The sequence below is a fragment of the Sporacetigenium mesophilum DSM 16796 genome (genome assembly GCF_059569055.1).
Window position 1 is genome coordinate 1 of the sequence record NZ_JCANUR010000011.1, and the last position, 93,102, is coordinate 93,102.

General features: G+C 28.5%; 101 protein-coding genes, 1 rRNA gene, 3 riboswitches and 1 other annotated feature. Of the genes, 75 read left to right on the forward strand and 27 right to left on the reverse strand.

What is annotated here, in order from left to right:
• Window positions 1-441: 441 nt before the first annotated feature.
• Window positions 442-1,596 carry an L-threonine dehydrogenase gene (yiaY, locus tag BS62_RS09645; protein WP_496491058.1) on the reverse strand — a complete coding sequence of 385 codons (1,155 nt, stop codon included), beginning with the start codon at window positions 1,594-1,596 and terminating at the stop codon, window positions 442-444.
• Window positions 1,597-2,024: 428 nt separating this feature from the next.
• On the opposite strand from yiaY, the gene BS62_RS09650 reads away from it, so the two are divergent.
• Both BS62_RS09650 and BS62_RS09655 read left to right on the forward strand, forming a co-directional pair.
• The gene (locus tag BS62_RS09650; protein ID WP_496491059.1) at window positions 2,025-2,876 is read left to right on the forward strand and encodes a hypothetical protein; all 852 of its coding nucleotides are present in this window, start codon (window positions 2,025-2,027) and stop codon (window positions 2,874-2,876) included.
• Between the two features lie 147 nt (window positions 2,877-3,023).
• A complete protein-coding gene (locus BS62_RS09655) occupies window positions 3,024-3,497 on the forward strand; it encodes an LURP-one-related/scramblase family protein (protein ID WP_496491060.1) in 474 nt (157 codons plus the stop codon).
• A 91-nt stretch (window positions 3,498-3,588) separates the two neighbouring features.
• Here BS62_RS09655 and BS62_RS09660 read toward each other — a convergent pair whose 3' ends face one another.
• Window positions 3,589-4,020: a pyridoxamine 5'-phosphate oxidase family protein gene (locus BS62_RS09660; RefSeq protein WP_496491061.1), complete on the reverse strand. Its 432-nt coding sequence runs from the start codon at window positions 4,018-4,020 to the stop codon at window positions 3,589-3,591.
• Between the two features lie 109 nt (window positions 4,021-4,129).
• Here BS62_RS09660 and BS62_RS09665 point away from each other — a divergent pair, with 109 nt between their 5' ends.
• The 13 genes from BS62_RS09665 (at window position 4,130) to BS62_RS09725 (ending at window position 15,177) form a co-directional block, all read left to right on the forward strand.
• Entirely contained in the window at window positions 4,130-5,062 is a 933-nt protein-coding gene (locus BS62_RS09665; RefSeq protein ID WP_496491062.1) for a helix-turn-helix transcriptional regulator, read from the forward strand.
• A 115-nt stretch (window positions 5,063-5,177) separates the two neighbouring features.
• Window positions 5,178-6,059 (forward strand): hypothetical protein, encoded by an 882-nt coding sequence (locus tag BS62_RS09670; RefSeq protein ID WP_496491063.1) that lies wholly within the window; start codon window positions 5,178-5,180, stop codon window positions 6,057-6,059.
• Between the two features lie 87 nt (window positions 6,060-6,146).
• Window positions 6,147-7,193, forward strand: coding sequence for an ADP-ribosylglycohydrolase family protein (locus BS62_RS09675; RefSeq protein ID WP_496491064.1), 1,047 nt, complete (start codon window positions 6,147-6,149; stop codon window positions 7,191-7,193).
• A gap of 26 nt (window positions 7,194-7,219) precedes the next feature.
• Window positions 7,220-8,503, forward strand: a complete 1,284-nt coding sequence (locus BS62_RS09680; protein ID WP_496491065.1) for a B12-binding domain-containing radical SAM protein — start codon at window positions 7,220-7,222, stop codon at window positions 8,501-8,503.
• Between the two features lie 187 nt (window positions 8,504-8,690).
• Entirely contained in the window at window positions 8,691-9,482 is a 792-nt protein-coding gene (locus BS62_RS09685; protein WP_496491066.1) for a hypothetical protein, read from the forward strand.
• Between the two features lie 585 nt (window positions 9,483-10,067).
• Entirely contained in the window at window positions 10,068-10,253 is a 186-nt protein-coding gene (locus tag BS62_RS09690) for a DUF4177 domain-containing protein (protein WP_496491067.1), read from the forward strand.
• A gap of 101 nt (window positions 10,254-10,354) precedes the next feature.
• On the forward strand, window positions 10,355-10,777 hold the full coding sequence (locus BS62_RS09695) for a DUF4829 domain-containing protein (protein WP_496491068.1): 423 nt from the start codon (window positions 10,355-10,357) through the stop codon (window positions 10,775-10,777).
• Between the two features lie 205 nt (window positions 10,778-10,982).
• Complete coding sequence (gene arr / locus BS62_RS09700) at window positions 10,983-11,399, forward strand: NAD(+)--rifampin ADP-ribosyltransferase (protein WP_496491069.1); 417 nt, start codon at window positions 10,983-10,985, stop codon at window positions 11,397-11,399.
• Window positions 11,400-11,546: 147 nt separating this feature from the next.
• Window positions 11,547-11,789, forward strand: coding sequence for a hypothetical protein (locus tag BS62_RS09705; RefSeq protein WP_496491070.1), 243 nt, complete (start codon window positions 11,547-11,549; stop codon window positions 11,787-11,789).
• 102 nt (window positions 11,790-11,891) lie between these two features.
• Entirely contained in the window at window positions 11,892-12,167 is a 276-nt protein-coding gene (locus BS62_RS09710) for a hypothetical protein (RefSeq protein WP_496491071.1), read from the forward strand.
• 453 nt (window positions 12,168-12,620) lie between these two features.
• A complete protein-coding gene (locus BS62_RS09715; RefSeq protein ID WP_496491072.1) occupies window positions 12,621-13,574 on the forward strand; it encodes a D-aminoacyl-tRNA deacylase in 954 nt (317 codons plus the stop codon).
• A gap of 886 nt (window positions 13,575-14,460) precedes the next feature.
• Entirely contained in the window at window positions 14,461-14,685 is a 225-nt protein-coding gene (locus BS62_RS09720) for a DUF4926 domain-containing protein (RefSeq protein WP_496491073.1), read from the forward strand.
• Between the two features lie 171 nt (window positions 14,686-14,856).
• Entirely contained in the window at window positions 14,857-15,177 is a 321-nt protein-coding gene (locus BS62_RS09725; protein WP_496491074.1) for a hypothetical protein, read from the forward strand.
• Between the two features lie 223 nt (window positions 15,178-15,400).
• Here the strand turns inward: BS62_RS09725 and BS62_RS09730 are convergent, their stop codons facing one another.
• Window positions 15,401-15,961, reverse strand: coding sequence for a beta-class carbonic anhydrase (locus BS62_RS09730; RefSeq protein WP_496491075.1), 561 nt, complete (start codon window positions 15,959-15,961; stop codon window positions 15,401-15,403).
• Between the two features lie 568 nt (window positions 15,962-16,529).
• Between BS62_RS09730 and BS62_RS09735 the strand changes: the two genes are divergently transcribed.
• From BS62_RS09735 to BS62_RS09745, 3 genes are read left to right on the forward strand one after another with little or no spacing between them, the layout of a single operon-like run.
• Window positions 16,530-17,144, forward strand: coding sequence for a nucleoside recognition domain-containing protein (locus BS62_RS09735; protein ID WP_496491076.1), 615 nt, complete (start codon window positions 16,530-16,532; stop codon window positions 17,142-17,144).
• 30 nt (window positions 17,145-17,174) lie between these two features.
• Window positions 17,175-17,708, forward strand: a complete 534-nt coding sequence (locus BS62_RS09740; protein ID WP_496491077.1) for a spore maturation protein — start codon at window positions 17,175-17,177, stop codon at window positions 17,706-17,708.
• Window positions 17,709-17,719: 11 nt separating this feature from the next.
• Window positions 17,720-18,628, forward strand: a complete 909-nt coding sequence (locus BS62_RS09745; protein WP_496491078.1) for a S66 peptidase family protein — start codon at window positions 17,720-17,722, stop codon at window positions 18,626-18,628.
• A 59-nt stretch (window positions 18,629-18,687) separates the two neighbouring features.
• On the opposite strand, the gene BS62_RS09750 is transcribed toward BS62_RS09745, so the two are convergent.
• Together BS62_RS09750 and BS62_RS09755 are read right to left on the reverse strand one after the other, a co-directional pair.
• Window positions 18,688-19,482 carry a M55 family metallopeptidase gene (locus tag BS62_RS09750; protein ID WP_496491079.1) on the reverse strand — a complete coding sequence of 265 codons (795 nt, stop codon included), beginning with the start codon at window positions 19,480-19,482 and terminating at the stop codon, window positions 18,688-18,690.
• A gap of 23 nt (window positions 19,483-19,505) precedes the next feature.
• Entirely contained in the window at window positions 19,506-20,693 is a 1,188-nt protein-coding gene (locus tag BS62_RS09755; protein ID WP_496491080.1) for a M20 metallopeptidase family protein, read from the reverse strand.
• Between the two features lie 151 nt (window positions 20,694-20,844).
• On the opposite strand from BS62_RS09755, the gene alr reads away from it, so the two are divergent.
• The 5 genes from alr (at window position 20,845) to BS62_RS09780 (ending at window position 25,187) form a co-directional block, all read left to right on the forward strand.
• Window positions 20,845-21,981 carry an alanine racemase gene (gene alr / locus BS62_RS09760; protein ID WP_496491081.1) on the forward strand — a complete coding sequence of 379 codons (1,137 nt, stop codon included), beginning with the start codon at window positions 20,845-20,847 and terminating at the stop codon, window positions 21,979-21,981.
• Window positions 21,982-22,211: 230 nt separating this feature from the next.
• Window positions 22,212-22,643: a hypothetical protein gene (locus BS62_RS09765; protein WP_496491082.1), complete on the forward strand. Its 432-nt coding sequence runs from the start codon at window positions 22,212-22,214 to the stop codon at window positions 22,641-22,643.
• Window positions 22,644-22,740: 97 nt separating this feature from the next.
• Window positions 22,741-23,370 (forward strand): hypothetical protein, encoded by a 630-nt coding sequence (locus BS62_RS09770; protein ID WP_496491083.1) that lies wholly within the window; start codon window positions 22,741-22,743, stop codon window positions 23,368-23,370.
• An 89-nt stretch (window positions 23,371-23,459) separates the two neighbouring features.
• Window positions 23,460-23,828 (forward strand): hypothetical protein, encoded by a 369-nt coding sequence (locus BS62_RS09775; protein WP_496491084.1) that lies wholly within the window; start codon window positions 23,460-23,462, stop codon window positions 23,826-23,828.
• A gap of 195 nt (window positions 23,829-24,023) precedes the next feature.
• Window positions 24,024-25,187 carry a DUF2812 domain-containing protein gene (locus BS62_RS09780; RefSeq protein WP_496491085.1) on the forward strand — a complete coding sequence of 388 codons (1,164 nt, stop codon included), beginning with the start codon at window positions 24,024-24,026 and terminating at the stop codon, window positions 25,185-25,187.
• Window positions 25,188-25,223: 36 nt separating this feature from the next.
• Here BS62_RS09780 and BS62_RS09785 read toward each other — a convergent pair whose 3' ends face one another.
• The 4 genes from BS62_RS09785 to BS62_RS09800 are packed head-to-tail and all read right to left on the reverse strand — an operon-like array spanning window position 25,224 to window position 28,532.
• Complete coding sequence (locus BS62_RS09785; protein ID WP_496491086.1) at window positions 25,224-26,084, reverse strand: PhnE/PtxC family ABC transporter permease; 861 nt, start codon at window positions 26,082-26,084, stop codon at window positions 25,224-25,226.
• Window positions 26,081-26,884: a PhnE/PtxC family ABC transporter permease gene (locus BS62_RS09790; protein ID WP_496491087.1), complete on the reverse strand. Its 804-nt coding sequence runs from the start codon at window positions 26,882-26,884 to the stop codon at window positions 26,081-26,083. Before BS62_RS09790 ends, BS62_RS09785 begins: the two co-directional genes overlap by 4 nt.
• Window positions 26,847-27,635, reverse strand: a complete 789-nt coding sequence (locus BS62_RS09795; RefSeq protein ID WP_496491088.1) for a phosphonate ABC transporter ATP-binding protein — start codon at window positions 27,633-27,635, stop codon at window positions 26,847-26,849. Before BS62_RS09795 ends, BS62_RS09790 begins: the two co-directional genes overlap by 38 nt.
• A gap of 12 nt (window positions 27,636-27,647) precedes the next feature.
• Window positions 27,648-28,532 carry a putative selenate ABC transporter substrate-binding protein gene (locus BS62_RS09800; RefSeq protein WP_496491089.1) on the reverse strand — a complete coding sequence of 295 codons (885 nt, stop codon included), beginning with the start codon at window positions 28,530-28,532 and terminating at the stop codon, window positions 27,648-27,650.
• Between the two features lie 457 nt (window positions 28,533-28,989).
• On the opposite strand from BS62_RS09800, the gene BS62_RS09805 reads away from it, so the two are divergent.
• From BS62_RS09805 to queC, 8 genes are all read left to right on the forward strand, one after another.
• On the forward strand, window positions 28,990-30,150 hold the full coding sequence (locus BS62_RS09805) for a tetratricopeptide repeat protein (RefSeq protein WP_496491090.1): 1,161 nt from the start codon (window positions 28,990-28,992) through the stop codon (window positions 30,148-30,150).
• Between the two features lie 143 nt (window positions 30,151-30,293).
• Window positions 30,294-30,716, forward strand: coding sequence for an acyl-CoA thioesterase (locus BS62_RS09810; protein WP_496491091.1), 423 nt, complete (start codon window positions 30,294-30,296; stop codon window positions 30,714-30,716).
• 301 nt (window positions 30,717-31,017) lie between these two features.
• A riboswitch (cyclic di-GMP riboswitch) is annotated at window positions 31,018-31,118 on the forward strand.
• 49 nt (window positions 31,119-31,167) lie between these two features.
• A complete protein-coding gene (locus BS62_RS09815; protein WP_496491092.1) occupies window positions 31,168-33,039 on the forward strand; it encodes an SH3 domain-containing protein in 1,872 nt (623 codons plus the stop codon).
• A 308-nt stretch (window positions 33,040-33,347) separates the two neighbouring features.
• The gene (locus BS62_RS09820; protein ID WP_496491093.1) at window positions 33,348-34,361 is read left to right on the forward strand and encodes a 2-hydroxyacyl-CoA dehydratase family protein; all 1,014 of its coding nucleotides are present in this window, start codon (window positions 33,348-33,350) and stop codon (window positions 34,359-34,361) included.
• The gene (locus BS62_RS09825; RefSeq protein ID WP_496491094.1) at window positions 34,349-35,113 is read left to right on the forward strand and encodes an acyl-CoA dehydratase activase; all 765 of its coding nucleotides are present in this window, start codon (window positions 34,349-34,351) and stop codon (window positions 35,111-35,113) included. Before BS62_RS09820 ends, BS62_RS09825 begins: the two co-directional genes overlap by 13 nt.
• Window positions 35,114-35,115: 2 nt before the next feature.
• Window positions 35,116-35,544 carry a 6-carboxytetrahydropterin synthase QueD gene (gene queD, locus BS62_RS09830; RefSeq protein ID WP_496491095.1) on the forward strand — a complete coding sequence of 143 codons (429 nt, stop codon included), beginning with the start codon at window positions 35,116-35,118 and terminating at the stop codon, window positions 35,542-35,544.
• A 1-nt stretch (window position 35,545) separates the two neighbouring features.
• Complete coding sequence (queE, locus tag BS62_RS09835) at window positions 35,546-36,217, forward strand: putative 7-carboxy-7-deazaguanine synthase QueE (RefSeq protein WP_496491096.1); 672 nt, start codon at window positions 35,546-35,548, stop codon at window positions 36,215-36,217.
• Between the two features lies 1 nt (window position 36,218).
• Entirely contained in the window at window positions 36,219-36,896 is a 678-nt protein-coding gene (queC, locus tag BS62_RS09840) for a 7-cyano-7-deazaguanine synthase QueC (protein WP_496491097.1), read from the forward strand.
• Window positions 36,897-36,901: 5 nt separating this feature from the next.
• Here queC and BS62_RS09845 read toward each other — a convergent pair whose 3' ends face one another.
• Window positions 36,902-37,900: a zinc dependent phospholipase C family protein gene (locus BS62_RS09845; protein ID WP_496491098.1), complete on the reverse strand. Its 999-nt coding sequence runs from the start codon at window positions 37,898-37,900 to the stop codon at window positions 36,902-36,904.
• Window positions 37,901-38,023: 123 nt separating this feature from the next.
• Here BS62_RS09845 and BS62_RS09850 point away from each other — a divergent pair, with 123 nt between their 5' ends.
• Window positions 38,024-38,515: a hypothetical protein gene (locus BS62_RS09850; protein WP_496491099.1), complete on the forward strand. Its 492-nt coding sequence runs from the start codon at window positions 38,024-38,026 to the stop codon at window positions 38,513-38,515.
• Window positions 38,516-38,622: 107 nt separating this feature from the next.
• On the opposite strand, the gene pdaA is transcribed toward BS62_RS09850, so the two are convergent.
• Both pdaA and BS62_RS09860 read right to left on the reverse strand, forming a co-directional pair.
• Window positions 38,623-39,495, reverse strand: coding sequence for a delta-lactam-biosynthetic de-N-acetylase (pdaA, locus tag BS62_RS09855; protein WP_496491100.1), 873 nt, complete (start codon window positions 39,493-39,495; stop codon window positions 38,623-38,625).
• Between the two features lie 120 nt (window positions 39,496-39,615).
• Complete coding sequence (locus BS62_RS09860) at window positions 39,616-39,837, reverse strand: hypothetical protein (protein WP_496491101.1); 222 nt, start codon at window positions 39,835-39,837, stop codon at window positions 39,616-39,618.
• A 187-nt stretch (window positions 39,838-40,024) separates the two neighbouring features.
• Between BS62_RS09860 and BS62_RS09865 the strand changes: the two genes are divergently transcribed.
• The 7 genes from BS62_RS09865 to lysA all read left to right on the forward strand — a co-directional run bounded on the left by BS62_RS09865 (window position 40,025) and on the right by lysA (window position 47,466).
• Window positions 40,025-40,816, forward strand: coding sequence for a DUF5677 domain-containing protein (locus tag BS62_RS09865; RefSeq protein WP_496491158.1), 792 nt, complete (start codon window positions 40,025-40,027; stop codon window positions 40,814-40,816).
• A 197-nt stretch (window positions 40,817-41,013) separates the two neighbouring features.
• On the forward strand, window positions 41,014-41,901 hold the full coding sequence (locus BS62_RS09870) for a Rossmann-like and DUF2520 domain-containing protein (RefSeq protein WP_496491102.1): 888 nt from the start codon (window positions 41,014-41,016) through the stop codon (window positions 41,899-41,901).
• A 13-nt stretch (window positions 41,902-41,914) separates the two neighbouring features.
• Entirely contained in the window at window positions 41,915-42,763 is an 849-nt protein-coding gene (gene panB, locus BS62_RS09875) for a 3-methyl-2-oxobutanoate hydroxymethyltransferase (protein WP_496491103.1), read from the forward strand.
• Complete coding sequence (gene panC, locus BS62_RS09880) at window positions 42,757-43,605, forward strand: pantoate--beta-alanine ligase (protein WP_496491104.1); 849 nt, start codon at window positions 42,757-42,759, stop codon at window positions 43,603-43,605. The genes panB and panC overlap by 7 nt, the downstream gene beginning before the upstream one ends.
• A 95-nt stretch (window positions 43,606-43,700) precedes the next feature.
• Window positions 43,701-44,360 carry a response regulator transcription factor gene (locus tag BS62_RS09885; RefSeq protein ID WP_496491105.1) on the forward strand — a complete coding sequence of 220 codons (660 nt, stop codon included), beginning with the start codon at window positions 43,701-43,703 and terminating at the stop codon, window positions 44,358-44,360.
• Window positions 44,350-45,774 carry a sensor histidine kinase gene (locus BS62_RS09890; RefSeq protein ID WP_496491106.1) on the forward strand — a complete coding sequence of 475 codons (1,425 nt, stop codon included), beginning with the start codon at window positions 44,350-44,352 and terminating at the stop codon, window positions 45,772-45,774. The genes BS62_RS09885 and BS62_RS09890 overlap by 11 nt, the downstream gene beginning before the upstream one ends.
• A gap of 57 nt (window positions 45,775-45,831) precedes the next feature.
• A riboswitch (Lysine riboswitch) is annotated at window positions 45,832-46,006 on the forward strand.
• A gap of 137 nt (window positions 46,007-46,143) precedes the next feature.
• On the forward strand, window positions 46,144-47,466 hold the full coding sequence (gene lysA, locus BS62_RS09895; RefSeq protein ID WP_496491107.1) for a diaminopimelate decarboxylase: 1,323 nt from the start codon (window positions 46,144-46,146) through the stop codon (window positions 47,464-47,466).
• 50 nt (window positions 47,467-47,516) lie between these two features.
• Here the strand turns inward: lysA and BS62_RS09900 are convergent, their stop codons facing one another.
• A complete protein-coding gene (locus tag BS62_RS09900) occupies window positions 47,517-47,741 on the reverse strand; it encodes a hypothetical protein (protein WP_496491108.1) in 225 nt (74 codons plus the stop codon).
• 183 nt (window positions 47,742-47,924) lie between these two features.
• Here BS62_RS09900 and BS62_RS09905 point away from each other — a divergent pair, with 183 nt between their 5' ends.
• The 4 genes from BS62_RS09905 (at window position 47,925) to BS62_RS09920 (ending at window position 52,483) form a co-directional block, all read left to right on the forward strand.
• Window positions 47,925-48,962: an AAA family ATPase gene (locus tag BS62_RS09905; RefSeq protein WP_496491109.1), complete on the forward strand. Its 1,038-nt coding sequence runs from the start codon at window positions 47,925-47,927 to the stop codon at window positions 48,960-48,962.
• A gap of 1 nt (window position 48,963) precedes the next feature.
• On the forward strand, window positions 48,964-49,740 hold the full coding sequence (locus BS62_RS09910) for a DUF3226 domain-containing protein (RefSeq protein WP_496491110.1): 777 nt from the start codon (window positions 48,964-48,966) through the stop codon (window positions 49,738-49,740).
• 135 nt (window positions 49,741-49,875) lie between these two features.
• Window positions 49,876-51,339 carry a 4Fe-4S binding protein gene (locus BS62_RS09915; RefSeq protein ID WP_496491111.1) on the forward strand — a complete coding sequence of 488 codons (1,464 nt, stop codon included), beginning with the start codon at window positions 49,876-49,878 and terminating at the stop codon, window positions 51,337-51,339.
• Window positions 51,340-51,529: 190 nt separating this feature from the next.
• Window positions 51,530-52,483: a calcium/sodium antiporter gene (locus BS62_RS09920; protein WP_496491112.1), complete on the forward strand. Its 954-nt coding sequence runs from the start codon at window positions 51,530-51,532 to the stop codon at window positions 52,481-52,483.
• Between the two features lie 115 nt (window positions 52,484-52,598).
• On the opposite strand, the gene BS62_RS09925 is transcribed toward BS62_RS09920, so the two are convergent.
• On the reverse strand, window positions 52,599-53,675 hold the full coding sequence (locus tag BS62_RS09925; protein WP_496491113.1) for a M24 family metallopeptidase: 1,077 nt from the start codon (window positions 53,673-53,675) through the stop codon (window positions 52,599-52,601).
• Between the two features lie 258 nt (window positions 53,676-53,933).
• Here BS62_RS09925 and BS62_RS09930 point away from each other — a divergent pair, with 258 nt between their 5' ends.
• Window positions 53,934-54,872 carry a hypothetical protein gene (locus BS62_RS09930; protein WP_496491114.1) on the forward strand — a complete coding sequence of 313 codons (939 nt, stop codon included), beginning with the start codon at window positions 53,934-53,936 and terminating at the stop codon, window positions 54,870-54,872.
• 37 nt (window positions 54,873-54,909) lie between these two features.
• Window positions 54,910-55,647 carry a uracil-DNA glycosylase family protein gene (locus BS62_RS09935; RefSeq protein WP_496491115.1) on the forward strand — a complete coding sequence of 246 codons (738 nt, stop codon included), beginning with the start codon at window positions 54,910-54,912 and terminating at the stop codon, window positions 55,645-55,647.
• Window positions 55,648-55,679: 32 nt separating this feature from the next.
• On the opposite strand, the gene BS62_RS09940 is transcribed toward BS62_RS09935, so the two are convergent.
• The 4 genes from BS62_RS09940 to BS62_RS09955 all read right to left on the reverse strand — a co-directional run bounded on the left by BS62_RS09940 (window position 55,680) and on the right by BS62_RS09955 (window position 58,224).
• Window positions 55,680-56,018: a hypothetical protein gene (locus BS62_RS09940; RefSeq protein WP_496491116.1), complete on the reverse strand. Its 339-nt coding sequence runs from the start codon at window positions 56,016-56,018 to the stop codon at window positions 55,680-55,682.
• A 133-nt stretch (window positions 56,019-56,151) separates the two neighbouring features.
• Window positions 56,152-57,198 (reverse strand): ABC transporter substrate-binding protein, encoded by a 1,047-nt coding sequence (locus BS62_RS09945; protein WP_496491117.1) that lies wholly within the window; start codon window positions 57,196-57,198, stop codon window positions 56,152-56,154.
• Window positions 57,199-57,263: 65 nt separating this feature from the next.
• Window positions 57,264-58,064, reverse strand: a complete 801-nt coding sequence (locus BS62_RS09950; RefSeq protein ID WP_496491118.1) for an ABC transporter permease — start codon at window positions 58,062-58,064, stop codon at window positions 57,264-57,266.
• Entirely contained in the window at window positions 58,051-58,224 is a 174-nt protein-coding gene (locus BS62_RS09955; protein WP_496491119.1) for a hypothetical protein, read from the reverse strand. The genes BS62_RS09950 and BS62_RS09955 overlap by 14 nt, the downstream gene beginning before the upstream one ends.
• Before the next feature lie 273 nt (window positions 58,225-58,497).
• Here BS62_RS09955 and BS62_RS09960 point away from each other — a divergent pair, with 273 nt between their 5' ends.
• The 5 genes from BS62_RS09960 to BS62_RS09980 all read left to right on the forward strand — a co-directional run bounded on the left by BS62_RS09960 (window position 58,498) and on the right by BS62_RS09980 (window position 62,698).
• Window positions 58,498-59,133: a helix-turn-helix transcriptional regulator gene (locus tag BS62_RS09960; protein WP_496491120.1), complete on the forward strand. Its 636-nt coding sequence runs from the start codon at window positions 58,498-58,500 to the stop codon at window positions 59,131-59,133.
• 25 nt (window positions 59,134-59,158) lie between these two features.
• A complete protein-coding gene (locus tag BS62_RS09965; RefSeq protein ID WP_496491121.1) occupies window positions 59,159-59,536 on the forward strand; it encodes a RidA family protein in 378 nt (125 codons plus the stop codon).
• Window positions 59,537-59,538: 2 nt separating this feature from the next.
• Window positions 59,539-60,633 (forward strand): threonine synthase, encoded by a 1,095-nt coding sequence (locus tag BS62_RS09970; RefSeq protein WP_496491122.1) that lies wholly within the window; start codon window positions 59,539-59,541, stop codon window positions 60,631-60,633.
• 101 nt (window positions 60,634-60,734) lie between these two features.
• Window positions 60,735-61,841 carry a D-TA family PLP-dependent enzyme gene (locus BS62_RS09975; protein ID WP_496491123.1) on the forward strand — a complete coding sequence of 369 codons (1,107 nt, stop codon included), beginning with the start codon at window positions 60,735-60,737 and terminating at the stop codon, window positions 61,839-61,841.
• A 26-nt stretch (window positions 61,842-61,867) separates the two neighbouring features.
• Window positions 61,868-62,698 carry a carbon-nitrogen hydrolase family protein gene (locus BS62_RS09980; protein WP_496491124.1) on the forward strand — a complete coding sequence of 277 codons (831 nt, stop codon included), beginning with the start codon at window positions 61,868-61,870 and terminating at the stop codon, window positions 62,696-62,698.
• 73 nt (window positions 62,699-62,771) lie between these two features.
• Here the strand turns inward: BS62_RS09980 and BS62_RS09985 are convergent, their stop codons facing one another.
• On the reverse strand, window positions 62,772-63,947 hold the full coding sequence (locus BS62_RS09985; RefSeq protein ID WP_496491125.1) for a MalY/PatB family protein: 1,176 nt from the start codon (window positions 63,945-63,947) through the stop codon (window positions 62,772-62,774).
• Between the two features lie 185 nt (window positions 63,948-64,132).
• Window positions 64,133-64,348 (forward strand) — a binding site (T-box leader).
• A gap of 140 nt (window positions 64,349-64,488) precedes the next feature.
• Here BS62_RS09985 and BS62_RS09990 point away from each other — a divergent pair.
• The 5 genes from BS62_RS09990 (at window position 64,489) to BS62_RS10010 (ending at window position 69,023) form a co-directional block, all read left to right on the forward strand.
• Window positions 64,489-65,298, forward strand: coding sequence for an amino acid ABC transporter substrate-binding protein (locus tag BS62_RS09990; RefSeq protein ID WP_496491126.1), 810 nt, complete (start codon window positions 64,489-64,491; stop codon window positions 65,296-65,298).
• A 9-nt stretch (window positions 65,299-65,307) separates the two neighbouring features.
• A complete protein-coding gene (locus BS62_RS09995; protein WP_496491127.1) occupies window positions 65,308-65,994 on the forward strand; it encodes an amino acid ABC transporter permease in 687 nt (228 codons plus the stop codon).
• A gap of 16 nt (window positions 65,995-66,010) precedes the next feature.
• Window positions 66,011-66,754 (forward strand): amino acid ABC transporter ATP-binding protein, encoded by a 744-nt coding sequence (locus BS62_RS10000; RefSeq protein ID WP_496491128.1) that lies wholly within the window; start codon window positions 66,011-66,013, stop codon window positions 66,752-66,754.
• 153 nt (window positions 66,755-66,907) lie between these two features.
• Window positions 66,908-67,846: a DMT family transporter gene (locus BS62_RS10005; protein ID WP_496491129.1), complete on the forward strand. Its 939-nt coding sequence runs from the start codon at window positions 66,908-66,910 to the stop codon at window positions 67,844-67,846.
• A 223-nt stretch (window positions 67,847-68,069) separates the two neighbouring features.
• Entirely contained in the window at window positions 68,070-69,023 is a 954-nt protein-coding gene (locus tag BS62_RS10010) for a DMT family transporter (protein WP_496491130.1), read from the forward strand.
• 41 nt (window positions 69,024-69,064) lie between these two features.
• On the opposite strand, the gene BS62_RS10015 is transcribed toward BS62_RS10010, so the two are convergent.
• Window positions 69,065-70,705: a recombinase family protein gene (locus BS62_RS10015; protein WP_496491131.1), complete on the reverse strand. Its 1,641-nt coding sequence runs from the start codon at window positions 70,703-70,705 to the stop codon at window positions 69,065-69,067.
• Between the two features lie 169 nt (window positions 70,706-70,874).
• Here BS62_RS10015 and BS62_RS10020 point away from each other — a divergent pair, with 169 nt between their 5' ends.
• Both BS62_RS10020 and BS62_RS10025 read left to right on the forward strand, forming a co-directional pair.
• A complete protein-coding gene (locus BS62_RS10020; protein WP_496491132.1) occupies window positions 70,875-71,048 on the forward strand; it encodes a hypothetical protein in 174 nt (57 codons plus the stop codon).
• 178 nt (window positions 71,049-71,226) lie between these two features.
• Window positions 71,227-73,212, forward strand: coding sequence for a fructose-1,6-bisphosphatase (locus BS62_RS10025; RefSeq protein WP_496491133.1), 1,986 nt, complete (start codon window positions 71,227-71,229; stop codon window positions 73,210-73,212).
• Between the two features lie 68 nt (window positions 73,213-73,280).
• On the opposite strand, the gene BS62_RS10030 is transcribed toward BS62_RS10025, so the two are convergent.
• Complete coding sequence (locus BS62_RS10030) at window positions 73,281-74,291, reverse strand: hypothetical protein (RefSeq protein WP_496491134.1); 1,011 nt, start codon at window positions 74,289-74,291, stop codon at window positions 73,281-73,283.
• 370 nt (window positions 74,292-74,661) lie between these two features.
• On the opposite strand from BS62_RS10030, the gene BS62_RS10035 reads away from it, so the two are divergent.
• Window positions 74,662-76,194, forward strand: a complete 1,533-nt coding sequence (locus BS62_RS10035) for a methylenetetrahydrofolate reductase C-terminal domain-containing protein (protein ID WP_496491135.1) — start codon at window positions 74,662-74,664, stop codon at window positions 76,192-76,194.
• A gap of 34 nt (window positions 76,195-76,228) precedes the next feature.
• Here BS62_RS10035 and BS62_RS10040 read toward each other — a convergent pair whose 3' ends face one another.
• A complete protein-coding gene (locus tag BS62_RS10040; protein ID WP_496491136.1) occupies window positions 76,229-76,825 on the reverse strand; it encodes an ABC transporter ATP-binding protein in 597 nt (198 codons plus the stop codon).
• 393 nt (window positions 76,826-77,218) lie between these two features.
• Here BS62_RS10040 and BS62_RS10045 point away from each other — a divergent pair, with 393 nt between their 5' ends.
• The 9 genes from BS62_RS10045 to BS62_RS10085 all read left to right on the forward strand — a co-directional run bounded on the left by BS62_RS10045 (window position 77,219) and on the right by BS62_RS10085 (window position 82,655).
• The gene (locus BS62_RS10045) at window positions 77,219-77,539 is read left to right on the forward strand and encodes an iron-sulfur cluster biosynthesis family protein (protein ID WP_496491137.1); all 321 of its coding nucleotides are present in this window, start codon (window positions 77,219-77,221) and stop codon (window positions 77,537-77,539) included.
• Window positions 77,540-77,855: 316 nt separating this feature from the next.
• Entirely contained in the window at window positions 77,856-77,984 is a 129-nt protein-coding gene (locus BS62_RS10050) for a hypothetical protein (protein ID WP_496491138.1), read from the forward strand.
• Window positions 77,985-78,096: 112 nt separating this feature from the next.
• Window positions 78,097-78,741, forward strand: a complete 645-nt coding sequence (trmB, locus tag BS62_RS10055; protein WP_496491139.1) for a tRNA (guanosine(46)-N7)-methyltransferase TrmB — start codon at window positions 78,097-78,099, stop codon at window positions 78,739-78,741.
• A gap of 218 nt (window positions 78,742-78,959) precedes the next feature.
• Window positions 78,960-79,946 carry a hypothetical protein gene (locus BS62_RS10060; RefSeq protein ID WP_496491140.1) on the forward strand — a complete coding sequence of 329 codons (987 nt, stop codon included), beginning with the start codon at window positions 78,960-78,962 and terminating at the stop codon, window positions 79,944-79,946.
• A 129-nt stretch (window positions 79,947-80,075) separates the two neighbouring features.
• Window positions 80,076-80,717, forward strand: coding sequence for a hypothetical protein (locus tag BS62_RS10065; protein WP_496491141.1), 642 nt, complete (start codon window positions 80,076-80,078; stop codon window positions 80,715-80,717).
• Between the two features lie 17 nt (window positions 80,718-80,734).
• Complete coding sequence (locus tag BS62_RS10070) at window positions 80,735-81,403, forward strand: ferredoxin-like domain-containing protein (RefSeq protein ID WP_496491142.1); 669 nt, start codon at window positions 80,735-80,737, stop codon at window positions 81,401-81,403.
• A 12-nt stretch (window positions 81,404-81,415) separates the two neighbouring features.
• On the forward strand, window positions 81,416-81,610 hold the full coding sequence (locus tag BS62_RS10075; protein ID WP_496491143.1) for a DUF1858 domain-containing protein: 195 nt from the start codon (window positions 81,416-81,418) through the stop codon (window positions 81,608-81,610).
• A gap of 120 nt (window positions 81,611-81,730) precedes the next feature.
• On the forward strand, window positions 81,731-82,228 hold the full coding sequence (locus BS62_RS10080) for an inorganic diphosphatase (protein WP_496491144.1): 498 nt from the start codon (window positions 81,731-81,733) through the stop codon (window positions 82,226-82,228).
• 49 nt (window positions 82,229-82,277) lie between these two features.
• Window positions 82,278-82,655 carry a zinc ribbon domain-containing protein gene (locus BS62_RS10085; protein ID WP_496491145.1) on the forward strand — a complete coding sequence of 126 codons (378 nt, stop codon included), beginning with the start codon at window positions 82,278-82,280 and terminating at the stop codon, window positions 82,653-82,655.
• Between the two features lie 11 nt (window positions 82,656-82,666).
• Here the strand turns inward: BS62_RS10085 and BS62_RS10090 are convergent, their stop codons facing one another.
• Complete coding sequence (locus BS62_RS10090; protein WP_496491146.1) at window positions 82,667-82,924, reverse strand: hypothetical protein; 258 nt, start codon at window positions 82,922-82,924, stop codon at window positions 82,667-82,669.
• Window positions 82,925-83,136: 212 nt separating this feature from the next.
• Between BS62_RS10090 and BS62_RS10095 the strand changes: the two genes are divergently transcribed.
• From BS62_RS10095 to BS62_RS10105, 3 genes are all read left to right on the forward strand, one after another.
• Window positions 83,137-83,298 (forward strand): hypothetical protein, encoded by a 162-nt coding sequence (locus tag BS62_RS10095; RefSeq protein WP_496491147.1) that lies wholly within the window; start codon window positions 83,137-83,139, stop codon window positions 83,296-83,298.
• A 152-nt stretch (window positions 83,299-83,450) separates the two neighbouring features.
• On the forward strand, window positions 83,451-83,657 hold the full coding sequence (locus tag BS62_RS10100) for a hypothetical protein (RefSeq protein WP_496491148.1): 207 nt from the start codon (window positions 83,451-83,453) through the stop codon (window positions 83,655-83,657).
• Between the two features lie 128 nt (window positions 83,658-83,785).
• Window positions 83,786-84,334 carry a hypothetical protein gene (locus BS62_RS10105; protein ID WP_496491149.1) on the forward strand — a complete coding sequence of 183 codons (549 nt, stop codon included), beginning with the start codon at window positions 83,786-83,788 and terminating at the stop codon, window positions 84,332-84,334.
• Between the two features lie 10 nt (window positions 84,335-84,344).
• Here BS62_RS10105 and BS62_RS10110 read toward each other — a convergent pair whose 3' ends face one another.
• The 3 genes from BS62_RS10110 to BS62_RS10120 all read right to left on the reverse strand — a co-directional run bounded on the left by BS62_RS10110 (window position 84,345) and on the right by BS62_RS10120 (window position 85,751).
• Window positions 84,345-84,599 (reverse strand): hypothetical protein, encoded by a 255-nt coding sequence (locus BS62_RS10110; RefSeq protein WP_496491150.1) that lies wholly within the window; start codon window positions 84,597-84,599, stop codon window positions 84,345-84,347.
• 69 nt (window positions 84,600-84,668) lie between these two features.
• Complete coding sequence (locus BS62_RS10115; protein WP_496491151.1) at window positions 84,669-85,259, reverse strand: DUF8426 domain-containing protein; 591 nt, start codon at window positions 85,257-85,259, stop codon at window positions 84,669-84,671.
• 63 nt (window positions 85,260-85,322) lie between these two features.
• Window positions 85,323-85,751: a DMT family transporter gene (locus tag BS62_RS10120; RefSeq protein WP_496491152.1), complete on the reverse strand. Its 429-nt coding sequence runs from the start codon at window positions 85,749-85,751 to the stop codon at window positions 85,323-85,325.
• 193 nt (window positions 85,752-85,944) lie between these two features.
• On the opposite strand from BS62_RS10120, the gene BS62_RS10125 reads away from it, so the two are divergent.
• The 4 genes from BS62_RS10125 to BS62_RS10140 all read left to right on the forward strand — a co-directional run bounded on the left by BS62_RS10125 (window position 85,945) and on the right by BS62_RS10140 (window position 90,891).
• Window positions 85,945-87,546, forward strand: a complete 1,602-nt coding sequence (locus tag BS62_RS10125) for a restriction endonuclease subunit S (RefSeq protein ID WP_496491153.1) — start codon at window positions 85,945-85,947, stop codon at window positions 87,544-87,546.
• A 72-nt stretch (window positions 87,547-87,618) separates the two neighbouring features.
• A complete protein-coding gene (locus BS62_RS10130) occupies window positions 87,619-89,196 on the forward strand; it encodes an N-6 DNA methylase (protein WP_496491154.1) in 1,578 nt (525 codons plus the stop codon).
• 184 nt (window positions 89,197-89,380) lie between these two features.
• Window positions 89,381-89,827 carry a L,D-transpeptidase gene (locus BS62_RS10135; protein ID WP_496491155.1) on the forward strand — a complete coding sequence of 149 codons (447 nt, stop codon included), beginning with the start codon at window positions 89,381-89,383 and terminating at the stop codon, window positions 89,825-89,827.
• A 194-nt stretch (window positions 89,828-90,021) separates the two neighbouring features.
• Window positions 90,022-90,891 (forward strand): L,D-transpeptidase family protein, encoded by an 870-nt coding sequence (locus BS62_RS10140; RefSeq protein ID WP_496491156.1) that lies wholly within the window; start codon window positions 90,022-90,024, stop codon window positions 90,889-90,891.
• An 85-nt stretch (window positions 90,892-90,976) separates the two neighbouring features.
• Here BS62_RS10140 and BS62_RS10145 read toward each other — a convergent pair whose 3' ends face one another.
• Window positions 90,977-92,320 (reverse strand): amino acid permease, encoded by a 1,344-nt coding sequence (locus tag BS62_RS10145; RefSeq protein ID WP_496491157.1) that lies wholly within the window; start codon window positions 92,318-92,320, stop codon window positions 90,977-90,979.
• Between the two features lie 154 nt (window positions 92,321-92,474).
• Window positions 92,475-92,648, reverse strand: a riboswitch (Lysine riboswitch).
• A gap of 243 nt (window positions 92,649-92,891) precedes the next feature.
• Here BS62_RS10145 and BS62_RS10150 point away from each other — a divergent pair.
• Window positions 92,892-93,102, forward strand: a 16S ribosomal RNA gene (locus tag BS62_RS10150); the annotation flags it as partial.

Sequence of the window (93,102 nt, forward strand, 5' to 3'; positions counted from 1 at the left end):
TTAATTTATTTATGCTGTAAAGTTATAATTGCTAAGTATTCTATGTTAACGCTAACGCGTATTGTTCGTTCAAACTTACTTGAATACTTTGATGAATATGTAATGGAATATTTTCGGACACGCTGATTTTGGTAAAATATAGAAAATTGATTTTGCATAGAGGGATAGGTCTAACTAAACATATAGTAAAATATTGGCCTTAAATGAAAATAAAGTAAAATAAGCAGCTAGTGGTAAAACTAATTACCAATAGCTGCTTATTTGGATTTGTCAAGTATTCAATTTCTACCTAAATGCAACACTAGAAGATTTAATTCTCCTCTTTTAAATATATACTTAATTTCAACACTATATTAAAATATAGCCTTAAATAAAAAGTAGGTGTTAGCTTATAAAACAAATAAATAAATTTCGAGTTGACAAGATAGCATCTACTTTTTATTACATAGCTCCTCTAAAAATTCCCATTATTTCTTCTAGAGATGCTTGTTGTGGGTTTGTAAAACCACAAGCGTCTTTTAAAGCATTTACTGATAGCACCTCTATGTCTTTTTCCTTAAGACCTAGTTGCTCTAACCCAGTTGGAATTCCTACATCACTAGATAGTTCTTTTATAGCATCTATAGCTTTTTGAGCTGCTTCTTCATTTGAAAGATTTTCAACTTCAACACCCATAGTTTTTGCTACATCTTTTAATCTTTCAGGAACTACACTTGCATTATAGCTTTGAACATGAGGAAGTAATATTGCATTACATACACCATGAGGTAAATTATAGAATCCACCTAACTGATGAGCCATTGCATGAACATATCCTAAACTAGCATTATTAAATGCCATTCCACCTAAGAATTCAGCATAAGCCATCATTTCTCTAGCTTCTTGATCTTGACCATTCTCAACAGCTTTTCTTAGATACTTAGAAACTAACTCAACTGTTTTTAATGCACAAGCATCTGTTATTGGTGTAGCTATTGTCGAAACATAAGCTTCTATAGCATGAGTTAAAGCATCCATTCCAGTTGCAGCAGTTAATGATTTAGGCATTGCCATCATTAATAATGGATCATTTACAGCCATAATAGGAGTAGTATTTTTATCAACTATTGCCATTTTTATATGTCTTTCCTCATCAGTTATTATACAGAATCTAGTCATTTCACTAGCTGTTCCAGCTGTAGTATTTACAGCAACTAAAGGTAATTGTGGTTTTTCTGATCTATCTACACCTTCATAATCTTCTATACATCCGCCATTAGCAGCAACCAAAGCTATTCCTTTTGCACAGTCATGAGAAGATCCTCCGCCAAAAGAAACGATGAAGTCACAGTTATTACCTTTGATTAACTCTAATCCATCTCTAACATTTTTAACTGTAGGATTTGGCTGTGTTTGGTCGTATATAACATACTCTATGTTTTCGTTTTCTAGCACTTCTGTTAGTTTATCTACCAATTTTATTTCTGCTAATATCTTGTCAGTAACTATTAAAGCTTTTTTAAATCCTAATTTGCTAATATCCTTTCCTGCATCCGTTAAAGATCCTGAGCCCATTACACTTACAGGTGGCATGAAAAATTTGTATGTACTATTCATATAAATACCTCCATTTAAAATTTATTTTTTTATATATTAGAAATATATTGAGTTATAACAAATGTATTACAAAAATTTTTCATAATATTTTAAATATTTACAAAATTGTTTATATATTAACAACAATATTGTTTAAATAATAACAATATTGTTGTTAATTTTTATAATATTATATATAAAGGAAACCATAAATATTGCAAACGCAATATACTTTCAACTATTATTGAATTACTTGCACAAAGTAAATGTTAAAATATAAATAAAATCTCACCAATTAATTATTTAAAAAATATAAAATTAGCAAATAACAAAGACTTGTCAATTAGTGAAATTATGATAGAAGTTACATATTACTAATAGCTTAATTTAAAAGTTTCACAAAACATATAAAATGAGAATAAACTATTAGTAAAATGAGGTGAATTTACATGGATTATAAACATTATTATCAAATTCAAAAATGTTATGATAAAAGGCAAATGGGTATGGATTTAATTAGCGATAATTTCTTAGCAAATGATATTGCAAGGGCTATAATAGGAGTGGTTCATGCTTACAATTTTTATGAAAAATTGGCTGAGTTAGCCCCCAATGAGCAGAGTCGACAAGTTATATTAAGCATCCAACAAGACAAAGCAAGACATTATTACATGTTCACTATGATTTTAAGTATATTGGGCGGGGAACAGCGTCAAATCCCTATGGGGGAATTACCTATGGAATTTGAAGATGGTGTAAGAACAGCTATTAGCAATGAATTGCAACCAGCTTCTTTTTATCAGTATATTGCAACTAGAGCAATGGATAATTCTATTCAGATGAATTTCATGAATGCTTCCAATGATGAACAACGCCATGTATCCTTGCTTCAGGATATTTTGATGTCTATAAATTTGGAAGGTGTAAATTCCATAAACAACAAAGAGGGTCAAGAATATAAAGAATATGTATTAAAATTAATTAATGAATTTATTAAAGTACAAGACGAATATCCTTTAATATTTAGCATTGAAACAAAATATCTAGATAATAATAGGGAAGCTATACAACTAAGAAATGGAGTAATAAATAGCTTTGAATACTCTGAAGATAGAGTACCAGAAAAATATAAGGATATACATGAAGAATTATTACGAATATTATCTTCATATAGAGAGTCATATGAAAAATTATATATAGCAATAGTTATAGGAGATAGTAGAGCAGTTGGAGAAAATGTAGGTCGTTTATATCAATTAGATATAGATCTAAATAAAGTCATAAATGATTTAAGTATGTAAAAAACCAGTTATAGAAACTGGTTTTTTATTTTAATATTTATATCTTAGATAACTAATGTTTACTTATAGGTGATAAAAAATATATAATTAAACTAAATATAAATTACTTCAGCACATTACTAATGAATAAATATAGGGGGCAAAATCATGAAGTACTACATGAAATCAAAGTTTTATAAACTAAAAGAAAGCTTTTGGATAAAAAATGAAAAAGAAAAAGACTGTTTTTTTGTAGAAAACAAACTTCTTTCAGCTGGATTACAATTTAAAATAATAAAAAATAATAACACCTTATATTCAGTAAAACAAAAGCTATTGTCATTTATGGCAAGTTATGAAGTTTATGAAAATAATGATACAATAGCAAAGGTAAGTCAAAAATTGACTTTTAGCAAGGATAAGCTAAAAATAGATAGCAAATATGGAGATATAAAAGTCCAAGGGGATATGTTTCACTATAATTATTCAATAGTTAAGGATGGCAAGACAATAGGAAGAGTAATAAGAAGCTTCGTTGATTTTAAAGATAGATATATGGTAGATATAAACTTTGAAGATGAAGCATTTGTATTGGTTCTGGTAATGATGATAGACGATATAATAAATAAACAACTTAAATAACATGAATTTTAAAAATATATATAATAAATAAGGAGAATACCCATATGTAATGGGGTTTCTCCTTATTTTATTTACAATTACAAGAAATACTTTATAAAGTTATTTTACCACCTTGCCTAACACCTATAATTACACTAGCTTCCTTGAAATGAATTTCATAAATATCTAACATATCCCCTGCCTGGTTTATTAACATTTCGTAACTTTGTTGTTTTTTAACAAATGCATTTTTTAAGTCATATATTGTTAAATCACTTTTTTGAACTGTGGCATTAGTAACTCTAACATGTTCGCTGTTTTCACTTGGTACTGTTGGCACTGTTGTAAATGCTACCTTGTTGTTTTGTGAAAACTCCAATGTCTTAGGTAGACCTCTAAATGATGAAAAATAAGCAACACCTTTATTTTGAGGATTATAATAAAAATTTAAGATCCTAACATTTGGTGAATCATTCACAGTAGTTGCTAAAGCTATATTTGTTGTTTCTTCCATTATTCTATTAAATTCTTTTAATAAATCCATTTTTATTCTCCTTTTGTAAGTTATTTAATTTATTCTATCATACAACCTTGACAACAGTATGTCATGGTTATAACATAAAATGAATTAAATTTATAAAGGATTGATAAAATTGAAAATAGACAGGATAATCTCCATTATTATGATATTGCTTGAACACAAAAAAATTAGTGCAACTAAACTTGCTGAAATGTTTGAAGTATCTCCTCGGACTATATATAGAGATATAGAAACAATAAATTCAGCGGGTATACCTATAATTACTTATCCTGGGATTAACGGCGGTATTGGAATTATGGAGGAGTATAAAATTGATAAGAAAATTTTTACAACTTCAGATATTGCAACGCTTTTAATGGGGTTAGGAAGTATATCATCAACAATGACTAGTAACGAAATTATTAATACTATTGCAAAGGTAAAAGGATTAGTTTCAGATGAGCAAATTAGAGATATTGAATTAAAATCAAACCAAGTTACTATAGATCTTACCCCTTGGATTGGAAATAAGAACCTACAGCCCAATCTTGAAAAAATTAAAAAAGCACTAAATGAGAGTAGGTTTTTATCCTTTGAATATTTAGATCGTAATGGTAAAAAAAGCATTCGTAAAGTTGAGCCTTATAGATTGATATTAAAGGAATCAAATTGGTATTTACAAAGTTACTGTGATTCTAGGCAAGATTTTCGTATTTTTAAATTATCTCGTATTTCAGAACTTGAAATTCTAGACGATACATTTATTCCAAAAGAATTTGATGTTAAAACATTAGGCTCATGGGAATATATAGAGAAAAATATTATTACAATTAAGCTTTTAGTCCATGAGTCACTTAAAGAGAAAATGGTGGAACACTGTGGAGAAGAAAATATCCAATCTTATTTACATAATAAATTAATTGTCAACTTCCCATTTGTAGAAGATGAGTTTGGATATAATCTTTTGCTTAGTTTTGGTGATAAATGTGAATGCTTAGAACCTACACATGTGCGAGATGAGATTATTAAAAGGATTAAAAATTTACTCAAAGTTTATACAAACTGATTTAAAACAAAATTATACATAATCTTACATTTATCTTGTATGTAAACATTGTAATAAATTATAATATATTTAAGATTAGGTATTAGGGGATTTTGATTTAAATCGGAGGGGTAATATGGGTGACATAAGCATAAACGAAAATATACTGTACTTAAATAAAGAAAAACAGATTAATGAAAATATAGAGAAAAAAATAATCTTATTAGAATATCTAGACAATATATGTACAGGTATAGTACTTGAAGATAAAAAAGATACTTTATTGGTATTTGACGAGTTTGGAAGAAATAGAATTATTAATAGACAAGATGTATTAGATATAGATGTAAAAATATCTAAGAATTTAGAAGATCATATGTATAAATATTATAGGCAATATAAACATACATCAAATATGGAAAATGAATGTAGGTTTTTGAAAAAACAATTAGAAGAAATAAAAGATGCATACTCAAAAAACTATAATTTACTTAAGGAATATAGTAACGAGCTTCAAGATATAAAAGAAGAAACCTTAGATGTGCTAGGTCTATATAGATATGTAGATATACAAAACAAGTTAAGTTCAATGTTAAAGAATGACCTAAAAAATTATATTATAGATATAAATGATAGACATCTTTTGGAGAAAATAACTTTCAATAGATTATATACAGTGGCAAAAGAAGGAACGTTTGATGTTGAAAACCTTAAGTTCGTGGGATATTTTGATGATGGTGGAGTATACATAGAAGATAGCTCACTTTGGGATAGAGAAGCCAAAGAACAAGCTGAAGCTATATATTCTAATTTTAATAATAAGTTATTAAAAAAGATTAAAGACTATAAAGATATTAGTCTAGAAATAGAAGATAGACTAATATTAGGAGGTCCTATAACAGATTTAACTCTAGAAAAAAACTTCAGTTTTAAATTGCTATCACATATAAGAGACAAAGAAAGTATAGACAAAATAATATTAGATATAGCTAATTTTGTAAATGAATATATAAATTAGGGTTTAAGAAGACTGTACTTTAAATAACTAGTACAGTCTTTATTTTAGAATCAAAGTATATAATATATTTGAAAAGAAGGGATTAAAATGAAAAGAAAACAAGAATTTTTTAGGGGATGTCTATTAGGGGGAGCAATAGGGGATGCACTTGGATGGCCTGTTGAATTTCTTAGATACAATGAAATAATAAGAAAATTTGGAGAAGATGGCATTAATGATTTAGTATTAAATAAGTCTAGAAAAGCCGAAATAACTGATGATACACAGATGACTCTTTTTACTGCAGAAGGTATACTCAGAGCACAGACTAGAGGAAATGAAAAAGGTATATGTGATCCTACATCAGTTGTTTACTTTGCATACAAAAGGTGGCTAAACACACAAGGCTACAAAAGAGAAAAGGATTGTGATTGGATATACGATGGTTGGTTATTAGATATAAAAGAACTTTATGCAGAGAGGGCACCAGGTAATTCTTGTCTATCAGCTCTTTTAAGTAATAAGATGGGGAGTATAGATGAGCCGATTAACGACAGTAAGGGTTGTGGCGGAGTTATGAGAGTTGCACCTGTAGGTTTGTTTTATCCAAAGGAAAGAGCATTTGAGATGGGGGTAGATTTTGCAGCTTTAACACATGGGCATCCATCTGGATATTTATCTGCCGGAGCATTATCACTTATAATTTCTTCTATTATAAGTGGGTGTGATATAGAAACCTCTGTAAATGAAGCATTAGATGAACTTAAAAAGCATGAAAATCATGAGGAATGTTACGAATTACTAAAAAAAGCCGTTGATTTATCAAACACAGACATTAAGCCACTTCATGCAATTAATGAACTTGGAGAAGGCTGGGTAGGAGAAGAAGCATTGGCGATATCAGTTTACTGCGCATTAAAGTATAAAGCTGATTTCAAAAAAGCACTTATTGCATCTGTAAATCACAATGGTGATAGTGACAGCACTGGATCAATTACTGGTAATATTTTAGGCTCTTATTTAGGGATAAATGAAATCCCAAGGGAATGGATAGACAATATAGAGTTAAGTGATGAAATAACTGAAGTTGCCGATGATTTATTAACTGGATATGAAAGAGGAAGAGGATGGTGGAACAAGTATCCAGGGTATTAATGTAGTCACCATTATTTGGAGGAGACATGAAAAAGAGTATATTAATGATAACTCCTGAAAATAAGGAGATTAATAGATTTAGAAAAAGGCAGATAAATAATTTTATACAAATAACAATGCCATATTTAGCTGCATATATTGATGTAAACAAATATGAAATTACATTAATAGATGAATACAATCAGAAAATACCATTTGAAAATTATTACGACCTAGTTGTAATTACAGTTAATACTGCAAATGCACCTCATTGTTATAATATTTCAAAAAATTTTAAAAGCAAAGGTAGCAAGGTTGTTTTTGGAGGACCTCATGCAACGCTTTTACCAGAAGAGGCAAAAAAACATTGTGATGTAATAATTATAGGTGAAGCTGAAGAAAGTTGGCCAAAATTTTTAGAAGAATTTTATTATGGAAATTATAAGGGCGAGTATAGGTGTTTGAATACTCCTACTCTAGAGGGAATCCCCATACCAAGAAGGGATTTAATAAAAGGAAGACTATTTACAAAAGGTGCAGTTTTTGCAACAAGAGGATGTCCATATAGCTGTGATTACTGCAATTTAAAACAGATATATCAGAATTCATTTAGAAAAAGACCTATAAAAGAAGTGATAGAAGATATTAAAAATATAAAAAGTAAGTTTTTTGTATTTTGGGATGATAATTTCTTTGGGGATATTGAATATGCAAAAGAGCTATTAAAAGAGCTTAGTAAATTAAATAAAAAGTGGGCAGCACAGGTTACATTAGAAAGATGTAGGGATGAGGAATTATTGAAATTGGCAAAAAAAGCAGGGTGTGTTTACTTTTTTGTTGGATTAGAGTCTTTTTCAAAAGATACTTTAATTAGTGTAAATAAAGGAATAAATAATGTAGATAAATACAAAGAGTTAATAGACTGTGTTCATAAACATGGAATTTGTATACAAGCGGGAATAATTTTTGGATTTGATACTGATACAAAAGAAGTATTTAAAACAACATTAGATATGTGTAATTACTTAGGTATTGACGGGGTTACGGTAAGTATACTAACTCCCTTGCCAAAGACACCATTATATTATCAATTAAGCAAAGAGAATAGGCTATTAACACAAGATTGGTCATATTATAATGGAAAAACTAGAGTAGCATTTCAACCTAAGAATATGAGTCCAGAAGAACTAATTGATGGATATATGTGGTTTAGAAGTAACTATTATTCGCTAAAATCAATAATAACTCGTCTGAAAAAATCAAGAACTAATATTTTATACAATTTAGCAGTTAACTTAGGCTATAAGGTTTCAATAAGAAAAATAGTATAAATGTCTAAAAATAGATTTAATAATGTTCTAATTATTATAATTATATAGTAGTACATAGTTGTATAATACTGTAAATTTAATATAAAAGGGGGGTATAGTTATAAAAAAGATAGTATATATACTAACACTTGTTATTTTAATATTTACATCTGGGTGTTCAGCGCGAAAATATGAAAAAGTTGAATCATTGAGAGATGGGTATTTTCATATTGTAGAAAAATTTGAATACAGAGAAGAAGTAAATATGGACTACATAAAAGAATTATTAAAAGATTATGGCGATAATCCTCTCGTTGATTCTGGGACATTGGGAGAAGGAGAGAAAATAAATAAATATGTTTTTAGGAGCGGCAAAAATGAAGAACTCGTTATTGTTACTAGATCAAGTAAATCTAATGAAAATGAAAAGTTTTCCAATATGGGATACACCTGTAAAAAAGATCAGAAGGTAAGTTCTATATCAGATATAAGATTAAGTTTCAGCATTATAGAAAATACCAATAAATACTCTGTAGATTATAGCACTGATGATTCAATTGGGTTTAAAAAAGTTTCTGAGATTATAGATGGTAAAGGCTCTTTGTTTTTAGATTTGTATAATAAAGTTGCTAAAAATATGCTTAAAGAAAACGATTTAAATTTAAAGGACATTGAAGAATTAACCGATATAAAACCAGATAGGGCTGAATCTGTTGGAAAAAAAGGCGATAAAGAATACAAAATATTTAGAGATAGATATACAAATGGAATCTCTGATAGAGATGATTACGAATACACGTCAATTATTTATGCAAATGATGTGAGTAAGTTTCGTATGGTTATGTATCAAAAAGAGAATAAGGATGCAAATATATCTATTTTAAAAAGCACATCTGTTGATTATGATAGTATTAATAATAAAGTAAGTTCTAGTATAGGTTTATCTGTTAATAATGTCTCACAGCAAGAAAAACTTTTAAATAAGATTTTGAAATTTTAAATATTATAGAAACTGTGTTTACTTAGTACGCTGTTCTTATATATTGCATATTAAAAAAGGGGAGCAAGTGTTATCAGAACAACAGGAACTAAAATTACCAAAGGGTTATTATATAATACTTATTATATAATAAGTATTATATTTATAGCCATTACATTATGGTCACTATTTCAAGTTGATGGAGATACTAAATATCTAATTAATTTAGGGTTTTATAGCACTTATGTATAGAGTTTAGGAATTGGACTATGTAAAGTATACATTTATAATTTATCAATTTATGGACTTATGAAGAATAGGTTATGGGGTTTGATATTGACAACTATAGTATCTTTGAATATTTCAGTTGTTAGTTTGAGAGATTTAATTGAATATCTTAATCGTGGTCAGCACATATACGGTATAATTACATTTATTTTTCTATTCGTATTTTCATACCTCATATCAATTATTATCAGAAAAATTAGTAAGTGTTTAGAAAACTAAATTAGGCATAAAAGTAGAATAGTATTATAAATAATGCATACTAAAAAGCGAATAACTTTTATATATTATGAAACACATTAATAAAGGGGGGATAAATTCATGTATCAATATAAATTTGTAAAAGCTACATTAGGGGGATTTTTTGAAAAAGCAAACCATCGAGAAATTATTAACCAACATGCTCAGGGTGGGTGGAGATTAGTGCAAGTTCTTCCTAACGAATACAACGCAAATGGTAAACCTATAGATTATGAAATTATTTTTGAGAAGAAAATTGATGCTTAAGTCCTGATACATCACTTTTTAAGACGCATTCTTTATATACTGTTCATTAATAAAGGAAATATCCGGTATAATAAAAACTTGAAAAGAAGAGGTATATTTATATGAAAAGGATTATATCTTTTTTCAGCATAATTCTAATAGTATTTTCTTTAGTTGGTTGTGGTAGAACTTATGATGCTAAAGTAACTATCGGAGAATCAGAAAATTTTAGCAAAAAGGAAATAAATGATGCAGTAGAGTGTGTAAAGAAGAAATTTAGGAGCTTTGAAGGATGCAATCTCACTGAATTGTGGTATGACGAAGATAAATCAAATACTCTTGTTAAAGACTATTTAAAGTATGGTCGTGGCTCCGAAAATGGGTCTAATGCCGAGAATGTAATTATATTAATGTCAAATTTTAATGTGAATTCTGCAGGTGGGGACGGGAGTTTTGAACCTAATTCAACTATGTCAAATTGGCAATGGGTACTTATAAGAGAGAGTAAAATGTCACAATGGCAAGTTGATACTTGGGGTTATTAAAAATTAATAATAAAATAGTTGATATAGTAATTGGCAAAAAGAAACCGGATATTTAACTATTTAAATAAAGTTAGATATAATTGAAGATTTAATAAATAGTTTAATCAGTTATTATTGTAAGTTGTATAATATTGTTCATCAATTTTTTGTAATTTGGATACTATAATATTGCACAAATATAAAAGTTTGAAAGGAGTACATCAGCATGAATGATAAAAAAGATGTTTTAGATAGTGGTCCTTTTTTTCATGGCACTAAAGCAGAACTGAAAATTGGAGACTTACTAGAACCACAACACTTATCAAATTACCAAAATAAAAAATCTAACTATATTTATTTTACTGCAACATTAAATGCTGCTAAATGGGGTGCTGAATTAGCAACATCTAAATCAAAAGAAAGAATTTATATTGTAGAACCATTAGGTGAATTTGAAAATGACCCGAACTTAACTGATAAAAGATTTCCTGGAAATCCAACACGTTCTTATAGGTCTAAATTTCCTTTGAAAATAGTAGCTGAATTAGGTTCATGGGAAAGACATTCCGATGAAGAAATAAATCATATGATTTCATCTTTAAAAAAGTTAAATGATGAGGGGAAAAATGTAATATACGATTAATCTATATATATACAATACGCAACATTTCAAGGCAATTGGTGAGCTTTCTTTATATAACACTCAGTTGTACAATATTGTGCGATATAAAAGTTAGGATAAAATGATTATATTTTTATTTAGATTAGTTGATTGAAGGGAATAGGGGCAATGATTTGGAAACTAGTTGGAATAACTCTAGTTATTTTAGGGTTCGTTTTATTTATATGGGGAATATCTAATGCGATAAAAGAAACAAAAGGAGAAAAACTATGGTATAGAATAACAAGTTTTTTATATGATGTTGTTCTAATTGGAATAATATTTTTTGATGGAAGTATCGGATATTATTTAATTCCAACAGGTTTATTTTTAATTCTTTTAGGTGGGATTTTGTTCTTTAATCTAATTTAATTTATTTTTAATACAATTAAGTATTGTACAGTTTTTATATAAATTTCTTGATAAAGAGTTTTAGAGATGAATGTCAAAATATAGAATAAGGGGGGATTAAAAATGGAACCTACACCACTGATATCTATTAATTATCCAGTTCTGTGTTTTTTTATAGTCATTATAATAGCAAGTATAGTGGGAATAATCTATTTAGTACGTAACGACAGATTAAGAAGGAAAGACTATATAATTGTCTATGCTTTTACTTTAATAATACCTGTAATAAATTTAATAAGTCCTGTAAAAGTAAGTGTTATTCTTTCAATTGTGATTTGGGCTATTGTTCCTACACTAATATTAGGTACAATAACTAATTTTTTGTTTAAGAAGAAGTAGTATATTGCACATTGGCATATTAGTTATTGTGAGGATACTGATAACTTTAGCGATTATATTGAGGCAACCGCCTTTTTAAATGATGATGAAACCTGGGATGTATACTATGATGACACACTTAATGAAGAAGATAGGGACTTATTTAAGTATTATCATACAAAGAGAGATAAGTTTATAGGAATATACCTATTTACGGTAAAAGATGAAATAGAAGGATAAAAAAAGTTTAATGAATGGGTAAATAGTATTGATAAACCCTTCTTGAAAGCCCAAATATAAATAACATTGTTCTATAGAAACAAGGCAGAGAACATATATGTATGTTAAGGTCTATGTCAAAATATTTATATACAGCCATTAAATAAAAGTGGTAGATAAATGCCTTGACTATTAGAATTTTTTGGTAAACAATAATATTATGAAGCTTGAAATAATTTAAAGAGGTGAAGAAATATGACATTAGGGAAAAAGGCTGTTTATTTTTTATGTTATAACTTTGAAAATGATTCTGTTGCTCCAAGGATTTTTGATAATTCACTAAAAACCTTTAACTTAAAAGAAACAGAAACTATTGTAGATGGATATCCTGTTATGGAGTACATAGATTCAAATGGAAACTTGTTTAGCTATGTAAGAACAAATAAAGTAATTAGCCATGATTATGAATACTATCTGCCTATTATGAACGAGTATTTTTCTGATTACGACTTTGGAGGAGTAGTGAACTGGCATGGCGGAGCAAAGGCACCAGACAAGGTTTTATGTTTACATACTATAGGAGATGTTCAATCTGGATATTTCGCACCTACAAATCCTATATATACAACTAATCTAGGGCATAGTTTAGAAAAAAACAGAAAAGAATTACAACTAGAAGAGTTTAGAGTAACTATGGAAGCTACACATTGGTCTGGAATTATATCTAATGGATCACCAGATAAAATAGTAGAATACAAAGTTCCTTTAGTAGATGTTGAAATAGGAAGCACACCAGAAAGCTGGAGCAATGAAAAGGCTGTTGAGGTTATTACATTGTCTTTAGTTGAAGTATTTAACAACGATAGAAGATTTCCTACAGTATTATATGTTGGAGGAATTCACTTTGAAGAACCAATAACTAATGCAGTATTTGGACAAGAATATCCTGTGTCTGCAACTCATATTCTTCCAAGTGCATGGGTTGTAAATGGTGAATACGATAATGAAGAAGGTTATAAAAAATTGGAAGCATGTGTTAATTCCATTGAAGGTGGAATTGATGGCATTGTTTATCAAGAGAAATTAAAGGCACCATATAGAGATCAATGTAAACGTATAGGTGAGGAGTTAAATGTACCTGTTTTCAAACATAAACAGCTTAATAACATAACACAATCTCCTATTATAGATTTATACAAAGAAAATTAATAAATAAAAAAGCTGCATTGAAATAATAACGGGTTTACTTTTGAGGTGCAAAACGAAAAATAACAGGTAAAATCACAGCAAAAAACACATCTAAAATCACACGATTATTAGATGTGTTTTTTTATTGAAATTTCAACATTCATAGTAGATACTTAACAAAAATAACACCAAAAATCACACATGAAATCACACGCAAAAACACACTTACAATAAATTTATTGTTGATGTAATTTACTATGTGATTTTTTATGTGAAAAAGTAGGATAAAGTAAAGGTGTTTTCTATAATAATTTATGCAAGATTTATTAAACTTAAATTATATGATATACTTTAGAAAAAATAGATAATAGTAATAATTTTGTAGTGATTGTTTTGTAATTCTGCAAAAATATGAATAAACAAAACAAACATTCGAAAGGTGATGCTCATGAATAAGGGGATATTTCGATTAGAAAAAATTAAGTTGTTTCTTATTGAAGATTTAGTAAATTTTATTTTTGGTGTAATGCTTATACTCTTTCCAATATATATTCAATTTATAGGAATATTTTATGCTATATTTGTTCCTATAGCCCTTATACATTGTTTCAAAGGAATATTAATAGTTATAGACTTAGTTAGGAAAAATTATGTGTGCGAGGAACTGGAGTTATTTAGATTATATCCTCGAAAATTTGATTGCTTGTATTCTAAAAATTACTATGAGGTAGAATTGCTACTTAAAAGTGGGAAAAAGTTAGAGTTGAAGAGCACATTAGAAATTGATATACAATTACGAAGCCGAGTAAGAGTGTGTTACCTTAAAAAGTCAAAAATATTATATAGTATATGTTCAATATAATATGTAGTCTTTATATACTATTTATTAAAATGCTTTTAGGAGTTGATGAAGATGGATTTATATGATGTAGTGGCTTTAAAAGTCGATATTCCTGAATACCGACTCACTAAAGGTCAAAAAGGAACTATATTATTAATATATAATGAAAATGATTTTGAAATTGAGTTTTGTGATGACGAAGGGATAACGTTATATTTAGGAACTATTTGTAAAGACAAATTAGAATTGGTATGGTCTTATAGTAATAAGTCTTATATAAAAAACAAGTAGGTTGTTTCATAGTATTTATATATTACGCAGTTGTATAAGACTAAGTAATATAATAGCGTTTTAATTATATTGTAATAGAGTAATGTATTGCTCTAAACAATTCGTCCAATACAGAGTAACCAAAAAATCATAAATGAAAAAATACTTAAACATATAATGGAGGTTTTAATAATGAGAGAAGAATATATACTAAGAAGTATAGTATCATTGTTTCTAGCCATTTATTTGGTTACGTATTTTAAGGCGAAGAAAGAAGAAAATATAATTAAAGTTCCAAATTATATATCATTGCTATTTGGTGCACCAATAGGCATTGGATTTATGCCAATATTCACACTCTTATCTAGTTTTGCAAATATGGTTAGTTTTATAGTTGGATTGGCATGCTATTTTATTATTGATAAGGGATTGGGAGTCAATATATATATTTATATGTGGGTAAGTTTAACTATAATAGTATCTATATATGATATAATCAAGTATGGGGATTAGGATTATAGATAGCTTTTTATAAAAATTTAATTCTCCATATTTATAAACTGTGAAATAAATTTAAGATAAAAAGGGTGCGTTTTTAGTTAAAAAACACACCCTTTTTTACGTGATTTCTATTGTGATTTTGATTGAGATTTTAAGTGCAATTTTATAATTTGCACCTCAAAAGTAAACCCATTATTGAAATAATCAATGCAGCTTTTTTTGAGTAAAGTGAATTTTATTTATATCCATCTACAACAACTTCCAATTCCCCAGTTTCAGGATCTATTATAAGGCCATGAACTAAAACATCATTAGGCATTAAAGGATGCTTTTTAATTATAGAAGTACTTTCTATTACAGAATTATTTACACAACCAAAACCATGTAACCAATTTTTTAGATTAATTCCTGTATATTCAAGAGTTGATACAATATCCTCTTTTACACCTCTTTGCATAAATTGCTCAATCATATCATCTGGATTAATATTACTCATTCCACATCCATGATGGCCTATTACAAAAACTTCCTCAGCCTTTAATTCATAAATTGCAACTAAAAGACTTCTCATAATACTTCCAAATGGATGCATAACAACGGCACCTGCATTTTTAATAATTTTTGCATCTCCGTTTTTTAGATTTAAAGCACATGGAAGAAGTTCTGTTAATCTAGTATCCATACATGATAATATTACAATTTTTTTATTTGGATATTTCGTTGTTTTATATTTTTCGTATTCTTTATTTTCTACAAATGACTTATTATGTAGTAGCATTTCTTGAAGCTTATTCATATTATGACTCTCCCCTTAAATATGTTGTTTTTAATATACTAACATAATATACCAGTGGTAGAATAGTAAATTTTCATATGATTTAAAATTTTATTTTAAGTTATCATTAAGTAATGAGTTACTAAACATTTTAGCATAAATAACTAGGAATAAAGTCTCTTCTAATAAGGTCATCAAAAGAATTCCTTCTAACTATAAGGTTATAAGAGCTTTCTTTAATTAATACTACAGCTGGAATAAGGGATTTATTGTAGTTACTTGCCATAGAGTAGTTGTATGCACCAGTTGAAAATACTTCTAAAATATCTTTACGGTTAAGTTCTGGAACTTCAATATTTGAATTAATATATCTGTAGATTCACAGCACTTCCTGATATACTAACAGTTTCTTCATTTACGTATCCTATTTTATTAGCTATAACAGCACGGTATTGAGAACCATAAAGACCTGGCCTTTGTATATATACATATTAAGGTATTAAAATATTAATTTCTAAATATTAGTAATATTTAATGAAATGAAATAGTATTTTTTATAAAATAAATAAATTGTAAAGGGGAATTTTTTATGTTAAATGCAGTATGGCTTTTTCTTTTAGCAGTTGGAATTATAATGGGTATTGCAACAGGTAATGTTCAAGCTATAACAGATGCAGCTGTAGAATATTCACAAACCGCCGTTGAATTATCTTTAGGACTTATAGGAATAATGGCATTATGGCTTGGAATAATGAAAATTGCTGAAGAGTCAGATCTTATAAAACTTATAGCTAAGGGGCTAAAACCTATAATGGTGAAATTATTCCCAGATGTTCCACCAGAACATCCAGCTATGGGAGCTATGATTATGAACTTAGCGGCAAATGTATTAGGTCTTAACAATGCAGCAACACCACTTGGTATAAAAGCAATGAAAGAATTACAAACATTAAATACAGATAAACCAGAAACAGCATCAAATGCTATGTGTACATTCTTAGCTATAAATACAGCATCTGTAACCCTTGTTGCTTCAAGTCTTATTGGATATAGAGTTGCAGCAGGGTCTAAAAACCCAACAGAAATAATAGGGCCTAGTTTAATAGCAACATTATTATCAGCTATAGTTGCAGTAATAGTTGTTAAAACCCTAGAAAAAATATGGGTTAAAAGAGAAAAGAAAGCAGCAGATACACAAAAATAATTAAAATATCTTTAGATTGGGGGATTTTAGATGTTTGTAGATATAATGAATGCTATATCGCTTTATGCTATACCTGTGTTATTATTATTCATACCAGTATATGGATACATAAAAAAAGTTAAAGTTTATGAAGCTTTTACAGAGGGAGCAAAAGAAGGTTTTTCAACAGCGGTTATGATAATACCATACTTAGTAGCAATGCTTGTTGCAATAGGAGTATTTAGAGCATCTGGAGCTATGGATTTATTCACAAAAGCACTAGCGCCTATAACTAATTTAATAGGTATGCCTTCAGAAGTATTACCTATGTCTATAATGAGACCTCTATCAGGTGGGGGAGCCAATGGCCTTATGAATGAGTTATTTACAACTTATGGACCAGACTCTTTTATAGGAAGAATGGCATCTGTAATAAGTGGATCTTCTGAGACAACATTTTATGTTTTAGCAGTTTATTTTGGTGCTGTTGGAGTAAGAAAAACTCGTTATGCACTTCCAGCAGGACTTATAGCAGATACATTAGGTATAATAATAGCAGTTGTAATAACAAATATAGTATGGTAAGGGGGTAACTTATGGTATTTCCTAAAGGCTTACAAAAGGGGGACACTATAGGTATAGTAGCTCCTTCTAGCCCTTTTGATAGAAACAAAATTCCTGGAGTAGTTAATGCTTTAAATGACTTAGGTTATAAAGTAAAGCTTGGAAGAAGCTGCTATTCAAATTATAAAGGGTATTTAGCAGGGACGGATGAACTAAGAACAAAAGATATAGAAGATATGTTTTTAGATTGTGATGTAGATGTAGTTATGTGTATGAGAGGTGGTTATGGAACACCTAGAATACTAGATATGATAGATTATAGAGTAATAAAAAATAATCCTAAAGCTTTTATAGGGTTTTCTGATATAACAGCTTTGCATATTGCATTTAATCAAAAATGTGGTTTGGTAACTTTTCATGGGATAATGGGTTTGACCTCACCGAATTGGGATGATTTTACTTATAACTCTCTTTTAGATGCACTTAATATGGGAAATTACCTAAATTTAAGAAATCCAAAGAAAAATAAGGTTCATACATTTGTAGAAGGAGTAGCTGAAGGTGAAATAATAGGTGGAAACCTAGCATTACTTACAGCTACTATAGGAACTGAATATGAAATAGATGCAAAGGGAAAGATACTTTTCATTGAAGAAATAGGAGAACCTATATATAGAATAGATAGAATGCTTACACAATTAGCCCTAGCAGGTAAGTTTGATGATTGCTGTGGAATAATATTTGGAGATTTCAATGCTTGTGACAAACAAGATGATGATGATTTTGAAATAGAAGAAATACTAAAAGAAAGAGTAGAGAAGTTCGACAAACCATGTATATATAACTTAAAATCAGGTCACTGTATGCCTATGATAACAATACCTTTTGGTGTTAAATGTAGGTTAGATGCTACTAATAAAAAAGTAGAGCTTTATAAATAAAATTTAATGTTAACTAAAAATAGCCACAAAATATAATTAAATATTTTGTGGCTATTTTACTATATAAAGAAAAACATTCTTAAGAATTCATAGTAATTATCTGTTTTAAAAGATATTGTTTGAGGATCTATTTGTTTAACATCTGGATAAAAGGATGCCTTATACGCTCTATAGTGTTGTCTAAAATGTATTTCTATATTAAATTCCTTTGGCAATTCTATTTTGTACTTATCTAAGTTTGTATTCAAAGCCTCATAAACCTTATCTTCTATAAGCTTTAAAGCTAAATTGGGATGAATAGATATAGAAGCATCACCAATGCCTTTTATTACAGGAACTGTTATTATATTTTGATTTAGTTCTTTAGCAGATTCACATAACATTTCATCTCCACTTACAAATACTACAGGAACATCAAACATAGCAGCAGTATAAGCATTTATCATAAATTCAGTTGCAACTTTCCCGTTTATTTTTATATAGTCATAATCGCAGTGCATAGTATGAGAAAGGGGATTTCCATTTTGACTAGAACCACTGTGATATCCAGTAAATAAACAGGCATCAAAACTTTTATCTATTCCAGCCATCATAATAAGTGGATTTCTAGCCCAATCTCTCATTATTTTGATATTTTCAGGAAGTAGTGATGGATCTATAGTTCTAGCAGATCCATGGGCATCCTTAATAAATATTTCACTACATCCTATTTTATTAGCTCCAATACATGCAGCATTAACTTCTTTGGACATTTGTTTTCTAAAAAATTCTCCTTCAACAGATGTAAGCTCCGTTTCACCCCAATGTGATATTCCTGTAGTTCCTTCTATATCAGAACTAATAAATATTTTCATATATATACCCCCATATAAATAAATTACGATATTTTACTTAAAGATAATAAATTCATAATTTGCATAGCTACACCTATAGGTAAGCAATCTTCATCTATGTTAAACTCAGCAGTATGAAGAGGTGAAGTTATATTTTTAGATTCATTTTTACAGCCTAAATGGAAAAAAGCTCCCTTTGTATGTTCTAAGAAAAATGAAAAATCCTCTGCTCCAAGGGATGGATGTTCTTTAACTAAAACCTTATCATCTCCAAGTAGTATTTTTCCTTGTTCTTTTATTATATCAACGACAAAATTGTTGTTAACTAAAGGGGCATACCCTATTTCAATTTCAACAGTTCCAACACCGCCAAATGATGATGAAACATCTTTTACTATTTGATGTATTCTTTCTTTTGCAAATGCACGAGTCTTTGGATCTAATGTTCTTAATGTGCCAGATATCTCAACTTTATCACAAATTATATTTTCCTTTATCCCACCTTTTATTATTCCAAGAGATAAAACTGCAGAATTTGTTGGTGCAATATTTCTACTAACTATAGTTTGAAGAGCAGTTATAACATGAGCCCCTATGACTATAGCATCAACACCATTTTCAGGATATGCACCATGTGCCTGTTTTCCATCTACAGTTATTTTTATCGTGTCAGTAGATGCATTTAAAGTATTGTGTTTTACTTCTATATATCCAGTGTCTACATTAGGCATAACATGAAGACCTAATATATAATCTACTTTAGGATTATCAAGACAGCCATCTTCAATCATAAATTGTGCACCACCAACTGTTTCTTCTGCTGGTTGGAACAGAAATTTAACATTAACAGGAATTTGATTTTTTATAGAATTTAATATTTTGGCAACTCCCAAAAGTATTGCAGTATGGGCATCATGACCACAGGCATGCATCTTTCCGCCATGAATAGATTTATAATCACATTGGCTTTTTTCTTCAATGGGAAGGGCATCTATATCAGCTCTTAAAGCAATTGTCATATTTGCAGATTCATTAAGGATAATTCCTGTTATTCCTGTGTGTTTTTTTGACTCTGAATACTCAATTCCTATTTCATCTAAGTATTTTTTTATTTTATCTCTAGTTATAAATTCTTCCATTCCAAGTTCTGGAGTTTTATGTAAATCACGTCTGACTTTTATTAGCCATTCTTTTATTTCATTTGCTTTTTCATATATAAAATTTTTGTCCATATAAAAATCACCTCATTTAGTTATTAATTTTATTAATAAACATACATAATAATAATATGATTAAAAAACTTAGTTTATTTTAAATACAAAATCAGTATATTATATAATATGTAAATGTAGCTTATATATTAGTTATAATTGAGGTGTTAATATGGATACATTGCGAAATACTTGGGTTGAAGTAAACCTAGACAATTTATCAGATAATATTAAAGAAATAAGGAAGATGCTTAAAGATAATACTAAAATAGGAGCAGTTTTAAAAGCAAATGCATATGGCCATGGAGCTATAGAAGTTGCAAAAGTTATGATAGAAGAAGATGTTGATTATATTTGTGTTGCATCATTAAATGAAGCATTGGAAATAAGAAAAATATATAAAGATATTCCTATTTTGGTTATGGGTTATATATCAAATGAACATATTCATATAGCTATAAAAAACAATATAACTATAACTATATTTAATATAGAACAAGCGATAAAGGTATCAAATATATGCAGTGAATTATCTAAAATAGGAAAAATTCACATTAAAGTTGATACAGGATTTAATAGGCTTGGATTTAGGGTAGATAAAGAATTAATAGATACAATAAAAGAAATAGTAAATTTAAAAAATTTATATATAGAAGGTATGTTTTCTCACTTAGCATTAAAGGATGTAGAAAATGACAATAAACAATTTTATTTATTTGATAACATTATAGAGCAAATTGAAAAAGAGGGGATAAATATACCTATTAAACATATATGTGACAGTATTGGAGCTGTAGCATATCCAAATTACCATATGGACATGGTTAGAATAGGTGCTAGTTTATATGGATACAATGGTAGAAAATCATCTATGGATTTAAAACCAGTTCTAACCTTTAAGGCTAAGATATCATTTATTAAAGAAATAGAAAAAGGGGAAGGGATAAGTTATGACTATACATTTGTAGCAAATCAAAAAATGAAAATTGCTACTATTCCTTGTGGATATGGTGATGGAATTCCAAGAATATTATCAAACAAAGGGTATGTTACAATAAATAATCAAAGAGCTAAAATTATTGGAACAATATGTATGGACCAATGTATGGTAGATATAACTCAAATTAAAGATGTGTTTGTAGATGATGAAGTAATATTTTATGGAGAAAGTGGAATCAAACTTACACAAGTTGCCAGCTGGGCTAACACCAATAGAAATGAAATTTTAAGTTTGGTTTCAAGAAGAGTTCCAAGGATTTATTATAAAGATAATAAAATAGTAAAAATCTTAGATTATCTAAGTTCATAGAACTTTGCAAATTGTTAGTAATTGTACTATATTATTTGTTTTACTAAATGTTATAATAAAAAAGAAGCTAATATAAAGGTTTATTATATAAGCTTCTTTTTTTATTATAAATTACTATTAATATACTCTTCTATAGTTAATCCAGTTTTTTCGCATCATTTGTTTCGCTATTGTAAAAACTCCATAGTTCGTTTAATTTAATATAACTAATATAAAAGGAGGGGATCTTATTGGAGAATAAAAATATGAGAACTAAAAAGTCTTTCCCAAAGTACTTTGTACTTATCTTAGTGATAGTTAATTTACTTATGGTTATTAACAATTACAATATAAATAAACAAAGAGGCTACTATATAGGAAAAATTGAAAATATAGAACATAAAGATGAAATTACTACAGTAGAAGTTTCACCAATTCCAAGTAATCGTTATTTCATACATAAAATCAAAGGAAATCACAAGATACAATATGCAGACAATATAGGAATTACAGGAATAAAAGCCCCAAATAAAGAAGGTAAAGAACTTTATTTAGGGCAACTGGGGGAAACTATTGAAAATTTAAAAGTAGGAGATTCTATTGTATTTAAAGTTAGGTATTACGATAAAAACGATTATAAATTAGAAATTGATGAACTTGCAGTAGACCTTACATTAGAATAGCTTTTCATTATAAATTCAAAATTACTTAGCAATTTTTATTTATTATGTATTAAATAGGGTATTTGTTTTGGTGAGAACTTAATAAGGGGGAATAATCATGTTTATAGTTAAAGAGTTTGCTTTTACTATTACAGGGATTTTAATAATAATATATGGACTTATAGTATTAACAGGAAGAAAATTTATGATAAAGCGAGAGTATGATAGTATTTTTACAATTTTTATTATCATATTATTTAATATTATAAGATATATTGAATACGTCTTGTCAAGCGGAAGGTCTAATAATATCATATCTATATTATTAGACCTAAGATATATTGGATGGGGAGAGATGTTTTATCTGTTATTTATTGCTTTTTTATTTATAGTAGCTGTTATGATAAATATGGGAAGGTATACCTTAACCAATGTTAATTCTCAAATGGTATTAGATACGCTCACTGAGATTTTAAAAGAAAAAGAAATATCTTATGAGGAAGAAGTCAGCTCTGTGATTTTAAGAGATTTCGATAATAAGATAATATCCTATAAACAATCTTTCAATTCAGTAGAAGTTGATCTGAGAGAAATAAGAAAAACTTCCTTTTATAAGGAGCTTAAGAAAGAATTAGGATGTAGAATTAAAAAAATCAAAGTGAGAGTTTTTCCAACTACAGGCTTATTCTTAATAGGACTAGGCGTAATAACAATGGCAATACCACAGTATATTGGAAAGATATTATGATGAAAAATAAACAATATTTATTGAGTAATCTTTATAAACTGAGAACTAATTACTATATAATTAAATTTGAATTTATGGTGGGATATTAAATGAAAAAGTTGATATATTTTATAAGTCTGTGTTTAATAACTATTATGTTAAGTTCATGTGGTCAGAGTAATAAGAAATTGGAAAATATGACAACCCGAGAAAATAATGATTATCATGCGATTGTTTGGGGAAATAGGACTTATATTCCTTTTTGTGCTGTTGACAATAGCGGACAAGGAGCACAAATTGGTATAGTTAATGGAGATAAGAAAGACCAAGTTTATGAATATAAAGGCTATTCTACTGATGATTGGATAATTTCATTTTATAAATCTGGAGAAATGGACAGTTCTATGTTAATGAAAGAGATAAATGTAACAGAAATACCTAATAATTTAAAATCTGAGTATGAGTGGAATAATAAATAGTTTTTTTAATTACATTTTATATAAGTAAAACATAGAACTTACAGATGTCATGCTGATATGGGTTTAATATTAGCACTTTTAATAATTCTATTATCAAATATTTTTGATAGATGACAATTTCTATTACTGTGTATTATCATGTATGAAATCTATAATATATGATTTTATAGATTGGTACATATATTATATTAGGGGGTGGTTGCAATAGGTAATGCAACTTATAGATTGCGTTTTGGTGAATATTGGCGTATTGGGGAACAAGAAAGCTGGTTTGAAGATATGGCTTTACAGGGTCTACATTTAGATGAGATAGGACTAATATTTGTTAAATTTGAGAAGGGCGAGCCTAAAGAGACAAGGTATAGAATAGGCGTTTCATCAAATGAGGATATAGTACAAGAAGAAAAGATACATTACTCACAAAGGGGATGGCAATATGTTACAAGTTATAGAAATTTAAATGTATTTTCATCACCATATGAACTAAATGCATCAGAATTTTATACAGATCCTGCCGAGCAATCATATACATTGAAAAAATTAAGCAAAGAATTAGTATGGGCTGCATTTATAAATATAGCATTAATAATTATGTTTATAGCTATGTATTATTCTAAATGGTTTAGCGATACAAATACTTTAGCTTTAATAGAGTCAAGAGATATTCAACCTGTTGTACTAAGTATATATTTTCTATATTCATCATTTAACTCAATAAAAGCAGCTATATATATTACAAATTTGAGAAAAAATCTAGAAAGAGGAAAGCCAATTAATCACAACGCTCCATGGAAGAAACAACGGGTACTAAATTATAGAGGAGCAGTAGTATATCTGGTATTTCTTACTACACTTATAATACCAACTATGTCAGATAATATAAAAACACTGCCGAGTAATAGTGATGATTTACCTATTGTAAGGTTAGCAGATATAGAAAAGGATCCAAATTTAGTTAGGCATGAATCCTTAGATGGGGATATTGATTGGGCTAATTATTATGAACATAACTGGAGTATATTTGCACCAATACAATACTCATCTTATGAAGAAGGTGTTGTTTCAGATGTACACTCTCCAAGTATGAATACAAGGGTGTATAAGCTTAGATACCCATCTATGGCAGAAGATCTTATTTCTGATTTAATTAAAAGATTTGATATTGAACCTGATGATAAAAATTTAATTAAATTAAATAATAAAGATTTTGATAACTTAATTGTCTATGAGTCAAAGGATTTCAAAGATGTATTTGCGTCTAAGGGAAAAGGGGTAATTCACGTTAGGTATTTTGGCAATGCAAAAACTGATGCAATAATTGATAGCGTTTTACATAAGATTAATTTAATTTCACAATAAAAGCCTACATCTTATAAAATAAGATATAGGCTTTTTCTATTGAACTAATTTTCTAAATCCCTCTGACAATAAATCAGAAAGAGCTACAAGAATCATGTAACATATTAATATTAAAGTTATTTCAGTATAATTAAACCAACTCATAGCTAGCTTAAATTCTAGACCAAGACCTGCAGCGCCTACAAAACCTACAACTATCGTTGTACGAATAATAACTTCCCATCTATATAATATAAATGTAATAAACTTAGGCATTACCATTGGTATTACACCGTAAATAAGAATTTGGGAAGTAGAAGCTCCAGAAGAAGATAAATTTCTAATTGGTCTTAAATCTAGATCTTCTATAACTTCTGCACATAGCTTTCCAAGTATACCAAAGTTATGAAGTGCTAAGGCTATGGCACCAGGTAATATCCCAGGCTTAAATATAAATATTATAATCATAGCCCAAATTAACTCAGGTACGGCCCTTGAAAATATATATAAAACACGTATTATTCCATATAAAATTTTACTATACCACTTCTTGGATAAAGTCAGTGTACCATCTGCAACGTTTCTAGAAGCTGCAATTACAGTTAAAATCATTCCAATAGTTGCAAATCCTATTGCCATAATACTCATAACCAAAGTTTCGTAGGTAAGATTTAATGCTAATTGCCACATTTTTATGTCCTTAAATGCTGGATTGTCATTATTTATTCCAAACATAGAACTTAAAAACTTTTTTGTAAAAGATATATTTTTATCTGAAAATAACTCAGAGATATTTGCATTTTCAACATTAAATATAAACATCCATGATGATATAACTAATACTAACAATAAGATTAAAGAAAACTTAACAAAATTAATTCTAAATGGCTTTTTTAATTCTTTTACTCCTTGCTTCATGCTACCAACCTCTTTCGAAGTAAATTACTCCAAATATCAATTAATACAACTAATGCTATTAAAAAGAACATAAATGTCCAAACTTCATTATATTTTAAGTCGTTTAAAGATAAGTTAATTTGATATCCTAAACCACCTAATCCAACAAAACTCATAATTGTAGACGAACGAATAGCACATTCAAATCTATACATAGTATAGCTAATCATATTAGGTATAGCTATTGGCAAATAACCATAAAATAATATTTGAAGCTTTGATGCTCCACTAGACTTTAATGCCTTTATTGGCTCTTTTGAAACATCGTTGAGTATATCGGCAAATACACGACCAAGTGTACCACCATATGGAATAGCAAGAGCGAATATTGCAGCAAAAGGTGATAATCCAATTGATGCTACAAATAACCATGCCCATACTAATTCGTGTATAGCACGCATAAATCCTAGGACACCTCTAAATACAGTCATAGAAATTGATTTAGTATAGTTATTAGATGTTAATACCCCAGATGCCAAAATTCCAAATATTAATGCTATTATAATTGCCAAAGACATACCAGCTACGGCATAAGCTAGTGTTAACCATGTTGATTCTATAGCTAATTTAATTATATCTGAAGATAATTCAGGATTAAAAAAAGCTTTTACAATTTGAATTATTGTAGCTTTTCCACCTGAGTGCAGTAAATCCGGTCCCCAGTTTACAGAAGATAAACTAAAAAGAAAAACTAAAATCATCAACAAAGTCAAAATATTTCTTTTATGAAAGTTGAGGGATTGTTTCAAACTTTTTTCCATTTTGTCTCAACTCCTTTATGTTGTAAAGGTCATGTAAATCTTTATCAGTTACTTCATCTGTAGGAAGGTCAAAGAATATTTTTCCGTCCTTTAATGCTATTATACGAGTAAAGTATTTTTTAGCATATTCTACAGAGTGAAGACTTGCTATAAGTGTTTGATTTTCTTCTTTTACAAGTTCAACTAACATTGATAATAAATCATCAGCACGAGCTGGGTCTAATGATGATACAGGCTCATCGGCTAATATTATTTCTGGATTTTGAACTAAAAGTCTTGCAAGTGCAACTCTTTGTTGTTGACCTCCAGATAAGTCAGATGTTTTATCGTATATTTTATCTAATAAACCAACTCTCTCAAGTGATTTTATAGCTATATTCTTATCTTGTGGAAAAATTAAAGAGAGGGCAGATTTAAAAAATCCCCATTCGTTTAGTCTACCTGCTAAAACATTGTGAATTACAGGTAGTGGACCTACCAAATCAAATTGTTGACGAATAATACCTAATTTCTTAGATAATTTCTTATTATTATAGTTCTTAGATGGTATATTATCTATTATTAACTCTCCATTGTCAGGCTTTACAACATTAGCTAAAGTATTTAATAAAGTTGTTTTACCTGCACCACTAGGGCCAATTAATGCAATTATTTCACCTTTTTCTATAGGCAAAGAAAGGGAAGACAAAGCTTCCATCTCCCCATAGTATTTTGATATATTATTTAAATTAAACATTTCTTTATTTGACATATTAATCACCTACTATTTAACCATTCCTAGCTCTTTAGCAACAGAACGGATTTTTTCATAGTTCTCATTTTTAGTTTCTATAAACTTATCTGATTGGAAAACTTCCATTATCGTTGCATTATCTTTATCATTTAAAGAAAGTAGTGCTTCTTTTATTTTATCTGTAGTACCTTCGCCAAATTCTTTATCTATATTTTCGTTTGCAGTCCAGTGATAATCATAATAAGCTGGTGTTACATAGGCAACATTTACTTTACTTAAATCTACCTTTTTCTCATCAACAGCGCTTTTCCATACTGATTCATTTAAAACCCCTGCTTGGAAAGATCCAGATTCTACAAGTTTCCAAGTTTTATCGTGTGAACCAGAGTAGTTTGGAGCACCATCAAAATCCTTAGTTGGATCAATTCCTGCTTCTTTTAAGAAGTAACGAGGCATTAAGTGACCAGAAGTAGAACTTTCACTACCAAATGTAAAGCTTAATCCTTTTAAATCTTTTAATTCTTTAGCATCTATATTTTTTTGAGTTATAAAGACAGAGTGGAATTCTTGGTCCATAGGTCTTTGAGCTATAGCTTGAGCATTAGGAACTAAATCTCTAGCTTGAACTCCAGTAAGTCCACCAAACCAAGCTAAGTGCATTTCTCCTCTTTCAAAAGCAGTTACTAAAGCTGCATAGTCACTAGAAGGAACATACTCAACTTTTACTCCTATTTTTTCACTAAGGTAATTTTCAAGTTCGCCAAGAGACCTACTTAATTTTGCTGCATCTTGATCAGGTATTGCACCTATTTTAAGTACTTTTTCTTCTTTAGGTTCTTCTGAAGTTTTTGAAGTACAAGCTGTAAGTGATACTACCATTAATACTGCTAATAATGCTGTGATTATTTTTTTCATATTTTCGTCTCCCCTTTTTAATATGTAACTAAATTTATTTTATAGTATTATTATAGGTATTGTAAAATTTAAAAAAACTATAGCTAACTACTTGTGTATAGATATTTTCTATAGTAAAAAGGTTTAAGAATATAGTTATACACTAGAAATGTATAAAAAAATTGAAATATAGTGTATAATATACAAGAAATATATCGAAAAGGAGGAGATTAAAATTAATAACATAGATATAAAAGATGATTTACTTAACATAAAGCCTAAGACCATAGATATTAAAAACTTTGAAAAAATTTCTTATGAATATTCAAATATAGATGAGGATAATTATCAAGTTAATTTAGATACTATAAATAAAATAAATTTAACTAGTGATAATATAAACGAGCTACTGCAAGGTCTTGAAAAAACTGTAATAGAAAAAGGAAATAAAAAAGATACAGTTATAGATTCTTATATAATGTATAACAATGCTTTAGACATGGTAAAAAACAATGACATAACAAATGCAATAAATGAACTAAATAAAGCTATAAAGCTAAATCCAAAAGACGCAGATATATTAAACTTACTAGGTATATGTACATTCTTAGAATGTAGCTTTGATAAATCTGTAAGTTATTTTTCTAAAAGCGTAGGTTATACAAAAAGTGATATTGCAACTAAGTATATGGATATTATGAGCTCTGTAGACTTTGATACTTTTTTAGAAAGATACAATCATGCTATAAGATTTATTAAGGAAGGCTTATATGAAGAGGGAACTCAAATATTTAAGAATTTAATAGAGGAATATCCTCAACTTATAGAGCCATACATAGTTTTGGGGCTACTTTGTATGGAAAGAAAAGATGAAATAATTGCAAGGGATTATTTCAATAAAGCTTTGACACTAGATAAAAGCAATGAGATTGTAATAAAGTTTATAGACAAAAGAGTATATAAAATAGATGAAAATATTGAAAAGCCAACTAAGAAAGTGCCAAAAGAAAAAAAGGCTAAACCTAATAAAACTAAGAAAAAAAATAATATTCCTGTAGCAATAATTGTTCTTTTAGCAGCTGGCATAATAGGTCAATCTATATATGGCTATAATGAAATATCGAATTTAAACAACCAAGTTAGTACATTAAATACTCAAGTTGGAGATTATAAAGAAGACTTAGCAAATTCAAAGAAAGAAAACAATGATCTTAAGTTTCAAATTGGAAACAATAAACCTATAATTAAAAAAGAAGTTGTAATTGCAGATGAACACGCTCTCTACAAAAAAGCATTAGATGAAAAGAAGAGAGGGCTTCGTAAAGATTCTATAAAGAGTTTTGAATATCTTGCGGAATATGGAAAAGACAAGTTATATGTTTCTGAATCTATATTTATATTAGGTAGCATATATGAATCTATGAAGGATTATGATACTGCTTTAAAATACTACAATAACTATATTAGTAGATATACAGCAAAAGACAACTATTACGACCACTCATTATACAATATAGCCATGATATACAAAGAAAAAGGCGATATGGAAAAATGTAAGCAGAAATTAAATGAATTAATAAATGTAGTTCCAAATAGTATATACAATAACTCAACAACTAAAAAAATAATAAATAGTTAATTAAAAAGAAAGCATATAAAAATGCTTTCTTTTTTATTTTAAAACATGATTATTATCAATTTAAGAAGGATTTTACAATTATTAAATGAATATAGTAAATAATTCTATTTTTAAATTATAAGACGAACAAGGGGGAGCACAGAATGAAACACTATACAATGTCAAAGTTAGTGAAATCAGAAGATTTAAATCACCATGGGACTTTATTTGCTGGAAGAATGGCAGAATGGTTTATAGAAGGTGCATTTATTGCTGCTGCAAGTACATATAAAAATCCTGACAACATGGTTTGTTTAAAAATGCATGGACTTAAATTCACTTGCCCTGTAAAAAAAGGAGAGATTATAACTCTTGAAACTAAAGTTGTTTATACAGGAAATACTAGTATGACTGTGTATGGTAAGGTTATAAAAAATGATGATACAGATAAGGTTATTGTAGATGGATTTACAACTTTTATATGTGTTGATGAAAACGGTAAGAAAATGCCACATAATATAGTTTTACCAGAACCAAAAAATGAAGAAGAGGCAAAACTTAAAGAATATGCTAAAACTTTAAAATAAATCTAAAATGTATTATATAAGAGAAGGTGCTATATAGCACCTTCTTTTTTTGTGGTAATAAATACGATTTTGAGTAACGTACCTAGTTTTCAATACCGCTTAAGACGTGAACATAGCGAATTTTAGTTTTTGTTAAAATATAAAGGGTTTTATTGTTATTTGATGAATACATTATTATGTAAATATATTGTAATAATTTACATAATATGTAGAAATTAGTATAAAAAAATATTATAATTAAATTGAATGCAATACTACGCAAACTAAATTTAGTTTCAAGGGGTAGTATAAAATATAACAAACTCGATAAAGGCAAACCTAGGAAAACTTAGAGACGCAAAGCTAAAGGGGCTAATTTTATATTAATAACCATAAGTATAATTATGCCAGCCAGCTACCGAAAGGAGCGGATTAATAAGTATTAAAAAATTTTATACTAAGGAGTGGTTTTTTGAAAAAAAAGATGCCGATAATTTTAACAACTCTAGCTGTACTTCCGTTAGCAGCAGTAGATGCTAATGCAGCTCCAAGTGTAGGGGTAGTTACAGCTTCTTCATTAAATGTAAGAAGTGGCCCAGGTACAAATAACAAGGTGCTTTTTACACTTAAAAAAAATGAAGAAGTAAAAATATTAGAAAATTCAAATGGGTGGTATAAAATAGAAGCCAAGTCAGGAAAAGAAGGATGGGTATCTGGTCAATATATAAGTGTAGGTACTTCATCTAACCAACAAGATAATGCTAATATAACAATAAAGGTAGTAAATGTAGATGGGTTAAATATGAGAAGTGGACCAAGTACTGCATTTAGGGTAAATAAGGTATTAAACAAGGGGACAGAGGTAGAAGTAGTATCAGAAAAAGATGGTTGGTCACAAATTAAATTTAATAATATGAGCGGACATGTAGCAAGTAGATACTTAGATAATAAGACAGAGTCAAAACCAGTTGAGGCGCCTAAACCGGTTGAGACACCTAAGGAAGATAAAGTTACAGATAATAATGAACAAACTGCAAAAACTGTAAAGAAAGTCGTAAATGTAAATGACCTTAATATGAGAATGGGCCCAAGTACTAGATATAAGGTAATAACTGTTTTAGATAAAGGTGCAGTAGTAGAAGTAACATCAGAAAAAGATGGATGGAGTAATATAAAATATAATAATCAAACTGGATGTGTAGCAAGTAGGTACTTAAATGAAGTGCAAGCACCTCCAACTACTCAAAAGCCAGAGGAACCTAAATTACCAGATAATAGTCAGCCAGTAATTACTATAGCTAAAACTGTAAATGTAGATGGCCTGAATATGAGAAGCGGCCCTGGTACTACACATAAGGTAGTTACAGTATTAAATAAAGGTGCAGCAGTAGAAGTAACATCAGAAAAAGATGGATGGAGTCATATAAAATATAATAATCAAAGTGGATGTGTAGCAAGCAGGTATTTAAATGAAGTACAAACACCTCCAACTACTCAAACACCAAGTGAACCTGAAGTTCCTAATAATGGACCAATAAATAACCCAGGTGGAAATTATGCAAACAATAGTGGAACTGTTGAGGAAAAGGTTTTAAATTATAGTTTAAATGAACATTTAGCAAAACAAGCAGTACTAGATCAAGTTATACATTCAGCAAATGTTAGAAGTTCAATTACTCTTACTAGTTTTATAAGAGCTGTTGAAGATGATATTAAATATTATTTAGATCCAACAAATTTTGCAAAAACTCAAAATGGAATGTATCAATTTTTAAAGCTAAATACATATAGAGACATATCTGAAGAAAAACTAAATACTTATTTGAATAATCTAAAGTTTAAATCTAACCAAACAAATATATTTGCTAACAAAGCTAGTGTATTTATAGATGCATCAAAAAAACATAATGTAGATGTTATATATTTAGTATCTCATGCTATGTGGGAAACTGGATATGGAACTTCCCGTTTAGCACAAGGAGAGACTGTATATTCATATAAAGGTCAAACTCTTAGCAAACCTGCTGTTGTATATAATTTCTTTGGAATAGGGGCTATAGACAAAAATGCAAACGTATATGGGGCAGAGGCTGCATATTGTAATGGATGGACAAGTGTAGACTCAGCTATATATGGAGCTGCAGATTGGATATCAAAAAATTATGTTAATAGTTCAAAATACAATCAAAACACCTTATATAAAATGAGATGGAATTATGATGTCACTTGGCATAGATATGCAACAGATGTAAACTGGGCAAATGGAATAGCTAATATAATGAACAATACATCATATATGTATAATAACGTAAACATAGTTTACGAAGTGCCTAAGTATAAATAACAAGTAATTATTTAATAATTGAATATATACAAAGCATATGATAAAATAACTAAGTAATTAAATAAAGACAGTTTATTAGTACCATCCTGTCTATAAACAAAACTAGGGCTATGTATTACAACTGTTGTAGTATGTGCTTTTGTAATTTTTGTTTATAAAGAGGCTGTTAAGCCTCTTTTTTTTATTTTAAGGAAATTTTAATTTCCAACTGCTAAACTTGAGCAACGGACCTGTTTTTCAAGGTCGTTGGCGACATGAGCGTAGCGAATTTTATTGTTTTTGTATCCTAGAAATTGAGGAGGCGCATTATGAAGAAAATAGGTATTACAACAACAGTTCCAATAGAAATACTTATAGCAGCAGGATATATCCCTGTTGATTTAAATAATATATTTATTACATCAGAGAATTACTTTAGTTATATAGATATGGCTGAAAAAGATGGATTTCCAAAAAGTATGTGTGCTTGGATTAAAGCAAAATACGGAGTATGTATAAAACACAACATAGAAGATATTGTTGGTGTAGTTGAAGGAGATTGTTCTAATACAAAGTCTCTTATGGAAGTACTTTCATTAAACAATATAAATATACATCCTTTTTCATACCCAAATGACCATAAAAAAGAAAGTTTAATAAAAGAAATGGATAAGTTTATGGATATTTTCAATGTAAGTATAGAAGAAGTGGAAAAAGTTAGATTAAAACTCAATAATATAAGAAAATTAGCTAAGAAAATAGATGAACTAACTTATATAGATAATAAGGCCACTGGATTTGAAAACCACTTGTACCAAGTAAGTTCAAGTGATTTCAATATTAATATAGATGAATTTGAAAAAGACCTTATAAATGCAATAAAAGATATAGAAAACAGAAAACCACAAGAACAAAAGTTAAGACTTGGATATATAGGGGTCCCTCCTATGACAGGTGATATATATTCTTTTGTAGAAAATTTTGATGCTAGATTTGTGTACAATGAAGTTCAAAGAGAATTTGCTTTTTCTAGATATGAAAATAATGAGAGTATTTATGATCAATATTATGATTATACATACCCTTATGATATAGATTTTAGAATGGATGAAATAAAAAAACAAATAGAAATAAGAAAATTAGATGGGATAATACATTATACTCAAGCTTTTTGTCATAAGGCTATAGACGATATTATTTTTAAACAAAAGCTAAACATTCCTATTTTAAATATAGAAGGAGATAAGTTAAATTCATTAGATGCTAGAACTAAGCTTAGAATTGAGGCATTTTTAGATATGTTAAAAGACAAAAAAGAAGGTGTTGATATATGCGTATTGTAGGAATAGATTTAGGAAGTAGAGAAGTAAAAATAGCTATTATGGAAAACACAACTATTGTTAAAAAGTTTAAAATAAGTACTGTTTCTTTTTATAAAGAATATTGCCACTATGATAATAAGATAATAGTTGATTTAGATAAATTAAATATAAAAGATGTAGATGTATTTATATCTACTGGATATGGAAGAAACAATACTGATTTAAATAAATTCACCCCTATAAACGAAATAAAGGCACATGTATATGGAGCAGTTTATCAAAGTAAACTAAAGGACTTTATATTACTTGATATAGGTGGACAAGATGTCAAAGTAGTTAAAGTAGAAAATGGAATTACTACAGACCTTGAATTAAACGAAAAGTGTGCAGCATCTTGCGGTAGATACTTAGAAAATATGGCTAATTTACTAGAAATATCACTAGAAGACATGAGTAAGCACTACAAAGACCCAATACAACTTAACTCAACTTGTGCTGTATTTTCTGAATCAGAACTTATAGGAAAAATAGCAGAAGGAGTTAACTTAGATAACTTATGTGCAGGAGTTAATTATTCTTTATATAAAAGATTAGAGCCGGTTTTAGGTAATTTTAAAAGTAGAAGATTGGTAATTAGCGGGGGAGTTGCTAAAAATCAAGCTATACAGAAATATTTAAATGAAAGATACGATGAAGTTATACCTTTAGATGATCCACAGTTTAACGGAGCTATAGGTTGTTGCTATTATGGATATCTAAAAAACAGGAGGTAGTTATGTATATATTAAAGGCAGAACACAGTTTTGACAGCGCTCATTTTTTAGCTAATTATGAAGGTAAATGTGGCCACATACATGGACATAGATGGAGAGTATTAGTAGAAGTACAAGGTAGTGAATTAGTAGAGGGTGGACAATTAGATGGAATGGTTGTAGATTTTGGGGATTTAAAAAAAGATGTTAAAGAAATGGCTGATTACTATGACCATTCGCTAATTATTCAAAAAGACACTATGAGAAAAGAAACTTTAAGTTGTTTATTAGAAGATGGATTTAATGTAATAAATGTAGATTTCAGACCTACAGCCGAAAATTTCTCTTATCACTTTTATAAACATATGAGTAGTAAGGGTCATAATGTTAAAAGAGTTACAGTATATGAAACTCCAAATAACAGTGCAACCTTTGAAAAAGGAGAAATGTAATATGAATAAATTTAATGTAGTAGAAAAGTTTGCTAGTATAAATGGAGAAGGAAAAAAGAGCGGACAACTGGCAGTTTTTATAAGATTAGCAGGATGTAACCTAAGATGTTCATATTGTGATACAATGTGGGCAAATAAAGATAATGCACCATATGAAGTTATGACTAGTGAAGAAATTTATAATTATATAAAAGAGACTGGTATTAACAATGTAACATTAACTGGTGGAGAGCCTTTAATGCAAGACAATATAAAAGAATTGTTAATGTTTTTATCAAAGGATAATAATCTAGATGTAGAAATAGAGACAAATGGAAGTGTTGATATTAGAGAGTTTTTAGATATACAAAATAACCCTCCAAGATTTACAATGGACTATAAATTACCTGGTAGCAATATGGAATATACTATGTATCTAGAAAATCTTAATAACTTAAGAAGTTTTGATACAGTTAAGTTTGTATCTTCAAATTTAGAGGACTTAAATAAGGCAAAAGAAATAATAACAAAATACGACTTAGCTAATAAATGTAGTGTTTATATAAGTCCTGTATTTGGAAGTATTAACCCAGAAGAGATAGTTGAATTTATGAAAGACAATAAAATGAACAATGTAAACTTACAAATTCAACTTCACAAAATAATATGGGATCCTCAAAAGAAAGGGGTATAATATGAAAACTAATATAAATAATGATAAAGCAGTAGTTGTTTTTAGTGGTGGGCAAGATAGTACAACTTGTTTGTTTTGGGCAAAGAAAAGATTCAAAGAAGTAATAGCTGTTTCTTTTGACTATAATCAAAAACATATATCTGAGCTTCAATGTGCCAAAGATATTTGTAATAAATATAATGTAGAACATCATATATTAGATATGTCTTTATTAAATCAACTAGCTCCAAATTCTTTGACTAGAGTAGATATAAATGTTGATAAAACTCAAAAAGAAGGGGAACTTCCAAATAGCTTTGTAGATGGTAGAAATTTATTATTTTTAACATTTGTAGCTGTATTTGCAAAACAAAGAAATGTAAATCATATAATTACAGGGGTATCTCAAAGTGATTTTAGTGGTTATCCTGATTGTAGAGATGTGTTTATTAAATCTACTAATGTAACATTGAACTTGGCAATGGACTATGAATTTGTTATTCACACACCTCTTATGTTTATAGATAAATGCGGAACTTGGAAATTGGCTTATGATTTAGATGTATTAGATATAGTAAAAAATGAAACATTAACATGTTACAATGGAGAAAAAGGAAATGGATGCGGAGATTGTCCAGCTTGTAGCTTAAGAAAAAATGGATATTTAGAATTTAAAAGTAAATATATTAATCAAAAATAAAAGGACTAAGTCCTTTTATTTTTTTCATTAAATGTAAAGTTGCAACGTCTACCAGTATCGTATGATACATCATCTATAAATTCTAATACATTGTCTATATTCCTATTATGATTTATATAAGAAAATACTATTTCCATAAACTCAACTGCATCAGGTACTGATTTATTATATAAATCAATAAAACTGTCATTGTATATATTCTTTGTAAATGGGTCTTCCCAAGGGTTATTTTGAAAGTTTAAAACATCAAAATCATATGTATATCTGTTTCTATATATAATACCGCTAAATTGAATTTTTTCATTAAATACTTTCTCAAGATTTTTAACTATATTTAATTTTACTCTTGATGGATTAAATAAAAATTTTCTGATTGATTTTGCAGAGTTTACTGCATGAACTATTTCATTTTTACTTATATTATATGAATAAGTTTCCAAAATACTATATTTATACATGTCAGATAGTATAGTCAAGGTATCATCGGGTATATCAAATACTGTATAATCTCTAAATTCCTTAATTGACATATTTTTTATTATGTCAATTAATTTTAAATCTATATCTGTTTCTATTTTTTTGTGTAAAACTTGAGGTTTTGTATTTTTATATTTGTTTGTTAATTTATACTCTACATTATAAACATAAGGGTGAAGATTTCTGTCTAATATATAGTGGGTTGCATAACCACATAAATAAGATATCATAGTGTTCTTAAATTTTTCATTTCCATTTAATGCCTTCAAACTATCTATTTCTCTAGAAAATTCTAATATATTCTTAAAAAAATCATTAGTTTTTGTTGTATGTATAATATAACTTATATTTTCTATACCTACTTGTTTAGTAAATGGCCAAGCTCTATGATATGAAAAAAAATTAGGGCCTTGAGCTCCGAACATAAAAGTTTTGTAGTTTTCTTTTATAATATCTTTTAAATAAAACCTATTTAAATATTTAAAACAATCTTCACCAAAGAGATAATGTGATATAAGACCAGGCATAAAATCCTCCTTTTATAATTTATATTAAGATATACAATATTTTGTTGTACATACATGAAAGAGATTGTCTAGATAATATACTATACAAAAGCATAATTTCCAAATTCAGTAGGAGGATTATTTATGATAGTAGAAGCCTTAGAAGTCAAGAAAGACAAAAAACAAGCTATGAAAATAATAAATAATAAAATCCCTTTAATGAGTAAAGTTGTTCAATTAAATAAAAGAATAAAAAATATAAAACTTCAATATGTAGAATACAAAGTTATAAACTATGAGATAGTTCATAAACTAAACCTAAAAGAAAGAATATTTAATAAATCTAATACAAAGATAGACAATATAACTATGTTGATTAATACAAGTACCGGATATACATTTAATATAAATAATATACCCAATACAGTGAAAATTAATATAGATCAAATTAATTTAAGAGAATCTAATATAGATGAATCTAAAATTATAAATAGTATTAAAGATGAATTAATGAAAGATTTAGATAAAAAGATAAGTTATGTACAAGATATAAAATTAATTGATATAAAAAGTATATATAGACCATTTTGGGTAGGTTTTTATGATGATAAGAATATATTTATAGAGGCTGATTAAGATTTATTAATTTATAGCAAAATAAAAGTACCTAACTTAGGTACTTTTATTTTGCGAATTTTGAGCAAGGTCACATCTGGTCGTTGACGACATGAGCAAAGTGAATCTTAGTTGTCTTTTGAGTCTATAATATTTTTCTTGTCAATTTTTTCAACATTAGCTCCAGATAAATGATCTAAACTTTTAAGTGTGTATCCTTGTTTTTTCCATTCTGTTATAACATCATCTAATATTTCGCAATTTGTTTTAGAGTTTGGATGTAATAATACTATAGCCCCTGGATGGGTTCTAGTAAAAATCTTTGTTTTTGCATATTCGTGAGAAGGTTGATTGTTATTTAGCCAGTCTACATAAGCAAAACTCCAAAAAATGGTTTTATATCCAAGATCTTGAGTATATTTTAGAGATAACTCACTAAATTTTCCCATAGGAGGTCTAAAATACTTAGGCATTTCTTTTCCGATAACTTCCTTATAAGCATCATCTACTGCTGTAAGTTCTTTAGAAAACTTTTCAAAGTCAGTAATAGTAGCCATAGAAGGATGGGTTGTAGAATGGTTACATACTAAATGACCTTCGTCGACCATACGTTTAACCAAATCAGGATTAGTTTTTATATAGCTTTTTACCACAAAGAATGCAGCTGGAACATTGTGTTTTTTTAATGTATCTAATAACCTTTCGGTATATCCATTTTCATATCCTGCATCAAATGTTAGGTATATTACTTTTTCTTCTGGTTTACCTACATAATAGGTGCCATATTTAGAAAAGAATGACGCTTCTGTATTTGGGGTTGGTTGCATACCATCAGTTCTAGGTTGAAAATACCAACTGTATTCATTTGTACCTACTCCTATTTTAGAAATAGTAGACCCTATTTGAGTTTTAATACTTTTACCTAAATTAGTTGTATTTAATAATACTCCTAATATAAATAAAAATATAATTGAGATATATAATCGATTTTTTTTGTTCATTTTTATCACCTCAAAAATAATAATTATTTATATTGTGTGTAATACTGATATAAATATTAATTTATATCTTATCCAAAAAAAGGCACAAAAAAGAGAGTATAAAACTCTCGTATAATTTGTTTATGAATTTGCAATTAAATTGGAAGATTTCATATTAAGCATTGTATAAAATGGAATGTAAACACTATTATCTTGTTTAATTATTTTAGCATTATTATACAACCTAGGTGAAGTATCCTTAACACCATCATCATTTTTCCCTATAAAATTTTTTTCATAAAAACCAGCTAATTGAGCTATGAATATAGTACTAGCTATTATAAGTACAGTTTTTTTTAACATGCAATCCCCCCTGAAGTATAGACTTCTGTATCTCTATATATAGATTTTACTACCAAATGTAACAAAATTCTATTAAAACCGTAATACATTTTCGTGCACTTTTAGACAAAAAATGATGTTTTATAAAAATGTAAATTTTAGCACATACTATTTTTAAAATATACAAAGAAAGGAAAGGTATATATTGATGGAATTGCAAGAAGCTGTAGAGTCACTAGATAAGACCATAGATAAATTAATTGAAACGTCGAAAGAATTTATAGATTCAACTGCAGTGGCTGAGGGGTTATATGACTTAGCTGTAAATGGCAAAGAAGAGATAGATGAGTTAGCTAGAGACTTTGAGTATTTTGTATTGACCAAAAGCACCAAAACTTTACAAGGTATAAAAGTACTAATAGAATTAAATTTACATGAAGATGTATTTGGCTTAGTTAGAAATATATATGAGAACTATATAAACTGTAGATATTTAGATTATAATGTAGATAGAATAAGAGATTTTATACACAATCCTTATAATGTGGCTGAAAGATATATAAAAATAAATAATGATGGTGAATATGTAGACTCTGATAACAATGTTGTAGGGCAGAGATTAAATCCTTCAAAGATGAGAATTGGAAAAGATAAAAAGTACTTTTTTAGTTTTTATGATTTTCTATGTAATTTCACTCATTGTAATTATGCAACTGTAGAATGTTATTTAGGTGAAAATTTAAGATTTACCTATGAAAAGAATAATTACACACTTATAAGCAGGTTGTTTACAGTATTTACTTTTACAAAAATATTTAATCTTGTAGTAGTTAGAACTACAAATAATTACAATAATTTAGTATGTGAGTCTATAAGTATTCAAAAACATATATTTAAAGTTGCACTTAAAATTTGCGAAGAAAATGTAGAAGAGAAAAAATACAAAATACTAAAAGATATGTTAGAGCATATGAAGAATTCTTTAGATGAAGATATATAAGTATATACAATATTTATAAATCCATGATAAAATATATATGATGATGGTATCGTAAGAGCTATACATCTTGTAACTAAGATTTATAAAAAATTTTACAGTAGTCTGCTTTGAGCTTGTATGCCAGAGACAGGGAGGAATAAAATAAAGGATCACTATACCCTCTTTGCGTCTATTTTTAGGCAAAAAGAGGTTTTTTTATGGCCGTTTTTATAAAGGATGTGATAAACTTGAAATTTGGATTTATAGGTGCAGGTAAAGTAGGTAAATCAATTGGAGTTTATTTTAAAAATAATGGATTTAATATTGCTGGTTATTACAGCAAATCTCTAGAATCTGCTAAAGAAGGAGCTAGATTTACAGATTCTATTGCATATGATGATATGAGGCAATTAATAGGTAATGTAGACATTTTATTTATAACTACTAGTGATGATGAGATAAAAAATATTGTAGATATTTTATATTCAAATTCATTAATAAATAATAAAATAGTGGTACATACTAGTGGGTCTTATTCATCTAATATATTAAGTCCCTTGAAGGAATTAAGTTGTTTTGTATATTCAATTCATCCTCTGCAATCATTTGCAGATATAGATAATTCAGTGGAAAATTTGAGAAATACTGTTTTTACTATAGAAGGATGTTTAGAAAAAATTCATGTTATAGAGTCAATTTTGAACAAAACAAATAATAATTACTTTAAGATAAATTCAGATGACAAACCTATATACCATGCAGGAGCCTGTGTGATATCTAATTATTTAGTTACTTTAATGGATTTTGGTATTTCATTCTTTGAATCTATTGGCATAAAAGAAAAAGAAGCATTTGATGCTTTGTATCCTCTTATAGATGGGACAATACAAAATGTAAGAAATTTAGGCTGTAATAAAGCCATAACAGGCCCTATTTCAAGAGGAGATTACAAAACAATACAAGCGCATTTAAATGCTATGGAAAGTAGTATTCCAAGCAAAGTAGACTTTTATAAAAACATGGCTCTTATGACATTGTTACTATCATCAAAAGAAAAGCTCTTAGATGAGCAAAAAATACAAAATATAAAAAATATATTGGAGTAAGGAGATGGTAATAATGAATAAGAAGTTTACTGTTGCATCATTTAAACAAGCAAAGGAAAAAGGTGAAAAAATAACCATGCTTACGGCATATGATTACTCAATGGCAAAGTTAGTTGACGAAGCTGGAGTAGATAGTATATTAGTAGGTGACTCTTTAGGAATGGTTGTTTTAGGATACGAATCTACTTTGGAAGTCACTGTAGATGATATAATACACCACTGTAAGGCTGTTTCAAGGGGAGCAAAGAAGGCTCTTATAGTAGGGGATATGCCTTTTTTATCATATCATATAAATATAGAAGAATCAGTTAGAAATGCTGGAAGAATAATACAAGAAGGAAATGCCCATGCTGTGAAATTAGAAGGTGGGATAGAAATAATTGATGTAGTTAAGGCTATAACTAAGGCACAAATACCTGTTATGGGGCATTTAGGATTAACTCCTCAATCAGTTAATATGTTTGGAGGATTTAAAGTACAAGGGAAAAGTGAAGAACAAGCTAAAAAATTAATAAATGATGCAGTAGCACTTGAAGAAGCCGGAGCATTTGCTATAGTACTGGAAGCTATACCAGAAAAGTTAGCTAAGATTATATCTGAAAAAGTAAGCATTCCTACTATAGGTATAGGAGCTGGAAAGTATTGTGATGGACAAGTTTTAGTTATTCAAGATATGCTAGGAATGTTCTCAGATTTTACTCCTAAATTTGTTAAGAAATATTCTAATTTAAGAGAAGAAATAGTCAATGCTTCAAAAACTTATATAAATGATGTTAAAGAAACTCAGTTTCCAAGTAAAGAGCATACATTTGCTATAGATGAAGAGATAATAAATAAACTTTATGGTGAAGAAAAATGTTAGTAAAGACAATTGAAGAACTTCAAAAACTTATAAGAAAAGCAAAAAAGGAAGGAAAAGAAAAAATAGGATTTGTTCCTACAATGGGATATTTACATGAAGGCCATCTGTCTCTTATAGAAAATGCAAAAAAAGAAAATGACTTAGTTATAGTTAGTGTATTTGTAAACCCAACTCAATTTGGTCCGAATGAAGATTTTGATAATTATCCAAGAAATATTGATAGAGACTATAAAATATCAATAGATTCTGGAGCGGATATAGTTTTTGCACCGGAGTCAAGTGAAATTTATAAAGACAATGACTTTACATATGTTGAAGTAAATGGAGATCTTACTAATAAACTTTGTGGAGCATCTAGACCAGGTCACTTTAAAGGGGTTACTACTGTAGTTTGTAAGTTATTTAATATAGTAAAGCCTACTAATGCATACTTTGGACAAAAAGATGCTCAACAAGTGGCTGTAATTCAAAAAATGGTTGAAGATTTATATATTGATGTAAATATAATACCTTGCCCTATAGTTAGAGAAAAAGATGGACTTGCTTTAAGCTCTAGAAACGTTTATTTAAATGAGAATGAGAGAAATCAAGCATTAATACTTTCAAAATCATTGTTTAAAGCTAAGGATATGTTTGCAAATGGATGTAGGGATGTAAGGACTTTAAAAGACTTAATAGTGAAAAATATAAAAAGCCAGCCTTTAGCAAATATAGATTATGTAGAAATATTAGATTCTAAGTCATTTGAAAATATAGAATTTATAAATAAGGATGTTATAATAGCTATAGCTGTTAGATTTGGAAAAACTAGATTAATAGACAATATATATTTAAAAGTTTAGTGTATAATAAAGACTGTTGATAATTTTATCAGCAGTCTTTATTTATTCACACAAATTCCATAAATGTTTGGTAAAATAAGTATAGAGGTGATAAAATGTACAAAATTTTGGTAGTTGAAGATGACATTGATATACAAGAATTAATAAAAGAATTTTTAGTAAGTCAAGAATATGAAGTAGATGTAGCAAGCGATGGAATTGAAGGTATGAACATGTTTAACGAGAATGAGTATAATTTAGTAATGCTAGATATAATGCTTCCTAATATAGACGGGTATTCTCTTTGCAAGATGATAAGAGCCAAATCGGATGTTCCTATTATGATGTTAACGGCATTAGACGATGAAAAAGATGAGGTTAAGGGATTTGAACTAGGGGTTGATGATTATATTACAAAGCCATTTTCATTTAACATACTTATAAGAAGAGTTGAAGCTGTACTTAGAAGATACAACAAAGTAGACAAGCTTAATATTTTAAAATTTGAAGAAATACACATGGATGTAGATGCCTATAAAGTATATGTAGAAGAAAATGAAATAGAGCTTACTACAAAGGAATTTGAAATATTGAAGATGTTACTTGAAAACAGAGGCAAGGTATTAAGTAGAGAAGTTATGTTAGATAAGCTATGGGGATATGAATACTTTGGTGATGCAAGGGTTATAGATACACATATAAAAAACATAAGACAAAAAACGGGAATGCAATATATAAAAACTGTTAAAGGAATAGGATATAAAATTGATAAGTAATTTAATTAATAAAATAAAAAACAATATAGCTTATAAAATATTTTTTATAACTAGTACTTTGCTATTGTCTATGGCCTTTATAATTTATACAACTATGTATATTGAATTACCTAATTATTATTATAGATACAAAGCTGAGAGTTTAGAAAAAGGGGTTAAGAAATTAGTAGGTAAAGTAGATGGCTTAACATTTTTAGAATCAAAAGGGTTGTTAGATGAATTCTGTGAAGAATATAATGTGCAACTTACTATTTACGACTTAGAAGGAAATATTTTATATATACCTTTTAATATTATACAACTAGGTGGTATTTCGCAAGAACCAGCAACAGATTTATACAAAGAAAATCCAAATGAAAAATATATATATCTAGAAGCCTCTCCAGTAAAGTTCGAAGATAGAGTAACTGTGTTTAAGGTTAATGCAACACTACAACCTATTGATGAGGCAGCTACTGTAATTTTAAGGTTTGCACCTTATATAGGGGTAATAATATTGTTAATGTCTATTATAAGTGGATATATATACTCCAAACTAATATCAAAGCCCCTTATACAATTAAACTATGTAGCAAAGAGAATGATTGGTCTTGATTTTGATACAAAATGTGAAGTTTATTCTCAAGATGAATTAGGTCAACTTTCAAATAGTTTAAATGAACTTTCATTTAGTTTACAAAACACCATGAATGAATTAACACAAGCAAATAAAAAACTACGAAATGATATAGAAAGAGAAAGAGAACTAGAAGAACAAAGAAAGATATTTGTAGCTACTATATCACATGAACTAAAAACTCCTATAACTGCTGTAAAAGGACAACTTGAAGGAATGATATACAATATTGGTTCTTATAAAGATAGGGATAAATATCTTAAAAGGTCTTTTGATATTATGGAACATATGGAAAAACTAGTTTATGAAATGATGGAAATATATAAACTTGAGAGCACTGAATTTAAACCAAGTGTACAAAATATAAACATATCAAATATGGTATACGATATATCAAAGGGCTTTGAATACTTTTTAATATCTAAGGATCTAACTATAGTAAATAAAATACAAGATAACTTATATATAAAGGGTGATCAACAACTTATTAGAAAAGCAATATCAAATGTAGTTAATAATGCTGTAAAATACTCAAAAGAGAAAGAAAAGGTAATTATTAGACTATATGAAAGAGATAGTAACATAGTACTAGAGGTTTTAAATACAGGAGCGTTTATAGAAGAAGAAGAATTAACCAAAGTTTTTGAACCTTTTTATAGATTGGAGAAGTCTAGAAATAGAAATACAGGGGGAAGTGGACTAGGTCTTTATATAGTTAAAAAAATATTAGAGTTAAATAATATAAGTTATGAGTTAAAAAATGTAGAACAAGGTGTATTATTTACTATAATATTTTAAAAATTATGTTTACAAATTTACAAATTGTAGTATAATATAATTTAATAAAAATAAATACAAAAAGATAGAGGTCGCGTTATCAAATAGTACTATTGTGGAGATAAGCACAGTGAAACAATAGGAAAGGTGCTAACGCCGAAATGTATAAACGATGCTTTAAGTTTATATGTTGGTGTTGTGCAAAACATGTACAACATTGTCACAAAGAGATTTGTGGAGAGCTATCTTAAGTTCGTGAGTGCTAATAAACGTTTTTGAATTAGTATTTAAGAGCCTAAGGATAGTATATTCCTTGGGCTTTTTTTATTACGAAAATTAAGATGTTACTGCAAAATCTCCATTGTATTATAACTTATGGAGGTAATGATTATGATTGAAAGAGTAAATGGAACACTATACTTTGATGGATGCAACACTGTGGAGTTAGCTAAAAAATACAAAACACCACTATATGTAATTTCTGAGAGTATTCTTAGAGAAAAGGGAAGCGAAGTAAGAACTAGTTTTTTAAATAAATACGAAAATGTTAGAGCTGTTTATGCATCAAAGGCATTTTTGAATTTAGCCATATGTAAGATTGTACAAAGAGAAGGGTTAGGTTTAGATGTAGTATCTGGTGGAGAATTATATGTTGCTATAAGCGCTAATTTTCCTATGGAGGATATAATATTTCATGGAAATAATAAGTCAAAGGAAGAACTTATTATGGCAGTTCAACATGGAGTAGGCAGAATAGTAGTAGATAGTATAAGTGAACTAGAGTTGCTAGAAGAAATTTGCAAAAACTTAAATAAAGAAGCTAATATATTATTTAGGATTACTCCAGAAGTAGGCGCTAATACTCATAGATATATAAGTACAGGTCAAAAGGATTCAAAGTTTGGAATTCCATTACTTCAAATAGATGAAGCTATAAAAATAGCTATATACTCAAAGTATATAAATTTTAAAGGTATTCATTTTCATGTAGGATCTCAACTATTTTCAAATGAATCGCACTTAAAAGCGTTAAGAGTAGCTATAGGCTGGATAGAACATATAAAAAATGAATACAATTACGAAATAGAAGACCTAAATATAGGCGGAGGATTTGGTATAAAATACGTTGAGGGCGATATAGAAGTTGGTTTAAATGAGTTTTTAGAACCGGTAATGAAAGAATTAGAAGATGAGTTTGAAAGAAGAAATTTAAAAAGACCATGTGTAATAATAGAACCAGGGAGATGGTTTGTAGGAAGTGCTGGAATAACATTATACAATGTAGGAAGTATAAAAAATATAGAGGGTGTTAGAAAATATGTATCAATTGATGGAGGCTTAAGTGATAATCCAAGAGTAGCACTTTATGATGCTAAATACTCTGCAATAGTTGCTAATAAAGCAAATGCTATAGAAAAAGAAATAGTAACACTAGGTGGAAAATACTGTGAATCAGGGGATATACTTATTAAAGATATAGAGTTACCTATAGTAGAAAGAAATGATATATTAGCTGTATTAAATACAGGTGCATATAATGACTCAATGTCTAGTAATTATAATAAGGCACTAAGACCTGCTGTTGTTTTAGTAAGTGAAGGAAATAGTTATGTTATTAAAAAAAGAGAAAGCTACGAAGATTTAATATCTAAGGATATTGTTCCACCTTGTTTAATAAATCTAGATGAAGCTGCATATGACGAAATAATCTAAAGCCTTAATGTGGATTTTCCACAATAAGGCTTTTTTTGAGCAACGAAATTTTAATTATAAACATCTAATCCTACTCCGAGTAGGGAAGATAATGCAATCAAAGCAAAAAGAGCTATCATATAAACTCTATCAAAATCCTTACTAGCAATACTTTTCTCTACAGCATATATACAAAATAAAAGTATACTGCCTAATACAAATATTATATACCTCCCCATGCCAAAAGTATTAATAAAGGACTCAATAACATTGAAAAACGCATTAGAATTACTCATAAACCCCCCACCCCACCAAATATAATAATTAACAATTGATATAGAAATAGTTATATATTTAAAAATATTTAACTATATATAATACTATAAAAAGAATTATATATAGTTAAATATTTAAATATTGTAAAAAATCTGAAAATTCAAAAGGCTTGTTATACAATATTTTATGCAGGGGGAAGTAACTTGAGTCATATAAAAAACATAAAAATAGAAAATTTTAGAAAGCTAAAAAGTATAGAACTGAAAGATACAAAAAACATAAATATACTAATAGGAGAAAACAATAGCGGAAAGACTAGTATACTTGAGTCAATAATGTTTTTAGAATACCCGGAGGATATAAATAGATTAATTTTATTGTATAAAATAAGAGAAGTATTAAAAAATAACGAAAAAAGAAGTTGGTATAAATCATTTATAAATATGTTTAATAAAGAATTGGAGACAAAAAATATATCTTTTAGCGCTCAAGTTGAAAATAAAAAAATACAAATAAGTATAGGTGGGTACGAAGAATATTTATTTAGATTAGTAGATGAAGAACTGCCTATATCAGTATTTAGTGGGAAATATAAGTTTACTATAGATGATAAAAAATATGAGAAGAACTTTTCACTAAGAGAAGATAATTACGAAATTTTATATAAAGACAACAATTTATTTATTCCTATGAAGTATATATCTCCTATAGATCATTATATTCAAAATAGATATGTTAATTATATAAGCAAATCTATAAAGCTAGGAAAAAAACAAGATATATTGGAAATGATGAAAATATTTGATAAAAATATTGATGGTTTTGATTTAATAACAGAAAACAACACTACATCTTTATACATTAATCATAAGATAAATGGAATTTTACCTATATCTGCATTTGGAGATGGAATAAAAAAGGCTATAACAATATCATCTTCAGTAGTAGAAGCTGTAGATGGAGTATTACTTATAGATGAAATAGAAACAGCTATACATGCAAGAGCCCTTAAGGATTTTTTTAAATGGCTTATGGAAATATGCAATAGATATAATACACAGATATTTTTAACTACACATAGCATAGAAGCCATAGATGCACTAATAGAAGGGGGCATAGACTATATTGATGATATTGCATGTTATAGATTAGAAAGTGATAATAATGATACCTATGTTAATAGGTTTTCAGGGGAGCAATTATATAGTATAAGATCTAATATGGGTTTGGATGTGAGATAGTATGAGATATTATTATTTTTTAGTTGAGGGTCCTCATGATGAGGCTGCTATTGGAAAGGTACTTCAATTATTAGGATTAAGACAGATAAGAAATAAGGAAGAAATACCTTATATATGGCAAGGGTTAATCCCAAATAAATATCCTTTTGTAGAGGGTAGATTGGAAAAAATAAGTCCTATTCCAGATTTTTATAAGTCTGATAATGTATGTGTTGCAATAAAAGCAGCTTTAGGAGAAACGAGAATAATATCAGAACTAAATAATACTGTGTCAATAATGCAAAGAGAACAATTAAAGCAATTAAATGGAATATTAATAGTATGTGATGCAGACAATAAGAGCGCAAGTGAAAAGTACAATGAGTTCATATTAAATATAATAAAAAGAAAAGAATTAAATTTTGATGAAACATGTTTTACAAATAAAGAAGGCTATTTTAAAGATATAAAAATAAAATGTGACATGTATGTATTCCCTAATAATAAAGATTGTGGAACTCTTGAAGATATATTATTAGAAGGTGCAAAGATTCAATATGGGAATTTATTAGAAAACGCCGTAAACTATATAGAAAATGTTGATGATAATTACAAAAGTAAATTATCCATATCAAAACATAAAAAAGCAATTATAGGAAGTATGGCTAGTATTTTAAATCCTGGAGTTGCAAATCAAGTTTCTATAAAAAATGATAAATGGATAGATTATAATAATATATTTAAAAGTGAAAAAACAAAGAGTTTATATAATTTCATCGAAAACTTTATAAAGGATTGATTTAATCCGCATAAATAGATTATGACATGTCTATTTATGCGGATTTTAATTTGCACATTTCTAAAACTCTGAGCATATAATATCTATAAATCTATATATATTAATATTTAGATTAAATAATTTGGAGGGGTTGTTATGTCGTCATTTAACATTAAGGCTAATCGAACATTTACATTTATTAGAAAATGGGCATGGATTTTTACTTTACTAGTAGCTCTAGGTGGGCTTTACTATCCTAGGTTAGGTATTTTGGTTTTACCTATTATGTTATCACTTACTATTGTATCTTTCTTCAAAGGTAGATATTGGTGTGGGAACCTTTGCCCACATGGAAGTTTGTATGATACTGTTTTATTAAAATACAGTAAGAATAAAAAAATACCTAAATTTTTTCGAAGTAAAATACTAGGAATTTTATTTTTTTCCTGGTTTGGATTTAATATAATAAGAAAGTTAATTAAAGTATCTTCAATTTATGGAACTGCACCGTTTTTAGATAAATTAGGGTTTATATTTGTTGCAAGTTATTTAATGGTATTAATTATAGGTGTTCCTTTAAGTGTAATTTTTACACCACGTACATGGTGCCAATTTTGCCCAATGGGGATGCTTCAAACACTATCATATAAACTAGGAAAGTTATTAGGAGTAGCAAAAGTAACTGATAAGAAAATAACTATAAAGTGTAAGGATATGTGTCATAATTGTGGCAAATGTTCTAGAGTATGTCCAATGCAGTTAACTCCATATTTAGAATTCAATAATAATAATCAATTTGATAACGAAAAATGTATAAGATGTTCAACTTGTATAGCTAATTGTCCAGCAAAAATACTCTCATTATCAAGTAAAAAAGAATCATGTAATATTATAAATAAGACTGATATTACATCTTGTGAAGACAGAAAAAATATAAAAGCTAAGATTGTTAATATAAAAGAATTAACTGATAACATCATAGAATACACATTTGAATTTGTAAGCCCTGACAAGGTAAGTTATAAGGCTGGTCAGTATATTCTTATAAACATACAGGATAATCCTTATACGAATCGAGCTTATTCAATTTCATCGTTTAACGAAGATGATTCTATGCTAAGTATAACAGTAAAAAATGTGGAAGATGGATATGGAACTCAACTAATGTACAAAAACTTTAAAATTGGACATTGTATTGAGCTTCAAGGTCCAATGGGAAATGAACTTGTTGTTGACAAAACAGCAGAGAAAATTCTATTACTTGCAACAGGTATAGGAATAACACCATTTTTATCAATAGTTAATGATATAATAAAAAGTCCTAAAAACATAAAAAATGTAAAACTTGTATATGGTGCAAGTTATGAAAAAGACTTTATATATGATAATGAACTCACAAAACTATCACAGAGTGCTGAAATATTTGAACATATAAAAGTATCTTCTCGTGACAAAAGTTTTAAAGGGCCGCACGGACGTATTACAGATATTGTTAGAGATATTGATTTAACTGATTACAAAATTTATATATGTGGATCAAGTCCTGTAGTTACAGATACAATAAACTTCTTATGTGATTTGGGAGCTAATAGAATAAATATATTTGCAGAAGGTAACTAAATATCTCAATAAAAAGGTTGGTATTTTTTATACCAACTTTTTTAAATTTTTGTAATAAATTGTAAAAATTATACAAACCATACATGAAATAGTGTATAATGTTTTAGGGCAAAATAGGTATTATAATTATATTTAAATTTAAAATAAGTATAATTAATGAAATTTTTCAGATAGAAAGAGAGGCTTTAACATGAATTATTTAATTTTACTTATAGGATTTGCATTTTTAGTTAAAGGTGCAGATTGGTTTGTTGAAGGGGCATCATCAATAGCGAGATCGTTTAAGATACCACCAATAATTATAGGTCTTACAATAGTTGCCTTTGGGACAAGCGCACCAGAAGCAGCAGTAAGTTTCACGGCAGCATTACAAGGAAATAACGATATAGCAATTGGGAACGTAGTTGGATCTAATATATTTAATATATTAGGTGTCCTAGGTATATCCTCAATAATATATCCACTGTCTGTGAAAAAGAACACTATAATTAAGGAATTCCCATTTGCAATATTATCAGCATTGGTACTTTGGGTATTATCACATGACATTAGACTTCAAGGGTATTCAGAAAACTTTTTATCAAAAGCAGATGGTTTAATACTTTTAGCTTTATTTGGTATATTTATGTATTATCTTATAGAGATGGCTTTAACATCAAAGGAAGAAATGGATGTTGAAGAAGGAAATAAAAATTTAACTGTTTCTAAAGCTATAGTTATATCTTTAATAGGACTTGTAGGTATAATATTAGGAGGTAAATGGGTTGTTGATGCAGCTTCAGTTATAGCAGTTAGTTGGGGAATGAGTGAAAACTTAGTTGGACTTACAATAGTTGCTATAGGGACATCTTTACCAGAACTTGTAACATCAATAGTAGCTGCAACTAAAAAAGAAAGTGATATAGCTATAGGGAATGTATTAGGTTCTAACTTATTTAATATATTCTTCATATTAGGTGCATCCGCTATAATAAGTCCAGTAGCTGTTAATAGTATAGTATTCTTTGATATGATATTTATGCTTATAATAACAATTATAACTTTTGTGCTTGCAGCAACAAGAAGAACAATAAACAAAACAGAGGGAATAATATTAACTTTAATGTATGTAGGATATATGGCTTATATAATAATGAGAAACTAAAATTCGCTGCGCTCATGTCTTAAGCGGCATTGAGAAACAGGTACGTTGCTCAAAATTTGCTACACAAATAAGAGGCTTTAGATTTAATCTAAAGCCTCTTATTAATTTCCAACTATTATCCAACTATTACTAACTCTTTGTTAGCTTTATTTAATATTTCGCAACCATCTTCAGTTACTAAAACTAGGTCTTCTATTCTAACTCCAACTTCACCAGTTAAGTATATACCTGGTTCTATAGAGAATATCATACCAGGTTGTACAGTATCTGTATTTATAGAAGATACATCACCCATATCATGACATTCTATACCTATAGAGTGTCCAGTTCTATGAGTAAAGTATTTACCATAACCTTTAGATTCTATATAGTCTCTAGCAGCAGCATCTATATCACAAAATCTAACGCCAGGTTTAACTATTGATATAGCTCTTTTGTTAGCTTCTAAAACTATATCAAATACTTCCTTAGATTTATCTGATACTGACTTATAAAATACTGTTCTAGTCATATCTGAACAATAAGAATCTTTTACACATCCGATATCTATTATAACGCAATCTCCTTCTTTAACAAGAGAATTATCTGGTTCATGATGAGGGTCAGCAGCATTAGCACCAAAACCTATTATTGGATCAAATGAAAAACCGTCAGCTCCTAATTCTTCATATATAGAAACTAATTCTTGAGCCATTTGTTTTTCAGTAAGTCCTTTAGGTAATAACTCTATCATTCTTTCTACAGCTACATCATTTATTCTTGAAGCTTCTCTCATGAAATCCTTTTCTTCATCGTCTTTATACGTTCTAGCTCTATCTACTATTTCTGAACCATTTACAAATGAACTTCCGCCTCTTAAGTCCATAAGTTTTAATAAGAAACGAGCTGGCCAGTTCTTGTCAACACCCATTGGCTTAGTTTTATCAACATATGTAGAAATTATTTGTACACCATCTTGAGTATCGTTAAACCATACTTTTTCAACGCCTAGATCTTCATAAACAGGGAATAATTCATTTATAAATAATTTGTGATTTCCATCTATGTTTAAGTATAAAGCTAATAATCTTTCGCCAGGATGAATCCATTTCCCTGTTAAATAAAATATAGCTGATGGGTCTGCAACTAATAATTGAGGAATATCATTCTTTTTCATTTCACTTAGTACGTAGTCAAGTCTTTGATGTTTCATAAAATTACCTCCACAATCTACTTATATTTGTTTTTTATGTAGTAAAAAATTGCTTATATAATTCATCACATTATATAATTGACTTTAATTATATCATATTATGCAGCTTTTCTTGTAGTATTTTGTTATTTTTTTTTCAATTTATTTCATAAATATAAATATTATTGGGTAATGCAGATATTTAATATATAATATACATAATTACGTGACTATTATAAATAGTATTAATTAATAGAATATTTTTTAGGGGGATATTATATGATAGATGTTCTAAACAGGGAAATAACCAAAATAAGGGAAAAGATAAGAATAAGGGAGAAGCTGAATCAAAGATTAAACAATTTGGAAATAGAATTAGGAGAAGAAGAAGAAAAATTAAAAAAATTAAAAATAGAATTAAATAAGGAAGAGCAAGATGTAGCTTCTTTAGAAGGGAAAACATTAAATTCTCTTATACAAACTTTGTTAGGAAAAAAACAAGAAAAACTAGAATTAGAAAAAGAGGAGTATATAGTTGCCAAAATAAAGTATGATGAGTGTTTAAATAAAATTAGTACATTAACTATTCAAAAAAATAATATAAAAACTAAATTAGAAGATTATAAAAATGTAGATGTTATATACAGTAATTTATTAATAGATAAAGAATATGAAATAATGAACAGTAACAAAGTAGAAAATATAACACTAGGCAAAATAATAGAAAAAATATCTAATACAAATTTGGATATAAAAGAAATAAGTGAAGCTTATAGTGCAGGTAATAAGCTATTAATTACAATATATGATACAATAAATTCTCTTCAAAAGGCAAAGGATTGGGGAACATGGGATATTCTTGGTGGAGATGTGATTACAACATTAATTAAGCATGATTACATAGATGAGGCAAAGCGAAATAGTTATAAAGTAAAGGAGTGTATAAGTTCTTTTAAAATGGAACTAAGTGATATAAATATCAATTTAAATATAGATATAAACTTAGATTCTTTTACAGTTTTTGCAGATTTCTTCTTTGATGGAGTATTTGTAGATTGGTATGTACAAAATAATATAAACAATGCACTTTATAATGCAAGAGAATTAAAGCAAAATGTTATAGTTATATTACAAAATTTAGATAATAAAAAGAAAATGTCTGAGGAAAATCTAGGTAAGTTAAAAGAAGAGTATATGCAAATTATAGATAAATACTAATTATATTTTCGGGGAAAATAGTCTATAGGTGAATATAATGAAAAGAACATTATATAATTTTAAGTACAAGATACTAAATCTTAAAGATAAAAATCAATATAACAAAGAAGAACTACTAAATGAAGACTTTTTAATTAACAAAGAAGAAAGTATAGAGATATACTATGCAGCACATAACGAATATATAAATAAAGATGCTAAAATATTTATAGTAAGTATAACTCCAGGATGGCTTCAAATGGAAAGGTCTATATATACAGCAAGAAAATGCCTTGCTCAAAATATGAATTATGATGAAATAGCAAAAATATGTAAAATTGAATGTAGATTATATGGCACTTCGAGAAGTAATACTATAAGTATGCTAAATGAACTAAAACTCAATACGTATTTAGGGATAGAAGATTGTGAAGAGTTATTTGGATATGAAAACACATATCTTCACACTACATCAATTATAAAACATCCTGTATTTATAAATAAAGAAAATTATAATGGTCACAATCCCAAAATATTAAAATCAAATATATTTAGAGAATATGTATATAATGATTTTTTAGACGAATTAGAAAAACTAAATGAAATCTTTATTATACCTTTAGGAAAATCAGTAGAAGAAGTGATGAAACAATTGATAAAAGATCAGATAATAAATGAAAATCAATGTTTATTTGGATTTCCACACCCATCAGGAGCAAATGGACATAGAAAAACTCAATTTAATAAAAATAAAGAAAGTATGATGGAAAAAATAAGTTTATATTTAAAAAAATAAAATTAGAGGTGCAGTATTTGCACCTCAATTTTTTATACGGCCACAGAATCTAATATTAGTAGATTATCACCATATATTAGGTGTGATTCTTTCAATGAATCCAATTTAGAATCACTTGATTTAATAGGCATTTCCATAATGCTTACTACATAACCTTCTTTAATTTTTGAAAGTGCTTCTTTTTTGAACCAATCTAAATAAATAAATAATCTATCATTTAAATTAAAACCTTTACCTGAACAATATGGATAAGCTTCGTCTAAATCATTGGATGACGTTAATGTTTTAACAGAATTTTGAGCTATCTTATATTCTATTTCTGTATCTATATCTTTATAAGCTACTGCAATAACTCTATACTTGTAATTCATAGTATAACCCCCTAAATACAATTTGTTATAAATTTAACATTATTGCTTGGTATATACTATGCAAGTACCACATGAAAAATGAATAAAAAGTCAATAATAAAAAAATAGGGTGGCTAAGCCACCCTAAACAATACTATTTTTTGAACATGTCTTTATCTATATTTTTAACAGCTTCATCTGCAAACTGTGTAGTAACGATCTTGTCATAGTCAGCTCTTTTCTCTAATTGACCAGCAAGCTCTATTATATCCATTAGATGTTCTAAGCTATCCTTAGTCATAACAGGTGTTTGTGCAAAGGCATCTATAGACTTATATCTATCAACTATAGTTATTAAATCTTCTTCTGATAAGTCTGTAAAGAACGGTTGAACAGCTTTAGCTATTTCTTGTGATGAATGACTTTGAACCCATAATTGACCTTTGTATATAGCATTTGTAAAACTTTGAATTACTTGAGGATTCTTTTCCATATATGATTTTGTAGCAGAATAAGCAGTATATGGTAAATCTCCTGATTCAGAACCTATTGATAAAACAACGTGACCTTGGCCTTGTTTTTCAAGTTGTGTTGCAACTGGTTCAAATAATGAAACATAGTCACCTTCGCCAGCAGTAAATGCTCCCGCTAATACCCCAAATTGCACATCTGTACGGACATTAACTTCGCCAGCTGCTGTATTTTCACCAATTTTTAAACCGTTGTTCTTAATAACATACTCTAGTGCCATCTCAGGCATTCCGCCAGCTCTTCCGCCTAGTATAGTTTTACCTTTTAAGCTGTCAAATGAGAAGTTATCATCTGCTTCTCTACCTACCAAGAAGCTACCATCTCTTTGTGTAAGTTGAGCAAAGTTTATAGCATAATTATCACTATCTTTAGTAGATACATAAACAGAAGCTTCAGGTCCCATAAAACCTACATTAACTTCCCCAGAAAGTAGAGCGGCCATAGTTTTATCTGCACCTTGGGTGTTAATTAACTCTACGTCAAGACCTTCTTCTTCGAAGAAACCTTGGCTTATAGCAGCGTATTGTGGAGCATAAAAAATTGAGTGTGTAACTTCAGCCAATTTTATCTTTGTAGTCTCCTTAGGTTTATTTTGAGTACATCCAGTAAGTGCTAATATAAATATAAGCATAACACTTACAATTGCCGACAATTTTTTAAAGCGTCTCATAACAATCCTCCTAGAATATTTTTTATTATCTACACATATAATATTAAATTGAAGTATTTTGTGTGCTATCTAGATCTATATATTTTTTCAATTAAGTTTACGGCTTGATACATTACAAGGGCACATACTGCAAGAACTGCAACACCCATCATAACTATATCTAATCTAAACACTTGACCACCGTACACAATTAAATATCCTATTCCATATCTTGAAACTAGAAATTCTCCAACTATAACCCCTACCCAAGACATCCCAATGTTTATTTTTACAATATTTATTATATTCGCTATGTTAGCAGGTAATATAAGTTTAGTTAGTACTTGATATTTGCTAGCGCCGAAGCTTTGTAACATTTTGATTTTTTCTTCATCTACATTTATAAAGTAGTTGTATGCAGATAGTATTGTTACAACTACAGATAATGTTATTGCTATTACCACAATACCTCTTATTCCAGCACCTGCCCAAATTATTAATATTGGAGCTAGAGCTGTTTTTGGTAGAGCATTTAATACAACTAAAAAAGGATCAAGAACTTTTGCAGCTGTTTCAAACCACCAAAGCAAAATCGCTACAATTAAACCAATTGCTGTTCCTAATATAAACCCTAGGACTGTTTCCCATACTGATATTCCTACGTGTTTAAATAATTCTCCGGTCTTAACGTATTGTACAAATAAATTTGATATATCAGTTGGCTTACTAAAGAAGAATGTTTCGATTATATTAAAGTTTGCAAGTAGTTCCCATGCAACTAAAAATATTACTAAAGTTGCTATTTGCCAAAATAATATTTTGTATTTTTCTATTTTCTTAGATTTTATAAATTCTTCATATGCTGAAGTTTTTTTAGATCTTTTCATAAATATCCAGCTCCTTCCACAATAAGTTGAAGTAATCTTTGAATTCCGGAGCATTACGAGCAGAAAGAGGAGTTTTTTCTCCATCTGTAGTTAGATTTATATCGTAGATATTTTTTATAGTGGTAGGGCGTTTGGATAAAACAGCTACTTGATCTGCCATGGATATAGCTTCTGGAATGTGTTTTAAATGGCAAATAATATTTGGTAAACTGATATTAATAGATTAAGTGAAAAATATATAAAAAATTATATATTTTTATATAAAAGAATAAGATGGAACTGTATAATTAAAGCATATAATTAAGTTATACAGGGGTTTTTGAGTTGACGATTTAAAATATAAGTGATATATTTATATAAAAAATTATATAATTACATAATTGTATATAAATTTTTATACAAAATTCTATATAGTACAATTGGAGGAGATAAAATGCATCCTATTTTAAAATCATATATTCCAGTTGCAAATATAATTACACAGACGTTTGGGAAAAACTGTGAAGTGTCTATCCATGACCTTACACAGCCGGAAAGTTCAGTAGTATATGTTGCAAACGGCACTGTAACCGGTCGAAAAGAAGGGCAGTCATTTGACCATCTAATACGCCAAGTTTTATTAAGTAAAAACTTCAAAGATGATTCTACAGTGAACTATGTATTTGAAGCTGAAAATGGCAAGAAAGTTAAGTCATCTTCTGCACTCATTCGTAATCCAGAGGGTGAAGTAGTAGGGATGCTTTGTATTAACTATGACTTGACACTATCTTATTTAATAAAAGAAGAAATTATAAGTTTTCTACCTGAGTATAGCCACAATGAAATCCTTGATGAAGAAAATGTCCCAAATCAAGATGTGATGACTATAATAGATGAGCTAATCGAAAATATAATTAGTGGTACACATGGAGGAAATTTAAAGAGAAAAGATAACATTGAACTAATACGTTTCATGGATGAAAAGGGAGTGTTCTTGGTGAAAGGCGCTATTGATAAAGTAGCTGAAAGACTGGGATTATCAAAAGTTACTATTTACAGTTACTTAGATGAAGTAAGAGGAAAGAAATAAAATTTAATGGAGAAGGGGTATAAATATGGAAAAGATTGAACCAATATACAATGGAGAAAACAAAGGGCATTATTCACCTGGTATTATTTCAAATGGAATGTTGTACATATCTGGGCAATTATCTATAGATCCAGACACTCGAAAAGTTCCAGAAGGGGGAATAGAAGAACATGCTAAACTTGCCTTAAACAATGTTGATCGTGTTCTAAAAGAAGCTGGACTTAGTCGTAATAATGTTGTTCAGTGTAGGGTATACGTATCAGATATTGATCAGTGGGACATAGTTAACCAAGTTTATGCTGAGTTCTTTGGTGAACACAAGCCTGGACGTATTGTTGTACCTGTTGGAAAACTTCACTTTGGATGTCTTGTAGAAATAGAAGCCATTGCAGAGGTGAAATAAATATGAAGTATATATGTTCAAAATGTAATGTAAAAGAAGATGTAACAACTAAAAAAGCAAAGTGTGATTGTGGAGGTCTTTGGAAATTAGATTATAAGCCTCCAAAGTTTGATTTGTCATTAGTAGATAGTGATACTTGGAGTATTTTCCGATATAGAGAGTTTATGCCATTAAAAGGAGAACATTGGCGTAATATCAGCCTAGGAGAAGGTATGACGCCTATAATTCAATTTGATGAAGATGTACTTCTTAAAATGGATTATTTCATGCCGACTTTATCTTTCAAGGATAGAGGAGCGGCTGTATTAATTGCTCATTGCAAAGCAATTGGTGTAGATTCTGTTGTCCAAGATAGTAGTGGAAATGCTGGAAACAGTGTAGCTGCTTATTGTGCAAAAGCTAATATTGATTGTGAGATATTTGTTCCAGAAGGAACATCACCAAAGAAGATTGATATGATTAAATCCCACAATGCACAGGTAAATGTTGTTCCTGGTACAAGAGATAATTGTGCAGATGTTTGTAGATCTAAGGTAGATACAGAGGGGAAATATTATGCAAATCATGTTTATAATCCTTTCTTCTATGAAGGAACAAAAACATATATTTATGAAGTTTATGAACAATTGAAAAGAATTCCTAAAAATATATTTATACCTCTTGGCAATGGAACGCTATTTATTGGGGCTATAAAAGCATTAGAAGAATTACTTGAAAGTGACATAATTGACAAAATGCCAAATATAATAGGTGTACAAAGTGAATATTGTGATCCTTTTGTAAAGGCAGTTGTTACAGGGGATAAGCATCCAGCAAAGGTAGACCCTAAACCAACTATGGCAGAAGGAATTGCCATTGGCGTACCAATGCGTGGGGAGCAAATTTTAGAATATGTATATAAATATAATATTGAAATGATAGTAGCTCCTGAAAATATAATTATGAAAGCAAGGGCTGAACTTGCAGCTAAAGGTATTTATTGTGAGCATACAACAGCAGCTACATATGCAGCCTATTTGAGGTATTGTGAATTAAATGGAAAGACATCTGATTGCTTAATTCCTATGTGTGGAGCAGGTCTCAAATCAGATCACTAATTAGCATTAATTTCTTATAGATGCTTTAGGCTTAGTTAAATTGCAAATTTAGATAAATATTTTGGGAAATAGAGATATAGATATTTATGAGGAGGGGTATTATGAATTATTTGGAATTAGATACACCAGCTTTATTAATTGATAAGGATATTATGTTAAGTAACTGCAAAAGTATGCAAGATTATGCAAATCGAAATAATGTAGCACTAAGACCACATACAAAAACACATAAAATGTCTAAGTTAGCTCTTATGCAAGAAGAACTTGGAGCTAAGGGTATTACTGTAGCCAAAGTTGGCGAGGCGGAAGTTATGGCGGATAAAGGTCTTAAAGACATATTCATTGCAAACGAAATAGTTGGCGAAGTTAAATTAAGCCGAATCAGAAAATTAGCGAAGATAATTGATGTATCCTTTGGACTTGATAGTATTGCACAAGCAGATCAAATAGAGAAGGCTTTTGAAGGCAGTGAAAAACAAGCAAATGTGTTAATTGAAATTGAAGTAGGGGAAGAACGTTCAGGAGTTATTGAAGAATCTACTTTTATAGATTTACTTAATCATTTAAAAAATTGTAAAAATATATATTTAAAGGGGCTTTTTTCACATGATGGTCATTCTTATGCTTCAGAGAATATAGAGCAATGTAAAGAAATTCATTTACAAACTCAAAAAAGAACACTTCGATTTGCTAGTATAGCAGATGAAATGGGCTTTGACTTAGAAACAATTAGTATTGGGTCCACTCCATCTATGTTACATGATTTTCCTATACTAGATGGAATAACTGAAATTAGACCTGGTACATATATTTTTATGGATGCATCTCAAGGTAATGCATATGGAAGTTTTGAAAGAAATGCCGCAACAGTTCTTACTACAGTTATTAGTCTACCTACTTCAGAGAGGGTAATTACTGATGTAGGTGCAAAAGGTATAACTACACAAACCAGAAATAAGGGGTTTTGTACAACAAAAGGACTTGGTTTAATTAAAGGATGGCCAGAAGTAAGTATATTTGGTGTATTTGATGAACATGCTATTATTTATAATAAAGAATTTCATGATTATATTAAAGTTGGTGATAAAGTAGAAATTATCCCTAACCATATATGTCCTGTTGTTAATTTACATGAAACAGCTTATATTATTTCAAATGGTGAGGTAGTAGATGAAATTCCTGTAGATTGTAGAGGAAAGCTAAGATAAGAAACTAAAGATTTAAGGAGGTTATTATGTCTTTAATTAAAGTTGCAAATATTCAGATGAATGTTTCAGATAATAAAGAAGAAACCTTTAGAACAGTAGAGAAGTATCTTGAAATTGTTTCAAAGGAAGATGTAGATTTAGTATTATTGCCAGAAATGTTTAACTGCCCTTATGAAACAAGTAACTTTCCTATTTATGCAGAACTTGAAGGTGAAGAAAGTTGGCAAAAATGTTCGGCACTTGCTAAAAAGTATAATATTTATCTTGCTGCAGGATCTATGCCGGAAAAAGACTCTAAGGGAAATGTATATAACACTGCATATGTTTTTGACAGACAAGGAAATCAAATAGGCAAACACAGAAAAGTTCATTTATTTGATATTAGTGTTGATGGTGGTCAAACTTTCAAAGAATCAGATACATTAACACCAGGAAATCAAGTTACTGTATTTGAAACGGAGTTTGGAATTATGGGAGTTTGTGTATGTTATGATTTTAGATTTCCTGAACTTTCAAGACTAATGGTAAATAAGGGAGCTAAGGTAATTTTAGTACCTGGAGCCTTTAACATGACTACTGGACCTGCTCATTGGGAGATATTGTTCCGTAATAGAGCTTTGGATAACCAAGTTTTTGTTATTGGTACAGCTCCAGCTAGAAATGAATTTTCAGGATATATATCATATGGACATTCTATAGTAGTAGCACCTTGGGGTAATATTATAGAACAAATGAAAGAAAAAGAAGGGTATATTATAAATGAGCTAGATTTAAGCCAAGTAGATAAAGTTCGAAAGGAATTACCTTTACTTGCACATAGAAGAAATGATATGTATAAATTGGTAGAACTAGACTAATTATTTTATAAGTTAATGTTATAAACAGTAAAAAGCCATAGTCCTGATAAAAATCAGACTTATGGCTTTTTAACTAACTATAAGATTCAATAGCTTTTTTTATTCTTTCAAGACCTTCTTTCACCATTGATCTTGGGCATGCAAGATTTATTCTTTGGAATCCACTTCCACCTGTTCCAAAAGAATGACCATTATTTAAAGCTATTTTTCCTTTTTCAACTAATAATTTATTTAACTCCTCATCACTTAACCCAAGCTCACTAAAGTCTACCCATAATAAATATGTTCCTTCTGGTTTATTAACTTTGAGCTTAGGCATATTTTCTTTAATATAATCTATAGCAAAATCAACATTATCTTCTACGTATTTTAAAAACTCATCTAGCCAATCTTCACCATCATTATAAGCTGATTCTGTAGCAACTAAGCTAAATGCGTTGTTTCTCTTTATATCAATTCTAGTAAATGCAAACTCTAATATTTCATAGTCTTTTTTATTAGGTAATATAGCATAAGATGTTTGAAGCCCTGCTATATTAAAGGTTTTAGTAGGTGACATACAAGTAATGCTATTTTCTTCAAATTCCTTTGAAATAGAGGCAAATGGAATATGCCTGTGACCACTAAAAATAATATCGCTGTGTATTTCATCAGATATAACTTTTACATTGTGTTTTAAACATATTTCACCTAGTTTTATTAATTCTTCTTTCGTCCAAACTCTTCCACATGGATTATGAGGGTTACAAAGTATAAATAGTTTTACATCTTTTATTTTGGATTCTATATCTTCGTAATCCATAACATAATTTCCATCTTCTAATTTTTTTAGAGGACTTACAACTAACTCTCTACCATTATCTTTAACAATGTTGTTAAATGGAGTGTATACAGGTTCTTGTATCATTATTTTATCTTTTTCTTCAGTCATATTTTGTATTACTAAGCTTATAGTAGGGATAACGCCAGGACTAAAGATTAACCATTCACTTTTAATTTTCCAGTTATGCCTTCTTTCTATCCAATTTACTATAGACTGATTATAAGAGTCTGGTCTTGTTGTATAACCAAATATACATTGGTCTAATCTTTTTCTTAAAGAGTCTACTATACAAGGAGCAGTCATAAAATCCATATCAGCAACCCACATAGGTAGTAGATCATTAGTTCCATATTTTTTGTCCATTTCAGACCATTTTGCTGCAAAATTATTGCTTCTATCTACAACAGTATCAAAATTATAAATCATATAATATACCTCCTAGTTTAAAATATTAATAAGTATATATTAACAGAAAGACATGCTAATTAAAAAGTACAAAATATTTTTGAAAAAATTATCAAAATAGTATTGATTTTTGTTAATCATTTAAATATAATAAGACTAGAGAAATAACCTAGTAAGTTGATAGGAATTACATATATTTAATATAAATAAACACTATGACCAGGAAAAGTAAGCTATATGAATCATAACAGAGAGGAACTAATAGGTGAGAGAGTTCCATGTAGGATTATAGCCCAAGTGCCCCTGTGAGTGTTAGGCTGAAATTTAGTAGGCTGTTACGGGTTCTCCCGTTATAGAGAAATTGAGATAAGCAGTAATGCTTAATCAGAGTGGAACCGCGGAACTAAACTTCTGCCTCTGTATTTTTAGAGGAAGAAGTTTTTTTAATTTAAAAATATAATAAAGGTATATTATTAAGGATAAAATAAACAATGTATTAGAAAAAAATTACTTTTTAAGCAATTATATTAAAATATATTAATTATTATAAGGAGGCAATACAATGAAAAGAAGAAACATATTTATAAGCGCAATATTAGCTTTAACTTTAGCTATAGGTGTTACAGGATGCTCACCAAAAGCTAACGAAGGAGCACAAACAGAAGCTAAAAACTCACTAGAAACAATAAAGAACGAAGGAAAAATTCGTGTTGGTACTGAAGGAACTTATGCCCCTTTTACATTCCACGATGAAAAGGGTAATTTAACTGGCTTTGACGTAGAAATAGCTAGAGAAGTTGCAAAGAGAATTGGTGTAGAAGCAGAATTCGTTGAAACGAAATGGGATGGTATGATTGCTGGATTAGATGCAAAAAGATTTGATATGGTAGCAAATCAAGTTTCAATAAATGATGAACGTAAAGAAAAGTATGATTTTTCATCTCCATATATAACATCTAGAGCTGTACTTATTGTACATGAAGACAATAATGATATAAAAACATTTGAAGATCTAAAAGGCAAAAAAGCTGCTCAATCATTAACAAGTGATATTGGTAAAATAGCAAAAGATAACGGTGCTGAAATTGTTCAAATTGATGGATTTAATCAAGCTATAGATTTACTAGTTTCAAAAAGAGTAGATGCTACAGTTAATGATAGTTTATCTTACTTAGATTTAAAGAAGCAAAAACCAGAGACTCCAATAAAATCAGTTGCTGACTATAATAATGCTACACAAAGTGCACTATTATTAAACAAAGGAAATGATGAGTTAGTAGAAGCTATTAATAAAGCAATTGCAGATATGAAAGATGATGGAACTTATTTAAAAATCTCTGAAAAATGGTTTGGTACTGACGTATCAAAATAACAAGGTGATATGATGAATTTTGACGATAGAACATTAAGAATTATAGACATATTAACAAACTCATTTGTACCATTAGTAGAGGCGGGACTGAAATTTACAGTCCCTCTTACTCTTATATCCTTTACGCTTGGATTAATTTTAGCACTAGCTACAGCATTGGCTAGAATATCAAATTTTAAGCCTCTAATATTAGTTGCTAGATTCTATGTTTGGATAATAAGGGGAACTCCACTGATTGTTCAGTTATTTATTATATTCTATGGGCTTCCAGCATCGGGTATAACTTTAGATGCCTTAACAGCAGCAGTAATAGGATTCACTTTAAATGTGGGGGCATACAACTCTGAAGTTATAAGAGCTGCTATTTTATCTATACCTAAAGGACAGTGGGAAGCTGCCTATTCTGTAGGTATGACAAAAAATCAAGCACTTAGAAGAGTAATTCTTCCTCAGGCCGCTAGAGTTTCCATACCACCATTATTCAACTCTTTTATTAGTCTTATTAAAGATACATCACTTGCTGCTACAATAACTGTTACTGAGATGTTCCAAATAGGTCAAAGAATTACAGCAGCAACTTATGAACCTTTATGGATGTATATAGAAGTAGCATTTGTATATCTTATGTTCTGTAGCGTTTTATCAGCAGTTCAGCATAGGATAGAAAAAAGACTAGAAAGATATGTGACAAAGTAATGCAGGAGGAAATTTTATGATAGATATAAAAGGTTTGCGAAAGAGCTTTGGAAGCAATGAAATTTTAAAGGGTATAGACTTACAAGTTAATAAAGGAGAGACAGCTGTTATTATTGGGCCATCAGGTTCAGGGAAAACAACCCTTCTAAGATGTATAAATCTATTAGAAACTCCAAATGACGGATTTATACAAATTGGAAAAAGTGAATTAGCTTTTAATGAAGGTAAAAGAATAACTAATAATGAAGTATTATCGCTTAGAAAGAGAACTGGGATGGTATTTCAGGGTTTTTATTTATTTCCTCATATGACAGTTATAGAAAACATAATGGAGGGACAAATAACAGTTTTAAAGCGTTCAAAAAAAGATGCTCGTGAAAAAGGTCTTATGCTTTTAGATAAAGTTGGACTTTTGGATAAGAAAGATCAGTATCCGCACGAACTATCAGGAGGTCAGCAACAAAGGGTAGCTATTGCCCGTGCTATGGCTATGGACCCTGAGGTTTTGCTATTTGATGAACCTACTTCTGCCCTAGATCCAGAGTTAGAAGCTGAGGTTCTAAAGGTAATGAAGGATCTTTCTAAAGAAGGAATGACAATGGTAGTAGTAACTCACAAAATGAGTTTTGCAAGAGATGCAGCTCATAAAATTGTATTTATGGATAACGGATCAGTTGTTGAGGTTGGTACACCTTCTCAAGTTTTTGAAAATGCAAGTAATGAACGTCTAAAGCAGTTCTTAAGCATGATAGATGATTAAATATAAAAATAATGAAGACCCGTAGGACTTATAAGATATAAGTCTTACGGGTCTTTTGATTTATATATTTATATTTTAATAAATCTATGGTACCATATGATGTGGATATTAAAGCACTATAACTAACAAATTGATTATTAAGGATGGTCTAAAATGAAACAAAAGACAAAAGGGTATATATTAGTAATAATAGCAGGAATTTTGTGGTCCACAATAGGATTATTCGGAAACAAATTGATGGCTGAGGGATTGATACCAGAGCAAGTAGCATTTATAAGATTATTTTTAGGTTTTTTTGTACTATTGATATATAGCATTATAAAAAATCCAAGAACTTTAATTATAAACAAAACTACATTTGTGTATTGTGTTATTATCGGAATTATATGTCAAGCTGGATTTAACATATTTTACTTTAATGCTGTGGATACTTTAGGGGTATCTGTAGCTGCAATTCTTCTTTATACATCACCAGTATTTTTAGCTCTATTTTCTAAAATAGTATATAAAGAAAGTTTAAATAAAAATAAGATTATTTCTTTGATTATTTGTTTGATAGGATCAGTATTGGCAGTTACAGGCGGTAATCTGGACTTATCTAATTTAAGTAGTTTAGGAATGATTTTAGGTATTTTATCAGCTATAACTTATGCAATTATGTCTATAATAAGTAAAAAAGCATTGAACGAGTGTAGTGGAACAACTGTATTATTATATGGATTTTTATTTGGAGCGATACTAATGATGCCATTAGCTAAACCTTTGGAACTAATAAATACAGCTAATGTTACTATTTTACCATATATACTAGGGTTAGGTGGTATATCTACAGCGGGAGCCTATATATGTTATGTCGAAGGAATAGGAAAAAATATAGATTTATCTATAGCTGGCATTTTAGCATCTGTTGAATTAATATTATCAGTAATTATAGGATGGGTATTATTAGGTGAGGATTTTTCTTTAATAAAATTATTAGGTGTAATCTTCATGATGATAGCAGCTTTAATAGCTGTTGTTATAAAGGAAACTGATACATGTGAAGACAGAGCTAGTTATGAAGATTTAGAATATGTTGTGGGTATCGATTAAGAGCCATAACATACAGAAGACATTTACTAGTGTTTAAATTTATAATTAATATTTTAATAATGAAGATCCATAGAACTGTTTAGATACAAGGGCTATGGATTTTTTTGATTTATAGATTTATCTTCTTATAAATCTATGTTAGCATATAATGAGAATATAGATTTATAAGAAGATAAGTAATTTACATAAATAATATAATATTGGTTATCAAGGATGGTATAAAATGAAAGAAAAAATGAAGGGATATATATTAGTAATAATAGCAGGTATTTTGTGGTCTACAACAGGATTATTTGGAAATAAATTGATGGCAGAAGGGTTAATACCAGAGCAAGTAGCATTTATAAGGTTATTCTTTGGATTTTTGGTATTGTTGATATATAGTATTATAAAAAATCCTAATATTTTAAATATGAACAAAAATATATTTATTTATTGCGTTATGATTGGGATTATATCTCAAGCCGGATTTAACTTATTCTATTTTAAGGCTATGGAAAGTTTAGGGGTATCTGTAGCTGCAATTCTACTTTATACGTCTCCAATATTTTTAGCAATACTTTCTAAAATAGTATATAAAGAACATTTGAATAAAGCTAAGATTATTTCTTTAGTTATTTGTTTTGTAGGATCGACATTGGCAGTTACAGGAGGTAGCCTAGCACTATCTAACTTAAGCGGTATAGGAATAATTTTAGGAATTTTATCAGCTATAACTTATGCACTTATGTCTATAGTAAGTAAAAAAGCATTAAATGAGTGCAATGCAACAACTATAGTACTATATGGTTTTTTATTTGGATCAATAATACTGATGCCATTAGCAAAACCTATGGAGATAGTATATAATGCTAACTTTAACATTTTACCTTATATGCTAGGCCTAGGCAGTATATCTGCAGCAGGTGCTTATATATGTTATGTTGAAGGAATAGGAAAAAACATAGACTTATCAATAGCAGGTATTTTAGCATCTGGTGAACTAATAGGTTCAGTAATTATTGGCTGGATAATATTAGGTGAGGAGTTTTCCTTAATAAAATTATTAGGTTTAACATTGATGATTGTAGCTGCTTTAATAGCTATTAGAAAGCAAACTGATACAGAGAAAGAAATTTATGGTGATTTAGAATATGTAACTGACATCGATAGAAATGAACAAGACACTGAAAAATAGATGATAAATACTAAAAAGAGGACTCATACGAGTCCTCTTTTTCAACTTTTTTCACTGTTGTATCCCAAATAATATACCTCTAGTTTTTGACCATTCCAAATAATTTTATCAACAATTTGATTTAAATATTTTTTCTTTTCTTCAAAAGTTAGATTATCTATATTAGAAGAAAAATCATTTAACAAATTTATATATGAATCAATATTAATTTTTTCAAGTAATATTGATTCTTTATTATCATCAGCTTTTTTTAGTTCTTCTTTTGCTTTATTTATCTTTTTATCTAATTCTTCAATTTTAGCTATGATATACTTAGAAGCAACAGAGTCATTATTTTGAGATAACTGAAACATTAAATTAGAAATTGATTTTTCATATTCGGTTAGCTTTTTTGAAAGAGTAGTTTTTTTAGTTTGATAATTTTCAGAAGGTTTTTCAATATAGTGCTTATTATTATTATTTAGCTTAGTATATATGTTTTTTTTTCTTAACTCTATACATTTTAGTTCATCAATTACTGACTTATCTGCTAAAAATCCGTTTAAATTATTAATATCACATCTAGCGCCCCTAGAACGCTCTTTCATTAGGCACCTATAGTAATAATGAGTTCCAGTTGACTTTTTATATACATTTACTCTCATTTTAGAACCACATTTACTACATCTAAGTAGAGGAGTTATCAAACCTATTTTACCTGTGTCTTGTCTAGGTGCTTTTTCATAGTTTTCTTCTATTATATTTTGAACTTGTATCCATTCTTTAGATGGAACAATACCTTTATGCTTAGCTATAGAAACAATCCATTGATGTTTATTTCTGCGTTTTATTTTAGTTTTATTGCTCTCATCATGTTTGTTATAAACCATAATTCCATGGCTCCCGTCAAATTCATCTTTAGATGATGATATATCACACTTATTTTCTTTAAGATATCCATATAAAAGATTATCGGCTATAGAATATACAGGATTTGTAAGTATTATCCTTAAGGCACTTTTATCAAAGTTTTTATTATTTTTAGTTAATACTTTATTTTCTAAAGTCCAACTCTCAAGTTTAGTTAGTGACCTAAATTCAATATATTTTTCATATAAAATTTTTACTAAATCTAGTTCTTCTTTAATAGGGGATAATTTAAACATTTTCTTTTTATTCATTTCATGGTCATAGTAGGTTATTGGCTCGCTTTTAAATCCTGTAGGTGTTTGACCTCCAAGCCATCTTCCTGATCTAGCTAGTTGATACATATTATCTTTGATTCTCTCTGCAATAGTTTCTCTTTCTAGTTGAGCAAAAACTGACGATATATACATCATAGCCCTTCCCATTGGGGTAGAAGTGTCAAATTGCTCACGAACAGATATAAAGGAGATATTATTAGATTCAAGTGTATTAATTATACTAGAAAAATCAGATATATTTCTGCTTATACGATCAAGTCTATAGCATATTAATACATTAAATTTCTTTTGTTTAGCATCCTTTAACATTTGTTGAAACTTAGGTCTATTAGAATTTCCTCCCGAATATCCTTCATCTTCATAAATAACAAATGTAGAATTAGGAAATTGGTTGTTACAATATTTTTTACATAGTTCTATTTGATTTTGTACAGATTCGCCATTGTCAGTGAATTTTGATTTGCGTGAATAGATAGCAATGTTTTTCAGATAAATCACCTCATTTAATATAGAAACTAGTAAGAATTAGCTATATTAAATGAGATATTATTGTAAAGGTAATATTATGATTATTTTTATGAAAATTTAATGTTATGTTCTAAATTCAATAAAAATGCATAGTACAAGATAGAATTTTCATACTTTTTAAAATAGGGGAGTGATAGTTATGAAAGAGAATATTGAGGTTGTTTTAAAGATTCCAGATAATGAACTAATGATTCAAGAGTTAATGGAACAAGCTTTAATACAAATCATCATAGATAGAATAAATACATTTCCCGAAGAACAAAAAGAATATATTTATGATGAACTACTAGATAAATTGAGAGATGATCGCTAGGATTGTAGGACTGATTAGATATCAGTCTTATTATTAATTTGTTGTACAAACCTACTTTTAACCTTAGGGTTTATACTAATATTGTTTAATGTTATAATATTTATTGTGCAAAAAGCAAATATTATATAAGGTTAATATTAAATTTATATATATTTTAATGAACACTTAGGGGGTTATTATGAAAAACAATATAGATGTATCCAATGATGAACTTACAGGACAACTAAAATATTTAAAACTATTATCTAAACAATATCCAACTATAGCCAAAGCGGCAACGGAGATTATAAATTTAGAAGCAATACAGAACTTGCCAAAAGGTACAGAACATTTTTTAACAGATATACATGGAGAGCATGAACCTTTTGTACATGTCCTTAGAAATGGTTCAGGTGTTGTTAAAAGAAAAATAGAAGAAGTTTTTGAGAACTCACTTAGAGATAGTGAAAAAAAGAGTTTAGCTACTCTTGTATATTATCCAGAGCAAAAACTAGAGATCGTACTAAAAGAAGAAGAAAATATTAATGAGTGGTATAGAATTAATTTGTATAGACTTATAGAACTTTGTAGACATTCATCTTCTAAATACACAAGGTCAAAAGTTAGAAAGTTACTCCCTAATGACTTTGGATATATAATAGAAGAACTAATGCATGAAGATTTTAGTAGAGAACATAAGCATGAATACTATGAAAGAATAATAAGTACTATAATAGAAATCAATAGATCAAAAGAATTTATAATAGCTTTATCAAAACTTATTCAAAGGCTAGTAGTGGACAGATTGCACATATTAGGTGATATATATGATAGAGGACCAAGACCAGATATAATTATGGATACGCTTATGGATTATCACTCTGTTGATATACAATGGGGAAATCATGATATACTTTGGATGGGGGCTGCAGCAGGAGAGAAAATATGTTTGGCTAATGCCTTAAGGATATCTGCTAGATATGCAAACTTAGATATAGTAGAAGATATATATGGAATAAATTTACTACCTCTTGCTACATTTGCATTAAAAGTATATAAAGATGACCCTTGTGAAGCTTTTATGCCAAAAATATCAAATCAAGATGTTAGTAATACAGAAATATCATTAATTGCTAAGATGCATAAAGCTATATCTATAATACAATTTAAGCTTGAAAGTGAAACAATAAAAAGAAGACCTGAATTTAATATGAATCATCGAATTTTATTAAGCAATATTAACTATGATGAGGGAACTATATCACTTAAAGGAAAAGAATATAAGTTAAAAGATACAAAATTCCCAACTATAGACCCTAACAATCCGTGTAAATTAAGTGAAGAGGAAAGTATTTTAATAGAAAAATTGGCATCATCATTTATAAATAGTGAGAAGTTACAAAAACACGTTGCGTTTTTATTCTCAAAAGGAAGCATACACTTGAAATTTAATTCAAATTTATTATTCCATGGGTGTATTCCATTAAATGAAGATGGATCTTTTATGAGTATGGAAATTCACGGAAAAAAATATAGCGGCAAAACTCTACTAGAAAAATTTGATACTTTAGCTAGAGAAGGTTATTTTTATAAGGAAAATACACCACAAAAAACTTATGGAATGGATATTATGTGGTATTTATGGACAGGGTCAGCATCGCCGTTGTTTGGTAAAGATGACATGACTACTTTCGAAAGATATTTTATAGAAGAAAAAGAAACTCATAAAGAAAACAAAAATCCATACTTTAAATTGAGAGATGACGAAAAAATGTGTGATATGATATTTAAGGAATTTGACCTTAATCCAAGTGAATCACATATAATAAATGGTCATGTGCCGGTAGAAAGTAAAAAAGGTGAAAGCCCAATAAAAGCTAATGGAAAACTATTAGTAATAGATGGTGGATTTTCAAGGGCCTATCAAAAGCAAACTGGAATAGCAGGGTATACCCTTATATATAATTCATTTAGTCTTCAGTTAGTATCTCATCAACCTTTTGCATCTGCTGACGAAGCCATAGTAGAGGAAAGTGATATTTTTTCTACTACCGTAGTTGTAGAGCATCAGCAAAAAAGAAGACGTGTAAGAGATACTGATATAGGAATTGATATCCAAAATCAAATAGATGATTTAAAATTATTACTTTTAGCATATAGAAAAGGTTTAATTAAAGAAATATAGGCAATTTAAAATAAAAACAAAAAGACCTATAGACTGAAAATTTATCAGTTTATAGGTCTTTTATTATATTAATATAGATTTTTTTCTTTATATTTGTTTAAGATATTTGCTATACTAGCAGAACCCTTAATTTTTTCTAGTTTAGAATTATTTAAACTATCTACTTTATATATATCTTTAACTTCGTTATTGTTATCAGTTACAATAAAAACTTCATCTCCATACCACATTTGACCTGAATATGTAGCTGTAACTATACCAAGCTTCTCGTTATATGTTTCCGGCAATAATACGGGGTCAAAATCTAATTCCATACCTAAAGCTTCAATATCGTATTTTTCTAGGTCTATGCCTGTTAACTCAAGCTCATTAAGATTAGATTGAACTCTTTGAAGTTCATTATATTCATCTACTATACTTACTGAAGAATTAGCTCTATTTATTTGATTTTTAAATAAATTTATAGTAGCTTCATCTTCAATCAGTTCATAGTGAATAGTAAAATAATCGTCTATATCTAGTTTATATAAGTTATTATCAACTATCATAACTTCAGTTCCGGAAATATTTAATGGACTAAATAATAGTTGTTCATTTTCCTTTGTAACTATCTTAGATGGATTTATTCTATCGCATATATATACTTTAGAACCACTAAAAACATCTACCGGAGATACGAAATCGCCTTCGCCATTAAAGTTAATATAACCACTTATTCTTAGTTTTTCTAATATATTATCTACTTCAACAACTTTTAATTCTTTATTGGTATCAATATGTCTATTTTCAGTTAATCTATCACTAATTTTAACTTTATATACTACGTCATCTATAGTTTTCTCACTTATATTTGAATCTTTTACCTCTGAAAGCTTAATTAAGTTATTAGTTTTATTAGAAACAGGCATATCTTCAACTTTGAAAGTTTCTATAAATTTATTATCTTCATAAGTTAATGCTGTTACTGAATTAACTCCAGCTAACACAGCGCCTGAGGCTATTGTAAAAATGATTCCATTTTTGATTAGGGCTTTCTTTCTTCTTTTATTTTCTCTTCTCTTTCTTGCAACTCTTGACAAGTTTATTCCTCCTAGTTGTAGTTAACATATTTAGTAAAAAATGTAATAATTTGTATATTTATGTAATTAATACGTTATCAAATTTCTAAATTCAGGGGGTCTTTTAAAATTTTTTTTATAAAAAGCATAAAGACTTATGTATAACATATTACTTTTAGGTTGTTAATTATCTATCAATTGACATTGACAAAACATTATCTTCCAAGAATAAACATTAAAATATACATAATAAAGTAGACAACTTAATATACTTAATTAAATAAAAAATTCAATAAATTGTTATTGCTTATAGTATGAGCAATAAATAATAAAATTTATACGACATATACTCGATTATAAAAAAGCTTGAAAAAGGGGGAAAATTATTTCAATGGGGAAATTATCGTTTAAAGAAGCATTACAAGATCCAAATATAATGTCAGTGACTTGGGAATTAGTACCTGGTAGAGGTTCACATGAAGAAGCTCAAGATAGTGTAGCAAAATTTGCTGAATTAGCTGCCAATGACCCAAGAATTCATTCAATTACTCTAACGGACAACCCAAGTGGAAAACCTGCAATACTGCCTTACCCTTTAGCTCTTGAGGCAAAAGAGTTAGGGATTGAAACTCTTATACATTTTACTTGCAAAGATAAAAACAGAAATGACATAGAAAGTGAGTTACATGCTCTTTCTAGATTAGGTCTTTCTAATTTATTGGTTATGACAGGAGATTATACTACAGAAGGTTTTGCTGGTAGACCGCAACCTGTATTTGACCTTGATGCAGTTCAAACTCTTAGATTTATTGATAAAATGAATGACGGACTTAGTGTACCAGTTCGTAAAGGGTCTAAGAAACTTAAAAATACTGATTTCTTTGTTGGAGGTGTAGTATCACCTTTTAAATCACAGGAATCAGAAGTAATGGCACAATATTATAAGCTTCATAAAAAAGTAGAAAATGGAGCACAGTTTATCATAACTCAATTAGGATATGATGCCAGAAAGTTTGATGAAGTAAGAAGATTCATGGATATTAACAATTTAAATGTACCTTTGGTGGGGAATATATTTGTATTATCATTGCCAGTAGCAAAGATGATGAATAAAAATTTAATTCCTGGTTGTGTAGTTACTGATTGGTTGGTAGATACTCTAGAAGTTGAAAAAAGTATAGGAAATGCAAAAGAACAACAACTTTTAAGATCTGCAAAGTTATATGCTGTGTTAAAAGGATTAAAATATAATGGAGTTACAATAGCTGGCCATGGAATTGGTTATGAAGATGTGAAGTTTATAATTGAAAAGGGAGAAGAATTAAGTTCTAACTGGTTAGAGTTAGTATCAGAGTTCAACTATCCTCAGGAAAATGGATTTTATTACTTTGAAAAAGATGAAGCAACTGGATTAAATACGAATCAACCTGTAGATACAAGTAAAACCAAGACTGGCAAGACTACAGTTATGGATAATATGTTTGGAATGGTTCATAAAATGGTATTTAGCGAAGGGGCTGTATTTTATCCTCTAGTAAAATCAGCGGCTCAAAAAATTGATAATTCAGCTTTAGAAAAACCATTTACTAAATTTGAGTACTTAACAAAGACTATAACAAATGAATGTCGATTCTGTGGAGACTGTGTTATGCATGAATTGAGTTTCCAATGTCCTATGTCTCAATGTGCAAAGCATCAGAGAAATGGTGCATGTGGTGGCAGCCGTGATGGATGGTGTGAAGTTTATCCAGGAGAGAAAAAGTGCATCTATGTAAATATGTACGATAAGTTTAAAGCTGCTGGGAAAGAAAAAACAATGAAGGAAGGATATGTTCCACCTGTAAACTGGGACTTATATAGAACATCATCATGGTTAAATTTCTTTAATAAAAGAGATTACAACTATAGAAAAGATCAAGATTAAAAAACTATAAATCAAGTCCTCTTAGGAGGGCTTTTTATTGTTGCCATTTAGGGAATATACCTTCTGATATATCATGAGTAACCATAATTGTAGTTTTATTCTCGTTCTTTATTATTTTATAAATATCATCACTAACCAAAAGTCTTGTTTGATAATCAAGAGCTGAAAATGGCTCATCTAAAAGTAATATATCAGGATCAACTGCCAATGTTCTAATAAGAGCAACTCTCTGTCTCATACCACCTGAAAGTTCTTTAGGGTATCTATTTCTAAACTCCCAAAGATCGTACATTTTCAAAAGTTCTTCTATTCGCTCTAATGATTCTTTTGTAAGTTTTTTTTGAATTTCAAGACCTATTTTTATATTGTCTATAATAGTTCTCCATTCAAGTAAATGGTCTCTTTGAAACATGTAGCCTATTTTACCGTTTACAGCAACATCACCTTTTGTAGGTTTTAAAAGGTTGGTTAAAATATTTAATATTGTAGATTTACCGCAACCAGAGGGCCCTACCAATGTTAATATTTCACCTTCATTTAAAGTAAAACTAATGTCTCTTAAAACCTCAAGTTCTCCTTCCATAGTATAAAAATTCATATAAATATTTTTTACTTCTACTATAGGATTCAAGAAATCACCTCCAGAAGATAAAAGAATGTCCTATGATTTTATAATATTAATTAAGTCAGATTTTGTTACTATTTATATGTTTTTTAAATCATCGTCTTTGGCTTTGCTATTACCCATGGTTGTAAAGATTGTTGTTTAGGTAAAATATCTGTATCAAACCACATGTAGAAAAATCTATGTGCAGAAAAAATATAGTATCCATCTTGTACATGGTCAGTTGTATCATACCCTATTATAACGTGCCAGTGGGCTCCCCAATCAATCCATTCTATTATACAAAGAATATTAAAATAGCAAAGCTTTACAATTTATGGTAAAAAATAGTTGATTATATCAATATACTGAGGGTATAATAATAAACAGGCAAAAATTTATAAAAAGGGGATGTATATTATGAAAATAACAGTAGATCAAAGTGCTATAGACGCTTTAAAAGAAATTTTAAAAGAACATGTAGATAAGTCAAATAATATAAGAGTACATTTCGCTGGTGTTGGTTGTGGTGGCCCATCATTTGGTCTTGCTTTAGATGATCAAAAAGAAGCTGATTTAGTTTATGAAGTTGAAGGTCTTAAGTTTATAATGGATAAAAATGAATATGATCAATATGGAGATATAGTAATACAAGATACTGGATATGGATTTAGAGTAGCTCCAGAGAATATGGATACTTCTGAAAGTGGTTGTAGTGGTTGTTCAGGCGGATGCAATTAATACATATAGAAGGCTCTGGTTTTTTACCAGAGTTTTTTATTTATAGAAACTTTTGTAATGAAAGAAGAAGATACATTGAGGGCAGAATAATAATTAAATAAATCTTAAACAAGAAAGGATGAATATTATGAAAGTAACATTAGATAAAAGTGCTATAAGTACTTTAAAAGATATTTTAAAAGACAATGCAGATAAACCAAATAATATAAGAGTACATTTCGCAGGTGTTGGTTGAGGCGGCCCATCATTTGGTCTTGCTCTGGACGAGCAAAAAGAAAGTGATTTAGATTTTGAAGTTGAAGGTCTTAAATTTGTAATGGACAAAAATGAACATAATCAATATGGAGATATAGTAATACAAGATACTGGATATGGATTTAGAGTAGCCCCAGAAAATATGGATGATTCATCTGGTGGTTGTGGAGGCTGTTCAGGAGGATGTTAATAATAAAAAGCTCTGGTTTTTACCAGAGCTTTTTAAATTGAATAAACTTTTTTAAAAAACTATGGTAATATATATTGGTGGTATAAAAGAATTATATATTAAGGAGTAGACAATGAGAAGAAGAAAGAAAAAGGGAGCAGACGAAAAGTTATTAAGTTATATAAATTATATTATAAAAGATGAAGCAACTGAATTAAAAGGAAAATGGAATGATATATTTGAAAATAATAATCCCATACATTTAGAATTAGGAACTGGTAGAGGGAAATTTGTTACCACTTTGGCAAAATTAAATCCAAATATTAATTATATAGGAATAGAAATGAAAGAAGAAGTTTTACTAAAAGCTGTAGAAAAGGCATGTGAAAATGAATTAAATAACATTAAGTTTGTATGGGGAGATGTAAATAAAATATTAGAGTATTTTGATGAAAATGAAATATCTAGTATATATATAAACTTCTGCGACCCATGGCCAAAGAAAAGATGGGATAAAAGAAGACTTACTCATAGAGGTTTTATAGATAAGTATAAAATAATATTAGATGAAAATGGACAAATAAATTTCAAAACTGATAATGAAAAGTTATTTGAATTTAGTTTAAATGAATTTGCAGAGTCAAATTTAAACTTAAGAAATATAACTCTAGATTTAGCAAATAGCGAATTTGAAGGAAATATAACTACAGAATATGAAGAAAAATTTATGTTACAAGGTATGAAGATATATAGATGTGAGGGAAAAAAAGGAAGATAAGGAATAATAAGTATATCGAAAAATGTTTTAAATGGAATAATTGTACAAAATTTAATAATAATAAATAAAAAAAGAATATAGATATGTCTATATTCTTTTTTATTTGACGAATGCTTTGCAGTAATAATTGAAGGTAAAATACTTTATTTAATAGAAAGTATTACTAATGTTTTTGTTTAATTATTTTTTGTTTTGTTTTTAGTGTAGGAGGGGTAATAATGAAGTTAATACGAAAGATAACAGTAGGGTTATTATTTAGTGCAGTTATATGTAGTAATATTACATATTTATACGCACAACTACCTTATAAGTTAGTAGAAAATCAATTTAGTATGTATAGTATTAGTAATAATGAATATTTACAATTGCAAAGTTTAATAAAAGAAGTTGAAGGTTACTTAGCTAATCCAATACTTCAAAGAATGACATCTGATAAACTTATAAATAAGATAGAAGAAGCCAAAAATTTAACTGATAAATCATCCAAATCAGAAATTACTAAATCTACAAGCGATTTAAGTTATGTTATAGACCAAATTGTCAATTTAAAACAAAAACAAATACCTAGTAGAGTATTAGAAGAAGTAATTCCAGATAAAAATTTAAGAAAAGTAATAAAAAATCATTTAGAAAACCAACATATAACATTGAATATCTTAGAAAATATAAATGGTGAGCTTTATGCATCCTATGAAGATATATATAGTATAGAAGGTATAGACATTTTAAAAAATATCGAATCTATTGTATTGTGGAAAAATAACTTAACTAGCATACCACAGTCTATATTGAGTTTAAAAAAATTAAAACATATAGATTTAAAAAATAATTATATTGTAAATGGCGAGGTAATAGATAAATTAGAAAGTAATAAAGTAAATGTAGAAAAAGATCTTAACTTTATTAAAGGCAAACCTAATCAATATACTATAAAATCTAAAGAAGATATTATAGTTGTTAATAAAGGAGATAATATTGACTTAATAAAATATATATACAAAGATGTACCAGAATATAGCAAACCTTGGGAAGTTACAAATGAAATAAATATAAATAAATTTGAAGCAAATGCAGAAAATATAAATATAGTAAATGTTAATGATATGACTATTATGGGTATAAGTAAAGGAAATACTAAAATTCATATTAAAATTAAGGAAATAAATAGTCCTGTTTTAATAACACTTACTGTAAAAGTTAAATAGATATAAAAATTCATTATGATTTAATCTTCTTTAATGTAAATTTTTACATTTATTTGTAACCAATGTTACATACTATAAGTAAAAAGCTATGTATAATATAATCATAATAAGAAAGAGGAGGAAGCAAATATGAGTTTGTTTTTAGCACCTATACACAGTTGGTTATTTAATAAAATAAGATTATACGAGGAATTAGAGCAAAACGTAATAAAATCTCATTTAGAAATTTTCGGAGAAGATGTTAATAACATAGTAAATGAGGGTATAAATAAATATGGAGATTTTCTTGAAGAAAAACCATTAGAAGATATGATAGATTTAACTAATATACATGGATGGCTTCAAGGAAGAATACAAGCAGAAGAATCAAGAAGCGCTTATGTATTTGGCAAGTTACATGAAAAGTATGGTCAACAAAGTAAAGAAATAACTATAAAAGAATCTGAAAAACAAGCAGCTGAGTGTGCAAATAATGAATCTGGACTTGAAAGTGCAGAAGATGTTTATGCAACATTAAACAACTATATATTAGAAGGTATGCCATGTGATAGAGTAAATACAGTGACAGAGAAAGATGATAATCATCTAGTATATGTACAAGGGTCATGTATACACAGACCAAACTATGAATTAGGTCAAGGTAATTTAGAGTATATGTATGATCTTAGAGATGCATGGGTTAAGTCTTTTATTGAAAACTTATCACCTAAATATACTTATAATATAAAAAGAGAAGGCGAACAAGCAGTTCATACTATAACAAAGGCGTAGAAAGGAAGTGAAGTCCCATGGCTCTTTATGGTAACTTACAACAGATAAGAAATGGAAAAAGAACTTACTCTATAACTCCCCATATACCAGGAGGCTTCACAAATCCTCAAACTCTTAAAAAAATAGCGGAAGTATCTGAAAAGTATAAAGGGATTATAAAACTAACATCAGGCCAAAGAATAATGATAACAAATCTAAAAGAAGAAGATTTACCAAGTATTTGGGAAGAATTAGGTATGGAACCAGCAGTTAAAAATCAATTTTCAGTAAAAAATGTTGAAATGTGCCCTGCTGGATTTTGTAAAAGAGCTAGACATAATACTATAGGAATTGGAATGAAAATAAGTAAAAACTTTCATGGCAAGGAAGTTCCTAATAGAACAAAAATAGGTGTTGCAGGTTGTAGAAATGCTTGTACCAGTGTTTACTCAAAAGATATTGGCGTTGTAGCAGACTTTAATGGAAAACTTATAGTTACTGCAGGAGGATCTGCAGGTTTTTATCAAAGAACATCAGATATAATAGCTCAAAATCTAGATGAAAATCAAGCATTTGATTTGGTTCAATCTATATTAGAATATTATAAGGAAAACGCAGAAATGGGAGAAAAACTTGGTGATTTCATAGATAGAATTGGAATAGACATATTTAGAGAAGATGTATCTAAAAAATCAAATTTAATTTAGGAGGTAGTTATTATGAAAATAACTAAAGATAGTGTAATAGGGGAAGTTTTAAGAATAAATCCAGGTGCTGCACCTATATTAATGTCATTTGGTATGGGATGCCTAGGATGCCCATCATCTCAAATGGAAACACTAGAACAAGCTGCAGCTATACATGGTATAAACTTAGATGAATTATTAGCTAAATTAAATAAAGGGTTAGAATAATATTTAGCTCAAAGCCGTTAAGAATATCTTAATGGCTTTATTTTTGTATACATAGAATTAAAGACTTATCACTCTCATAATATATATTAAGTTGATAGCATTAACCGAGGGAGTGAGATCATGAATAGTAAATATATAAGAGTATTTGGTTTATTATTAATTTCTTCAGCTATTATTCTTATGGATATAGTGTGGTTTTCTCCTGCACTAGGAGCCTTAGGAGTAGTATGTATTTTTTATAGCCCAGAGCATTATCAACTTAGTACATACGAAAAGGATGTATGCATAAATATAGATTATTTAAATAAATTGGTTGATGTTAAGATAGCTCAACCCCTAGGTTCAATAGATCCTGAATATGGATACATTTATCCTATAAACTATGGGTATATTAAGAACACTATGGCTGGAAATAATGAAAAATTAGATGCATATATATTAGGAGAATTTAATCCTATTGAAAATCACAAGGGAAGGGTAATTGCAATAATAAAAAGAACAACGAGCAACGATGAAAAGTTAATTGTATGTAATAAAGATAAAAAATATACAAAAGAGCAAATTAAAGCATTAGTTGAATTCAGAGAAAGAGATTTTGATTACACTATAATAAAATAGTAAAGACAAAATATATCACAAGAAAAAATTGCCCAAAGTAGGTGTGTATATGTTTTTCATAGGAATATTTGGGGTAGATAATAAAGTAGAGAAAATAAGAGATATACTAGAGACTAATTGCAATCATTGCAATAAACACTCATTAAGTTTGTTGAAAACCTATAATAGATTTCATTTCTTTTTCATACCATTATTTAAGTGGAAAATAAAATATTACATTAAATGTAATGATTGTGATTCCGTATATGAAATATCAAATGAAAAAGGAGAAAAGATAGAAAAAGAAGGCTACAATTTAAGTTACTGGGATATAAAAAATGCTCATGAAGTTTACGTAAATGAAAATACCGTGTGTAGTGAATGTAACAATATTGTAGATAATAAATATAAATATTGTCCTAATTGCGGTAATAAGATTAATAGATAAAAATGGAGCCTTTAGACTCCATTTTTTTTTACATTATATAAAGAAGGAAATAGTATAAACAAAGAAAGTATACATAAAGATATATGAATAAATTGCATAGCTGCACTATTTGGATTGTCAGGAAGTACAACCAGTGTTATTGCTATTAAAAACAAAAGTGATGTTGTAGCTACAGTTGTATCTGATTTAAATATCATTGCGTTGCCAATCCAAATTAGTGATGTTAAAAAAAATAAACATTCAAATATAAATTTAATATTATGTAACATGTTAAATGCTCCCATTCTTTCAGTGGATTTAATTTTATTATTTCCAAATATATCATAATTAATGTATTTGTTAGTATTTGTCATTTATTTTCTGTAATTGCGATAATTATATCAAGGGTTTAACTATTATTTTATAGAAATATATAATAAAGTATAAACAACATGGGCATTGACAATAATATAACAAATAAACGATGTAAAGGAGTTGTGCCATGGAAAATATTATATCTAAAAAAGATGAAGATATAAGGTATTTGCTATATGAAGAGTATATACAAAAAAAACAAGAACAACAAGAAGAAAATTTAGAAAATAGTTCTTACAAGGTTGACCAAACCATATATCAAAGTATATTTGATAAAAAATACAAATAAATTTAAACTATTCATAATATAAGGAGGTAGTATTTTAATCTCTTATATTTTTGACAAAATTTAGTTTACAGAAAATTTAAAAAACATATGGATAAACATCGATATAAATATTATAATATATATATGAAAACGATTACAAAGGAGCGATTCATATGTGTAAAGTAAGTTCACAAATAAACAACGATTACTCTAATAAATTATCACATGAATATATAATATTATCAAAAATATACAAAGCTCTAGATTGTAACGATTACAAAACAGCAAATAGCCTAACTGAAACTCTAATAGAGATTCAATACAAAAAAGGAGATATAGAAAAAGCTAATATATTGTCTAAAGCTATATATAATATATAAAAGTAGTTGCTAAAGTTTAGCAACTACTTTTGTTTTTAAAGAATTTAAATATTTTTTTATGAATATTATATTAAATATAGTTATTAATATTTAAATTTAAAATATCTATTATATAAGGGGGGAGTATAATGGATAAGAATTTTTTTAGGAATTATTTACAGATATTAGGGGGATCATTTTGTCTTTTGGCTATTTGCTTTGGTTATGCATCGGGGTTTATGTTAGTAGGAATACAAAAAATAATTGATAATTTTCAATATATAGGTATAACAGGAACATTAGCAAGCTATACTTTGATACCTTTATGTATAACACTTATTATATTAGGTATAGTAAATAAAGAAAAAATGTCTAATATAAATAAGATAGTATGTATTGCTACTATTATAGTCGGTTTTATGGGAACTCATTTTTATTTTATAATACCTTCTGTTATTATTATATATGTACTATACCTTAATAATGAAATAGAAAAGGTTCAATGTAATGATAATACTGGTGAAATAGAAGATACAATACAACATAAAATACCAGTAAAAGATAAAACTTTAAACACTAAGGTAGAAATGGCAAAAGAACTTTTAGAAAAGAATTTTAGTAAGACATTTATATCTGAAGTAACAGGACTTACATTAAAGGAGATAAATTTAATAGAAGAGTTAAATAAAAGAGACTAATTAATATTAATTAGTCTCTTTTATTTAACTCTTGTTTTAGACGAATAACTTCGCTGTCAGTAGAAAACACCTTAGTAGCTATAACATTAGTACTTAAAACTAAGTTATCTATACCATTTACAAACTCCTTTACATTACTTTGATCTAAAGCTTTGACTTCAAATTTTATATTTCTAAGTTCGGACTTTACTTCATTAAGATTTGTATTTACACTTTCTAGCTCAGAATGTATTTTTTCTAATAGTTCTAATAATTTTTCATCCATAATATACGACCTTTCTCATTAGTGTTTTTATAAATTATAACATATCAACAATTTATTTACTATTTGTTATTACTTACAGAAATTTAATATAGCAAGTGCTGCTTGAAGGCGAATTTTTTCACTATCAGATTTAAGTGCATTTTTTACTACTTTTAATGCTTCATTTTTTAGATACTCTCTTTCTTCTATTAAAGCAGGTGATCCTATTAATGGACCAAGCTCGGAGGTATCAAATGGATGAGAGAACTTAGTTATAGGGTTTCTGCTTTTTAATAAGTCCTGTACATAGTTATTTAGTTTATCTTTTTCTATTTTTTTCACCCAATAAACAGGTCTCATATGACATGTTCCAATTACCTCGGTTTCGTATATATATTCATAACCACCAAGTATTCCTATATGAGCCCAATCATCTTCAACTATTAGAACTACGTCACCTTTTTTTATGGTATTTACAAATAAGTTTACAATACGGGTATGGTATCGTAGCTGACTATCTATATATCCGTAATTACTTTCTAAGTTGTATTGTATTTCTTGTTTATCTTTATTAGTTAAATCTCCAATATTTGAATATCCTATACATATAAACGATTTTTCAATAAAATCTTGTACCATTTCAATTCCATTTGGTTTAGTTTTTATATGGAATATATTCATTAATTGTGCCCCCTTAGTTATTGTTTATATATATTATGAAAATATATGGCCAAGGGTTAACTTCTAATTTATTACAAAAAAAGTTCCTATAAATAATAACAACACACCGATAATTTTATACAAATGCAAAGCTTGTTCTTTTAATACAAATACATCTACAATAAGGCCAAGGGTCATTTGAAATACTATTGTCAAAATTAAGGTGTTTGATACTCCTAGGCTTGGAATAGCCTTTATAGTAAAATATATAATCAATGCTCCAAATATCCCACTAAAAAGAAATATAGGGTTTATATGTACAAGCTTTCCCAATGATTTCATATTTCCACTAAAAATTGCAGCAAATAAAAAAAATAAAGCCCCTGTAGCTAAGGTAAAAAAGGTTGCTAAAGTAGGTGTAGTATGGCGACCTAATTCTCCGTTTGTAAATGCTTCTAGTGCTGTGCATATCCCTGCTAGTGCGGCATAGACAATAGGGATTATCTTACTCATAAGTACCTCCTTAAAATGATCATAATTAGAACATATTTAATTTTACGTTAGACACTATATATATATGACTGATGACGTATTTAGTATTTTTGAAATTTTACAAAAATAATATTGAATGCAAGATACTTTAACCTTATAATATAATAATATACAAAGATATATAAAACTACATGACCGGGGGACGATGCTTAGGATGAAGGACAAAATAATTAGTTTTTGTGAAGTATTAAACGATATAGGTGTTATAGATTCAGATGAGATGATGAAATCTATGTTAGGTGTAAAGAAGACTTATAAGTATATACATAAAAATAATACGAGTGTTAATGGTGAATACGATATTGAAGAAACTTTTAATATAATGAAAAAGTACATTGAACCAGAATTAGGATACTTTAAAGGTGATAAGAATTTATTTTATAACTTGTTTAAAATAGGACAGGACATAGACGTTATAGAATTTATTAATTATGTATATAAAAATAATAGAAACAAGATATTATTAACACCACACTCATTAATAAATTATATTTCAAATATTATAAATGATAAAAACTTTAAAAATATACTTATAACAGACGCTTATAAATCGCTTGAGCATATAGAAAGTCTTATTAGTGAAAATAAAGATAAAATGTTTACACTGACTTCACAACACTTTTTGGCATATCAGGTTTTAAAGTTAGAACTTGAAGACTATGAAAATGTAAATATAATTTATGCATCTATTTACGAAGATATGAAACTAAAGGACAAATATGATTTTATATTTGCAGTTCCTACATTTGGGCGAAAATTTGATAAAAATGAAAAAATAAGAACGTTTATTGCTAGAGAAGCTGACGGCATAGCTACTCAAAATTTATTGAATTATATAAGTGATAGTGGAACTCTATGTATAATACTTCCGGCTAAGTTTACATTTGCAGGAGACGAATATGAAAAATTAAGAAATTATATAATGGACAATTACAAAATTGAGTCTATACACTCTTTACCTGATGAAACATTTAAACCTAATTCAAGTATAAAAACATATTTAACTTGTATTTCAAATAAATCATTATTAAACACACATATTGGAGAATTAAGGTCAGATAATGGCAATCTTCAAGTTCACAATGAAAAATCTATGCCATATGAAGAATTTTTAAGTTATAATTCTTGGCAAATAGATATAATACTTGAGGAAAATGAAGAACTAGCTAAATTAAGAAAATTAGATTTACCTAAAGTTAAACTAAAAGAAGTAGCAGATGTTTTTAGAGGTAAGTCTATAATGAAAAAAGATATATCTTTAGGAAAGATATATGTTTTAAATATATCTAATATAGAAGATGGAGAAATAATCTTCAACAATATGGATACTATTGATGAGGAAGAAAGAAAAATAAAGAGATACGAACTTAAAGATGGGGATTTAGTTTTAACTTGTAGAGGAACGGTTAATAAAGTTGCTATATATAGAAAAATTGACGACAGAATAGTAATAGCTTCTGCCAATATAATAGTTATGAGATTTAGGAAACAAATATTAAGCGAGTGTGTTAAAATATTGTTAGAAAGTTCATTGGGCAAAATATTATTAAAGAGTTTTCAAAGAGGTACTAACGTAATGAATATAAACCCTAGTGACTTAGAAGAATTTATTGTGCCAGTGCCTTCTCTTAAAATACAAGAACAAGTAGCAGAAGAATACAATAATGAATACCTTTTATATAAACAATCAATAGATCAAGCAAAAAATAGGTGGATTAATAGTAAACAAAAAATTTATGAAAACTTATTTGATTAAAAATAGATAACACAGGTGTATATAAAATTTTTGATTATATGCACCTTTTTGTATTAATAAAGAGGTGATAATATGAATGAGTACAGCAATTTTATAGATATATTAAAAGCAAGACAACTTTCATACGAAGAAGAGTATACAAGGGAATTTATAAGAATAAAATTAACCAGTAAGTATATAAAAGATAATAATATTAAAATAGATGGTAAAATAAGTTTATTTAATATAATGAAAGAAGTTACTAATAGTAAATTAGGTTACTTCCCAGGGGATGATGACTTGTTTTACTTACTATTTAATATAGGAAAAAATATAACTTTAGTTGAATTTATTGAACAAAACTATTCCAATTTGAAAAAAGTAAAACCTATACTTCCAAGAGCATTAACTAAATATGCATATGAAAGTACAAGTAATGAAAATATAAAAAGTATATTAATAACTGATGTAGACAGGATAAATATAGAAGGGATAAAATACTTTGTTGAGAAAAATATCCATAAAAAAATAACCTTATTATCTGAAAATAATTTAGCGTGTGAATTTTTTAAGCTTTATCTAGAAAACTTTGAAAATATAGAAGTAATTTATTCGCCTTCATATGAAAATCTAGATATAAAAGAAAAGTATGACTTAATACTTTCTTCTCCACTATTTAATATTAGTAAATATGAAAGTTGTAAGGGACCTGAAGTGGTTGCTATTAAAAAATTATTAGAATATATAAATGATAATGGTCATATGAAAATAATTATACCAGCTAAGTTTACTTTTGCAGGAGATGAGTATTTAGATATAAGAAAATATATAATAAATAGTTATAATGTAGATTCTATATACACGCTTCCAGAAGAAACATATAAACCTTATGCAAGTATAAAAACTTATATTTTATCAATATCTAATATAAAAAAAGAATACCTACAAGTAGGAAAATTAGGAATAACAAATAATGAAGTAGTTTTAATTAAAGAAAAAGAAGTACCTACAAAAGTATTTAATAAATTTCCATATTGGAGAATAGATTTATATATTGAGGAAAGTATAAAAACATTTCTTGAATTAGACAATAAATTTGAGAGAATCAGAATAAAAGAAATTGCAGAAGTTTTTAGAGGCAAATCCATAATGAAAAATAATACAGAACATGGAAATGTATATGTTCTTAATATATCGGACATAGAAGATGGAGAAATAATATTTGACAATATGGAGACTATAAATGAGGAAGAAAGAAAAATAAAAAAATACGAACTTGAAGATGGAGATTTAGTTTTAACTTGCAGGGGAACTGTAAACAAGTTTGCTGTATATGAAAAAAAAGATGATAAAATAGTAATAGCTTCTGCAAATATAATAGTTGTTAGGTTCAAAAAATATATTTTAGGAGATTATGCTAAAATGATATTTGAAAGTCCTATAGGTATTGTTTTGATAAAAAGCTTACAAAGAGGAACAACTGTTATGAATATAAATCCAAGTGATATTGAGGAGTTACCTATGTATCTAGTTCCTATTGACGTTCAAAATAAATCTATAAGAGAGTATAAAGAACTACACCAAGAATACAAGGATGTTATTGATAAAGCTAAAACTAGATGGAGTAAATCAAAAAAACAGTTACGTAAAGATTTATTTAATATAAATTAAAAATAATATCTGTAAAAAAGAGGCGAAAGCCTCTTTTTTAAATTTCCAACTTCTAAACTTGAGCAAGGTCCCTGTTTTTTAGTGATGCTTAAGACATGAGCGTAGCGAATTTTTTATACACTTTAAATACATATATTTCATATTATAAAACAGATGTTACTATATGAAAATAAGGGGGATTCATGTGGATTATTCTAAATTTAATATAAATATGATAGATTTTATGAATGAAAATAAAGTTCAAAGCAAAACAAATTATGCATTAACAACATCTTTAAAAAGTAAATATACTTATGTATTTAAAAAAAATACCCAAACTGGTAGTTGGGAACTTCTTCATAAATGGATAAGTACAATAGGTAAACCTTCAACTCCTACAATAACGGGAGAATATGCAGTTGACAACAAGATACCTAAGTTTGGTATGAATAAAGGATATCAAGCTAAATGGGCAACGCAAATAAAGGGGAACTACCTATATCACTCAATATTATATGATGTTTCAGGAAAATATGTTATAGATGGAAGATTAGGACAAGAATTAAGTCATGGCTGCATAAGATTAGCTACGGAAAATGCAAAATGGATATACGATAATGTTCCTAGAGGAAGTAAAATAATAATACACTAGTGAATTTTCAAAAATTTAATATTATTGAAGGAATTAATACTTTATTGTCTAATATGTTCAAAGTATATAAAATTTTTCTTTTTACATCAAAGAAGGCATAATGCCTTCTTTATTTTTGCTTTTGTAGTAGCTTTATCACCACATCTATATAGTCATCCATATTATATATTAATACAAAAGGAGGATGGCATATAGTGAATAATAAAAAAATAAAAATATTTATAATGATAATATGTGTATTATTATTTTTTACTTCATGTTATTTGATAAATATGCAACTTACAGAAGGATCTAAAGTTACAAGTCCAGTTAACAATAATAAACCTACAAGTCCAAATAACAATGATAATAAGGAAAAAAATAAAGATTCAGATAAAGATGTAAACATTAAAAAAGTTTACAAAATAAACTGGATTGAACTAAATTTAAGAACAGGACCATCGTTAGACTACAAGATAGAAACAGAGATTCCTAAAGGAACAAAGATAGAAATACTATCAAAAGACAGCGACTGGAGCAAAGTCAAATATGAAGAGTATGTAGGATATGTAAATAATTATTATTTATCTGATGATGGAAAAATACCTGAAAAAGAAATAAAAAAACCAACAGATAATTCAATATCGATAAACTACGATAAATTTAATGTTAATATGGTTGAATTTGTTAATGATAATAAAATTAATAGCCCGACAAATTATTTATTAACAACATCAACTAAAAATAAATATACCTATGTATTTGTACAAGAAGATGGATCTTGGAAATTACTATATAAATGGAGTTGTACTGTAGGTAAATCTTCCACTCCTACTATAAAAGGAACATTCTTTATTAATGGAAGGAAGCCTTATTTTGGAACAAATGATTATAGAGTCAAACATGCAACTAGAATAAAAGGGGGATACTATTATCACTCAATATTATTTGAGTCTAAGGGAAATTATATAATAGACCCAAGACTAGGAATGGAGTTAAGTCATGGTTGTATAAGGTTAGATACAGAAAATGCAGAGTGGATATATAACAATATTTCAGATCAAACAAAGGTAATAATAAAGTAAAAAATTCGCTACGCCCATGTCGCCAACGACCGTGAAGAGTATATTCGTTGCTAAATTATATCCTTACAATTAAAAAAAGAAGCTGTTAAGCAGCTTCTTTTTCGTTTATAGGAGTTCTTAAATTTTGATTTTTAAGTTTATTATATACATAAAACGGCATACCTATTAACATTAACATAAAGCCCCATAAAACTGTTTCGGCACCAGTTCCATATATAGTATAACAAGCGTATACGAAGCCTAAAAGAGGTATGATACTTGTTATTATAAAAGTAGTAACATTTTTAACATTTTTGCCTGTTAACATTATATCCGCTACTGCAGTCATTGCATATATTGGAAGATATGATAATGTGGCTAATAACATTGCAAAGTTAAATGCTGAAACTAATCCTCCTTGGAAATTCATTAATAATAATAAGTTAGTTAATATACTAGATATTATTAATGCCATATAAGGTGTATTATATTTTGGATGTGTTTTAGCGAATATTTTTGGGAAAACACCATCAATAGCAGCAGCATAAGCTATGTTTGCAGTAGTCAATATCCATCCTATAATACTACCAAGTGTAGCAACAACTATAGATATAGAAACTATTATACCAGCTTTACTTCCAAGTATTAAACCTAATATATCTGATATAGGAGCTGAACTTGAAGCTAATTTATCTTGAGGCATAGCACCCATAGCAGCAATTGAAACCAATAAATATATAGCTATAGTAATTATTATTCCATAGATAGTACTTAATCTAACGTTTCTTTGAGGGTTTTCTATTTCTCCTGCAGAAACTGTTGATGATTCAAGTCCGACAAATGCCCATAATGTAGTTGCTATAGCAAGTGGAAGACCACCAAATCCTGCATGGCCTAAAGTAGAAGATGAAGTTAAGTTAGAAGCGTCAAAATTAACTAAAGCAACTATAATAAATCCAGCAAATAATACTACTTTAAAAACAGTGGAAGCAGTTTGCCACTTACCAGCCTCTCTTGAGCCAAGTACATTAAGGAACGTAAGTATCCATAGTATAGCTGAACCAAATATAAATGAAACTAATGGATTATCAGAAAGTACCGGGAATACAAGTGAAGCATAACTAGTTAATGTTAATATTATTGCAGCATTTCCTATCCAAGACCCATTATAATAAAGCCATGCGTTTAAAAACCCAGTAAATTCACCAAATGCAAGCTTTGTATATTCATAGGGACCACCAGTTTTTGGGAATCTAGAACTTAGCTTTCCAAATGAAAGAGCTAAAAGTATAGACCCAAGACCTGTTATAACCCAGGCCATAAGTGTCGCTGAAATTGAAGCTTGTGATGCCAATGATGCAGGCAACATAAATATACCAGAACCTACCATGTTTCCAACAACAAGTGCAGTTGCCATTACTAATCCCATTTTTTTCTTAGTGTTTGTCATGAAAATTTCCTCCAATTCTCTAGAATTATTATTTGAATAAAAGAATAGATAACTTAAAATAGAGTAACAAAAAAAGTCTAGAAGTATAAGACATGGATATGCTATTACTCCTAGACTATGCTTTAGTTTAGATATAAAAGATCTAATGCAATAATCTGAAGATAGCTCTCCACAAGTTTCCTTGTGACAGGGCAGTACATATTATATACAACCCCAATATATAAACTTAAAGCATCGTTTATATATTTCGGCATTAACACCTTTCCTAATGTTTCATCGTGCTTAACTCCACAATAGTACTATTTGGTAATGCGCCTCTATCTTAGTTTTATATTCAATTATTTTGCATGAATCATATTATAACAGATGGTTTAAAAATGTCAATGCATAAATATCACATATTCTCGAAAATGCACGAAAAAGATCGGAAAATAAGTTGACAAAAGGTTTTAGCGGTGATATAGTTATATTTGTTCTTATTTTTTATGAATAAGAGAAAAAACAATTGAACTTTGAAAATTAAACAGTAGGTCAATTAACACACCATTTATTTATAAAGTAATGCCAAGTTTATCATGAGAGTTTGATCCTGGCTCAGGATGAACGCTGGCGGCGTGCCTAACACATGCAAGTCGAGCGAGGACTTCGGTCCTAGCGGCGGACGGGTGAGTAACGCGTGGGTAATCTGCCTCATACACACGGATAACATACCGAAAGGTATGCTAATACGAGATAATATTAAGAAATGGCATCATTTCTTAATCAAAGAATTTCGGTATGAG

Bases quoted from the DNA above. Each gene is read 5' to 3' on its own strand.
- yiaY (WP_496491058.1), bottom strand. From the start codon at position 1,596: ATGAATAGTACATACAAATTTTTCATGCCACCTGTAAGTGTAATGGGC.
- BS62_RS09650 (WP_496491059.1), top strand. From the start codon at position 2,025: ATGGATTATAAACATTATTATCAAATTCAAAAATGTTATGATAAAAGG.
- BS62_RS09655 (WP_496491060.1), top strand. From the start codon at position 3,024: ATGAAGTACTACATGAAATCAAAGTTTTATAAACTAAAAGAAAGCTTT.
- BS62_RS09660 (WP_496491061.1), bottom strand. From the start codon at position 4,020: ATGGATTTATTAAAAGAATTTAATAGAATAATGGAAGAAACAACAAAT.
- BS62_RS09670 (WP_496491063.1), top strand. From the start codon at position 5,178: ATGGGTGACATAAGCATAAACGAAAATATACTGTACTTAAATAAAGAA.
- BS62_RS09675 (WP_496491064.1), top strand. From the start codon at position 6,147: ATGAAAAGAAAACAAGAATTTTTTAGGGGATGTCTATTAGGGGGAGCA.
- BS62_RS09680 (WP_496491065.1), top strand. From the start codon at position 7,220: ATGAAAAAGAGTATATTAATGATAACTCCTGAAAATAAGGAGATTAAT.
- BS62_RS09690 (WP_496491067.1), top strand. From the start codon at position 10,068: ATGTATCAATATAAATTTGTAAAAGCTACATTAGGGGGATTTTTTGAA.
- BS62_RS09695 (WP_496491068.1), top strand. From the start codon at position 10,355: ATGAAAAGGATTATATCTTTTTTCAGCATAATTCTAATAGTATTTTCT.
- arr (WP_496491069.1), top strand. From the start codon at position 10,983: ATGAATGATAAAAAAGATGTTTTAGATAGTGGTCCTTTTTTTCATGGC.
- BS62_RS09705 (WP_496491070.1), top strand. From the start codon at position 11,547: ATGATTTGGAAACTAGTTGGAATAACTCTAGTTATTTTAGGGTTCGTT.
- BS62_RS09710 (WP_496491071.1), top strand. From the start codon at position 11,892: ATGGAACCTACACCACTGATATCTATTAATTATCCAGTTCTGTGTTTT.
- BS62_RS09715 (WP_496491072.1), top strand. From the start codon at position 12,621: ATGACATTAGGGAAAAAGGCTGTTTATTTTTTATGTTATAACTTTGAA.
- BS62_RS09720 (WP_496491073.1), top strand. From the start codon at position 14,461: ATGAAGATGGATTTATATGATGTAGTGGCTTTAAAAGTCGATATTCCT.
- BS62_RS09725 (WP_496491074.1), top strand. From the start codon at position 14,857: ATGAGAGAAGAATATATACTAAGAAGTATAGTATCATTGTTTCTAGCC.
- BS62_RS09730 (WP_496491075.1), bottom strand. From the start codon at position 15,961: ATGAATAAGCTTCAAGAAATGCTACTACATAATAAGTCATTTGTAGAA.
- BS62_RS09735 (WP_496491076.1), top strand. From the start codon at position 16,530: ATGTTAAATGCAGTATGGCTTTTTCTTTTAGCAGTTGGAATTATAATG.
- BS62_RS09740 (WP_496491077.1), top strand. From the start codon at position 17,175: ATGTTTGTAGATATAATGAATGCTATATCGCTTTATGCTATACCTGTG.
- BS62_RS09745 (WP_496491078.1), top strand. From the start codon at position 17,720: ATGGTATTTCCTAAAGGCTTACAAAAGGGGGACACTATAGGTATAGTA.
- BS62_RS09750 (WP_496491079.1), bottom strand. From the start codon at position 19,482: ATGAAAATATTTATTAGTTCTGATATAGAAGGAACTACAGGAATATCA.
- BS62_RS09755 (WP_496491080.1), bottom strand. From the start codon at position 20,693: ATGGACAAAAATTTTATATATGAAAAAGCAAATGAAATAAAAGAATGG.
- alr (WP_496491081.1), top strand. From the start codon at position 20,845: ATGGATACATTGCGAAATACTTGGGTTGAAGTAAACCTAGACAATTTA.
- BS62_RS09770 (WP_496491083.1), top strand. From the start codon at position 22,741: ATGTTTATAGTTAAAGAGTTTGCTTTTACTATTACAGGGATTTTAATA.
- BS62_RS09775 (WP_496491084.1), top strand. From the start codon at position 23,460: ATGAAAAAGTTGATATATTTTATAAGTCTGTGTTTAATAACTATTATG.
- BS62_RS09785 (WP_496491086.1), bottom strand. From the start codon at position 26,084: ATGAAGCAAGGAGTAAAAGAATTAAAAAAGCCATTTAGAATTAATTTT.
- BS62_RS09790 (WP_496491087.1), bottom strand. From the start codon at position 26,884: ATGGAAAAAAGTTTGAAACAATCCCTCAACTTTCATAAAAGAAATATT.
- BS62_RS09795 (WP_496491088.1), bottom strand. From the start codon at position 27,635: ATGTCAAATAAAGAAATGTTTAATTTAAATAATATATCAAAATACTAT.
- BS62_RS09800 (WP_496491089.1), bottom strand. From the start codon at position 28,532: ATGAAAAAAATAATCACAGCATTATTAGCAGTATTAATGGTAGTATCA.
- BS62_RS09805 (WP_496491090.1), top strand. From the start codon at position 28,990: ATGTATAACAATGCTTTAGACATGGTAAAAAACAATGACATAACAAAT.
- BS62_RS09810 (WP_496491091.1), top strand. From the start codon at position 30,294: ATGAAACACTATACAATGTCAAAGTTAGTGAAATCAGAAGATTTAAAT.
- BS62_RS09820 (WP_496491093.1), top strand. From the start codon at position 33,348: ATGAAGAAAATAGGTATTACAACAACAGTTCCAATAGAAATACTTATA.
- BS62_RS09825 (WP_496491094.1), top strand. From the start codon at position 34,349: ATGCGTATTGTAGGAATAGATTTAGGAAGTAGAGAAGTAAAAATAGCT.
- queD (WP_496491095.1), top strand. From the start codon at position 35,116: ATGTATATATTAAAGGCAGAACACAGTTTTGACAGCGCTCATTTTTTA.
- queE (WP_496491096.1), top strand. From the start codon at position 35,546: ATGAATAAATTTAATGTAGTAGAAAAGTTTGCTAGTATAAATGGAGAA.
- queC (WP_496491097.1), top strand. From the start codon at position 36,219: ATGAAAACTAATATAAATAATGATAAAGCAGTAGTTGTTTTTAGTGGT.
- BS62_RS09845 (WP_496491098.1), bottom strand. From the start codon at position 37,900: ATGCCTGGTCTTATATCACATTATCTCTTTGGTGAAGATTGTTTTAAA.
- BS62_RS09850 (WP_496491099.1), top strand. From the start codon at position 38,024: ATGATAGTAGAAGCCTTAGAAGTCAAGAAAGACAAAAAACAAGCTATG.
- pdaA (WP_496491100.1), bottom strand. From the start codon at position 39,495: ATGAACAAAAAAAATCGATTATATATCTCAATTATATTTTTATTTATA.
- BS62_RS09860 (WP_496491101.1), bottom strand. From the start codon at position 39,837: ATGTTAAAAAAAACTGTACTTATAATAGCTAGTACTATATTCATAGCT.
- BS62_RS09865 (WP_496491158.1), top strand. From the start codon at position 40,025: ATGGAATTGCAAGAAGCTGTAGAGTCACTAGATAAGACCATAGATAAA.
- BS62_RS09870 (WP_496491102.1), top strand. From the start codon at position 41,014: ATGGCCGTTTTTATAAAGGATGTGATAAACTTGAAATTTGGATTTATA.
- panB (WP_496491103.1), top strand. From the start codon at position 41,915: ATGAATAAGAAGTTTACTGTTGCATCATTTAAACAAGCAAAGGAAAAA.
- panC (WP_496491104.1), top strand. From the start codon at position 42,757: ATGTTAGTAAAGACAATTGAAGAACTTCAAAAACTTATAAGAAAAGCA.
- BS62_RS09885 (WP_496491105.1), top strand. From the start codon at position 43,701: ATGTACAAAATTTTGGTAGTTGAAGATGACATTGATATACAAGAATTA.
- lysA (WP_496491107.1), top strand. From the start codon at position 46,144: ATGATTGAAAGAGTAAATGGAACACTATACTTTGATGGATGCAACACT.
- BS62_RS09900 (WP_496491108.1), bottom strand. From the start codon at position 47,741: ATGAGTAATTCTAATGCGTTTTTCAATGTTATTGAGTCCTTTATTAAT.
- BS62_RS09910 (WP_496491110.1), top strand. From the start codon at position 48,964: ATGAGATATTATTATTTTTTAGTTGAGGGTCCTCATGATGAGGCTGCT.
- BS62_RS09915 (WP_496491111.1), top strand. From the start codon at position 49,876: ATGTCGTCATTTAACATTAAGGCTAATCGAACATTTACATTTATTAGA.
- BS62_RS09920 (WP_496491112.1), top strand. From the start codon at position 51,530: ATGAATTATTTAATTTTACTTATAGGATTTGCATTTTTAGTTAAAGGT.
- BS62_RS09925 (WP_496491113.1), bottom strand. From the start codon at position 53,675: ATGAAACATCAAAGACTTGACTACGTACTAAGTGAAATGAAAAAGAAT.
- BS62_RS09930 (WP_496491114.1), top strand. From the start codon at position 53,934: ATGATAGATGTTCTAAACAGGGAAATAACCAAAATAAGGGAAAAGATA.
- BS62_RS09935 (WP_496491115.1), top strand. From the start codon at position 54,910: ATGAAAAGAACATTATATAATTTTAAGTACAAGATACTAAATCTTAAA.
- BS62_RS09940 (WP_496491116.1), bottom strand. From the start codon at position 56,018: ATGAATTACAAGTATAGAGTTATTGCAGTAGCTTATAAAGATATAGAT.
- BS62_RS09945 (WP_496491117.1), bottom strand. From the start codon at position 57,198: ATGAGACGCTTTAAAAAATTGTCGGCAATTGTAAGTGTTATGCTTATA.
- BS62_RS09950 (WP_496491118.1), bottom strand. From the start codon at position 58,064: ATGAAAAGATCTAAAAAAACTTCAGCATATGAAGAATTTATAAAATCT.
- BS62_RS09955 (WP_496491119.1), bottom strand. From the start codon at position 58,224: ATGGCAGATCAAGTAGCTGTTTTATCCAAACGCCCTACCACTATAAAA.
- BS62_RS09960 (WP_496491120.1), top strand. From the start codon at position 58,498: ATGCATCCTATTTTAAAATCATATATTCCAGTTGCAAATATAATTACA.
- BS62_RS09965 (WP_496491121.1), top strand. From the start codon at position 59,159: ATGGAAAAGATTGAACCAATATACAATGGAGAAAACAAAGGGCATTAT.
- BS62_RS09970 (WP_496491122.1), top strand. From the start codon at position 59,539: ATGAAGTATATATGTTCAAAATGTAATGTAAAAGAAGATGTAACAACT.
- BS62_RS09975 (WP_496491123.1), top strand. From the start codon at position 60,735: ATGAATTATTTGGAATTAGATACACCAGCTTTATTAATTGATAAGGAT.
- BS62_RS09980 (WP_496491124.1), top strand. From the start codon at position 61,868: ATGTCTTTAATTAAAGTTGCAAATATTCAGATGAATGTTTCAGATAAT.
- BS62_RS09985 (WP_496491125.1), bottom strand. From the start codon at position 63,947: ATGATTTATAATTTTGATACTGTTGTAGATAGAAGCAATAATTTTGCA.
- BS62_RS09990 (WP_496491126.1), top strand. From the start codon at position 64,489: ATGAAAAGAAGAAACATATTTATAAGCGCAATATTAGCTTTAACTTTA.
- BS62_RS09995 (WP_496491127.1), top strand. From the start codon at position 65,308: ATGATGAATTTTGACGATAGAACATTAAGAATTATAGACATATTAACA.
- BS62_RS10000 (WP_496491128.1), top strand. From the start codon at position 66,011: ATGATAGATATAAAAGGTTTGCGAAAGAGCTTTGGAAGCAATGAAATT.
- BS62_RS10005 (WP_496491129.1), top strand. From the start codon at position 66,908: ATGAAACAAAAGACAAAAGGGTATATATTAGTAATAATAGCAGGAATT.
- BS62_RS10010 (WP_496491130.1), top strand. From the start codon at position 68,070: ATGAAAGAAAAAATGAAGGGATATATATTAGTAATAATAGCAGGTATT.
- BS62_RS10020 (WP_496491132.1), top strand. From the start codon at position 70,875: ATGAAAGAGAATATTGAGGTTGTTTTAAAGATTCCAGATAATGAACTA.
- BS62_RS10025 (WP_496491133.1), top strand. From the start codon at position 71,227: ATGAAAAACAATATAGATGTATCCAATGATGAACTTACAGGACAACTA.
- BS62_RS10035 (WP_496491135.1), top strand. From the start codon at position 74,662: ATGGGGAAATTATCGTTTAAAGAAGCATTACAAGATCCAAATATAATG.
- BS62_RS10045 (WP_496491137.1), top strand. From the start codon at position 77,219: ATGAAAATAACAGTAGATCAAAGTGCTATAGACGCTTTAAAAGAAATT.
- BS62_RS10050 (WP_496491138.1), top strand. From the start codon at position 77,856: ATGGACAAAAATGAACATAATCAATATGGAGATATAGTAATACAAGAT.
- trmB (WP_496491139.1), top strand. From the start codon at position 78,097: ATGAGAAGAAGAAAGAAAAAGGGAGCAGACGAAAAGTTATTAAGTTAT.
- BS62_RS10060 (WP_496491140.1), top strand. From the start codon at position 78,960: ATGAAGTTAATACGAAAGATAACAGTAGGGTTATTATTTAGTGCAGTT.
- BS62_RS10065 (WP_496491141.1), top strand. From the start codon at position 80,076: ATGAGTTTGTTTTTAGCACCTATACACAGTTGGTTATTTAATAAAATA.
- BS62_RS10070 (WP_496491142.1), top strand. From the start codon at position 80,735: ATGGCTCTTTATGGTAACTTACAACAGATAAGAAATGGAAAAAGAACT.
- BS62_RS10075 (WP_496491143.1), top strand. From the start codon at position 81,416: ATGAAAATAACTAAAGATAGTGTAATAGGGGAAGTTTTAAGAATAAAT.
- BS62_RS10080 (WP_496491144.1), top strand. From the start codon at position 81,731: ATGAATAGTAAATATATAAGAGTATTTGGTTTATTATTAATTTCTTCA.
- BS62_RS10085 (WP_496491145.1), top strand. From the start codon at position 82,278: ATGTTTTTCATAGGAATATTTGGGGTAGATAATAAAGTAGAGAAAATA.
- BS62_RS10090 (WP_496491146.1), bottom strand. From the start codon at position 82,924: ATGTTACATAATATTAAATTTATATTTGAATGTTTATTTTTTTTAACA.
- BS62_RS10095 (WP_496491147.1), top strand. From the start codon at position 83,137: ATGGAAAATATTATATCTAAAAAAGATGAAGATATAAGGTATTTGCTA.
- BS62_RS10100 (WP_496491148.1), top strand. From the start codon at position 83,451: ATGTGTAAAGTAAGTTCACAAATAAACAACGATTACTCTAATAAATTA.
- BS62_RS10105 (WP_496491149.1), top strand. From the start codon at position 83,786: ATGGATAAGAATTTTTTTAGGAATTATTTACAGATATTAGGGGGATCA.
- BS62_RS10110 (WP_496491150.1), bottom strand. From the start codon at position 84,599: ATGGATGAAAAATTATTAGAACTATTAGAAAAAATACATTCTGAGCTA.
- BS62_RS10115 (WP_496491151.1), bottom strand. From the start codon at position 85,259: ATGAATATATTCCATATAAAAACTAAACCAAATGGAATTGAAATGGTA.
- BS62_RS10120 (WP_496491152.1), bottom strand. From the start codon at position 85,751: ATGAGTAAGATAATCCCTATTGTCTATGCCGCACTAGCAGGGATATGC.
- BS62_RS10125 (WP_496491153.1), top strand. From the start codon at position 85,945: ATGAAGGACAAAATAATTAGTTTTTGTGAAGTATTAAACGATATAGGT.
- BS62_RS10130 (WP_496491154.1), top strand. From the start codon at position 87,619: ATGAATGAGTACAGCAATTTTATAGATATATTAAAAGCAAGACAACTT.
- BS62_RS10145 (WP_496491157.1), bottom strand. From the start codon at position 92,320: ATGACAAACACTAAGAAAAAAATGGGATTAGTAATGGCAACTGCACTT.